The following is a 111,864-nucleotide window of genomic DNA, read 5'->3' on the forward strand; positions in this document are numbered from 1 at the left end:
AGCCGGCCTCGAACGCCTTGACGGCATAGTCAGCATGGCTGTCGGAATAGGTGGCGATGCAGGCGACATCGGGCTTTTCGTCGCGTAGCGCCTCGTCGAAGGAACGCCGGATGGCGTAGGTCGAAAGCCCTTCCGGCAGCGGCACATCGGAGCGGTTGACCAGCGCGGCGATCTGGAATCCCGGATTGGTGTGATACGCCAACGCATGGCTGCGCCCCATATTGCCGAGCCCGGCGACGACAACGCGAAGGGGTTTTTGCGAATTCACTTGACCGCTCCCGAAGTGATGCCGCGGATCAGCTGCCGCGAGAAGATGACGTAGAGGATCAGCACCGGCATGATCGCCAGCGACAGTGCCGCCAGGATGGCATTCCAGTTGGTGACGAACTGGCCGAGGAACAGTTGCGCGCCGAGCGTCACCGTCTTGGTTTCCTCCGACGGCGCCAGGATCAGCGGGAACCACAGATCGTTCCAGATCGGGATCATGGTGAAGACGGCGACCGTCGCCATAGATGGCCTGACCAGCGGCAACACCAGGCGGAAGAAGATGGTGTATTCCGATAGTCCGTCGATGCGGCCGGCGTTCTTCAGGTCGTCGGAGACCTGCTTCATGAATTCCGACAGGATGAAGACGGCAAGCGGCAGGCCCTGCGCCGTATAGACCAGGATCAGCGCCGTCAGCGTGTTGACCAGCCCGCTCGCCACCATCAATTGCAGGATGGCGACGGTGGCAAGGCGGATCGGGATCATGATGCCGAGCGCCAGATAGAGCCCCATCAGCGAATTGCCGCGGAAGCGGTATTCCGACAGCGAGAAAGCCGCCATGGCGCCGAACAAAAGCACGAAGAACAGCGAGGCGACGGTGACGACAAGGCTGTTCTGGAAATAGTGGATGAAATCGCCCTGGCCGATCACCGTCGTGTAGCCGATCAGGTCGAAGGTCCCTGGCGTCGGCGGCGTCAGCGGCGCGCCGAAAATCCCTGCGCGCGATTTGAACGAATTCATGATCACGAGGATCACCGGAAACAGCGCGATCGCCGTGTAGGTCAGAAGGATCGCATGCGCGCCAATGGTGCGGGGCAGCGAGCGGGTTGCGGTGCTCATGGTCGCGCTCCCCTAAAACTGGTAGCGACGCAAGCGCGTCTGTACGAGGAACAGATAGACGCAGACGCCGCCGAGGATGATCAGGAACATCATCGTGGCGATCGCCGCGCCCATGTTGGGATCGCCGACCTGCAGCTGGAAACCGAAGAAGGCGCGGTAGAGGAAGGTGCCGAGAATATCCGTTGAATAATTCGGCCCGGCCAGCGCGCCTTGCGCGGTGTAGATCAGGTCGAAAGCGTTGAAGTTGCCGACGAAGGTCAGGATCGAGATGATGCCGATCGACGGCAGGATGAGCGGCAGCTTGATCTTCCAGAACTGCGCCATCCCAGTGATGCCGTCGCATTCGGCCGCTTCGATCACCTCTTCGGGAATGGACAGCAGTGCCGCATAGATCAGCATCATCGGGATGCCGACGAACTGCCACACCGAGATCAGGCTGAGCGCGGTCAGCGCATATTGCGCCTTGCCGAGCCAGGGCGTGAACAGGCTTTTCAGGCCGACAAGGTCCATCATATGCGGCGCCACGCCCCATAGCGGCGACAGGATCAGCTTCCAGGCGAAGCCGACGATGACGAAAGACAGGATCGTCGGCACGAAGATCGCCGTGCGGTAGAAGGCGGAAAACCGTAGCCTGGGGCTGGACAGAAGGGCGGCCAAAAGGACGCCGATCGGGTTCTGCACCAGCATATGGATGATGAAGAACCAGACATTGTTCCTGAGCGCGTTCCAGAAATTGACCGACCAGTTGGGATCACCGAACAGCATGCGGAAATTTTCCAGTCCGACGAAGACCTGCGACTGGTTGATGTTGCGGAACAGCGACAGCTGCAGCGTGCCGGCCAGCGGCAGGATCATGATCGCCGTATAGACCAGCAGCGCCGGCGCCAGGAAAACGCCGATATGCCAACGGAACGGTCTTTTCGGTGCTGCGGCCATGCGTTCGGTCCCCGCCGATCAGGTCTTGCTATTGCCGCCAAAGGGCGCGGCGCCTCCCTCCCCCTCGAGGGGAGGGTGCCTCGCAAAGCGAGGCGGGTGGGGTCGGCAGAGGCAGCGCGCCATCGTCGTTCGACCGTGCTTTCGAGCAGCGATCAAGCCGCAGCCTGCCTCGACCGACCCCCTCTGTCGCCTTCGGCGACATCTCCCCCTCGAGGGGGGAGACAACGCTTCGCCGCGCTTTACTTCGCCGGCTTGTACCAGCTGTCGAGGCCGTCCTGCAGCTTCTTGGCGGCAGCTTCCGGCGTGTCGGTGCCGTTGATGACGTTGGCCGATTCAACCCACGTCTCGTTTTCGAGGTTCGGCGTGCCGCGCGACAGGATCTGGTAGGTCGAGCGGATCGTCGACTTGCACTTGCCGCGCCAGGAGACGAATTCCTGGGCCAGCGGGTCTTCCATCTTCACCGGGGTGTTGTTCAGGCTGAAGAAGCCCGGCAGCGCGTTGGCGTAGATGGTGGCGAAATCCGGCGAGGCCACCCAGGACAGGAAGGTCTTGGCCGCATCCGCGTTCTTCGAGGCCGCATTGAGGCCCATGCCGATGTCGGTGTGGTCGGAGATGTAGCAGGTGTCGCCGGCCTTCTGCACCGGCGGCGGGAAGGCGCCCATCTTGAACTGCGCCTGCGTGTTGAACAGGCCGATCTCCCACGAGCCGGCCGGGTAGATGGCGGCGCGACCGAGCGTGAACAGGTTCTGGCTGTCCGGATAGGTCTGCGCCTCGAAGCCGTCGCCGAGGTAGTCCTTCCACTTGGCCAGTTCCTTGAAGGGCTCGACCCACTGCGGATCGGTCAGCTTCTGCTCGCCCTTGATCAGCGCCAGGCGGCCTTCCTCGCCCTTCCAGTAGTTGGGGCCGATGTTCTGGTAGCCCATGGTCGCCGCTTCCCAGAGGTCCTTGGTGCCCATCGCCATCGGGATGTAAGTGCCGTCGGCCTTGATCTTGTCGAGCGCGGCGAAGAATTCGTCGCGCGTCTCCGGCACCTTGATGCCGAGCTTGTCGAAGGCGTCCTTGTTGTAGATGAAGCCATGGATGACGGAGGCCATCGGCACGCAGAAACTCGACTTGCCGTCGTCGGTCTGCCAGGCGGCCTTGGCGACGTCGGAGAAGTTCTCCATGCCGGGCAGGGTCGAGATGTCGGCAAGGTTGCCCTTCTTGAAGAGTTCCAGCGACTTGTCGAACGGGCGGCAGGTGATCAGGTCGCCGGCCGAGCCGGCGGCGAGCTTGGCGCCGAGGGCGGCGTCATATTCGGTCGGCGCCGACGGCGCGAACACCACCTTGATGCCCGGGTTCTTGGCTTCGAAGGCCGGGATCAGCTTGTCCTTCCAGATGGCAAGGTCGTCGCCGCGCCAGCTTTCGATGTTGAGCGTTACGTCGTCGGCATAAGCCACCCCGGCGGAGCCGAGAATGCTGGTGCCGAGAAGAAGTGCCGTCAGTAGCTTCGTTGTCATGCTCAGTCTCCCTGTTGACCTTTTTCAGGTTCGGTTTTGATGAGAACAGAGGCATTGCGCCCCTTGCTCCCCTCGATCGCGGAAAGGGCCGGCCGCAGCTTGTGGCCAGTCCCTTCCAATATCTTCTCGGCTGCATCGGCGCTGGCGGCGCCGGCGGCGAGCAGAATAGCGGTCTTGACGACGCCGCCGCTCCTTTCGAGCAGGCGCGCCGCCTCGTCCTTGTCGCGCCCGCTGACGGCGGCGACGATGCGTGCGGCGCGGTCGCGCAGCTTGATGTTGTCGGCCATGAGGTTGACCATGTAGCCGTCATGGACATGGCCGAGATGGATGGCGGCGAGCGTCGACAGCATGTTGAGCGCGATCTTCTGGGCGGTGCCTGCGCCCATGCGCGTTGAGCCGGCAATCAGCTCCGGCGGCGTTTCGAGCATGATGGCGATGTCGGCCAGCCGCAACAGCGGCGCATCCCTGTTGTTGGCGATGGCAATGGTCGCCGCACCGCGGCGCCTGGCGTCCTCGATCGCCCTGACTGCATAAGGTGTCGAGCCGCTGGCCGAGACGGCGATCAGGCAGTCGCCCTTGCCGATGCGGGCGGCGGCAACTGCTGCCGAAGCTTCCTCGGTGTCGTCCTCCGGCCCGCCGGCCAGTGTCTTGAAGGCCTCGTCGCCGCCGGCGATCAGGATGGCGATGCGGTCGCGTTGGATGCCGAAAGTGCCCGGCAGCTCAAGCGCGTCGGCCAGTGCCATCAGGCCCGAACTGCCGGCAGCCGCATAGGCGAGCTTGCCGCCGCTTTTCAGTCTGCTTGCGATGATTTCGGCTGCCGCGGCAATGGCAGGAATGGCGCCGTGCACGGCCTTGGCGGCCTCGATCTGTGCGTTGGCCAAAGAGGAAAGGACGGCTTCCGGGGCCTGGATATCCAGTCCCTCGGCATTCTGGTGAAGCGCTTCGGTGCGCGTTTCGGCCATCCGCTTTCCTCCAATCGAGAAAACCATACCAAAAAAATACCACTTGTCCACACGCATTAATGAAATCCTTGCGGCAGTGCAGGCTTGCGAACGAAATTGGCTGATTTTCCAACAAACTACGCCTTAACTTTTTTGAAACGGAAATTAATCCTTGGCTATTGGTATTTTATTGGTATTATCCGCCCGGAGGAGAAATCGCGTGAAATTCGTGCTCGGCATCGATGGCGGCGGCACCAGCTGCAGGGCGGCTCTTGCAACGGCCGACGGCATCGTCCTCGGCCGCGCCAAAAGCGGTGCCGCCAACATCCGAACCGATCTCACCGGCGCCAGGACGAACATCGTCGACGCAGCGCAGCAGGCCTTTGTCGCCGCGGGCAGGGATCCCGCACTGATCCCGCAAACTCCGGCCGTTCTCGGTCTTGCCGGCGCCAATGTCGGCACCTACCGGCAGCAGCTCGAAGCGATCCTGCCGTTTCGCATCAGCCGTGTCGAGACCGACGCCGAGATCGCGCTGGAAGGCGCGGTTGGCTCCGGCGACGGCGCCATGGCCATCCTCGGCACGGGCACCGCCTATATGGCACGCAAACAAGGCAAGTCGCGCGCCATCGGCGGCTGGGGGTTCCAGGTCGGCGACCAGGGCAGCGGCGCCCGTATCGGCCGCGACCTGCTCGAGCAGACGCTGCTCGCCTATGACGGCATCCGCCAGGGATCACCGCTGACGGAGACCATGCTCGCCATCTTCCGCAACAATCCCGAGGATCTGGTCGAATTCACCACCAACGCCAAGCCCGGCGATTTCGGCGGCTTCGCGCCCAAGGTGTTCGAACATGCCGAAAAAGGCGACGTCGTCGCTATCTGGATCCTCGACAAGGCGGTCGCCGATGTCGAAGCAGCGCTTGGCGTGCTCGACCTGGGCGGCGGCGATCCGCTCTGCCTGCTCGGCGGGTTGGCGCCGCTTTACGCGCCGCGCCTGTCGGCCCGCTACCGGGCGCTGCTGAAACCGCCGCTGGACGACGCGCTGGGCGGCGCGGTTCAGATGGCGGCTCGGATTTTCGCAAACACGGCGGAGGCAGCTCGATGAGTGAGGCCGCCGACCAGATATTCGCGGCGCTGAAACAATCGTCGCAGAGTGGCGCGCCGCTTTATCTGCAGCTCAGGAAGAGTATCGAGGATGCCGTCAAACGCGGGCTGATCGGACCTGGCGATGCGCTGCCTTCCGAGCGCGACATCGCTAGCAAGGCCGACATTTCGCGCGTCACCGTGCGCAAGGCGGTGCAGGACCTGGTCAAGGGCGGCATCCTCGTCCAGCGCCATGGTTCCGGTACCTTCGTTGCGCCACGTATGGAGCGCGTCGAGCAGTCGCTGTCGATGCTGACCTCGTTTACCGAGGACATGGCACGGCGCGGCATGGCGGTGCGTTCGGCTTGGCTCGACCGCGGCCTCTATCCGCCGTCGCCCGACGAGATGATGGTGCTCGGCCTGGCGTCGAACGAATTGGTGGCGCGCGTGGCGCGCCTTCGTATCGCCAACGACACGCCGCTGGCGATCGAGCGCGCCTCGCTATCGACAAGCGTGCTGCCCGATCCGGCGGCGATTGGTTCGTCGCTCTACGCCGCGTTGGAAAAGACCGGCAACAGGCCGGTGCGGGCGGTGCAGCGCATTTCCGCCACCAATCTCGGCGATAGCGACGCACAGCTGCTGGAAGTACCGCCGGGCATTGCCGGCCTGCACATCGAGCGTATCTCCTATCTGGCGAGCGGCAAGGTGATCGAGTTTACCCGCTCCATCTACAGGGGCGACGCCTATGATTTTGTCGCCGAACTCCGGCTGAGCGGGCCGGGCGAAGAGGGCCGGCCATGACCGCGACAACGACCCATATGCGGCGCGAGATCGAGGAGATCCCGGAGGCCACCGCCCGTCTGCTCGATGGCTCGGCCGCGGTGCTGACGGAAGCTGGACGCGGCATTCGCGAGCGCGACCCGAATTTCGTCGTCACCGTGGCGCGCGGCTCGTCCGACCATGCCGCGACCTTCATGAAATATGCCGTGGAGTTGACCGCCGGGCTGGCGGTTGCATCGGTCGGCCCGTCGATCGCCTCGATCTATGGCGCCAAGCTGAAGCTGGGCGGCTCGGCCTGCCTGGCGATCTCGCAGTCCGGCAAGAGCCCGGACATCGTTGCAATGGCGCAAGCGGCGAGGACCGGCGGTTCGCTGACCGTCGCCATCACCAACACCGCCGATTCGCCGCTGGCGCGGGCTTCGGACTACGCGATCGACATCCTGGCCGGACCGGAGCGCAGCGTCGCGGCGACGAAGACCTTCGTCAATTCAGCCGTCGCAGGACTCGCCTTGATGGCGCATTGCACCGGCGACGAGAAACTCCTGGTGGCGCTCGCGCGCTTGCCGGAGCATTTTCGCAAGGCGATCGCCTGCGACTGGATGGCGCTGGCCGGGGCGCTGGAGACGCAAAAGTCGCTGTTCATTCTCGGCCGCGGCCCGTCGGCGGCGATCGCCAACGAGGCGGCGCTGAAATTCAAGGAAACCTGCGCCATGCATGCGGAAGCCTATAGTGCCGCCGAGGTCATGCACGGCCCGCTGGCGCTGGTCGGTCCCGGTTTCCCGGTGCTGGCGCTGGCTGCTCGCGATGCGTCCGAGCCATCGGTGGCCGATGCCGCCGACAGCCTGGCCGGCAAGGGCGCTGCCGTCTTTGTGACGTCGAACAAGGCAAAGAGCGCTCAGCGCCTGCCGCATGTCGCAACCGGTCATCCGCTGACCGACCCGCTGACGCTGATCGTGTCGTTCTATGGTTTCGTCGAGGCTTTTGCCCGCCATCGCGGCCTCGACCCCGACACGCCGCCCAATCTGCGCAAGGTAACGGAAACCCTATGAGCGACCGTTTTGCCCTGACTGGCGCCCGGATTTTCGATGGCGAGGACTGGCACGACAATGCGGCGCTTGTCGTGCGCGACGGCCTCGTCGAGGCCATTGTTGCCGCCGGTGCCATTCCATCCGATGTTGCGCGTATCGAGACCGGCGGCGGCATGCTGGCGCCTGGCTTCGTCGATCTGCAGGTCAATGGCGGCGGCGGCGTCATGCTCAACGACCATCCGGACGTCGCCTCGATCGAGACCATCTGCCGGGCGCACGCACCCTTCGGCACGGCGGCGCTGTTGCCGACGCTGATCACCGACACGTCCGAGATCATCGCCGCGGCGGCTGCGGCCGGAGCCGAGGCGGCACGGAGGAAGGTGCCGGGGTTCCTGGGCCTGCACCTCGAAGGGCCGCATCTGTCGATCGCCCGCAAGGGCGCACATGACCCGGCTTTGATCCGGCCGATGCTAGACTCCGACCAGACGATGCTGATCGCCGCACGGAAAGACCTGCCCGTGCTGCTGACGACGGTGGCGCCCGAATCCGTCGAGGCCAGCCAGGTGTCGGCGCTTAGCAAGGCCGGCATTGTCGTCAGCATCGGCCATTCCGATACCGGCTATGCCACGGCTCGCGCCTTTGCCGAGGCCGGCGCAACGGTGGTCACCCATCTGTTCAATGCGATGAGCCAGATCGGCAATCGCGAGCCGGGGCTGGCGGGCGCCGCAATCGATACAGGCACATTCTATGCCGGCATCATCGCCGACGGTATCCATGTCGATCCGGCCACCATGGCCATCGCCTTGCGCGCCAAGCAGGGGCCGGGCAAGATCCTGCTCGTTACCGATGCCATGGCGACGATCGGCACCGACATGACCTCGTTCACGCTGAACGGCCGCACCATCCACCGCAAGGATGGCAGGCTGACACTTGCCGACGGCACGTTGGCGGGCGCGGACCTCGACATGATTTCCGCAGTGCGCTTCATGCACCGCGTCGTCGGCCTCGACCTCGACGAAACCTTGCGCATGGCCTCGCTCTATCCGGCGCAGGCGATCGGCCAGTCGCACCGGCTCGGGCGCTTCGCCAACGGTACCGCGGCCAACATCGTTTCGCTGTCGGACGATCTGGACATTAAAAGCGTCTGGATCGATGGTGCCAGGGTTTTTGCAGGCAGCCCTGCTCGTTAGGGTTAGCCGGCTTTGGACGTATAGAGGTCCTTGTAGGCTTCGCGCAGCAGGTTCTTCTGCACCTTGCCCATCGTGTTGCGCGGCAGTTCGTCGACGAAGATCACCCGTTTCGGATGCTTGTACCTGGCGAGGTGCCCGGCGATGGCCTCGACGATCCCTGCGGCGCTGATGGTCGAGCCCGGCGCCCTCACCACGACAGCGGTGACGCCTTCGCCGAAATCCGGATGGGCAACGCCGATGACAGCGCTTTCGGCGACGCCAGGCAGCGCGTCGATCTCGCTCTCGACTTCCTTTGGATAGATATTGTAGCCCCCGGAAATGATCAGGTCCTTGCCGCGGCCGACGATGTGGACATAGCCGTCAGCATCGATCAGTCCGAGATCGCCGGTGATGAAGAAACCGTCGTCACGGAACTCCGCTTTGGTCTTTTCCGGCATGCGCCAGTAGCCGCAAAAGACATTGGGACCCCTCACCTCGATCATGCCGACATCGCCCTGGCAAGTGTTTCGCCGCTCTCGGGGTCGGTGATGCGCAGGGAGACGCCGGGCAGGGGAAACCCGACCGTGCCGGCACGCCGCTCGCCATCATAAGGATTCGACGTGTTCATGTTGGTCTCGGTCATGCCGTAGCGCTCGAGGATGGCGTGGCCGGTGCGCTCTCGCCAGGCTCTGTGCGTCTCGGCCAAAAGCGGCGCCGAGCCGGAAATGAACAGGCGGATGTTTTTCGCCGCTTGCCGGTTCAAACCGTCCTGCTGCAGCAGGCGGACGTAGAATGTCGGCACGCCCATCAGCACGGTGGCGCGCGGCAGCAGCGAGACGATGCGGGCCGGGTCGAATTTGGTTTCGAACAGCATCGAGGCGCCGGCCATCAGGACGACATTGGTGGCGACGAAAAGGCCATGCGTATGGAAAACCGGCAGCGCGTGAATCAGCACGTCTGCGGCAGTGAAGCGCCAGAGGTCGACCAGCACCCGCGCATTGGAGGCGAGGTTTTCGTGGCTGAGCATGGCGCCTTTCGAACGGCCGGTGGTGCCGGATGTGTAGAGGATCGCAGCAAGGTCGTCCGGTCCGCGCGCCACGTCGTGGAAGTCCATGGCCGCCTCAGAGGCCCGATCGGTCAACGAACCCTCGCCCTTGCTGCCGAGTGTCGCGACCGCAGCGCCCGAGGTCTGCGCCAAAGCGCCGATCTCGGTCACTCGCGCCGGGTCGCAGACGATCAGTCGCGGCTCGGCATCCCTGAAGAAATAGTCGAGCTCGGTCAGCGTATAGGCGGTGTTGAGCGGCAGGAAGATCGCGCCGGCACGCAGACAGGCGAGATAGAGGAAAATGGCCTCCGGGCTCTTCTCGACCTGAACGGCGACGCGGTCGCCGGCTTCGACGCCCAGCTGCGACAGCACATGTGCCAGTTGAGCGGAGCGCGCCAGCATTTCGCCATAGCTGATCGAGCGCCCGTCCTCTGCCTCCATCAACAGGCGTCCGGGCGTGGGCATCCGGGCACGGAAAGCATCGAACAGATGGTTGCTCAAAAGTCCCCCCGAGCGGCTGTCTCCGGCCGAACGGCGGCGGTCAGCCGGCCGCCTTGTCCGCCGCTGCCCTGATTGCCTCGATGTTTGCCCGATAGGCTGCGACGCTGCCGCCCTTGAAAATGGCCGCACCGGCGACCAGCACGCTGGCGCCGGCGGCGGTGACCAGGGGCGCAGTTTCCGGCGAAATGCCGCCGTCGATCTCGATCCGGATCGGCCTGTCACCGATCAGCGCCTTCACCCGCTTCACCTTGTCTACGATCGCCGGAATGAAGGCCTGGCCGCCGAAGCCCGGATTGACCGTCATGATCAGGATAAGATCGAGCCGGTCGAGCACGTATTCGATCATCGTCTCCGGTGTCGCGGGGTTGAGTGACACGCCGGCCTTCTTGCCAAGGTTTTTGACCGTTTGCAGCGACCGGTCGAGATGTGGCCCGGCTTCGGCGTGCACCGTGATGCCGTCGCACCCGGCCTCAGCGAAGGCGGCCAGATAGGGGTCGGCGGGGGCGATCATCAGATGGCAGTCGAAGAAAGCCTTGGTGCGGTTGCGGATCGCCTTGATCACCGGCGGCCCGAAGGTGATGTTGGGGACGAAATGCCCGTCCATGACGTCGAGATGGATCCAGTCGGCGCCGGCGGCCGCCACCGCCTCGACCTCGTCGCCGAGCTTCGAGAAATCGGAAGCCAGCACCGATGGCGCGATCAGGGTTTTTTTGCTCATGACGCGGTCTCCCCGAACGCCTCGGTTTACGGCCCCTCTGTATCGCCTGCCTAGACCATGAGTCGAGTCCGGAAAGTGGAAGCCGGTTTGTCCTTCCGCTGATGCCACGGCTTCAGGTTTTCGCTGCTCTTTCATCTGCCAGCCAAAGAAAAACCCGCCGGATCGCTCCGGCGGGGTTTTCTTGATCGAATGATCACCGTTTTGAAGTTCGCGTGCGATCCTATTGTTCGAGCTGCGGCTTGCGCCTTGGCAGCTGCTGAAGAACATCTGGATTCAGCAGCAGGCTCGGTTTGCGGATCGGCTGGCACTGGCCATTAATCGGCCGCGCGCCCGGTGCGCACTCCAGCCGCGGTTTGCGGCAGGCGCCGTCGCGCAGCTCTGTCCCACGCGGGCAGACGCAGACGCCACGCTTGTTGTGGATCTGACCAGGTATCGAGCACTCCACCACAACAGGCTTCTTGCGCCTGCAGGCATTGCCTTGCACTTCCGTGCCTTTCGGGCAGACGCAATCGCCTCCGGCGTCGTGGATCTGCCCGCGGATGGTGCACTGCTCCGGCTTCGGCTGGATTGGCCGGCAGGCATTGCCCCTGACTTCCATACCCCGCGGGCAGACGCAATCGCCAGCGGCGTTATGGATCTGGCCCCGAATGGTGCACTGCTCGGGTTTCGGCTGGATTGGCCGGCAGGCATTGCCTTTGACTTCGGTGCCCCGCGGGCAGACGCAATCGCCGGCAGCGTCGTGGATCTGGCCACGGATGGTGCACTGCTCGGGCTGCGGCTTGCTGCCCACGCAAGCGCCGTTCTCCAGCTCGGTTCCGCGCGGACAGACGCAGCGTCCGTCTTCGGTACGGATCTGGCCTTTGAGCAGAACGCAAGGTTTTGGCTTCGGCACGATGACTGTGCCGCCCCCGGACGAGCATTGGCCATTGCGGAAGGTCGTGCCGGGCGGGCAGACGCAGTTGCCGGCGTCGTTCATGACGAAGCCTTGCGAGCATTCCTTCTTCACCTCATTCCTGATGGTGAAGGGATGGCAGGCATAGGCCTTGCCGCGATCGCCCTGCACGTCGGCCGCACCGCGGGACAGCACGTCGCCACCGCCTTGCACCGGCGTGTTCGGAGACAGCACGCCGACGCAGTTCTGGCCGTTGACAATGCCCTGCAGATTGGCCAGACGGCCGTCGTCGGGAATAGTCACGGTCACTGTGTGCACGTGGCTTTCCCCGGCGCCGAGCGTGAGTTGGGCGATGCAGGACAGAGGCAAGATTGCCGGCTCCGGCAAGCAGCCGAAGGGCGGATCGATCGAGGTGATCGCAACGCCTTCCAGCCGGCCGAGGCCTTCGACGCCGATCGCATCGCCGAGGCGAACCGGACCGGAGAAGGCGCTCGCGCCATCGTTCGTGATGGCGATCTCGAACGAGCAGGGCTGGCCGGGCTTGCACTCGGCATCACCGGTCTTCTCGACGCGGATGGTCGAGGCGCCGCTGCCCTTGGCGCAGGCCTGGCCGATCGGATAGACGATGTCGTCTCCCGGAGCCGGGCCGTAGGAGCCGCGTGCGCAGTTCTCGAATTCGCCGTTCGCGGCAACCGTCACGTCGAAATGGCGGCTGGTTCCAGGCGTCATGACGGCGCCGGGAATCTGGCACGACAGCGCATTGGCCGGAACCGGTCCGCAAGCCCATTCCGCGCCGTCTGGGGTGACGGTCTGGATCTGGACCGGCGCTCCGCCGGCTATCAGCGTCGCGGCATCGTTGACCCGTACCGGACCGGTCGGGGCAGTGGTGCCGAGACTGATGACGGTAATGCGGCAGGAAACGACCGCAGCACCGGCCAGCGAACCATTGCAAACCTTGGTGATGCGCAGGGCCGGCTGGCCGGCATTCGGATGACGGATGCGTTCCTTGGCGCAGGCCCTGTTGTTGGTGATGTCGTTCTCACCGGGAATAGCTTTCACCTCGGCGCAGTTCTCGACACTGTCGGGCCGGTAGTTGGCCGGCATCACCGCCCTGACGAAGATCGGCGTCGAGGCGCCAGGCAACAGCACGATGCCGGCATTGTCGCAGCGGAACTGGCCGGGGCCGTTCGGTCCGCATGTCCATGGCGGCGTCGGGCCGAAGGTCGAGGATGCCGGCACGCCGCCCGGATAGGTATCGACGACCGTCAGCGGCCCATTATAGGGGACGCTGCCATTGTTGATTATGTCGACCACGAAGGTGCAGACGCCATCGGCCGAACAGAATTCGGTGCGGGCGCGCTTCTTCAGGATCAGGTCGACCTTCTTCTCCACCGGCGGCCGGCAGTTGCGGTCACGATCGCCACGCCGGCAGACCGGGATCGAAGCACAGCCGCGATCGTTTTGCTGGCTGCCGAAAAGCGGCTTGCCGCTGGCGCCGTAATTGTAAGTGGCGCAGTTGCGCAAGGCGCTGCCTCGCCAGCCTGCGGCCGGCTTGAAGCCGAGCTTGAGGTCGACAGAGGCACCCGGATTGAGCGTGGTCACCGGATGAGTGCAAATCATCGGGGTGGTTCCAGGCGCGCAGACCCAAGGCGGGTTCGCCCCTGAATCGAGGGTGGAGCCAGCCGGCAGGGTGACTTCGTTGAGCACGATCTTGCCGTGGTAGGGTGCATCGCCGACATTGGTGACCCTGATGGTGAAGTCGCAGCCGCCACCCACCGTGCAACGTTGCACGTCGGCGCGCTTTTCGACTTTCAGATCCGGTTCCTTGTCCTTCGGTGGGCAGCGCTGATCACGCGGGATGACGATATCGACAGTCTGCGTACAGCACAGGCCCCACCCCTCCCTCGGGCCGGCATAGGTTTCGACACCGGTGACGATGATGTGGATGACGTCGCCGGGTGAAGCGCCGACGATCTTCCAATTGAGCACACCGCCGCCCGCCGGCACCAATTGCGTGTCGGGAATGATGGTGATGCCGGGTGTCGTCGTCGAAAGCTGCACCCATTTGCCAGCCATCTCCGGGCCGACCGGCATGTGGTAGATGAAGGCGCCGCCGCCGGGCACGCAATCGACCGTGCCGCGCTCCACCTTGAAGCATTCCTTGCCGGGAGGTGGAGGCGGCGGGTTGCACCTGGTGACGTCGATCTTGATCGACGCCTTTGCACCCGTGAGATAATTGCCGTCGTCCGGCTTGCCCGGATCCTGCGACAGGATTTCGATGCCGGCGCCGCGTTCGCGGCTGACCTTGACCACGCCCTGGTTGTGAACGGTCGTCGGCGACGGAAACGCCGCATGGTCAATCTTGGCGGTGATCTGGAACGTGACGACGCGCTCGTTCGCAGCGCCGATGCCGTCGAGATCGCTGGCGGAAATCCGGAAATCGGGTACCGTCGCGGTATCGTCCGGTGTAGCCGAACTGCTGATCGCAGCAGCGGGCAGCGGTCCGCCGGACGCATCGGTGCCGTCGCCGGTCACATGCACGCCGACGATGCGCAGGCCGTGCGGGAGCTGGTCCCTGAAATCGAGCCTGACCTTTTTCAGCATGGCGGCGAGGTCCGGGCTGGCAAAATCCTGCGGATTGCCGCGCAAGCCAAAGCTCAGCGAGTATACGACATAGTCGCAGCCTCTCTGGGTGCCTTTCTTGGTGAAGAAGGGCACGATCCGGCCCGGCTCCGGATTGACGATGCGAGGATTGTCGAAATCGAGCCTGGGATCTGGAACGGCAGTGTAGATGCCCGCATCGGCAGGCTTGGTCTTGGCCGGAGCAAGGTCTTCAGCGAAGCCTTGCAGCGGACTCAGCATGGCGACCGCGATACCGGCCGCCATCAGCCAGCGCACACCGCGCCTGGCGAGTGACAGGGGTTTCACGATGGTCTCCATGACGAATGATTGTTTGCCGGTTGACTGGCTGCTTGTCGCAGGCGGGAAAAATGCGAGATTGCTCATCTTCCCCTCCTCACGGTTCGCAGCTGACGGCTGGGGTTCTGAGCGGCAAGGTCATCTTGCAGCAAGGATAGTAGCCACCCTTGTCGCTATCGGACTGCCTGTAGAAGCAGAGCCCGACATCGACCGTATCGCCAGGGTAATGGCCGGTGATGCCGATCGTGTATGGCGCGCCGGGCGCATGCGACAGAGGTGAAGTCACCCCAACGCCAGGCGTCCTGGACAGAGCCTTGATCGAATCGCCGCCAAAGCCGGCATGGTCATGGAGATAGAGATCGGCCTCGAGGCCGGAGGGTGTGCAGAAATACCTGACATCCTCGACATCGAGGCAAGGAGGCAGATTGCCGGGGGGCGGAAAGTCCGGCGGATAGAACGGCGGCAGATAGCCGCCCGGCACCTGCTCGTAATAGCCGGCACGGCCCTCGCAGGGGCGCCAGACCTCGACGTCGCCGACATGGCCTTCGACTTCCGGGTCTTCGAAATAATTGTCGAAGTCGACGAACCACGAGCCGAAAGGCGGCATGTTGGCCGGCTTGGCCAGTGCCGTCGGCGTGATTTGCACGCCGTGCACGGCGAGCGGCCCGCCGGCTGCGAGTTGTTCGGCAAGCTCCGGGTTGTCGCGCAACTTGTCGCCGGTATCGACCAGCGTGTCAGTGCAGACGCCGATATCGAGATTGCCTTCGGCATCGTAGCCATATTGCAGGTCGAGGCCGCCGGCCGACTGTCGGTTGTCTTGCGGGAAGCCGACCGCATATTCCTGCGGCACTTCCACCCAGGCCGATTCCGTCGCCGGATCGTCCGTATTTTCGCGCCAGTAGCGGATGACCTCACCCTTGCCGGAATCGGCGAACTGGCTGTAGTCGTAGCGGTTCTCCACCGGGCCGCGCTGGGCCAGGTACATGAAGCCTTCGTTGTCGAAGGCGATGTCGGTGACCGCGTAATCCTTGTCGGCCTTGACCGTCAGTTCCCAGCGCGGGTCGCCGGCGAAACTGCCGTCGCCGGCAACGCCCACCGACCAGATCTCCGCCTTATCACCGACCGAATAATAGAGCCGGCCGCCACGATAGGCGACCGACCAGACGCGGCGCTCGTCCTGCGTGTAGCCCCAGCTGTCGGGGTCCTCGCTGTCGAAGGCAGCACCCTGGATGTCAATCACCGAGCCGTCGTCGGCAAGGGCGGCAAGCCCGTGCGCCGGGCGGCCGGCTATGCCGTGGTCGAACGTGTCGAGCAGCGCGCCATTGGCGTCGATGCGGTGGATGAGGCCGGTATCGAGATCGCTGGCGAAGAACTGGCGGTGGATATTGTCGAAAGTGACGTCGCCGATGCCGGGACCGCTATTGGCGTCGATATCGGCGAATTTCGAGACGGCGCCGGTGATGCCGTCGATCTTCCAGATCGTTCCGGGGCCGCCGCCGTTTTCGGTGCCGAACTGGCCGTCCATGAAGACAGCGTCAGCCGTCCCGCGGCGCTGCCGCTCCGGCCGGCCGTCGGCGTCGCCGTCTGGCGTGACTATGCGGATGCCGTGCAGCGACGTGGCGCCGGCATAGAGGTTTGGAATGGCCGATGGAACGCCGTCGCGCACGCCGTCGTCGTAGGTGATGCCGAACACCTGGCCGATTTGCCCGGCCGTGACCTCGAACGGTGGCGGGGTGAAGACCAATTGGCCAGACGCCGGCCCGCCCAGCCTTGAGACGTCGAAGATGCGCAAGGTCGCGCGCGCCGTGTCGATGAAGGTTTCGTCGACGGGATCGGCGCCCGGCGGCAGGCCTTCCTCGAAATTGGGAATGATGGTGCCGGAGAATCCGGTCACTGCCATCGAGCCGGGATAGATGATCTGGGTTTCCTGAGCCTGGGCCGAGCCACCGAGCCAGAGCCCAGCGGCGAGCGCCAGGATCGACAATCCGCTGGCAGCCTGGATGGCGCGGCGCAAACGGCCCGCACGAGAGCGCACGAACGCGCCGTGGTCGCAAGACATGGATCTCCCCCCACAGGTCATGGGAGAAACATCGGGTCCCGGCGCGCAAATCAGGGCAAGGCGCGGCGTTCCGGCACGTTCATCCCTGATCGAATTGTCTGCTTTCCTCAACGTCACGATACGCCTGCGTCCGCGCAGGGTCAACGGAACCGGCGAAAAGCCGAGCGCATCGACCCGGTCCCGAAGGCGATGATCTCGCTGAGCTCCTGCTGTTCCCGGAGACCATGGAGCCTCTGGATCTGTGGTCATCGGGCTTTCCTTTCCGGGGCCGCACTACGCGGCACCTGAGCATCAGTCGCGGGGCGAGGCGGAAAGGTTCATGGGCCGGGGGCCGGGCCGGCTGGATCACCGCCGAAAATACGGGCCTGCCGGTCCCGAATCCGATCAACCGCGATGAATGGTGAACGCCTTGCGCAGAATGCTTGCGCGCCACGCAGCCTGTTCTTATATACGCGCCAAGCCGTCCAGCGCCGAATGCCGGTTGCCGGAGCGGAATTTCTTGTGAACAGGGGCTTTCGTCGGAACGCCTGTACGGGTCCTGAGAGCCTGCTTAGCGGAGAGATTAGAGAAATGGCAAAAGTAATCGGTATCGATCTGGGAACAACCAACTCCTGTGTCGCCATCATGGACGGCAAGGAATCCAAGGTGATCGAGAATGCGGAAGGCGCCCGCACGACCCCTTCCATCGTCGCCATCAACAGCGACGGCGAGCGCCTCGTCGGCCAGCCGGCCAAGCGCCAGGCGGTTACCAATCCTGAGAACACCATTTTCGCGGTCAAGCGCCTGATCGGCCGCCGCTACGACGATCCGGTGACGGAGAAGGACAAGAAGCTTGTCCCCTACAAGATCGTCAAGGGCGACAATGGCGACGCCTGGGTCGAGGCCGGCGGCAAGAAGCAGTCGCCTAGCCAGATCTCGGCGATGATCCTACAGAAGATGAAGGAAACGGCGGAGGCCTATCTCGGCGAGAAGGTCGAGAAGGCAGTCATCACCGTTCCGGCCTATTTCAACGACGCCCAGCGCCAGGCGACCAAGGATGCCGGCAAGATCGCCGGCCTCGAAGTGCTGCGCATCATCAACGAGCCGACCGCGGCAGCACTTGCCTATGGACTGGACAAGAAGGAAGGCAAGACGATTGCCGTCTATGACCTTGGCGGCGGCACGTTCGATATTTCGGTGCTCGAAATCGGCGACGGCGTGTTCGAGGTGAAGTCGACCAATGGCGACACCTTCCTCGGGGGCGAGGATTTCGACATGCGTCTGGTCGAATATCTGGCGGCCGAGTTCAAGAAGGAACAGGGCATCGACCTGCGGAACGACAAGCTCGCCCTTCAGCGCCTCAAGGAAGCGGCTGAAAAGGCCAAGATCGAGCTGTCGTCCACCACGCAGACCGAGATCAACCTGCCCTTCATCACCGCCGATGCCACCGGCCCCAAGCACCTGACGCTGAAGCTGACGCGGGCGAAGTTCGAGAGCCTGGTCGAGGATCTCGTCCAGCGCACGATCGATCCTTGCAAGGCGGCGCTCAAGGATGCCGGCCTGAAGGCCGGCGAAATCGACGAAGTCGTCCTGGTCGGCGGCATGACCCGTATGCCCAAGATCCAGGAGATCGTGAAGCAGTTCTTCGGCAAGGAGCCGCACAAGGGCGTCAACCCGGATGAGGTCGTCGCGTTGGGCGCCGCTATCCAGGCCGGCGTGCTGCAGGGCGACGTCAAGGACGTGCTGCTGCTCGACGTGACGCCGTTGTCGCTCGGCATCGAGACGCTGGGCGGCGTATTCACGCGGCTGATCGAACGCAACACGACGATTCCGACAAAGAAGAGCCAGGTGTTCTCCACGGCCGAGGATTCGCAGTCGGCGGTGACCATCCGCGTCTTCCAGGGCGAGCGTGAAATGGCCGCCGACAACAAGGCGCTCGGCCAGTTCGATCTGGTCGGCATCCCGCCTGCGCCGCGCGGCGTGCCGCAGATCGAGGTCACCTTCGACATCGACGCCAACGGCATCGTCAACGTCTCGGCCAAGGACAAGGGCACCGGCAAGGAGCACCAGATCCGCATCCAGGCGTCCGGCGGCCTTTCGGACGCCGACATCGAGAAGATGGTCAAGGACGCCGAGGCCAATGCCGAAGCCGACAAGAAGCGGCGCGCGCTGGTCGAGGCCCGCAACCAGGCCGAGGCGCTGGTGCATTCCTCGGAGAAGTCTCTGAAGGAATACGGCGAGAAGGTTTCCGAGGCCGACCGCACGGCGATTGCCGATGCGATCGCGGCGCTGAAGACCGCTGCCGAAGGCGACGATGTGACCGAGATCGAGGCCAAGACGCAGACGCTCGCCGAAGTCTCGATGAAGCTCGGCCAGGCCATGTACGAGGCTTCACAGAAGGAAGCCGCCGAGGCCGACGCCAAGGCTGATGCCGCCAAGGACAGTGACGTCGTCGATGCCGACTTCGAGGAAATCGACGAAGACGACGAGAAGAAGAAGTCGGCCTGAACCGCCTGACGGTACAGGTAAGGGAAAAAGCCCGGCGCACAGCCGGGCTTTTTTGCAACCCTTTGCCGGAAAAACGCTGCGCTGCCCGAAAAAATGCGGACAAAGCCTCGTAGACACTGGCATCGCGGCTCCATCACACCTAAATCGGAACAGCGTGCCGGCAAACGACGCAACGATGCTTCAAGACGTTGACTATCCGGACTGCGGGAAAACATGAAAGCTGATTTTTACGAAACGCTAGGCGTGCAAAAGGGCGCCGACGAGAAGGAGCTCAAGAGCGCTTTTCGCAAGCTCGCCATGCAGTTCCATCCCGACCGCAACCCAGGCGACCATGCCTGCGAGCACAAGTTCAAGGAAATCAACGAAGCCTACGAGACACTGAAGGACCCGCAGAAGCGCGCCGCCTATGATCGCTTCGGCCACGCCGCCTTCGAGCACGGCGGTATGAATGGCGGGGCGCAAGGCTTTGGCGCCGGCGGCTTCGCCGACATTTTCGAAGACATTTTCGGCGACATGATGGGCGGGCGCCAGCGCCGCTCGTCCGGCGGCCGCGAGCGCGGCGCCGACCTGCGCTACAATATGGAAATTACGCTGGAAGAGGCATTTTCCGGCAAGACCGCGCAGATTCGGGTGCCAGCCTCGATTTCCTGCTCGGAATGCTCGGGCAGCGGCGCCAAGCCTGGCACCCAGCCCGTCACCTGCTCGATGTGCAACGGCCACGGCAAGGTGCGCGCCACGCAAGGCTTCTTCTCGATCGAGCGCACCTGCCCGCAATGCCAGGGGCGCGGCCAGACCATCAAGGATCCGTGCCCGAAATGCGCCGGCCAGGGCCGTGTCACCGAGGAGCGCTCGCTGTCGGTAAACATCCCTGCCGGCATCGAGGATGGTACCCGCATCCGGCTGGCCAATGAGGGCGAGGCCGGCCTGCGCGGCGGCCCGTCGGGCGATCTCTACATCTTCCTCGCGGTCAAGCCGCACGAATTCTTCCAGCGCGACGGGGCCGATCTTTATTGCAAGGTGCCGATCTCGATGACGACGGCAGCGCTTGGCGGCTCGTTCGAGGTGACGACACTGGACGGTACCCAGACGAAGGTGAAGGTGCCGGAAGGCACCCAGAACGGTCGCCAGTTCCGCCTCAAGGGCAAGGGCATGCCTGTGCTGCGCCAGCCCAATATCGGCGACCTCTACATCCAGACCGTGGTTGAGACGCCGCAGAACCTTTCGCGCCGTCAGCGCGAATTGCTGGAGGAATTCGAGCAGCTTTCCTCAAAGGACAATTCGCCTCAGTCGAGCGGATTTTTCGCCCGCATGAAAGACTTTTTCGAAACGTTCGGCGAGCACTGAAGCTGATCCCTGGAAAACGCTTCCCGAGCGTCATCAACACCTTATCCGGGGATTCGCCTTGTCTTGCACCTCGTAACTGCTAAGTAGCATGCGAGGGAGCGTTGAGGAGGACTTTCAATGACGCGTAGTCCCGGACTGCGAAAGACGCTGGCGGAAAAGTTCGACGACGAGCTGAAGTTCTTCAAGGGCTGGATCGACAAGCCGAAGGCGGTCGGTTCGATCGTCCCGACCAGTTCCATCACCGCTGGCAAGATGGCCTCGATCGTCGATCCGACATCCGGCCTGCCGGTGCTCGAGGTCGGACCCGGTACAGGCGTCATCACACGCGCCATCCTCGCCCAGGGCATTAAGCCTGAGAATCTCTACGCGGTCGAATATTCCACTGATTTCGTGCGCCATCTGCGCCAGCTTTATCCAGGCGTCAACGTCATCGAGGGCGACGCCTTCAATCTCGACGCGACGCTCGGCGACAAGCGCGACCTGATCTTCGATTCTGTGATATCGGGCGTGCCGCTGCTCAATTTCCCTGTCGCCCAGCGCATCGCCTATGTCGAGAGCCTGCTCGACCGTATCCCGGCGGGCCGGCCGATCGTGCAGCTGACTTACGGGCCGCTGTCGCCGATCCCGCCGGGCCGCGGCGACTATACGGTCGAGCATTTCCATTTCGTCATCCGCAACATTCCGCCGACGCAGCTTTGGATCTACCGACGCGGGGCCGCATGAATTGAAACGTTGGGTTTGAATAGCACTTGTCTTATACCCATCGGGTGACAAGGCAGACCCATGGCTGTGATCCCGAAAATTCTCGTCGTCGCCGGTTCGGTGCGCAGCGGCGCCTATAGCGGCAGGACCGCCGACGTGGCACAGAAGGAACTTGCCATGCAGGGCGCCGAGGTGACCCGCATCTCGCTCGCCGACTATCCGCTGCCGATCCTCGACCAGGATTTGGAAAAGGAAGAAGGCATTCCCGACAATGCTTTCAAGCTCGGCCGGATGATCGCCGCCCATGACGGGCTGCTGGTCGCGACGCCCGAATATAACGGCTCCATTCCACCGTTGCTCAAGAACAGCATCGACTGGGTGAGCCAGCTGCGCAAGGATGGCGGCCGGACGTTCAGGCCACTTGCCGGCAAGGTCGCCGGCCTCTGCTCGTCTTCCAACGGACCCTTCGGCGGGATACGCTGCATCAACCATCTGCGCGCCGTTCTGGTACGCTGCCGGATGGAGGTGGTGACACCGGAATGCTCGGTGCCGGAGGGCGGCTACGCCTTCGACGACGAGGGCAAGTTCAGGGACGAGAGACTACGCCAATCGATGGAGCACCTATGCCGAACGCTGATCGAAACCTCGCGCATGCTGTCGACGCGGATCGAGGCATGATCCCGGACGCCGCGCATGCCGACACGATGCAGGAAAGGCTGATCGTCGGCCTCGACCTGCCGACGCTGAAGCAAGCCGAGAAAGCGGTGCGCGAGCTCGACGGGATCGTCTCCTTCTACAAGATCGGTTACCAGCTCGCGTTTGCCGGCGGGCTCGACTTCGCCCGCGAGCTGGCCAGCGGCGGCACCAGGATCTTTCTCGACATGAAGCTGCTCGACATCGACAACACCGTGGCCAAGGGGGTCGAAAACATCGCCAGGATGGGCATGAGCATGCTGACGATCCATGCCTATCCGAAGACGATGAAGGCGGCGGTCGAGGCTGCCAGGGGCAGCGACCTTTGCCTACTCGGGGTCACCGTGCTGACCTCGATGGACGAGCAGGACGTGATCGACGCCGGCTATGAGTATGATCCGCATACACTGGTGCTGAGGCGCTCCGAGCAGGCGCTGCATGCCGGCATGGGCGGCATCGTCTGCTCGGCCGAGGAAGCTGAGGCGGTGCGCCGCATCGTCGGCCCCGACCTGGCGGTCGTGACGCCGGGAATCCGGCCGAAGGGCAGCGACCATGGCGACCAGAAACGCGTGGTGACGCCGGCGCAGGCGATCCGCAACGGCTCCAGCCACCTCGTCGTCGGCCGGCCGATCGTCGGTGCGGCCGACAGGCGGGCGGCGGCGGAAGCGATCCTCGATGAAATGCGCTCGGCCTGAGGGCAGGAATTAACCCGGAGAAAAGCCATGCCCAAGGGATACTGGATCGCTCGCGTCGATGTACGCGATGCGGAAGGCTACAAGGACTATGTCGCAGCTGCCAAACCGGCCTTCGACCGCTTCGGCGCCAAGTTCCTGGCGCGCGGCGGCGCGCATGAGAAGGCCGAGGGGCCGGGCCGCGACCGCAACGTGATCATCGAGTTTCCGTCGCTTGCGGCGGCGCATGACTGCTACCACTCGCCCGAATACCAGCGCGCCGTCGCGATCCGCCAGAAGGTGGCCGAGGGCGAAATCGTGTTGGTCGAGGGGATTTAGGCGAGAAGCCGGTTCGCCGCTGCCTCCGCCATCGCATCGGCGAGGCTCAAGCCCCATTGCTGGCGACAGTAATCGCGGAAATCGAAGCAGGGCAGGCCGGGGCAGACCTCGAACTCGATGAGGTGGACGCTGTCGTCGGCTTCGACCCGGAAATCGATGGAAAACACATCCCGCAGGCCAAGCCCGACCATCAGGCGTTCGGCGATGCGACGGATTCTTGCATCGGCTTCAGGCTGGCTGCCGGCGACCGGCAGCAGCACCGGCTCGGTATATTTTCCCGCAGCTTTCGCCGCTGCGCCGGCATCGCCGTAAAGCGCCAGGCTGTCCTGCATGGTCTGGAAGTCGCCGCCCGAATCGACAAAGGCGATGCCCAGCGCCTCGACGCCGGTATCCGGCCTCAATCCGAGAAAACTGGCGCGCGCGTTGCGGCCGGCGACATAGGGCTGGACGACGACATCGTCGCGATAGGCGGCGAAGACGCGCCGGCTAAGCTCCAGCGCGTGGCCGAGATCGTGGCAGTGCGAATCCGGCCAGATGCCGATCTTGGCGCCGAGCCGGTTCGGCTTGACGAACCAGCCGCCGGGCGAGGCCGGTGGCGCGACCAGCCAGGCGCCGTCACGGGCAAGGCCCGCCCGCGGCACCGGCAGGCCAAGCGCGCCGAGCACGGCGCCGGACCGGAACTTGTCCTGACAGAGCGCGAACGACGCATCGTCGGCGCCGATCGCCTTCAGCCCATTCAGCCGTGCCAGAGCTGGTGCGGCGCCGCCGCGGAAATAGGCAATGCCGTCGGTCAGCGTCCAGACAAGCGTGGTCTTCGGGTCCTCGCCGGCGAGAACGCTTGCAGCATCGTCGAGCGCCAGCGGTACGAACGACAGGCCGCGCGTCTGGCAAGCGGCGGCAAGTGCGTCGAATTCAGCAGCGATGTCGGTCGATTGCGCCAGATAGGAGGCGATTTCGGCGGCACGCTCCGGCACGTGGTTATCGGCGACCAGCCGATCGAAGCAAGCCTTTTCCGGCTCGTAGACAAGGATCAGCTTCAGCTCGCGGCTTGACATGATCGAAACGATTTCCCGGCAGCACGATTGCCTAAAGCAATTCCAGGAAAAGTGTGAAACGGTTTTCCGTCCGGAATTGCGTCAAAACAAAGAGATAGAGCGGTTCAGCATTCCCGCGAAACGATGAACCGTTCTAGCATCGCGCGGCGAATGCATTCGGCTTTCGCGGAACCGACGTCAGCTGGACGCCTGCACGACAATGCTAGACATGGGTCTAGCCAATCAGCACGCGTGGCTCGAAGCGACCATTGACTGGAATGTCGAGCATGAATGTCATGCCGGCTTGCGGGTCGAGCAGGCGCTGCTTCTCGCTTTTGCCCGACCAGGCGGAGGTGACCGCCAGCCGGTCGGCATTCCTGCCGACGAAAGCCGGACAGGACGGCTGCGTCGCCGGCATCGCCACCGAACGGACGAGCTTGCCGTCGGGTCCATAGGCTTCGACGACGCTGCCGCCCCAGCAGGCGTTCCACAATATGCCGTCACGGTCGAGCACCGAACCATCGATATAGCCCTTGGTCGAACGGTGGTCGACGAAGACCTTCGGTTCGCCAACCGGCAGGCCGGTCGCCGGATCGCAGCCGACGCGCATCAACAGCCCGGTGCTGGTGTCGGTGTAATAGGCAATGGTCCCATCCTCGGAAAAGCAGATCGAGTTGGGCACAGTAATGTCGGCATAAAGCCGGCGCAGCTCGCCCTTGAAGAACCAGTAGATCGAACCGGCACCCTTCTCCTCGCCCTTGCCCATGGTGCCGACCCACAGCGCGCCGCAAGGGTGAACGCGTGAATCGTTCGAGCGGGTGACCGCATTGTCGGCCTCGATCGGCGTGTGCAGCGTCAGCTTGCCGGTCGCGACGTCGCGGACATGCAGGCCGGTCTCGGTGGCGATCAACTGGCGCCGGTCGTCGACGATGGCGACGGCGCTGGCCATCTGACCGAGCTCGTGGATCTTGACCGCACCGCCCGACAGGCGCTGTTCGAGGAGCTGGCCATTGACGATGTCGAACCAGTAGAGCGTGTCGGTGGCAGGGTCATAGCTTGGTCCCTCGCCGAGTTGGCAGACATGGTCGGAAAAAACCGAAACAATGGTCTCGCTCATCATGCCACTCCAAACGCCGCGTCCCAGGCCTGAACTGCGGCTTTCGCCCGTGCTGCCACTTCGTCGACGCTCATGCCCGGCTTGAACAGGCTGGAGCCAAGACCGAAGACGCTGACGCCCGCTGCCTTGTAGCCGGCAAAATCCTTGTCCGAAACGCCGCCGACCGCGCCGACCAGCACACTGGCCGGCAGCACCGCGCGCATCGCCGAAATGCCTGCCGCGCCAAGCACGCTCGCCGGGAAGAATTTCAATGCCGAGGCACCGAGCCGGATTGCTTGAAATGCCTCGGTCGGCGTGAACACGCCGGGCATCGTCACCATGCCGTAGTGCATGGCCCGGCCCATGACCTCGGCATCGATATTGGGGCTGACCAGCAGCCGCCCGCCGGCCTTGTGCAGGCCGTCGACATCGGCGGCGCTGAGCACCGTGCCGGCACCGACCAAGGCTGTTGGAGGAAGCGCTCCGACAATGCTGGCGATGGAGGCGTAAGGATCGGGCGAGTTGAGCGGCACCTCGATCGCTTCGATACCGGCGCCGAAGATCGCCTGGCCGATCGCCACCGCCTCGCTTGGCTTGAGGCCACGCAGGATGGCGACCAGACCCCGCTCGAGCTTTGGAAAAGGTGCGGTTTCGGTCATGCGGCAACTCCATTTCCAGCGATCATGCCATTTTCGCGCGCGGCTTCAGCAAGACCGGCACGCACCGCCTCGTCGGCGTCGACCACCCTGACCGCGAGCCCGGCAAGGCCGAGGGCGTCGGCATAGAGCTTGCCGAGTGCGCCCGACGCGATCAGCACGACGGGCACGGCACTCGCCCCATAACGGCGACTTGCCGAAGCGATCTCGCCGCCGATCAGCAGGCCGGACAGGCAGGCGGCGGCATCCTCGGGCTTCAGATCCTGCAGCAGGCTGGCGGCGCGGATCGAGAACAGTCTTGAACCGATGTCACCGCCTTCGGCCAACGCCTTCAGGCACCACTCCCGGAAAAATGGATTTTCGGCGGCAACCGGCTTCGGCGGCTCGCCCAGCGAATGGCGCAGGATCGAGTGCGCGGCCAGCACCGAAAACAGCTCGCCGGTCGGCCAGGTGCCGAAACCGGCAACAGAGCCGTCCTCGACCAGCACCCATTTCGAATGGGTGCCAGGCATGCAGACGAGATGGCGTCCCTTTGCCGGCAAACCGGCGCCGGCAAGCTGCGTCTCCTCGCCGCGCATGACATCCGGGGCGTCGGCCAGACGCTGGGCAAGGCCGGGCACGATGCGGATGTCGCGGCGCTGGCCGGGAATGCGGGCAGCGCCGGCGAGAATAGCGCCGATCGGCGCCGGCACGCTGACATAGGGTGCCTCCAGCCAGCCCTGGCGCGAACCGGCCATGCCGCAAATGATGACCGGCAGCGCCTCGGCTGCGCCCAAGGCAGCCAGATGCCCTTCGAGAATGGACGAAAATCCTTTAGCCTGGGCGGTGATCAGCCCGTCATCGCCGCGCCACTCGGCGAGAACCTTGCCGGCGCCGTCGAGCAGCCAGACCCTCATGCGGGTGGTGCCCCAGTCGACGGCCGCGACGGAAGCTGCCTTGCTCGATGAGATCACAGGAATCCCCCATCGACGATCAGCATCTGCGCGGTCAGCATGCGTGAGGCATCCGACGCCAGGAACAGCACAGTGCCGACAATGTCTTCCGGCTGCATCACCTCTTTGATGCACTGTTTGGCGACATGAGCGGCGAGCGCTTCTTCGGTGACCCAGAGCTTTCTCTGCCGCTCGGTGATCACCCAGCCGGGCGCGATCGCGTTGACACGGATGCCGTCGACGCCGAGCTTGCCGGCAAGACCCTTGGTGAGACCGACGATGCCGGCCTTGGCGGCGGTGTAGGCCGGCATATCGGGATGGTTGATGAGAAACGACGTCGAGGTGAAGTTGATGATCGAGCCGCCGCCGGCCCGCTTCATGCCCGGCGCCACCGCCTGTGCGCTGAAGAAATGCGGGCGCAGGTTGATGGCATGATTGTTGTCCCAGAACTCCACCGTGACGTCTTCCACGGCATGACGGTCATCCTGCGCGGCATTGTTGACCAGCACCGTCACGTCGCCATGCGCCTCTGCAGCTTTGCCCGCCGATAGCCGCAACGCCTCGATGTCGCGTATGTCGGTCTTGAGATAGAGCGGCCGCCGGCCCAGCTCCTTCTCTAACCGATCGGCCAGCGCCAGGCTCGCACGGTCGGCAATATCGATGAAGGCGACGTTTGCCCCCTGGCGGACAAAGCCTTCTGTCAAGGCAGCACCAATGCCGGAGCCGCCGCCGGTGATCAGCACCGAAGCGCCTTCGAGGTCGGCAAAGCGTGCCGATGGCATCATGAAATTCTCTCCCGGTCCAATGATCTCGGTCGGCCGGCGCGCATCCTATCCAGCCGTGTCGGGCGGGCAAGGGCGAAAGAGTGGATTGTCAGGACTTATGTCCGACAAAAGGCCGCACGGGCCGCCGATCGATCAGCTGCCCAGCCGGACGCGGTACAATTCGACTGCGGCTCCGCTGGTCCCGGCAACCGGCTCAAGCCATTCCGGCACGCTGCCGCGCATCAGCCCGGCAAGAAAGCCTGCCGGCGCCTTGGCTGCGAGGAGCTTGCTTTCGGCGCTGCCGGGGCACAGCGCGACGAGGCCGACGTGATGATCCGCCACGACCGTCCTGGCATCGGCATCGGACCCAAGGAAGGCATCGAGCGCCAGCAGGTTGCCGGCGACATTGCGATGATAAGGCCCGGCGAAGACGCGATGTCCGGAATAGGCCAGGATAGGCGATCCGAGATTGGAAATTGCCAGCACGGTGGTGCCGGGCAGGCGGCCGAGTGCCGCAAAGGAGGCCATGCGCTGGCAAGCGACATCGGCGCCGTCGCCATTATCGGCGGCGGTATTGCTGTCCTCGAAGGCGACCGAGGTTGCCGCGGCAGCCCCAGTCCAGACGGCATTCACTGAAACCAGCCAGACGGCGGCCATGCGCAGCGCCACGCCGCGCGACGCGCTGGCCTCGGCCCGTTGACGCCATTTGGCAATCCAGGCGGCAAGCGGGATGACGGCGAAGGCGATCGAGAATGTCGAACCGCGTACCTGCCAGGCGCTGACGATGAAGGCCACGACAAGCAGCGCGCCGACAAGGCTGTCCTGCCGCCGCCAGCCACCGCGGCCAAGGCGAAGCGCCATCAGCATGAGCGCAATGAGCGGCGTGGCATAGCGCGCCACCACCCCGGCCGGATCTTCAGTGAGCAGCTTGAACAGCGACTGCGCCTCGTCGATGTGATCAAGCCATAGCTCCTTGAGGCGCGGATCGAGGTTGGCGTAGGGCGCTGCCAGGCATTGTGGGAACAACAAGACGACGACAGCGCCCAATAACAGGGCAAGCAGGCCAAGTGAGGCGATGCGCCATTGGCGCGTGCGGCCGGCGGGCTCGACCGACGCTATCGCCGCAAGGCCGGTTCCGGCAATCGCCGCGACGACGAACTGCACGGCCGAGAAGGCGTCGCATTGCGCCTGACCCCAGGCAGACGGCGCAATGGTGGCGACAAAGACGAGAGCGGACACGCCGGCAAAGCCGAGGCCGAAATCCCGGGCGATCAGCCTCTCGCCATTGGCGCCGAGGGCGAACAGTATGGCAACAGAGGCGCCGATGGTGGCCACATAAGGCGCGGTCTCCATGCCGACGGCCAGCATCAATCCGGCGCACAGGCCGGAGAGCAATGCCGCCGGCCTGCGCGTTGGCGCTTCAAGCAACAGGCTCAGACTGGCCATGCTCAGCATCAGCTGGATATTGTGGTGATCGAGCGCGCCAGGCGAAAAAATGCCGAGGAAATACAGTGCGGCAGCGCCGATCACGACAGCGGGCAGCACGGCGCTGTCACCGGCAAAGCTGCGCGCGGCGCGAGCCGTGAAAAATACGGTCAGGCAGAAGAGCAGCGCCGGCCACAGCACTTGCGCAACATTCTCGGCAAAGGCCGCGCTGCCGGTCAGGGCCGATACGGCGATGATGATGGCGGCGATCGGCGCATCGACCAGCCGCGACCAATGCATGACGAAACCGCCTTCCAGGCCCATCCTGTACTGGTGGAGATCGAACCACCTTTGGCCGGCCAGCATGTCGCGAACTTCGACGAGGCGCAGCAGATTGTCGTTGTCGCCGCCGGCATTGGTCAGTGCCGGGAAGCCGGCAAAGGCATTGACGGTAAGCGCCAGCGCCGTGGCAAGCAGCGCCAGCGCGATATCGGACCTCCAAATGGAGGCGCCATCGTCGGCTGTGCTCATATCGGGACCTTTGGAAGGAATACGGTGCGGTTTAAACCTAGCCTTAACAGCTTCAATAAATAGTAAAGCCGCCCGAGCGAGGCCGGCGTTTGAGCGGTCAGGGGCCTTACAGGGCATCCGGAGACGAAAATGCCACAAGAAGTGCGCCATGAGCCGAGCATCGCCGTGCTCCTGCCTTGCTACAATGAGGAGCTGACGATCGGCGAAGTGGTGCGGCGCTTTCGCGAAACGCTGCCTGCCGCAGCGATCTATGTCTACGACAACAATTCGCGCGACCTGACGGCGCTCCGAGCCCGCGCCGCCGGCGCCATCGTGGTGCGCGAGCCGCGCCAGGGCAAAGGCAATGTCGTGCGCCGCATGTTCGCCGACATCGAGGCCGACATCTACCTGATGGCCGACGGCGACGGCACCTATGCGCCGGAGGACGCGCCGCAACTGATCAACACGCTGCTGACCGAGCGCTCCGACATGGTGGTGGGCACCAGGCGCGGTGTCGCCAACGACGCCGGCAGGACAGGCCACGCCTTCGGCAACCGCATCTTCAACAGCCTCTACAAACGTTTGTTTGGCTCGGACTTTACCGATATCTTCTCGGGTTACCGCGCCTTCACCAGGCGCTTCGTCAAGAGTTTTCCCGCCGTTTCCGGCGGTTTCGAGATCGAGACCGAAATGTCGGTGCACGCCTCGCAGCTCAAATTGCCGGTCAGCGAGATCGGCCTCGACTATGGCCGCCGGCCGGAAGGCTCCTCGTCGAAGCTGTCGACCTTTCGCGACGGCGCGAAGATCCTGTGGATGTTCGCCATGCTGATGAAGGAGACGCAGCCGCTGCGTTTCTTCGGCGCTTTTTCGGTGTTCTTCCTGGCATCAAGCCTGTTTCTGATGGCCCCGGTGCTGATCGAGTTCGCCGAAACCGGGCTTGTGCCGCGCATGCCGACGTGGGTGCTGTCGGTAGGGCTGCTGCTGCTGTCGATGCTGGCGGCGGTGACCGGGGTAATCCTCGATTCGGTGTCGCGCGGCCGGGCCGAGCAGAAGCGCATCTTCTATCTGTCGATGCCTTCCGGCCGCGTCGAACGCGAACGCGCAAGTGCGCTCGCGACTTTGAAGACCGGACCGCGCAAGACCCCGCGGGCGGCTTAGAGCCGTAAATGGGACGCCTCGCCCGCTTCATTGTCGCCGGCGGCATCGGCTTCGTCGCCGACGCGGCGGCGCTTTGGCTGGTGCTGGCGACAACGCCGCTTGGCCCCTTCGCAGCCCGAATCATCTCGATCGGTTTTGCCCTGTCCGTCACCTGGCTGATCAATCGCCATCTGACCTTCTCGCCTTCCAGCCGCGGCGTCGCGCAAGAGGGCGCACGCTATGGCGGCGTCGGCATCGCCACCAGCCTCGTCAATTATCTCGTCTATTGCGCCATGCTGTTCGCGCTGCCGATGGTGCCGCCGCTCGTCGCCCTTGCGGTCGCCTCGCTGGTTGCCATGGCGCTGTCCTTCCTCGGCTATTCCAAGCTGGTCTTCGACCGCTGAACGCACATCGCATTGGGGTCTGCGCCAGAAGCGCAGCCTCATCATGACCTTGGCCGATTGGCAGAGGCCGCCGATTTCCTTATATCGCTCTCGTCGATGCATCGGCCCGAAAAATCGGAAACGATTTTCGGAAAGCACGATGCATGGATTCAAAGTGTTGGAGCGTATGTGCGTCCGGGTGGACGCACGTTTGTTGCAACTGCGCCGGAGAGCACCCATGCCCCTGAAAGTCGCCGTCCAGATGGACCACATCTCTACCGTGTCGATTGCCGGCGACACGTCGTTTGCGCTGTCGCTGGAAGCGCAGCGGCGCGGGCACCAGCTGTTCCACTACACGCCCGACCGGCTGTCGCTGCGCGAAGGCAAGGTGTTTGCCCGTATCGAGGCGATGCAGGTCCGCGACGAGAAGGGCAACCATTATTCGCTGGGCGAGAAGGTGCGCACCGATCTTGCGGAGATGGACGTCATCCTTTTGCGGCAGGATCCGCCCTTCGACATGAACTACATCACCACCACGCATATCCTCGAGCGCATCCATCCGAAGACGCTGGTGGTCAACGACCCGGCCTGGGTGCGCAACAGCCCGGAAAAGATCTTCGTCACCGAATTTCCCGACCTGATGCCGGACACGCTGATCACCAAGGACCCGCTCGAGGTCGCCGCCTTTCGCAAGGAGTTCGGCGATATCATCGTCAAGCCGCTCTACGGCAATGGCGGCGCCGGCATCTTTCACCTGCACGAGGCCGACCGCAACCTCGCCTCGCTGCTCGAAATGTTCGGCCAGTTGTTCCGCGAACCCTACATCGTGCAGCGCTACCTCAAGGAGGTGCGGGGTGGCGACAAGCGCATCATCCTGATTGACGGCGAGCCTGTCGGCGCCATCAACCGCGTGCCGGCCGAGCATGATTCGCGCTCCAACATGCATGTCGGCGGCCGCGCCGAAAAGACCGAATTGACGGAACGCGAACGCGAGATCTGTGCCCGCATCGGCCCCGCGCTGAAGGAGCGCGGCTTCATCCTCGTCGGCATCGACGTCATCGGCGACTACATGACCGAGATCAACGTGACCTCACCGACCGGCATACGCGAAGTGCAGCGCTTCGGCGGCGCCGACATCGCCAGCCTGTTCTGGGATGCCGTGGAGGAGAAGCGCAACTAGCCTCGCTTCGCGAGCGGCCGCGTTGCAAACCATTGCAGCCGTGGCGCTCAGCTGTTCCCCAAATGTTCTTGCCTTCGCCGGAAATCTGTGGTTGTCTCGGGTGACGCCGTTCGCGGCATGATCGCAAAGGCTTGGGGCAAAAGCCTGCATCTGGGGTGAAGACATGGTGGCGCGGGTTCGCACGGTTGCTTTCCAGGGCATCGAGGCCGTGCCGGTCGATGTGCAGGTGATGATCGCGCCGGGCAAAGTCAACATGCACATCGTCGGGCTGGCCGACAAGGCTGTGGCCGAAAGCCGCGAGCGGGTGCAGGCAGCGCTGCATGCATCCGGCCTGTCGATGCCGTCGAAGAAGGTCACCGTCAATCTGGCGCCGGCCGACCTGCCCAAGGAAGGCAGCCACTACGATCTGCCGATCGCCCTCGGGCTGATGGCGGCGCTCGGCGCCATTCCGGGCGACATGCTGGCCGGCTATGTCGTGCTTGGCGAATTGTCACTCGACGGAACCATCGCCGCGGTGGCTGGCGCGCTGCCGGCGGCAATCGGTGCCAACGCCGAAGGCAAGGGCTTGATCTGCCCGTTCGCCTGCGGGCCGGAAGCGGCCTGGGCCGGCAAGGACTTCGACATATTGGCGCCGCGCAGCCTGATCGCCATCGCCAATCATTTTCGCGGCACGCAGGTTCTGTCACGGCCGGAAGCCGGCATCCATGCTTCGGCGCGCGACCTGCCCGACCTTGCCGACATCAAGGGTCAGGAGACCGCCAAGCGGGCGCTGGAGGTGGCGGCAGCCGGCGGCCACAATCTTCTGATGGTCGGGCCGCCGGGATCGGGAAAGTCGATGCTGGCGCAGCGGCTGCCGTCGATCCTGCCGCCGCTTGCGCCGAAGGAATTGCTCGAAGTCTCGATGATCGCGTCGGTGGCCGGCGAACTCGGCGAAGGAAAACTCACCGACCGGCGGCCGTTCCGCGCGCCACATCATTCGGCCTCGATGGCGGCGATGGTCGGCGGCGGGTTGCGCGTGCGGCCGGGCGAGGCCTCGCTCGCCCATCACGGCGTGCTGTTCCTCGACGAGTTTCCCGAATTCTCGCCGCAGGCGCTCGATGCGCTGCGCCAGCCGCTCGAGACCGGCGACTGCATGATCGCGCGGGCCAACCACCGCGTTACTTATCCGGCACGTATCCAGCTGGTCGCGGCGATGAACCCGTGCCGCTGCGGCATGGCCGGCGAGCCGGGCTATCGCTGCCTGCGCGGCGACCGCTGCCGCACCGACTACCAGGCGCGCATTTCCGGCCCGCTGCTCGATCGCATCGATCTCAGGATCGAGGTGCCGGCGGTCTCGGCCAGCGATTTGATCCGGCCGGACCGGGCGGAGAAGAGCGCCGCCGCGGCACTGCGCGTGGCGCGGGCGCGGACGATCCAGCGTGAGCGTTTCGAACGGCTCGGCGCCACCTCCGCCACCACGAACGCGCATTGCTCGCCGTCGGTCATCGAGGAAATCGCCATGCCCGATGCCGCCGGCCTGTCGCTGCTCAGGGACGCCAGCGAAAAGCTTGGCTTTTCCGCGCGGGCCTATCACCGCGTCTTGAAGGTGGCGCGGACACTCGCCGATCTCGAGGCCAGCGAGACGGTCGGCCGCATCCATCTGGCCGAAGCGATTTCCTACCGCATGAGTTCGGAGCGGATGGCGCAGGCGGCGTGACGTTCCCCTCCCCTCAAGGGGGAGGGGGACGCCGGCGCTTACCCTTGGCCGGCGTGCATCGTGCTTTCGGTTCAGCCGTTATCCCGCGCCTTCAGCTCCAGCCGCCGTGCGTGCAGCACCGGCTCGGTGTAGCCGTTGGGTTGCACGCGCCCCTTGAAGACCAGGTCGCAGGCGGCGAGGAAGGCGATGGACTTGTCGAAATCCGGCGCCATCGGCCGGTAGAGCGGATCGCCTTCGTTCTGGCGGTCGACGATCGCCGCCATGCGTTTCATCGTCTCCATGACCTGCTCGGGCGTGCAGACGCCGTGATGCAGCCAGTTGGCGATGTGCTGCGAGGAGATGCGCAGCGTGGCGCGGTCCTCCATCAGACCGACGTCGTTTATGTCAGGCACTTTCGAACAGCCGACGCCCTGGTCGATCCAGCGCACGACATAGCCCAGAATGCCTTGCGCATTGTTGTCGAGCTCCTTCTGGATGTCTTCTAGCGACCAGTTCGGCCGCACAGCGACCGGCACCGACAAGATGTCGTCGAGTTTTGCCTTGGGCCGGCTCTTCAGCGCCGCTTGCACGGCATGGACGTCGACCTTGTGATAATGGGTGGCGTGCAGCGTCGCTGCCGTCGGCGACGGCACCCAGGCGGTGTTGGCGCCGGCCTTGGGATGCGCGATTTTCTCGGCCAGCATCGCCGCCATAAAGTCGGGCATCGCCCACATGCCTTTGCCTATCTGGGCGTGGCCGGCCAACCCACATTCCAGCCCGATGTCGACGTTCCAGGCTTCGTAGGCGGCGATCCAGGCGGCCTGCTTCATGTCGCCCTTGCGGATCATCGGGCCGGCTTCCATCGAGGTGTGGATCTCGCCGCCGGTGCGATCGAGGAAGCCGGTGTTGATGAAGACGACGCGTTCTTTCGCGGCGCGGATCGCCTCCTTGAGATTGACGGTGGTGCGCCGCTCCTCGTCCATGATGCCCATCTTGATGGTGTTTTTGGGCACGCCGAGCAGCGCCTCGACGCGGTCGAAAATCTCGACGGCGAAGGCAACTTCGTCGGGCCCGTGCATCTTGGGCTTTACGATGTACATCGAGCCGGCGCGAGAATTGGCGCGGCGCCCGTTCACGCCGATGTCATGCAGCGCGATCAGCGCCGTCAGCGCCGCATCCATGATGCCTTCCGGCACCTCGTTGCCGTCGCGGTCTGATATCGCCGGATTGGTCATAAGGTGGCCGACATTCCTGACCAGCATCAGCGAGCGGCCGGGCAAGGTCAGCGTGCCGCCATCGGGCGCGGTATAGGTGCGGTCGGGGTTGAGCCTGCGGACAAAGCTCTTGCCGGCCTTGGTGATCTCCTCCGCCAAGTCGCCCTTCATCAGGCCGAGCCAGTTGCGGTAGACCAGCACCTTGTCCTGCGCATCCACTGCGGCGATCGAATCCTCGCAGTCCTGGATGGTGGTCAGCGCCGATTCCAGCACGACATCGGCAATGCCGGCCGGATCGGTGCGGCCGATCTGGTTGTTGCGGTCGATGACGATTTCAATGTGCAGGCCGTTCTTGGTGAGCAGGACGGCTTCGGGGTCGGCGGCATCGCCGCGATAGCCGGCAAACTGTCTGAGGTCGGCAAGCGTGGTGGCGCCGGCACCCTCGCCGAGCCGCAACATGCCATTGGCGACCGAAAGCCCGTTGACGCCGGCCCATTTGCCTGTGGTGAGCGGCACCGCCTCGTCGAAGAAGCTTTTCACCCAGGCGACGACCTTGGCACCGCGCGCCGGATTGAATTTGTTGCCTCGCTCGGCGCCGGCCGTCTCCGGGATAGCGTCGGTGCCGTAGAGCGCATCGTACAGCGAGCCCCAGCGCGCATTGGCGGCGTTCAGCGCATAACGCGCGTTCATCACCGGCACCACCAGCTGCGGCCCGGCAACCGAAGCGATTTCCGGGTCGACATTTTCGGTGGTCACGCTGAACGCCGGCCCCTCGGGCAGGAGATAGCCGATCTCGCGGAGGAACGTCTTGTAGGCCTCCATGTCGACGGGCGCGCCATTGTCGCGATACCAGCGGTCGAGCTTGTCCTGCATGGCATCGCGCTTTTCGAGCAGTGCCCGGCTTTTTGGCGAGAGATCATGGACGATCGCCGAAAAACCGCTCCAGAATGCCTCCGCTTCAATGCCGGTGCCCGGCAGCGCCTCGTTCACGACGAAATCATGAAGCTCGCGGGCAATCCGCAATCCGGCGATCTCGACGCGATCGGTCATCAGGGCTTCTCCAGACGAAAGGCTAGGCCGGGCCTTTGGCATGTCACGGTGGCAGGGTCAATTCAGCTCAGGGTGAAGGTAGGGCGTTTTCGCTGCCGATCTCCCCCTTGAGGGCCCCTTGTGGGGGAGATGGCCGGCAGGCCAGAGGGGGTCGCCTCGCGTGGAAGTGCAACCTCTTCTTTGCACCAAATCGCGTCGCGCTTCATGCGAGGCGACCCCCTCGGTCGCCTTCGGCGACATCTCCCCCTCAAGGGGGGAGATTACGCGCTCACACCGCAATCCTTGGCCGTCCCGACGCCACCGCCACGACATGCGCCTCGATGAACATGCGCTGCCCCTCTACTGTGGAGACGCGGAACTCGCTGGCGATTTCGATCTCGGCGCTGTCGGTGCCGGCGTCCTTCGCCCGTCCAGCGGCAATCGCCCGCACATCTTTCTCCGCTGCGGCGATCGCCGCTGCTTCGTCGTTGAAATCGCGCACGCTTTCACCTGAGGCAACGCGGAAAAGCCCTTCCTTGGGCTGGCTGACCCGCGCCTCCGCCGACACCCGGACCTGGCCGACGACGGCGCCGAGCGCGTTGGCGACGTCGGTATCCTGCGGCACCACGCATCGATTGCCGACCAGCTCGGCCAGGCCGGCATAATGCAGCGGTGCCGAGGCGCCGAGGCCGATCACCGGACGGTCGAGCGCGACGCTCAAGCGGGCGATGCCGGGATGCGCGTCGACGGCGCGCTGGACCAGGGCATGGGCGACGGTCGCAGCGCCATCCAGCCCGTCCTCGGCAAAGGCGGTTTCGAGGATGACTTCGGCCGACAGGCGGGTCAGCGCGGTCAGCACCCGTTCCGAGATCGCCTCCGGCGAGGCGGCGATGAACTGGCCGCGGCCGTCGCGCCTGCGCGCGAACAGCTCGGCTCCCAGACGCGCCGCGGTCGCATCCCAATTGGCCTGCCTGCCCAGCACATGCGCGGCGTCCGACGGCGTGAAGCCGGCGACATGCACCAGCCCGCGCGATACCAGCCGGTTCAAGGTGGCGTTCTGGGCGTTCGAGGTCAGCAATCTGTCGAGAGCCTGCGGCACAGCACCGATCAGCTCGTAAAGCTTGGCTTCGGCGCCGGTCAGTCCGGCCGCCAGCCGCTCCGGCACGCCGGTGCGCACCGCCAGCCGGCCATCCATGCGGCCGGGGTTGGGCGCGCGCAGCTGGCGTTCGAGCTCTGATGTGACGGCCTCGCCATGCATCAAGCCGGCCAGTGCCAGCGGCACCAGGCGGCGCGGGCCGAGCAGGATCTTCGGGCTGAGCGCGCCGTCCTCCAGCGCCACTTCGGAATCGCCGCCGAGGCCAAAAGTGCGCATGGCGACGGCCTCGACCATGGTGCGGAACCCGCCGACGGTGGCGCCTTCCGGATCGAGCCGCGGCCGGCCCTTGTCCAACACGGCGACATCTGTGGTGGTGCCGCCGATATCCGAGACCACGGCATCGTCGAGGCCGGTCATGTGGCGGGCACCGACGAGGCTGGCGGCCGGGCCGGACAGGATGGTCTCGATCGGCCGCTGGCGGGCAAAGGCAGCCGAGACCAGAGCGCCGTCGCCGCGCACCACCATCAGCGGGGCGGCAATGTTGCGCGCGGCCAAAAAGCCTTCCGTTGCCGCGACCAGCCGGTCGATCATCGAGATCAGCCTGGCGTTGAGCAATGTCGTCAGCGCCCGGCGCGGGCCGCCGAGCTTGGCCGACAGTTCGTGGCTGGCGGTGACCGGCAGGCCGGTCCTGTCGCGGATCAGGTTCCGCGCGCTTAGCTCATGCGCCGGGTTGCGGGTGGCGAAATAGGCGCAGACGGCAAAGCCGGACACCGACTTTTCCAGTTCCGGCAAAGCTGACTCCAGCCCGGAAAGATCGAGCTTTGCCGCATTGCCATGGACATCGTGGCCGCCGGGGCAGAACACCACGGGATCGGTGCCGAGCGCGGCCTTCAGCCCGTCGCGGGCAAGGTCGCCCTCGGCAAAGCCGATCATCACCAGCGCCACGCGGCCGCCCTGGCCCTCGACCAGCGCATTGGTGGCTAGCGTCGTCGACATCGACACCAGTTTGATCGCTGCCGGGTCGGTGCCGGCCATTTCGAGCACCGCATCGACCGCGCCGGAGATGCCGACCGCCAGATCGTGCCGTGTCGTCAGCGCCTTGGCCTTTGCCAGCACTTTGCCGTTAGGGCCGCCGGCCTCCGACCACAGCACGGCGTCGGTATAGGTGCCGCCGGTGTCGATGCCGAGGAACAGGGGTGAGGGTTTGGGCTTGGCGGTCATATTTGGGTCCGGAGAATTCGTCTCCGCCCCTTAGCCGATATGCGCCGGGCGATAAAGGCACGAGCGCTGGGCCAACAGGCGATGATCGTGGTGACGGCCAATCTCCCCCCTCGTGGGGGAGATGGCCGGCAGGCCAGAGGGGGGCGCTGTCCCGCCGGCCTTTGCCATGGTTACAGCCGCTCCGGCCGTTCATTCAGACGCACGCCCCAGGCCAGCCGCAATCACAATATGCTGGCAGACATTGTCGATGTCGCGGATGATGTCGTCGTTCCAGAAGCGCAGAACGGTCCAGCCATCCTGTTCCAGGCGCACTGTCCTTGCTTCGTCTCTGGCAACAGCATCGGCTTCGGTATGCTGGGAGCCGTCGACCTCGACGATCAGTTTCTTGTCCGGGCAAGCGAAGTCGACGATGTAACCTGCGATTGGGAATTGACGCCGGAAGCCGAGTCCCATCAGCCGGTGCGCACGAAGCTCGTTCCAGAGCTTCAATTCAGCTGATGTCATGACCTTGCGCATCGATCGCGCATTTGCGCGGTGTTTTGGAGGCAATGGCGTATGAGGCATTGTACTGCTGATATTGGCGCTCTACGGCGCCCCCCTCTGTCCTGCCGGACATCTCCCCCACGAGGGGGGAGATTGGCAACTTTGCCGCCTACCCGACAAACCCCACCTTCTTGTGCGAGCCATCGCAGAACGGCTTGTTGGCGGAGTGGCCGCAGCGGCAGAGGAAGGTGCGTTGCGTGCGGTCGACCGTGTGGCCGGTGCCGGTGACGATTTCGACATTGCCTTCGAGCTTGAGCGGGCCGTTGGTCGTCGGTGTGACGGTCAGCGGGCCATTCCGCACCTCCAGCGCCGGCGCGTCCTTCAGCGCCGGCTCGCCGGTGGCGGTGAAGCCCGATTTGGTGTGGCTGCCGTCGCAGAACGGCTTGTTTTCCGAGGCGCCGCAGCGGCAGAGCGTGGCGCGGTAAAACGTTTCGCCGCCCAACACGATCTCGGCATGGACGGCAAGCGGACCGTTTTCCCTTATGCGCACAATGTTGACCACCGGCGGCTGTTCCTGCGGCCCGCCATCCTTGCGGACATAGGTGATGGCGCCGGACGGGCAGGCTTCGGCGAGCGCCACGATCTTCTCGACGCTGGCCGCATCCGGATGGATCCACTGACCGGGCGCGTTGGGCACGAAAACATGCGGATCGCCAAGCACGCAGTTGCGCGAATGGATGCAGCGTTTTCCCGAAAAGCCGATGTCGATCTTCTCGCCTTCGACCACTGCCATGGGTGGGTCTCCTGTCGGACTACGCTATGGCGACAGTCAGGACGACGTCAAGGCAGCATTCTCCCCCTCGTGAGGGCCGACCTCGGGCGCGGCGGTAAGGGAATTCCCATTTTTTGTTCGCAGCACCACATTTTGTTCTTGCTTTGTGCCGGCGGCTATGCTACTAATTTGCGTATGGTGCCAATTGGCTCCAACGACCCGCCCGCCGAGGCGGGTTTTTTGTTTCAGCTTTGAAATTCCGTTGCCGGCCTGCACTCGCGGGACGGCCCTCTCCCCCCTCGAGGGCAGGGCAATCGCATTTGGATTCTTACGAAGATGGACCCCCACCCTAACCCTCCCCACAAGGGGGAGGGAATGCTGCCGCGCGCCCTTACTTCCCCTTTTGGCGCCGAAAGGCAGGCAATTTGCCGAGGTCAGCGCCAACGGAAGTCTCCCTCCCCCTTGTGGGGAGGGGTTAGGGGTGGGGGTACGTCGTAGAGCGAAAGCCTCGGCTTGCTATCTGCGATGGCCCTGCCCTCGAGGGGGAGATGGCCGCGCAGCGGCCAGAGGGGGTCGGCACGACCGGACTCGGCCTACTGCTGCAGAACAGGTTGGCGCTCTATGCGCGGCGACCCCCTCTGTCGCCTTTGGCGACATCTCCCCCTCAAGGGGGGAGATCTGCCACGTCACGGAACCAGATCGATTTCCTCGGTCTCGCCGCCACTGCAGGTGTAGCAGCAATCGTCGCACTTTTCCGTATTGCCGGGGCCGACGCCCCAATAGGTGTTCTCGTCGCCGTCGACCCAGGCGCCGTAGCAGATCGATTCGCCGTCACTGCAGGACAGCGGGATCGACTTGGTCTCGCCATCGTTGAGATAGTAATCCTGATTGTTGCCCGGCCAGACATGATCGCGGTCCTGGCTGTAGAGCTCGACGCGCATGGCGTTCGGATGGCTGTTCTTGATCTCGAAGGTGACATCGCCGGCATGCGCGACGGGCCCAAACAGCGTGACAATGAACAGCGACGCGGCGACGCGGCGCCCGAAAGCGTAGGACGACATGATGATTTCCCCCCGGAATGAAGCGGCCTGCCCGGCCGCGAGCGAGAACATGGCATGGCGGCGGGATGGGTGGAAGGGGTGATTGCGGTGTTTGTATCTCGGCGCGGCTGGCGCATGAGTGACAAAACCGGACGACTATGTGTCCAACTAAATAACCGGGAAAGGGAACTGATCACCCAAGCTTATATGGCTTGCAAACAAACATTCCGACTTGCAATCATGCAATTGATTTTGGTCCACAGTCTCGGTGGCAAAGTGGAAAATCCGCCCCCCGGGATTTGAGATGCCAGATGGCTTTGCCAAGAGGCTAAGCATTTGCAGGATCATCAGACCTGATGCGTTCATGGCGAAAGGAAACACGTTCTCGTTTCGATGGATGAAATGGTCCCTCGGCAAATCTTTAATGTAGGTCGGATCGTCCAAAAATCCTTCCCGTTCCAGCGCCACATCGGCCGGCTTGTACTGTCCCAAACACTCAAGGCATGGCCTGCCCGGCATCGCGATGTGAGCACGCCAGTCTGCGCCACGCATCCTCCCGTTTGGGGTGACACTTAGAAGAACACCACCGTCAACTACTGGGACGAGATGTGCGTTTGCCATCATATTCAAAACTTGCCGCGGCCACGGCCGATCAACGCAACTGAACAATATGTCGCAATCAAGCGCAGCTTTCAGACCTTCGCCCGTCGCAATCGATAGCGGGAACGGACGGATTTCGACCGAAGCAGACGTTGCGTGCCTCTTAAGGACGTCAGATGCGACATCAACTTTGAGACGCCCGACATCTTCCACGGTTGCATGCAACAGTCGATCCAGATTGTGTCCCTTGACGCTGTCAAAATCGATAAGAGTCACGATCTCAGCGCCCATGCGAACTAAAGCCTCGGCTATGAAAGCACCAACACTTCCAGCGCCTATCAGCCCGTAATGCAATCGAGCCAACGTGTTCTGGGTTTCAACACCCCATGCCGAGTAGGTGCGCCTTAAGACGTCTCGGTATTCTGGCTTCGGAACCAGTTCGTCCATAAATGTGACGGTGAATTCTTCGCCAATCGACCGAACAGTACCGCACCACTCGCGTCGGAATTCTCCTCGGCCAACACGCGGCCAAAAACGTGCGCTCAGCGCTCCGTCTGCTCCCATTGTCAGACCGACTAATGGCAGTCCGGTTGCACCGAAAACACGCGGCGCCAATCGCTCCTCGGCCACAACATCAGGACCGCTCATCGGTTGCCAGCCCGGAGTGAAATGATTGTGAAGAAAGGCAATGCCGGCTGCCTCCTTCAACGCTTCCCTTACTACGCGGTCAAAATACTTTGGGAGAAAACTCACGCCACCATGGAGTTCGCGTTCATCATTTTGTGGCAAGATAATTTTCGTCAATAACGCAGTTTGGCGACTGCGCCCTGTGCTGGGGCGCCAAAGTGCGAAGCAGAGTTCCTCCTGTCTGCGTCCTTGGGCTACATACTGAAGAAGATGCTCGCGAAGTTGTCGCCCTAACGCGCAGGTAAGCGCGACGCTGTATCCGACTCGGCTCATTGTGTTGACCACAGACCGTTGATGAATGCCATGTAACGTCCCGCAGTCCGACTGCCATTCTGCCAAGTCTGAAACGGGCGACTCCAATACTGCCAGCCGGTACCGAAATGTTTGCTATGCTCGGAGCTATTGTGGATACCGCCTGTCGGATGCTCACCGCCTGCCTGGTTCGGATGCAAGATATAGTTGATATGCGGTCCGGTGGCCGGCGTAAGCGGAAAATCCGGAGGAACGACAAGCCCCATCGTGATTGTCAATCCGGCGTGGCTGCCGGCCCTCACCGCGTAGGGAAAGGTGATGTGTTCGTCTCCAAGTTCGGTCACCTCGAACCCAGCGGTCCGCAATTGCGCCGCAAAGAGCTTAGCGCCTGTAAGCATCGCATCAGCGGACTGGCCATCAGATACCGGTGTGGCGCCGGTGTAGGAACTGACGAACTTTGAACCTGGGTGAAGGTGGACTTCTTCGCCGCCTTTGCCTTCATACGATTCCGTATGATGCCCCTTTATTTCAGTGAGGTAGTACTCATCGGGAGCGAGGCCGGCTAACGCCAAAATCTGATTGGCGGTCAGTTCCTTTTCCGGCACCTCATAGGCGTCGCCGTCGATCTGAATTTCAAATGACTTTTGCAATTCCCTCTCCGTTTTGTGAGGAATGTTGACGGGCTCGTCGAGAGGACGAATACCAAGACCATATTTGCTATCCAGCTTGTCGTCAAGATTGTTGACGTCATATTTTGTTGTTAAAACCGTCGGCCTGTGGCGTTGACGAATTGGTCGAGGGCGACTATACTAAGCGCCTCAGCGCGCGAGGTTTTGTTATGTTTGAAACGATCTATGAAGAAATCGGCGCAACGATACGAGAACTGCGTGAGTCTAAGCTTAAAATAAGCCAAGAGGAAATGGCGAAAAGGGCCGGCATCTCTCGTCCTTCAGTTGCAAATATTGAAAGAGGAGGCCAGCAACTAACAGTAGGGCAGCTTCTGCTATTTTCGAACGTCTTGGGAGTCCCTGCGGTAACTCTCCTTCCGAATGAGTACGGATCAAACGACGTGGGCTCTCTGGTGGATGCACTTCCTGGGGACGTTGATCCGAAACTTCGAGCTTGGGTCGGCACTTTGCAGGGTTAGCAGGTGATGAGTAACCCAAAGGTTTGGCTAGATTCCAAGCGACTCTTCGAGGTTCGGGCACTCGCGCTACGACAGCTCCGGGCTGTCGATTACGCTGGTGGCGCTGTAGATATTGAGCGCGTAGCTAGTAATCTTGGCGCGGTGATAAGATACGCCCCTTACGAAGGCGAGTTGGCCGGCATGCTGATCAGAAGTAAGGGTCAAGCAATAATAGCGATCAACTCTGCTCATCATAAAAACCGCCAAAGATTTACAATTGCCCACGAATGTGGCCATATAGTATTTCACTCGAAGGATTTATTCGTTGACAAGACTTTCTCTGTACTCAGACGAGATGAAGTATCGTCAACTGCGGAAGACGTAATGGAGGTTGAGGCCAACCAGTTTGCAGCAGAAATCCTGATGCCTCTTCCATACCTGAAGAGAGATCTTATAAAATACAATATAGACTTGGAAGATGACTCGGCGATAGCAAAAATGGCGAAAAATTACTCGGTAAGCGTTCAAGCAATGACCTACCGAGTGGCCAATCTGTTTTTAGTGAGAACGGCTACCTAAGTTTTGACTAGCCGTTCGCAAATGCCGACTAGACAAAAGCCAACAAACACTCTGGCTAGATCGATCTCGCTGCTTCCAGCTATGCCGCCCCTTCGCTATGGGATCCAGGCATTTGTCGTTCAAAAAGCCAACCGTCGGCTTTTCGTGGCCCTCGCTCCTCACCCGTTCGGAACCAAGTTTGGTTCCAGCCCCCCTCAATCGCCCATCTTCAGCGCCTGGATAAACGCTTCCTGCGGGATGTCCACCTTGCCGAACTGGCGCATCCGCTTCTTGCCCTCTTTCTGCTTGTCGAGCAGCTTGCGTTTGCGTGAGACGTCGCCGCCGTAGCATTTGGCGGTGACGTCCTTGCGCAGCGCCGAGATGGTCTCGCGGGCGATGACCTTGCCGCCGATCGCCGCCTGGATCGGGATCTTGAACAGATGATGCGGGATCAGCTCCTTCAGCTTCTCGCACATCTGGCGGCCGCGCTTTTCCGCCGCCGTCCGGTGGACCAGCATCGACAGCGCATCGACCGGCTCTTCGTTGACCAGGATCGACATCTTGACCAGGTCGCCTTCCTTGTAGTCGGTCAAATGATAGTCGAAGGAGGCGTAGCCCTTGGAGATCGACTTCAGCCGGTCATAGAAGTCGAAGACCACCTCGTTGAGCGGCAGATCGTAGATCAGCATGGCGCGTTTGCCGACATAGGAGAGATCGGCCTGGATGCCGCGCCGGTCCTGGCAGAGCTTCAGGATACCGCCGAGATAGTCGTCGGGGGTGAGGATGGTGGCGCGGATCCATGGCTCCTCGATGGCCGCAATCTTGACCACGTCGGGCATGTCGGCCGGGTTGTGCAGTTCCTTGACAGAGCCGTCGTTCAACAGCAGGCGGTAGACGACGCTAGGTGCGGTGGCGATGAGGTCGAGATTGAACTCGCGCTCCAGCCGCTCCTGGATGATTTCGAGATGCAGCAGGCCGAGGAAGCCGCAGCGGTAGCCGAAGCCGAGCGCGGCGCTGGTTTCCATTTCAAACGAAAAGGACGCGTCATTGAGGCGCAGCTTGCCGACCGCGGCGCGCAGATCCTCGAAATCGGCGGCGTCGACCGGGAACAGGCCGCAGAACACCACCGGCTGTGCCGGCTTGAAGCCGGGCAGGGCACTTGCAGTCGGCCGCTTGTCCTCGGTGATGGTGTCGCCGACGCGGGTGTCGGCAACCTCCTTGATCGAGCCGGTGAAGAAGCCGAACTCGCCGGGGCCGAGCTCGTCGACATTGATGCGGGCCGGCGTAAAGACGCCGGTGCGCTCGACCAGGTATCTGGCGCCGGTGCCCATCATGCGGATGGTCTGGCCCTTCTTCAGCACGCCGTCGATGATGCGGACCAGCACGATGACGCCGAGATAGGCATCGTACCAGGAGTCGACCAGCATCGCCTTCAGCGGGGCCGCGATGTCGCCCTCGCGCGGCGGCGGCAGATCGTTGACGATCGCTTCCAGCACGTCGGGAATGCCGAGCCCGGTCTTGGCCGAGATCAGTACGGCGTTGGAGGCGTCGATGCCGATCACCTCCTCGACCTGTTCGCGGATGCGCTCGGGCTCGGCGGCGGGCAGGTCGACCTTGTTCAGCACCACGACGATTTCGTGGTTGTTGTCGATCGCCTGGTAGACATTGGCCAGCGTCTGCGCCTCGACGCCTTGCGAGGCGTCGACGACCAGCAGCGAACCTTCGCAGGCGGCGAGCGAGCGCGACACTTCATAGGCGAAGTCGACATGGCCGGGCGTGTCGATCAGGTTGAGGACATAGTCCTGTCCATTGTTGGCGCGGTATTTCAGCCGCACCGTCTGCGCCTTGATGGTGATGCCGCGCTCGCGCTCGATGTCCATCGAGTCCAGCACCTGCTCCTTCATGTCGCGCAGCTCCAGCCCGCCGGTCGACTGGATCAGCCGGTCGGCAAGCGTGGATTTGCCATGGTCGATATGGGCAACGATGGAGAAGTTGCGGATGTTCTTGATCGGCGTGGTCATGCGGCGCGCTTTAGCAGGGGCACGGTACATCGGCAAGCGGCGGGACGCGGGTGCGGCGGCGGGGCGGCAAAGTCGTTAAACTTTGATCCATGAGATTAGAGCATAGTTTGCGCCCGGCGTGGTAGCCCACCGGTCTATCGCCGTTTCGGGGGGATCGGAATGCCGCCGTCAGCACGCAAATTTCTCAGATCGGTGAGCGGCTCGTTCGCGCCATTGCTCGCCATCTTGCTTATCCCGATGGTTGCCGCATTGGGTTTTTCCATCGACTATACCTCCGCGGTTTCAACCAGGGCATCGATGCAGAACGCCCTCGATGCAGCGTCGCTGTCGATCACGACGCTTGCGACGACCACGACGTTGGCGGACCGCCAGGTAAGCCTGCAGGACTCATATCTGGCCAATGGCGGGCAAGGCACGGCCAAGCTCGACAGCTTCGTCGTCGCCACCGACGGCGCCGCCAGCATCAAGGCTTCGGCCGGCTTTGCCATGCCGACGAATTTCATGCAGATCGCGAGGATCAACACGGTGCAGGTCGGCGTTGCGTCGGCAGTGACAAAGCGGCCGGCATTGGTGGAGGCCACGTTCAAGGTCGACAAGATCTCTGGCTGGTGGGACAAGACGGTGACGCTCTACGGCACCAAATTCGGGGACACGGTGGCCAACAAGCTGATGAGGATCTCCTACGCGTACAACAGGTTTGGCGATCCCAAAGGCTACGGGACGTCCTCTGTTTACACGATCAACGGAACGACGGAGACGCTGGTCCAGAAACAAGTATGCACGACCGTCACGGTGACCAGCTTCTATGGCTTGCCCACCGGCACAATCACTCAGATCAGCGGCACCAGGAAATACGCAACCACCTGCGTCAACACGATGTATCCCGCGACCGGCGCCGGTGCGGTGATCGATGTGAAGGACATGGATAACCTGTCTCTGGAGATGAAGATTCCGAATCCCAATCCTGGTCTTGGCGGCGGCTATCTGGCGTCGGGCACGAAAGACACCCTGCGATCGGACGATCCGGCCACGTCCGACCGATTGTTCATCGACAAGGTCAAGACGCTGGCCAATACGACTGTCGACATCTTTGAGGCCGTGCCGTGCGGCATCACCAGCAGTCAAGCGTGGGAAGATGGCGGATCACTTACCAACAACACCATAGATGATGCCGATTTTTCCTATTTTGTGACCGGCAAGTGCGCGTTCAACAAGCGGCCTTCGGAAACCGTGCTCACACAATAGGGGCGACTTGAGTGCCTACCTCCCCCTTGTGGGTCCTCAAGGGGGGAGATCGGACATCGCCTCGGCCCTCGCTAATGCTCTAGGAACTCGGACTTCTCCTCAATCACGAAGCGGTGATGCTGTAACGAAGCGTGCGTCGGCGGCGAAGTGTGGACATGAAACGATGTCTGCGCAGGAGAAATGCGATGCCCGGATCGACAGCGAAACGACGCACAGCCCTGATGGGGCTCGCCGCGGCACTGTTTTCCGCGACTGTGCTGTCGGCAACCAGCGCGGCCGCCGGACAGACGCTGACGGTCGTAGAGCTGTTCACCAGCCAGGGCTGCTCGTCCTGCCCGCCGGCCAACGCCAATCTGATCAAGGTCAAGGACCGGCCCGGCGTGCTGGCGCTGTCCTTCAACGTCACCTACTGGGACTATCTCGGCTGGAAGGACACATTCGGCAAAGAAGAATTCACGCAGCGCCAGGTCCGCTATGAACCGTCGCTCGGCCGTTCCGGCCCGTTCACGCCGCAAGTGGTGGTCAACGGCAGGGCCGATGCCGTCGGCGCCAGGCCGGGCGAGATCGAGCAGCTGATTTCGAGTGGCGGCCACGCTGACGGACCTTCGCTGTCGCTCGCCGGCGGGAAGGTCAGCATCGGCGCCGGTCCGGTGCCCGGCGGCAAGGCCGACGTCTGGCTGGTGCGTTACGGCAAGGGCATCGTCGAGGTGCCGGTGGCGCGCGGCGAAAACACCGGCCGCACGCTGCCGCACGCCAATGTCGTGCATTCGCTGACCAGGCTGGGCAGTTGGACCGGCGACGCCACCGCACTGCCGCTGCCGGCGACGACGGGCGGCCTCAGCACAGCGGTGCTGGTGCAGGTGCCGGGCGGCGGGCCGATCCTTGCTGCCGCTACGAACTAGAAACCCTGCCGAAATTTTCACAACGCGCAGCGGCGCCGCCGCATGCGATCAACCCTGCCAGAACCCTAGGAGATCATCATGACCAATCGTTTGACCAATCGCCCGACCCTGGCGGCACTCGCCTTCGCACTTTGCTCGACGGCGCTGTTCGCAGGAGGCGCGGCGCGGGCCGAAGATGCGATGAAGCCGGCGATGGCGACAAACGCCATGAAGCCGGCAACGGGCGCCATGAAGCCGGCAACGGATGCCATGAAGCCGGCCGGCGCCATGGCGGCTGACGCGATGGCCACGACTGCGATGAAGGCGGGCGATCCGATGAAGGCCGACTGCATGAACAGGGCCGCCGCCGAGACGGACGCCATGAAGAAGACAGAGGCGACCAAGGCCTGCGATGCCATGGCCTCGGCCAAATAGGCGATGCGCACAGCAATGTGAGAGCCCGGCGGACCTATCCGTCGTATAATCCAAACCAGCATCATGGGAGATCAGACATGACCGGAGTCGTGAAACGATCGTCGATTTTCGCAAAAGCAGCACTTGCCGCGCTCATCCTCACGGCCGCCGCGGCCGTATTCTGGCAGACGCCGGCAGTCTCGGCCGAAGACGCGGTGGTGATCCCGCCGCCGGCAATGGACGAGAAGGCCACCGCCGGCACCGAAAAGGCGGTCTTCGCCGGCGGCTGCTTCTGGGGTGTGCAAGGCGTGTTCCAGCACATCAAGGGCGTCACCAGCGCCGTTTCCGGCTATGCCGGCGGCGACCAGGACACGGCCGTCTATGAAATGGTCGGCACCAGCCGGACGGGCCATGCCGAATCCGTCGAGATCACCTACGAGCCGTCCAAGGTGACCTACGGCCAGCTGCTGCAGGTGTATTTCTCGGTGGCGCACAACCCGACGCAACTGAACTACCAGGGCCCGGACACGGGCACCCAGTACCGTTCGACGATCTTTGCCGAAAACGACGCACAGAAAAAGATCGCCGAAAGCTACATCGCCCAGCTCGACAAGGCCAAGGTGTTTCCCAAGCCGATCGTGACGACGCTGGAGACCGGCAAGACCTTCTATCCGGCCGAGGACTATCACCAGGACTTTCTGACGCTCAACCCGACCTATCCCTATATCGTCTACAACGATTTGCCCAAGGTCGAGAACCTGAAGCGGCTGTTCCCCAACCTCTACCGCGAAAAGCCGGTGCTGGTGCTGGCCGCTAACAAGAGCTGAGCTTTTGCAGGGCCTGCTGATCTCCCCCCTTGAGGGGGAGATGGCCGGCAGGCCAGAGGGGGTCGGTTCGGTTGGCGCGACGCGGTCCGGCATATCGAGGAAGACGAAGTTGGCACTCCACGCGCGGCGACCCCCTCTGTCGCTTTCAGCGACATCTCCCCCTCAAGGGGGGAGATCAGCAGTTTCCGCGCTTCGCACTACTCCCCCTTTTTCCAGGGCAGGCTCCAGCGCACCTTCTCCAGCGTCGCCTTTGCCTCGGCCGAGTCCGGATCGGGCTCTGTCTCGCGATAATGCGCCGAGCCCTCAGGCGGGTAGGCAAGTGTGTTGTTGAGGGCGAATTTGTCGATCTGGCTGAAGTCGGGGAAAGGCAGGTTTTCCGTCTCGCGCCAATCGCTGACCCTTTTCTCCGCGGCGATGCGTTTTTCGTCGTCGACCGGAAGGTCGGTGGCTCTGTATTCCAGTGACGAAGGGAAGGCGAACTGCGCGCCGGCATCATCCATGATGTTGATCATGGACAGCAGGATGTCCTCGCGGATGGCTTGGAACTCGGCCACGTCGGCGGTTTTGACGTAGGTGAACACGTCGATGTCGAGCGAATAGGCGCCGAAGCCGGCAAAGCGCACGCGGCACGGCTCATCGATGACGCGCGGATGGGCAATCAGCAGCTTGCGCAGCTCGGCCAGGACGTAACGTAGCTGATCGGGCGTCGTTTCGTAGCGCAGCTGCAGCGTCGTCGCGAACCGGGTGCGATCGCGATGCGCGTAGTTCTCGATCTGCATGCCGGCGAAATCCGAGTTTGGCACCGAGATGATCGTGCGGTCGAGCGACCGGATGCGGGTGGAGCGCATGCCGATATGCTCGATCGTGCCGGACTGGTCGCCGAACTTGCAGAAGTCGCCGACGCTGACCGGCCGATCGGCATAGAGCGTCAGGCCGGAGAGGAAGTTCTGCAGCGTCGGCTGCGCCGCCAGCGCCACCGCCAGACCGCCGATGCCGAGACCGGCAATGACGCCTTCGTAGGGGATGGCGAGCACTTCGGCCAGCAGCAGGAAGGCGACGACCAGCACGGCGACGCGCGCCACGCCGGTGGACAGCGAAATCAGCGTGTCGTGATAGCCGGGCACCTGCCACAGTCCACGGTAATGGTCGGCGACCTTGCCGATCAGGTGCCAGACCACCGGCACGGCGCCAATCACGACCAGGCTCCAGGCGATTGCCTTGACCGGGGCGGCGACCACTTGCGGCAGGCCGAGCGGGCGCAGCGTCAACAGCAGGAAGAAGCCAAGCACGATCGAGCGCACCGCCCATTCGACAATGCGGAAGAAGGCCGGGCTGTCCGTCCTTCGCACAAACAAGGAAATCAGCGCATTGGCGATGAAGCCGAAGACGATGCCGGCCAGTGCGGCAAGGCCGAGCATCGACCATTGCCAGCGCTCCATCGGGCCGGCGCGGGTAAGCAGGCCGGGGCTGATCTCGCGGGCGAGGCCACGGGCGATGAAGAACGGGTCGGTGCTGGCGAAGGCGGCGAATTCCGGCGCCACCGGCACGTCTTCGACATCGGCGTAGAGCGCGCGGATGTGGGCGAGCGTCTCGGGCGTGAACTGCCAGATCTTGCCCTTCTCAGTCTCGACCGGGCCGATGACGATGTTGCCGGCGGGATGCTCGAAATAGACGAAGGGGGTGTTGCTCTTCGGATCGTCGGGGATCTCCTGCCAATAGACGTAGCCGATGCGGTCGATGACCTTTTTGAGATAGCGCTCGAGCAGGAACGCCTCGTCGCCACGCACCGCCTGACTGTAGTTGCGCAGGTCGAGTGCCGCCTGGGCCGGGTCGCCGGCTTCGGTGAGGCCGCTCAACAGAACCTTGAACGTGTCGCGCGGCGAGGCGAGCCTGCTCGGATCGTCGACCATGTCGACGGCTTCGCCACGCGCTTCCTGGAATTCGGCGAGCTTTGCCTGGAGCTGGCCAAGTGGCGGCCCGACGATGAACCAGTCGCCATTCTTGCGGAGAAAAGTGACGGCGAAGGAGACCCTGGCGCCGTATTGCGGCAGCGTCGCCGTCACCTCGTCGCCGGAAATCGCATCATGCGGCAGGCTCCACAGACGGAACGTCGCGTTGTCGATGACGGTGAACAGAAGCTTGGTGTAATCGGGCATGTTGAGGCCGCCGCGGTCGGCCTCGGTGACGTCGACGAGACCCGCTGCCAGACCGGCAAGACCCATGCCGCCGCCGGTGGCGCGCGGCACATTGTCGGCGCCGCTCTCGTTCATCGTCTGCAGGAACGAGCGCATGGTGCTCATCGGGCTCGACTGGTCGACACGGACGTCCTCGACGGCGCTGACGCGCACACCTGTCCACCATTCGGCGGTGGCGGCATCGAAGCGGCCCATGAAGCTGCCGCCGTCAGGCGATTGGACGAAGGTGAAGGCGCCCTGGCGGTCGCCTTCGAACCAGTGGCCGACAAGCTTGTCGCCTTCGGCCTTGGCCTCGATACGGCCGTTATAAAGCGGGTACACGCCCTTTACGTCAGTGCCGGTCTGCTCGAACTTGATCTGGGCGCCGCCGCCGCGCCACTTCGTGTCCCACACGCCCGTCCAGTTGGCCGCGTCCTGGGCATGCGCCTGCGGCATGGCCGGCAGCAGGCCGGCAAGCGCGAGTGCGCCGATCAGCGCGACCGTCCGGATCAGCAAAAGCAGCAGCCGATCCTGTCCTGCCGCAAAAAAGGGGTTCATTCTGTTGCCCTTCTTCTTGCCGGCGATTCTGCTGGTCCGGCCAGAGAAGGTTATTCCGCTTGAAGATGAATATTCTGTTTCAGGCTGCGACTGCTATGCCGGTCAGTCATAGGTCAGATCCGTCGCCTTGCCGGCGAACACCCGGTAGGCAAAGAACGAATAGAAGATGATGATCGGCAGCACGACGACCGTCCCGACCAGGATGACGGCCAGGCTTTCGGGTGCCGAAGCAGCCTGCCAGATGGTCAGCCGGTCGGGCACCACGAAGGGGTAGAACGACCAGGCGAGGCCGGCAAAGCCGAGCGTGAAGATCGCGGCCAATGTCAGGAACGGGAGCAGCGCGTGGCGGTCGCCGGGTTTCGGCAGATGGAAGGTCTGGCGCCACAACCACAGGAACAGCACTGCCGACAGGGTCGGCAACGGCGACAAATAGAGCATGGCCGGCCAGACGAACCATTTGTCGAAGATGCGCGCGCTGGCAAAAGGCGTGGCCAGCGATACCGCGACCATGCCGAGCGCGGTCAGCACCAGCGCCGTGCGCAGCCACAGCACCGCCTTCTTCTGCAGATCGCCTTCGGTCTTATAGATGACCCAGGCCGCGCCCATCGCCGCGTAGGCCGCGGCAAGGCAGAGCGCCACCAGCGCGCCGAAAGCGACGCCGCCAGGGCCGACGTCGAGGCCGAGCACATAGACGCCGAGCATATAACCTTGCGCCAGCGACGCGATGACCGAGCCGAGGAAAAAGATGCGGTTCCAGCGGTGCTTCCTGCCGGCCGGCACCTTGGCGCGGAAATCAAATGCGACGCCGCGCAGGATCAAACCCACCAGCAGCACGAAGACCGGAATGTAGAGCGCCGTCAGAATGGTGCCGTGCGCCAATGGGAAGGCGACCAGCAGCAGGCCGACCGCCAGCACCAGCCAGGTCTCGTTGGCGTCCCAGAACGGGCCGATGGCGGCGATCATCGTATCCTGCTCGGTGTCTTCGGCTGCGGCGAACAGGATGCCGATGCCGAGATCGAAGCCGTCGAGGATGACGTAGATCAGGATAGCGAGGCCCATCAGCCCGGCGAAGATCAGAGGCAGCAGGGTCGGCCAGTCGACGCTCATGATGTTTCTCCTGGTTGCGCAACCGGCTGCGACAGCGGCCTGTTCATGACGCCCGGTAGCGGCGAGGTGTCACCATCCTTCGCCGCCTTCAATGCCAGATGTACCAACACGCCGAGATAGGCGATCAAGAGCAGCACGTAGAGGATGAGATAGACCGCGAGCGACAGCGCGACATGGCTGCCGGCGACCGGCCCGACAGCATCGGCGGTACGCAGCACGCCGGTGACCAGCCAGGGCTGGCGGCCGATCTCGGTGGTGTACCAGCCGGCCAGCGTCGCCAGCCAGCCGGACAGCGCCATCGGCACCATGACAAGCGCCAGCGGCTTGGGCAGGCCGTGGCGGCGCCTGAGGAAGAAGGCCGCCGACCAGGAGACGGCGAGCATCAGGAGGCCGGTGCCGACCATGATGCGAAAGCCCCAGAACACCGGAAATACCGGCGGATGGTTGCCGGCATAATCGTTCAGCCCCGGTACGATGCCGCCGGCGCTGTGCCTGAGGATGAGGCTGGCGCCATCGGGAATGGTGAGCTCGAACCTGTTCTCGCTCGCCGCTTCATCGGGAAACGCAAACAGCACCAGCGGCACGTTGGGACCGGTGTTCCAGTTGGCTTCCATGGCGGCGATCTTCTGCGGCTGGTGTTCCAGCGTGTTGAGGCCGTGCTGGTCGCCGGCAAAGATCTGGATGGGAATCAGGATAGCGGCGGTGAAGACGCCGGTGCGCAAGGCCTTCCACATCGATTCCGAGCGATCGCCGTAGAGATAGCGCAGCGCCGACAGGCCGGCGACCAGGAACGAGACGGTCAGCCCCGAAGCAAGCAGCATATGGACGAGCCGGTAGGGCATGGACGGATTGAAGACAACGGCCCACCAGTCGGTGGCGTGCGCTACACCATCGCGCATCTCGAAGCCGGCCGGCGTCTGCATCCACGAATTGAGTGCGATGATCCAGAAGGCGGACAAGGTGGTGCCGCCGGCCACCAGCACCGTCGCCAGTGTATGGACGCGGTTCGAGACACGGCGGAAGCCGAACAGCATGATGCCGAGGAACGCCGCCTCGAGGAAGAAGGCGGTCAGGATTTCGTAGGCCAGCAGCGGGCCGGCAATGTTGCCGACCGTCTCCATATAGCCCGGCCAGTTGGTGCCGAACTGAAAACTCATGGTGACGCCGGAAACCACGCCCATGGCGAAGGACAGCGCGAATACCTTAACCCAGGTGAAATAAGCGCGCATCCAGGCGGAATCGTTTGTCGCGTTGTAGCGGAGCTTGAAGAACAGCAGCACCCAGCCGAGCGCGATGGTGATCGCCGGGAACAGGATGTGGAACGAGATGTTCGCGCCGAACTGTATGCGCGACAGAATGAGCGGGTCCATGGCGGCTCCGGCTGCTGCTTGTTTGTTGAAGGATAGGCTTGATGCACCGGACGGTCAAAGCGGCGTCCCGCCGCGAGGCGGAACGCCGCAGTGCGGTTAATCTGCTTTGCGTGGAATTTGGCTGGACGACCGGGCAGGTGTTGCCTATTCCGGCGAACCTCGATGTCCAGAACTGTCAGGAGCGCCATTGACATCCGGATTTGCGAACCGACATTCAGCGGATTAAACCAACAACTCTGTTTCAAGCAGTCGTTTTCAGCCATGCAGCCGATCATCTCGATTTCCGGGGTCACCAAGACCTACGCCACCGGCTTCAAGGCGCTGAAGGAGATCAATCTCGACATCGTGCGCGGCGAGATCTTTGCGCTGCTCGGGCCGAATGGCGCCGGCAAGACAACGCTGATCTCGATCGTCTGCGGCATCGTCAACCGCTCGTCGGGTTCCGTCACCGTCGACGGCCATGACATCAACCGCGACTACCGCGCCGCGCGCAGTCTGATCGGGCTGGTGCCGCAGGAACTGACCATCGACGCCTTCGAGAGCGTGTGGGCGACGGTTAACTACAGCCGCGGCCTGTTCGGCAAGCCGGCGGACAAGGCGTTCGTCGAAAAGGTGCTGCGCGACCTGTCGCTCTGGGACAAGAAGGACGCCAAGGCGATCACGCTGTCCGGCGGCATGAAGCGCCGGCTGATGATTGCCAAGGCGCTGTCGCACGAGCCGCGCATCCTGTTCCTCGACGAACCGACGGCAGGCGTCGATGTCGAGTTGCGCCAGGACATGTGGGCGATGGTGCGCCGGCTGCGCGAAGACGGCGTCACCATCATCCTGACCACGCATTACATCGAAGAAGCCGAGGCGATGGCCGACCGCGTCGGCGTCATCAACCGCGGCGAGATCGTGCTGGTGGAGGACAAGGCCGAGCTGATGCGCAAGCTTGGCCGCAAACGGCTTGTGCTGGAACTGCGCAGTCCCCTGGCCACCGTTCCCGATGCTTTTTCGCACTACGCGCTGGAGCTTTCGCCGGATGGCGGACAGCTGACCTATACTTATGACAACCAGAGCGAACGGCCGGGCGTCGCCTCGCTGATCCGCGAGCTCGAGGCGGCCGGCATCCAGTTCCGCGACATCGATACCGAAAACAGCTCGCTCGAGGAGATCTTCGTCAATCTGGTGAGGAAACCGGCATGAACCTGCGCGCGGCCATGAATCTTCATGCGGTATGGGCGATCTATCGGGTGGAGATGGCGCGCGCCCTTCGCACTGTGCTGCAGAGCATCGTTTCGCCGGTGATTTCGACGTCGCTCTATTTCGTCGTCTTCGGTTCGGCCATCGGCTCGCGCATCACCGAGATCGACGGCATCAGCTACGGCGCCTTCATCGTACCGGGGCTGATCATGCTGTCGCTGCTGACGCAATCGATCTCCAACGCCTCTTTCGCCATCTATTTTCCGAAATTCGTCGGCTCGATCTACGAATTGCTGTCCGCGCCGGTGTCCTATCTGGAGATCGTCATCGCCTATGTCGGGGGCGCGGCGACAAAGTCGATCGTGCTTGGCCTGATCATCCTGGCGACGGCCTCGCTGTTCGTGCCGCTGACGATCGAGCATCCGTTCTGGATGCTCGCCTTCCTGGTGCTGACGGCGGTGACCTTCAGCCTGTTCGGCTTTATCATCGGCATCTGGGCGAAGAGCTTCGAGCAGCTGCAGCTGGTGCCGCTGCTGATCATCACGCCGCTGACCTTCCTCGGCGGCAGCTTCTATTCGATCAACATGCTGCCCGGCATCTGGCGCACGGTGACGCTGTTCAACCCGGTGGTCTACCTGGTCAGTGGGTTCCGCTGGAGCTTCTACGGCAAGTCCGACGTTTCGGTCGGCGTCAGCCTCGGCATGACGGTGGTCTTCCTGCTCATCTGCATAGCGATCGTCGCCTGGATCTTCAGGACCGGCTACCGGCTGCGCAACTGATCGAACGGGCCTCGTCCAGGCGAAGCAGCCTGATCGATCGACCTTTCCTTGCCGAAGGCGATAGGCCTGCGCCCGATGCCTGGAGCCCGCGCTTGAATGCCTCGATCTTGCTTTTCATGCATTGTTATATATCATGTTATCGATGTTCATGGGGATGAATTGGCCTATGGAAGACGTCATACGATCGCTTGGCTTTCTGTGCCTGGGCAGCAGGCTGAAGCGTATAGGCGAGCAACTGCAAGCGGAGGCGCAGCGCCTGCTCGACAGGCTGGATGTCCCGGTTCAGGCGAGCCAATACCCGCTGCTGGCCGCGCTCGACAGGCTGGGTCCGCTGTCGGTCGGGGAACTGGCGCAATCCCTTGGCATCGCGCAGCCAGGCGTAACGCGAAGCGTCTCGCTTCTGGCCGAATTGGGACTGCTCGAAGTCAGTCCGTCGACCGATGACCAGCGGCGCAGGATCGTCTCGCTTACTCGGGACGGGCGGCGGCTGGTCGATGTCGCAAAGCGCGACGTCTGGCCTTGCATCGAGAACGTGGTCGCGGATTTGTGCGCGGGTTTTTCGGGGCCGCTTCTTGAGCAGCTGGCTGCCATTGAGGACGGCCTCGCCGCTACCCCTCTCGACCGTCGTGTAAATAAGCCTGAGGGTGCCGCGCAATGAGACATCTGCTCGACCGCCCTATCTGGAGCGCGCTTCAGACGCGACATCGGGCCTTCGCGGAGGGTGACAACCTCGCCATGCGATATCGGCCGTCGATCGTCCCTTTCGCCGCCACTGGCGCAGACGACCCGGAAAGCCTGCTGGCGCTCGAAAAGCTTGTCTCCCCGGGCGAGAGTGTGATCCTGCTTCAAGCGGACGCGATTGCTCTGCCCACGGGGCTTTCCGCGACTTCGACCGCAGCCGGGGTTCAGATGATCGCCGAGCAGTCATTGCAGATCGTCTCCGACGCGCGCGTGCATCGTCTGACCCGAGACGATGCTGCTGAGATGCTCGCCCTGGCATTGCTCACCAAGCCTGGCCCATTCACGCTCGAAGCCTTGAGCCTGGGCGATTTTTGGGGTGTGAAGATCGAGGGCAGGCTTGCGGCAATGGCCGGCGAGCGCATGAAGCAACCTGGCTATACTGAACTCAGCGGGGTGTGCTCACATCCGGAATTTCGCGGCGGTGGTCTAGGAAAGCTGCTGTCCCTATTCGTGGCAAACCGGATAGTGGCGCGCGGCGAAGTTCCCTATCTCCACGCCTATGCCAGCAACGCCGCGGCCATAGCGTTATACGAGTCCATCGGCTTCAGGTTGCGAAGCACAATGAATGTGGCCGTGGTTCAGCGCAGCGAATGATTAGTCGGCGCATGATGCGCAGCATGGATGCATCCCGTATCGGAAGGAAGGATTTCGTACCGCCGAAATCCTTCCTTGAGACTGCAAGACCTGCTGCGTGTCAGACCGCGATCTTGCCGCCGCCTTGCCTGGTGATGGCAACGACCGCCGGGCGCACCGGCATGTCCGGCTTGAAGTCGGGCCAGCGCGTCGACAAATCCTCATAGTAGGACGGACGGCCGAAAGCCTCCCAGTCCTCGCCGCCGTCGCCCGGATGCTGGACCGCAACGAAGGCGGTCTGGTCGTCCGGCGCAAACAGGGGACCGCACATTTCGGCGCCGATCGGCACGCGGAAGAACAGCTTTGATGTCGCCCGTGCCGTCCCCTCCGTATCGACAGCCCACAGACCGTCGGTGCGGCCGGTGGCTTTCGGGCCTTGGCCGTCGGTGGCGACCCAGAGGCGGCCAGCCGAATCTACCGTGCAATTGTCCGGCATGCCGAACCAGCCATTGGCGGTGGTTGCGGTCGAGAAGGTGGCGCCGACGTCGGCCACAGCGGGATCGCCGCATTTCAGCAGGATTTCCCACCTGCCCTTTGTCGCGGTGAAATCACCGCCGTCCTCGACGATCTCGATGATGTGGCCAAAGGCATTTTCGGCACGCGGGTTGGCAGCGTCGACCTGGTCGGCCTTGCGCTTCGAATTGTTGGTCAGCATGACATAGACCTTGCCGTTGACGGCATTGGGCTGGATGTCTTCCGGGCGGTCCATCTTGGTGGCGCCGAGCAGGTCGGCGGCGCGGCGCGTCTCGATCAGCACGTCGGCCTGGCTGGCAAAGCCGTTCTCCGCCGTCAGCGGCCCTTGGCCGAAGACGATCGGCAGCCATTCGACCGAACCGTCGTCGGCAAACTTGGCGACATGCAAGGTGCCGTCGTCGAGCAAATCCATGTTGGCGGCGCGGTTGTCCGGATCGAACTTGCCTGTGGTGACGAACTTATAGACATAGTCGAAGCGCTCGTCGTCGCCGAGATAGAAGACGACATGGCCATCCTGGGCGACGATCGATTCGGCGCCCTCATGCTTGAAGCGGCCCATGGCGGTGCGCTTCCTCGGCACCGAAGTCGGATCCTGGACGTCGACCTCGACGATCCAGCCGAAGCGGTTCGGCTCGTTAGGCTCCTTGCCGATGTCGAAACGGTCGTAATGCGCTGCCCACTCATAGGCATCTTCGGGAATGCCGAGGCGCTTGTAATTGGCCGCCTCCTTATGCCCCTGCGGCAGCTCGCCCGAGAAATAGCCGTGGATGTTCTCCTCGGCCATGACATAGGTGCCCCACGGCGTGACGCCGCCGGCGCAATTGTTGATGGTGCCGATGACCTTCGTGCCGGTCGGATCGGCGCTGGTCTTGACGCGGTCGTGGCCGGCGACCGGGCCGGAGAGCGCGATCTCGGTGTTGGAGGTGATGCGGCGGTTGAGCTTGCCGTCGCGAACGACCTGCCATTTGCCTGATACCTTGCGTATCTCGACGATAGTGCCGCCATGCGCGGCCATCTCGACATCGACTTGCTCCTTGCTGAGGGGCGCCTGCTTGGCTTTGCCATCGACGATGGTGACGAGGCCCGGAAACATCAGGTGCGGATTGGTGTATTCGTGATTGACGACCAGCAGGCCGTGCTCGGCCGAGCCGTCGATCGGGATATAACCGACATAGTCGTTGTTGTAGCCGAATTGTCTGGCCTGGGCTTCCGCCGACTGTTTTGTCGGATCGAATCCCGGCGAATCGGCGAACAGCGGATCGCCCCAGCGCAGCAGCACGTCGGCGTCATAGCCAGGTGCGACGTGATGCTTGTCGTCGATGCCGGCCTCGAGCTCGTCGAAAGCGAAGGCGGAGCCTTCGGCGGCGCGGGCATTGTCGGTGGTGATCAGCGCCAGCGGGCTGACGGTAGCGGCTATGGCCGAGACGGCAAGCGAACCCTTGAGGAAGCCGCGGCGTGAGAACCGCGCGGCGATGATCTCACCCATGGTGCGGTTGTCGGTGGGATTGGCTCCTGGCCCATCGTTTTCCTCGAGCAGGCTGGTGCGGAAATGGGCGTCAGGGGTGCGATGTTCGGTCATAGGGCCTGCCTCTGGCTGGATGGATTGCTGGAGCGTGTTGCCTGGCCAATCCGGTATTACCGGCAGGTCACAGTTTGATGACATGCCGGCTAATTGCCACCTGCGATTTCGTATCCAACATCGGCCCCGCTTGACCGCGACCGGCGCTTCGGAAACAAGAGCTGCGGCAGGCGGTAGGGACCGCATCGGGAGGAACAAAAGTGAGTTTCTGGGGACTTGGGCAGCTCTGCGTTTCGACGGTGATCTTCCTGCTGGCGGCGATGGCCGCAAAACAGTGGGGGCTGGCGCCGAGCCTCGGCAAGATTGTGCTGACGTTGGCGCTCTATTCGCTGGGCAATCTGATCATGCTGAGGCTGATCCGTGAATTCGGCATGTCGGTGTCGTTCAGCCTGTCGGCGGTGATCCAGCTGGTGTCGGTGAATGTGGTGGCGCTGGTCTTCTTCGGCGAGCGCGTCAATGCCTTGCAGGCAACCGGCATCGTGCTTGCCATCGCAGCTGTGGCGCTGATCACGCTCGGGCCCTATCTGCAAAGGCTGTAACTGCGATCGGGCCGATGAAGAAGATTGCAAGCAGACTGCCCAACTGGCTGGAGTTCCCGGTTCTGCTGGCCGGGCTGGTCATTGCCGGCGGGCTGTGGGGGTTCGAGGAGCTGATGGAGCTGGCGCGGGCGACCACGCCGCATGCCTTCGACACCGAAATCCTGCTTGCCTTCCGCAAGGCCGGCCAGCCCGACAATCCGATCGGACCGGCGTGGCTGGAAGGGGCGATGCGCGACATCACCAGCCTCGGCAGCGCCAGCGTACTGCTGCTGATCACGGCAGCAATGATCGTCTATCTGCTTCTTATCCGCAGGCCAGGCGCGGCGCTTCTCATGTTCGTCGCGGTAGCGGGCGGCCAGCTCCTGTCAAGCGTGCTGAAATTCGATATCGACCGGCCGCGCCCCGATCTGGTCTCGCATCTCGCCGATGTGGCATCGCTTTCGTTTCCGAGCGGCCACGCCATGCTGTCGGCGGTGACGTATTTGACGCTGGGCAGCATGGCGGCGCGGGTTTTGCCCGGGCGCACAACGAAGATCTATGTACTCGGGCTGGCGGTGCTGACGACAGTGGTGGTCGGCATCAGCCGCATCTATCTCGGCGTCCACTGGCCGTCCGACGTATTGGCCGGCTGGTGCGCCGGCTTTGCCTGGGCGATGCTGTGCTGGCTTGCGGCACGGTTCCTGCAGCGATGGCTTGGGCGGGCCGACGGCACCTGACTCAAATCAGCCTGTTGATCAGGCCATGACCGCAGCCTGCCAGCAGGAAAACCATCGACAGCAAGGCTGTCGAGGTTGCCAACGCTTTGAATATCTTCACCCGCTCATCCTTTTGAAGTCGTGCCTGTGAAATCGGGATCGCAGTGGATGTCCCGCCAAACGATGCCGAGGTTTGTAGCATCACAGTGCATCGGCTGGCAAAGAGTGCTGCATGTTTGGAGGCAGACCATCAATCCTTGGTGCAGGAAGACGTCGCCGACCGCGCCAGCGCAGGAACTTCATCCTCGACTGTTCGGCGATGCCGTTCTTCGATTCAACGGCGGCCAATGTCATCGAGGGTGCGGCCCACAAGGCGAGCCGCGCCGGCGTTCGCTTCATTATATCAGGCGCTTCGCCGCAGATACGCCGCATGCTGATCAACCACGGCGTCAAGCGGCCGCTGGTGACTTATACCGCCTCGATCACGGATCGCGGGCGCAGCTGAAGAAAGCCGCGCCCGCCGCCTGAGCCGATGGCTGGCTTAGTCGAGGCCCAATGCCGCGATCTCGCCGTCGTTCATCAGCGGCACGAAGATTGTCGACTTGCCGTCGGTGCCGATGTCGGCGCTGCCCGGCTTGAACGTCGCAACCGCTTGCGGCGTGCCGCCGGCTTTGTAGCGGTAGAGCGTGCCGGTCATATACGCGGTGGCGTAGATGCTGCCGCCGATGGCAACGACGCCATCGAGGTTGGCAAATTTTTCCGCGCCGGGCAGTGGCGAAACGGCCTTGGTAGCAAGATCGACCGAGAGCAGGCCGCCCGGCTCCGCGGTGCTGAAGTCGGGCTTGATGCCCTTGCCCCAGGAAGCGACGATCAGCCGGCCGCCATCGGCGAAGATGCCATTCGGCGAAGCAAGCGCCGCATCCCTGACGAACAGTTCGGGCCGGTCGCCGTCGATGCGATAGATCGTATCGGCAAGCATATCCGTGACATAGATCTTGCCGGACGCGTCGGCGGTCACGTCGTTGAGGAAGACCGCGTTCGGCACGTCGATCGTCGATGTTAGCTTGCCGCTTGCGAGATCGACGACGCGCACATGGGTGAGGTCGGCGACGTAGAGTTTGCCGCCGACAATCGCCATGCCCTTGGGCGCGTCCATGCCGTCGGTCCAGTGTTGCGTGACTAGCTTGCCGTCCATCGACAGGATCGACAGATAGCCGTTGCCGTCGGCTTCGCCGGGATTGCCGACGATGTTCGAGACGACAACGCGCTGGCCGGCGGCGTCGAACAGCGCCGATTCAGGCTGCTCGAGGCCGCCGGTGCGCCAGAGTTCAGCGGCCTGAACTGCCGGCGCGGCCGCGATGCCGACCAGGGCGAGAAGTATCGAGATGAAGAGGCTCTTCATGGCTAGTCTCCTGTAATGGACTGGCGGAGAGCTAGGCCTTTCGATACTTTTCGGGAAGAGCTATCAGGACTAGTACCGAAGGCTGATACCAAATCGTGCAAAAGAGGTGCATCCCATGAACGGCCTGATCTTCGAAGCGCTGAAGCGGACGCTTAAGGCAAAGGGCATCACCTATCGCGTCCTTGCCGAGCGGATGGGTGTTTCCGAGCCGACGGTGAAGCGCATCTTCCACGAGCGCAACTGCAAGCTCGACCGGCTGATGGAGATCTGCACTGCCGCCGGCGTAGAGTTGGAGAACGTGCTCGGCTCTATGAACAGAGGACCAGGACCCGCCAACCAGATCGCGCCGGAGATCGAGCGCAAGCTCGCCGGGCGGCCGGCACTGCTGTTCGTCTTTGTCATGCTTTCCGAGAAATTCACGCCCGAAGGCATCATGCGCTCACAAGGGCTGAGCGAGGCTTCGATGTTCCTCTATCTGCGCGAGCTCGAGGAACTCGGCCTGGTCGCGCTCGGTCGCGGCCTGTCGGCAAGGCTGCTGATCGAGGCGCCGATCCAGTGGAATTTCGAGGGGCCATTGCGGCCGCTGTTCGAGACGACCAACAAGAATTTCATCGGCTGGGCCATCACCCATCTTGAGCGCGAGTCGACGTTCGTCAGCTTCTCCAGGCGGATGCGGCCGGAAACGGCGGAAATGGTCAGGCGCGAGGCGGAGGAATTGGCGGAGCGCGCCAAATTGCTTGCTCATCACGACCAGCACACGACGCCTGAAGACCGACTGGTCGGCTACAAATGGACGTTTGCGTTCGGCGCAACGCCGTTCCCGGTGATCATGCCGATCGGGCCGCATCCGCGCGACGCAGGCGCACGGACCGACGATCGAGTTGCGGCTGCCGCAAACGGACGACGTCTGCCGGCCTAGGTCAAAATGCAGAACGACCGAGTCCGGGCTGTTGGCGGCAGCCAGTCTGACTGAGCTTCTTACCCCTGAGTATCGGCCGCAAACACAAGATCGAGCCGCTATTCGGCGGTCTTGTTCGCCACCTTGTCATCCCAGACCATCTGCCGGTAGTCGAAGCCGTATTCCAGCGTCGGCTTGACAATACGGAAATAGGGCGACAGGTCGAAATCGCGCGGCGTGTAGAGCGAGTGATGGCGGATGTGCAGGATTTCCCTGCGCGAATAGCTCGACTGGGCCGAGGCACGGCCAGGCGCCCGGGTAATCTCCGGCAGGATCGGGTAGCGGATCAGGCCATACGCCTCGGCGATCAGCGACGAGCAGATGGCGCGCGTCGGGTCGCCGGAACCGAAAGCCAGCATGCGGCGGCGCCAGCGCACCGGCACCGGCGGCGTCGGCAAGAAGTAGCGCAGCATGTCGAATATGTTCTTGAGATCGTATCTGAGACCGAGCCTGCCGATCATGAACGCGACGACCGCTTCGCGGTCATCTGGAGCCAGGCCACTCGCACGGCAGATGCGGGTGTTGTAGCTGCGATAGCGCGACAGCGGCACGGCGATGCAGCCATCGCCGAGCGTGACCTCGATCAGGCGCCGCCGCTCCGATCCGTCCTCCGGCTCCGGTAATGCATCGCCGACATAGAAGGCGGCATGCGACCAGGTCGACTGGGTGAGGTATTTGATCGCCGCCGAGATCTTCTGGTTGCCTTCGATGAGCAGGATGTCGCCGGGCTCGAGCGTGCGGCGCAACGTTTCGGCGTCCGACGGCGTGTAAGGCTCGTAGCCGGACGATTCCTCCTGCAGCCGGCCGGCAAGCCAGCGGCCAAGTCGGTCCAGAAGCGTGTCGCCGGGCTCGGTCATGCCAGACGGCGATTACCACAGGGCGGCAAGTTAGACCATGATCAGCCCACGCCAGGCGTGCCGGCGTCTTCGTGCGCAACTGTGAGATCTTCGCGCGCCTTACGGGCGAACTTCCTCGTCGAGCGCTTCGGGCTGTCGCCGAAAAGCTCGGCCGCCTCGGCGAGACAGGTCTTTTTCAGGCTCTTTTCCGAACGCTTCAGCAGCTTGGCAAGCAACCGCGTCTCTTCAGCAGGACCGAGTGGCTGGTCCTCGGCATCGAGAAGCGCGCGCATGACGAACACATCGTGCAGCTCGCCGAGCCGCTCGCCCAATTCGTCGACGGCCCTGCGCCGCGTTTTGATCGGCGTCGGCCACAGCCGGCCGAGCAGCGACAGGTGCATGCCATGCGTCTTGGCCGCCTTGCGCAGGTCGTGAAAGTCATCGGCTTCGCCGCGCGAAGCCGCCTTGTCCAGCGCTTTCCTGGCACGGCGCAAAGTGGTGCGCGCGCCTTCGGCGAGCACGTCGGCAGCCTGCTCCGGCTTGTCGGGCAGAGCGAGCTTGTCGATCCGGGCGACACCTTCCTCGCAAGCGGAAATCGCCGCGCCTATCGCAGCATCGAGGCCTCCTCCGCCATGCAGTTCATGCTGGCGCGCGACGAGCCTGTCACGGACGGCACCGAGGCCATCGCCGGCACTTTGCTCGGGAAAGCTTGCCGCCAGCCGGTCGATTGTTTCGACCAGCGCGGTCGCCTCGCGCGGGCCGGCAAGCAGGGCCGCCACCTGGCGGTAGCACTGATTCTCCGTCACGCAGAATGTTTCGTCTCCGGAACGGACGAGGCGCAGCAAGGCGCGGACGTTCTTCAGCCGTTTGCGGCATTTGTGCAGCCCCGGTTCGGGCCTGTCACGCGCCGCGTTCAGATGGTCGATCACCTTGCCGATCTCCTCGGCGAGGATGCGCCTGACCTCTCCGGTCAGCGACATGCGCGGATCGATACGAAAGCTCATGCGACGATCTCCGGAATCCCCCCAAGGGCGAGCGACGCGTTGTAAAATCTCGGCTCGCCGGTGACTTCACGGCCGAGCCAATGTGGCAGCATTTCGTCCTGTATATCATCCGGCGTCTCGAGCTCGGCGATCACCAACCCCGCAAGCGTCCCGCCGAAGACATCGACTTCGTAGCGATAGCCGCGATGTTTAACATGGTGGCGTGTCTTCTCGATGACATGTCCGATGGCAAAGGCCTGCATCTCCTGCGCCTCCGCCAAAGGTACCGGATATTCGAATTCATCGCGCTCGCGTGCCTGGCTGCCGAACTTGAGCGTCAGCTTGGCGGCCGCATCGTTGCTGATGCGAACACGAACCGTACGGCTGGGTTCGGCGACAAGATAGAATTGACGGATATGAATGTCCGCCTCGACCATTGCCCGCCATTCCTCACCTGAGACCAGGAATTTACGCTCGATTTCCTTGCCCATGGCCAGGCACTAAAGCGCGCACGGCCAGAGTTGGCAAGCCGCTTGACCGCACTTGACTTTAATCATTCGATTGATTAAATTGTTGGCCATGATCAAATCGCCCAGCGCCAGCGGCCTTCCTCATGAGGCGCCCAAGACCGCCGCCGATATGACGCGGGCGGCACTTGTCCGCGCGGCGTTGAAACTGTTCGGACGGCAAGGTTTCGACGGCACCTCGACGCGCCAGATCGCGGCGGAGGCCAAGGCCAATATCGGCTCGATCGCCTATCATTTCGGCGGCAAGGAAGGGCTCCGCAACGCGGCGGCCGACTACATCGTCGACACCATCCAGACCGTTGCCGGCCAGGCGATCGGCAATCTGCAGGCGCCGGTCGCGGCATTGGCCGACACCGAGGCCGCGCGGGCACATTTAGCCGTCGCACTGGAGCGGATGGTCGCCTTCATCGCGGCAAGGCCGGAAGCCGGCGAGATTGTACAGTTCGTCCTGCGCGAGCTGTCGCATCCTACCGCGGCGCTCGACCGTATCTATGACGGCGTGTTCGAACCGGCGCATAACCGGCTCTGCCTGATCTGGGAACAGGCGACGGGCGAGCCGGCCGAGAGCGAGCGCACAAAACTCACCGTGTTCACGCTGATTGGCCAGGTCGTCTATTTCCGCATCGGCCGCGAGGCGGTTATGCGCCGCATGGGCTGGCGCGAGATCGGCAATGACGAGGCCGGAAAGATCGCGGCGGTGGTGACAGATAATCTCAGCGCGATTTTGGCTCGGCGCGATTTGGCTGTCCGGAAGGATCGTGGATCATGAGCCTGCTCTGTTCTTTGCCGCTTGCCGCCCAGCTTTTCAGCGCCTGCGCGCCGGGAGCACCGCTCGCCGTCGGCTACGTCGAGGGCGACTACGTCCTGCTCGCGCCGATCGAGGTGGCGCAGGTCGAGACGATTGCGGTCAAGCGCGGCGACCGCGTCGCGCCCGGCACGCCGGTGGTGACGCTGGAAAACGCCGACGCCAAGATCGCCATCGCACAAGCCGAGGCGGCCCTTGCGCAGGCCCAGGCGCAACTTGCCGACCTGCAGGTCGGCAAGCGGCCTGAAGAGATTGCGGTGCTCAAGGCGCAGCTCGACATGGCCAAGGCGCAAGCCGCCGACGCCAAACGCCGTTACATCCGCGCCAGCGATCTGTTCAAACGCGGCACCGGCACACAGGCCGACTACGACACGGCTTCCGCGACGCTGGAGACGGCCAACGCGCAGGTCGGCCAGGCGGAGGCCAATCTCGCCGTCGGCGGCCTGCCGGCACGGCCGGAGACGATCAAGGCCGCCGACAATCAGGTCAGGCAGGCGCAGTCGGCGCTGGAGCAAGCGCAATGGCGGCTGTCGAAGCGCGTGCTGACGGCGCCCTCGCCCGGCCGGGTCAACGATGTCATCCGCTATCCTGGCGACACGGCCGGGCCGACCGCGCCGGTCATCTCCATGCTGCCGGATGGCGCGGTGAAGCTCAGCGTCTATGTGCCGGAAAGCGCGTTCTCCTCGGTCGACGTCGGCACGCTGCTCAACGTCCATTGTGACGGCTGCGGATCGGGCGTGAAGGCTCGCGTCAGCTACGTGTCGCCGGATCCGGAATTCACGCCGCCGGTGATCTACTCGCTCGAGACCCGGCAAAAGCTGGTCTATCTGGTCGAAGCGCGGCCGGAGGGCGACGCCAGCGCATTGCAGCCCGGGCAGATCGTCGACGTCGATCTGGCGGACATCGGAAAATGAACGTCATCGACGTGCACGGCCTGGTCAAACGCTTCGGCGACAAGACCGTCGTCGATCATGTGACTATGGCTGTGGCCGAGGGCGAGATCGTCGGCTTCCTCGGGCCGAACGGCTCGGGTAAGACGACGACCATCCGCATCATGTGCGGCTTGCTGACGCCGGATGAGGGCGAAGGCACCGTTCTGGGCTTCGACATCCGCACCGACAGCCTGCGGATCAAACGCGAAGTCGGCTACATGACGCAGAGATTCTCGTTCTACGAAGATCTCACGATCGGCGAGAATCTCGAATTCGTGGCACGGCTCTACCGGCTGAAGCCGCTCGACGAGCACGTTGCTAAGACGCTTGAGGAGCTCGGCCTGACATCGCGCAGGAACCAGTTGGCCGGCACCCTGTCCGGCGGCTGGAAGCAGCGGCTGGCGCTGGCCGCCTGCATCATGCACAAGCCGAAACTGCTGCTGCTCGATGAACCGACGGCGGGCGTCGACCCGAAAGCGCGACGCGAATTCTGGGACGAGATCCACCGGCTGGCGAGCGGCGGCCTGACCGTGCTGGTCTCCACCCACTACATGGACGAAGCCGAGCGCTGCCACCGCATCAGCTACATCTCCTACGGCAAGATGCTGGCCACCGGCACGGTCGAGGACGTGGTGAGGAATGCCGGGCTGACCACCTTCGTCCTGCAAGGGCCGCGGCTCGATCAGGTCGCTGCCGCACTTCATGGCCGCCCCGGCGTCGACCAGGTGGCGCCGTTCGGCGCGACGCTGCATGTCGTCGGCTCCGACAGGACGGCACTTCAGGCAGCGCTCGCCGATGTCGAGAAAGAGCACGAGGGCGTTACGGTGACGCCCGGCGAGACCAGCCTGGAAGATGTGTTCATCCAGTTCATGTCCGGTTCGAAGGACAACATGGGATGAAAAATGGGATAGACAGCATCTTTTCGTTCGCCAGGCTAGGCGCGCTGCTGATCAAGGAGTTCATCCAGATGCGGCGCGACCGCATCACCTTCGCCATGATGCTCGGCGTACCGCTGATGCAGCTGGTGCTGTTCGGCTATGCCATCAACAACGATCCGAAGAGCCTGCCGGCAGCGCTGGTGACGATGAGCAGCGATCCTTACACGCGGGCCATGGTTTCGGCGCTGCAGACCACCGGCTATTACCGCTTCGACCATGTTGCGCAAAGTGCCGCCGAAGCCGAATTCCTGATGGCGCGCGGCGACGTCGCCTTCGTCGTCACCATTCCCGCCGATTTTGCCCGACGGGTCGAGCGCGGCGACAGCCCGCAGATTCTGATCGAGGCGGATGCGACCGACCCGGCCGTCGCCAGCGGCGCCATCTCGACGCTCGGCACCGTCGCCAATCAGGCGCTGCTCAGGGCACGCGGTATGCAGGAGACGGCGGCCGAAGCTGCCCGGGGCCAGCTCCAGGTGGTGGTGCACCGGCGCTACAATCCGGAAGCCGTCTCACAATACAACATCGTGCCCGGCCTGCTCGGCGTCATCCTGCAGATGACGATGGTGATGATGACCTCGATCGCGCTGACGCGCGAGACCGAGCGCGGCACGATGGAGAACCTTCTGGCGATGCCGTCCAGCCCGCTCGAGATAATGCTGGGCAAGGTGCTGCCCTATCTGGCGGTCGGCGCCGTGCAGGTACTGGTGGTGTTGGCAGCCTCGAAGCTTCTGTTTGCCATCCCCTTCACCGGGTCGATGTCGCTGCTGTTGACGGCGGTCCTTATCTTCGTCTTGGCGCTGGTGCTGCTCGGCTACACGATCTCGACGATCGCCCGCACGCAAATGCAGGCCCTGCAGCTCACTTTCTTCTTCTTCTTGCCGTCGATCATGCTGTCCGGCTTCATGTTTCCCTATCGCGGCATGCCGGACTGGGCGCAGATTTTCGGCGAGGTGCTGCCGCTGACGCATTTCCTGCGCATCATCCGCGCGGTGATGCTGAAGGGCGCCGAGCTGCCGGCGGTGGCAACGGAAATCGGCTGGCTGGTGGTGTTCGTGGCGCTGTTCGCCGGTATTGCGCTGGTGCGGTTCCGCCGGACGCTGGATTAGGGTCGAACTCGATCCGCTTGTGCAAATGATCGAGATTTACACGGACTTGGCCTGGCCCGGGACCGGTGTCAATTCAGGCGCATTGAGCCCTTCGAAGGGATCGCGCCAGGCGTCGATTTCTTCGAGTTTAAGATACCAGCGACTGACAGAGGGATAGTCATCGAGCGGCAATCGGGCGACATCGTTGAAGGGCAGAAACGTCGCCATTCGAAAGTCGGCATAGGAAACCGAAGCGCCGACCAGCCATTCTCGCTCAGAAAGCTCGGCATCAAGTATGGCAGCGGCCGTGCGGAAGTCGCTCAGGCCCTCCTCAACCCGCGCCTGATCGATCGGGCCGAGCCCATAGCGCTGTTTGGTCCCGCGTTCGAAATGCACGACATCGCAGGCTCTTGCGAAGTTCTCTTTCCCCCAACTCAGCCATCGGATCATCTCGGGCTCGTCGTCGCCAGCGCGCCAGAAATCCGAATGCATATCGCGCGAAAGCCGACAGGCTATGGCGTCGGCCTCCCAGAGGCTTTTTCCCGAACCTATAAGGATGGGCAATGAAAGATTTGGATTGAGCGGCCGAAATCGCTCGGCCTGGCCCGGAGCGAAGGGAGAGGCGAATTCAAACTCGACCTTGGCGTTGAGATACCGTGCCACCGCGACCGCGAGGCGAGGATTGGGATTGCGGCTGAAGAACAGTTTCATTGATCTCAGTCTTTGAAGGGTACCGGTTCGACCGGGTGCAACGGAGGCTCGAGCGCCTCGAACCGGCACATGAGCTGGAGCTGGTTGCTATCCTAGCCGGCAGCAATGATCTCGGCATAGGTGCTGAGATCGACATTGCCGCCGGAGAGCACCACGGCAATGGATTTCCCGGCAAGGTCGATCTCGCCTGACGACAGCGCGGCCAAGCCGACGCAACCGCCGGGTTCGACGACCAGCTTCAAGCAAGCCATCGCATCGCGCATCGCCTGTGCCACCGCCTTGTCGGAAACGGCGATGGCGCCCGCGAGATTCTTGCGGTTGATTTCGAAAGTGATGGCGCCCGGCTCGGCGACGAGTAGGGCATCGCAGATCGAGGTGTGGCCGGGCGCGTTCGACACCCTGGCGCCTTTGATCAGCGAGCGGCGTGTGTCGTCGAAATGCTCAGGTTCCACGGCCCAGACGGCGGTGCCCGGCGAGGCGTCCTTGACCGCGATCGAAATGCCGCTGCTCAACCCGCCGCCGCCGCAGGGAACCACTACCGCATCGAGGCTGACGCCAAGCGCTCTTGCTTGGCGCATCAATTCGAGGCCGATCGTGCCCTGGCCGGCGATGATGGCCGGATCGTCGTAGGGCGGCACCAGGACCATGCCCTTTTCCACGTAAGAACGGACGACGGCAGTGCGATCGTCGCGGACCCGGTCGAAGGTGATCACTTCCGCGCCCATCTTCCTGACATTGCCGACTTTCATCGCCGGCGCATCGGCGGGCATGGCGATGACGGCCTTGACGCCGAACATCGCCGCTGCGGCGGCAACGCCTTGCGCGTGATTACCCGACGAGAAGGCGACGACGCCGCGGGCGCGTTCTTCCGCCGAGAGCGAGGAGAGCTTGTTGTATGCACCGCGGAACTTGAACGAGCCGGTGCGCTGCAACGTCTCCGGCTTGAACAGGATCCTGGCGCCGGAGCGATTGTTCAACTCCGGCGATTCGATCAGCGGCGTTTCGACGATCAGTCCGGACAATCGCGCTGCTGCACTGTGAATATCGGCGATGCCGGGAGGGGTGATCATGGCTGGGTCCTGCAAGAGATGAGACTGCCTATGTGCACGGAAAGGGAAGCCGCGCACCAATGAAAAAATGTGACCGTTACAATTCGACTTGGAAGCAGGAGTGGGCGTGACTGTCACCCACCTCTCCTCCGCCCTCCGCCATGCTTCGTCATTTCGACAAATCGCTGCCGATTTACCGGCATTGCCGGCCGCCCCTCACCCCAACAGCGTCTTTTGCCGTTTGGGGCCGCCGATCTTGCGCCAGGTGTTGAAGCGATGGGTGGCAGCGGCGAAGGAGATCTTCATCTGCTGAGCAACCGAATAGCGCGACTTTCCCTCGTCGAACAGGCGATAGCAGCACTCGACGCCCTCCTCGGTCAACTTGCCGTCGGGAGCCTTGTTATGCGGATTGGCGGGATCAAATTTTTCGACCTGCTGCTCGACCAACCCTTTCAGGCGCTGCAAGTCCGCCTCGATGTTAGCGATCAGGTCGAGAACCGGCTTGGGGTCAAACGGCTGCTGTTTTTCCAGCATCTGCGGTTCCTTTCTCTTGGTTCAGATTCGATTATATAGGTGAACGTTTGCCGATAGCAACGATGCCTCGTTCGGTTTCGAAGTCGATACTTTTGAGCAGACGAGTGGAGCGCACACGATTGACCGGCGACGCGCGAAGCCATAGTTTAGAACTATTCTAAACTAGGGTGAATTTCTCATGCTTTCCCGCGTTTTCGGCTTCGGCCGCCGTCCCTTCGAATCGCTCTCGGAACAGGAAATCCTAGCGCTCGCCATCTCCTCCGAGGAGGATGACGGGCGCATCTATCGCGCCTATGCCGACGGGCTGGCGGAGAGCTTTCCGCAATCGGCCAAGGTGTTCGAGGAGATGGCGGAGGAGGAGGACGGCCATCGCGATTCGCTGATCGAGCTTTACCGCAAGCGCTTCGGCGAGCGCATACCGCTGATCCGGCGCGAACATGTGAAGGGCTATTACGAGCGCAAGCCGGACTGGCTGGTGAGGCCGCTCGGCATCGATCATGTGCGCAGCCAGGCCGAGGCCATGGAGCGCCAAGCCTACCTGTTCTATATCGAGGCGGCCAAACGCACAGGCGATGCGTCGACGCGAAAGCTGCTCGACGACCTGGCGATCGCAGAACAGGGCCACGAGACACTGGCGCAGCGGCTGGAGCAAAAGCATGTGCCGGGCGCGGTCAAGGACGAAGAGGCGGCGGCCGAGCAGCGCCAGTTCATCCTGACCTATGTGCAACCGGGGCTGGCCGGGCTGATGGATGGCTCGGTGTCGACGCTGGCGCCGATCTTTGCCGCCGCCTTTGCCACGCATGATACGTTCCAGACCTTTCTGGTCGGGCTTGCCGCCTCGATCGGCGCTGGCATCTCGATGGGTTTCACCGAGGTGGCTTCCGACGACGGCAAATTATCTGGCCGCGGCTCGCCGGCAAAACGCGGGCTGACCGTCGGCGTCATGACGACGCTGGGCGGGCTCGGCCATGCGCTGCCCTATCTCATCCCGCTTTTTTGGACGGCGACCATTGTCGCCGCCGTGGTGGTTTTCTTCGAGCTGTGGGCGATCGCCTTCGTGCAGAACCGCTACATGCAGACCCCATTCTGGCGCGCCGCCTTCCAGGTGGTGCTGGGTGGCGCGCTGGTGTTTGCGGCAGGGGTGCTGATCGGGAATGCTTAACCATTCACCGCCTGGCTGTCCTGAGGCGCCTCGGCGCGTTCGGTCAGGCCGTAATCGCGCACGACATGAGCGATACGCAAACGATAGTCCGCAAAGATACCGCCGCGCCCGGCCTTCTGCGCCTGCCGATGTTCCTGCGTGTTGCGCCAGGCCTTCACCGCATCCTCGTCGCGCCAGAAGGACAGCGACAGGATGCGGTTCGGATCGGCAAGGCTCTGGAAGCGCTCGATCGACAGGAAACCGTCGATGCCGTCGAGCAGTGGGCGCAGATCGGCGGCGATGCCGAGATAGGCATCGCGCATGCCCGCCGCCGGCTCGACCTCGAAGATGACGGTGATCATGGTTTTACCAAAGGAGCATGTGGCCCGGAGGCGAGCTTGAGGAAGGTGCGGTCCTCCTTCAGGATGAATTTTTCCCGCCGGGCGAACTCGTAATTCGCCTTACCGGCGGGATCGGCGGCGAGCCGGGCGCGGTAGGCTTCGTAGGCCGCAAGACTGTCGATGTTGTAGGCGGCATAAGCCGTGGTGGCCGAGCCTTCGTGCGGCGCGAAATAGCCGATCAGATCGGCGCCGCAGCGCGGGATCGCCTGCCCCCAATTGCGTGCATATTCCTCGAACGCCGCCTTGCCGAACGGATCGATCTCGTAGCGGATGAAGCAGGTGATGGTCATTTTCGCCTCCTTGGCGGTGGATGTTTTCTTGCGGTCACAGTTCGAGCCGGATCGAAACGTTCCGAAGATCGATATGCTAGGCAAATCCTTCGCTGATCATGCCTGCCAGAACGATTTCGCGCATTCGCGGCGGACGTCTTCAGGTGTCAGGCCAAGGTCCCGCAGCAGATGATCGTCGATCTCGGCGAGGTCGAGACGCTGCAGATGACGGTCGTACCACCGCTTCAGGAGCCGCCGCCGCAAGCGCCGCAAGACAATGAACGGGAACGGCCGGCGAGCAGGCGCGGCGCCGAGAATGGTCCTTGCAGGCATCGTTGTCTCCTTGATTTGCATCGAGACTAATGCTTTTCTGACGAGGATGCTTCGATGAGGAACGAACCATGCGCGAAGGACCTGACATAGCCCGCATTGCCAGCCTGGTGGGCGATCCAGCGCGGGCAAACATGCTGTCCGCACTGATGGGCGGCACGGCACTGACGGCGAGTGAACTGGCACTCGAGGCCGGGGTGTCGCTTCCGACAGCGAGCTCCCATCTGTCGAAGCTGATGGAAGGCGGGCTGCTGACGCTGGCAAGCCAGGGACGGCATCGCTACTACGGCCTCGCCGGCCCGCAGGTAGCAGGCATGATCGAGGCGATCACAGGTGTTGCCGCTGCGGCCGGGCCGCAACGAGTGCGGCCTGGCCCACGCGACGCGGCCATGCGCGTGGCGCGGGTCTGCTACGACCACCTCGCCGGCGAGCAGGCGGTGGCGATGCTGGACCGTCTCGTCGCTCGACAAGTGCTCCTGCGAGATGATGAGGAGATTCAGCTTGGGCCGTCGGCCGCCTCGCATTTCGCCGCGATCGGCATCGATGTCGAGGGCAAGGCGCGGCGACCGGTGTGCCGGGCCTGCCTCGACTGGAGCGTGCGGCGTTCGCACCTCGCCGGCACGCTGGGCGCCGCCATTCTCGACAAGATGCTCGCCGAGAAATGGGCGCGGCGCGAGAAGGACAGCCGTGCGGTGATTTTCTCGCCGACAGGCAAGCAGGCGTTCGAGAAGACGTTTCTCGCCTGACGGCTCGCTTCGACGCACTAGAACGGCTCGTCGTTTCACGGAAACACCGAACCGCTCTATCTTTTTTGTTTTGACGCAATCCCAGACGGAAAACCGTTCCACACTTTTCCTGGAATTGCTCTAGCCGCGCTTGAGCGGCTTGGCCTGCTTGAAAAAATCCTCCCAGGGATCGGCTTGCCCAAGCCGCTTCAGCGTCGTCTTGTCGCCGATCGGAAAGGCGTTCGGCGGCAATCCGGCCTCGATTTCCGCCCAGGTCACCGGCATTGATACCGTGGCGCCTTTTTTGGCGCGCGACGAATAGGGCGCGACCGTGGTCGCGCCACGGCCATTGCGCAGATAATCGACGAATATCCTGCCGGTGCGCGCCTTCTTAGACAGCGTCGCCGTGTAGCGGTCGGGTGCGGCTTGCTCGAGCGCTCGGGCGAACTCATGGGCGAAGCCTTTGACCTCGTCCCAGTCCGCCGACGGCTTCAGCGGGACGAGGACATGATAGCCCTTGCCGCCCGAGGTCTTGACGAAATTAGGCAGGGACAGTTCGTCGAGCCGGCTGCGGATATCGAGCGCCGCGGCACGCACCGCCTTCACGTCGACACCCTCGTCGGGATCGAGATCGAAGATGATCTGGTCTGGTTTTTCCAGCTCGTCCATGGTCGAGCCCCAGATGTGGATCTCGACGACGCCGAGTTGAACGAGGGCCACGACACCGTCGAAATCGCGGATGAACAATATCTCCTCGCCGTCGGTGGGGTCCTTCATCACGGCGATCTTGTCGTGCATGCCGGCCGAGGCATGCTTCTGGAAGAACCGTTGGCCGCCAACACCGTCCGGCGCCCGCACGAGGCTGAGCGGCCGGTTGATGACGAATTGCTTCATGCGCGGCCAGACCAGCGCGTAGTGATCGACCAGATCCTGCTTCGATACGTTCTCCTGCGGCCACAGAAGCTTGTCGGGGCGGGACAGCGTAACCGAGGTTTTCGCCGTGGCCGCGGGTTTGGCGGGCTTTGGCGTCGACTCTGCCGGAGCTGAGCGTGCTTTCGGTTTCTCCTGCACGACTTCCTCCGCCGGCTTGTCCTCGCGCAATCCCTGGAACGACGCGTGGCGTATTATACGGTCCGACGTCCAACTGCGAAACTCCACTTCGCCAACAAGTTCGGGCTTGACCCAGACCAGCCCCTTGCCCCTTGGCACCGCCCTGTCGAAGGGCGAGGTTGTCGTCTTCAGCGCATCAAGCCTCCTCTTCAGCTCGTTGGTGCTTTTGGCCGTGAAGCCGGTGCCGACGCGGCCGGCATAGCGCAGCTTGCCGCCCTCGTGATAGCCGACCAGCAGCGAGCGCAGGCCCCGCCCGGTCTTGTCCGACGGCATGTAGCCGCCGATGACGAATTCCTGGCGCGCCGTACATTTCGACTTCACCCAGGACGGGACACGGCCGCTGCGATAGGGCGCATCGGCGCGCTTGGAGACGACGCCTTCGAGCCCCAGCCGGCAAGCATGCTCCAGCATGATCTTGCCGGGCTCGGCAAAGTGGTCGCTGAAGCGCACGGCCTGATCCTCGGCCTGTCCGGCGAGCAAAGTGCGCAGCCTTTCCTTGCGCTCGACCAGCGGCTCTGAACGGATATCCTCACCGTTGAGACGCAACAGGTCGAAAACGTAGTAGATGAAACGATCCGTACGGCCCGCCGACAGATCTTGCTGCAGCAGCGAGAATGACGACACGCCATTATGCGCCAGCACGACGATTTCGCCGTCGATGATAGCATCGGTGCATTTCAGGCCGCCAAGTGCCGCGACAATTGCGCCACCGAATTTGTCGGTCCAGTCGAGGCCGGCGCGTGTCAAAAGCCGCACCTCGGTGCCGGCAAGCTGCGCCTGCATGCGATAGCCGTCGAACTTCACCTCATGTAGCCAGTCCTTGCCGGGCGGGGCGTCCCGCTCCAGCGTTGCGAGCGCCGGTTCGATGAATTCCAGCCGCCTTGCCGCGACGGCCTTCGCTTTGCTGGCGGCCGGCCTGTCGGACTGCCAGACGCTTGGCTTCTTGCCGTCGGCGGTCTTGCCTTCGCCGACCTCTTCGATGGTCAGGCCGGATTTCACCGATTGCGGCGCCTCCTGCAAAATGTCCTCGCCCGGACGCGCGGCGGCATCGTCGGATTTGATCAGCAACCAGTTGTCACGCTTTTCGCCCGGACGCGGCTTCAGCCGCACCAGATGCCAGGCGCCATGCAATTTGTGGCCATACAGTTCGAAACTGATATGGCCTTTCTTCATCGCCCTTGCCGGTTCGCCATCGGGGACCCAAGTTCCCTCGTCCCAGACAATGACCGAGCCGCCGCCATATTGGTCCTTCGGGATGGTGCCTTCAAACGGCGCATAGTCGATCGGGTGGTCCTCGACGTGCACGGCGAGCCGCTTTTCGTGCGGGTCGAGGCTCGGGCCTCGCGTCACGGCCCAGCTCCACAGCACGCCACCATGCTCGAGACGAAGGTCGTAGTGGAGCCTGGTGGCGGCATGCTTGTGGATGACGAAGATGCCACCCGCCACGGCTTTCTTGCCGCGCGAAACCTTGCCGGCTGGTTCGGCCGTCTTCTTGAAATTGCGCTTGGCGTGATACTGCTCGAGGCTGGCCATGGGCGGATCCTAAGCAGATTTGCGCCGGGCGGCTTTGGACTTGGCGCCTTTTCCCGGGCGTCCGGTCCTTGCCGGCGCACCGGCTTCCGACGAAAGGCTCTTCTTCAGCGCATCGAAGAGGTTGACGACGTTGGAGGGCCGTGGTTCCGCCTTGGCCTTCGGTGCCTTCTTGCCGGCCTTCTTGGCGCGGACCAGCTCGATCAGGGCATTTTCGTATTTGTCCTCGAATTCGGAAGGATCGAACGCCGCCTGTTTCTCATCGACGATGTGTTCGGCCAGCCTGATCATCTCGGCGTCGGTCTTCACCGTCTTGATGTCGCCGAACACTATCTCGGGCCTGCGAACCGTATCGCCATAGCGCAAGGTCGTCAGCAGCAGACCCTTGCCCAACGGCTCGATGACCACCGGACGTTCGCGGCGATAGAGCACAATGCGGGCTAGCCCCGCCGTCTTCTTGGCGGCCATGGCGTCGCGGATGACGGCGAAGGCCTCTTCCGAGACCTCGTCCGCAGGCGTCACATAATAGGGCGCGTCGAGATAGATCTGTTGGATCGAGGATTTTTCGATGAAACCATCGAGGCTCATCGTGTGCGAGGATTCGATCTGCACGGCTTCGATCTCCTCCTCCTCGATTTGGACGAAGTCGCCGTCGCCGATTTCGTAGCCCTTGATCTCGTCGCCTTCATCGAGCGGCTTGCCGCTTGCCGAATCGACATAGACGCGCTTGACGGTATTGCCGGTCTTGCGGTTGAGCACGCGGAATGAGACTTTCTCCGCCTGGGTGACGACATTGGTCAGTTCGACGGCGCAAGTGACCAGCGAAAGCTTGAGATACCCTCTCCAGGCCGGGCGCGGCGCCATGACAAACTCCCTGCACGACAATGTTCAACCGAGAACGGGCAAAGTCCGTTCCGGTTCCGGCGGCGCAAAAGGCAAGTCCGGGCTTTCAACCCAGCCTTGCCTTGTTCTCGCTCACTGCGCTACTCGGCGGCTTGCAGGTTGACCTTGCTTTCCGCTATCTCGGTAAGCTTGCGGTCGGTTGCCTGCTCCTCCTTGAGGTTGTTGGCCAACACATTGGCGCAGTCGCTGCGGCCCAGTTGCTTGGCCCAAGCAATCAGGGTGCCGTAACGGGTCATCTCATAATGCTCGACCGCCTGGGCGGAGGCGATCAGCGCAGCGTCGAGGACCTCCTTGTCGGCGATGTCGCCGCTGACGTCGTCGGCTTCTTCGAGAATGCCGTCGATGGCTGGGCAGTCGACCTGCTTGGCCTTCACGCCGTGCAGTTCGAACACCTGCTCGACACGCTGGATATGACCCTTGGTCTGAGCGAGATGTTTCTCAAAGCCGGCTTTCAGCTGCGGATCACTCGCCTTGTCGATCATCTTCGGCAGCGATTTCTCGATCTGTTTTTCAGCGTAATAGATGTCGCGCAGCGTGTGCACGAAGAGGTCGTCGAGGGTTTTGATATCCTTCGAAAAGAAACCCATGGCCTTTGCCTTTCCATTGCTCTTGCGGTTTCGGATTTTTTGGCTGCGGCCCACCCGAGCACCACAGCCTGCGGAGCCGGTTCGTCCCGGCACTGGGAAATCAACGTGCGGCTGACGGGCCGGTTCCTGGTTTTCCGGCCGCGTGCACGGAAATTTCGCGGTCCGGCAAAACCTGAAACAAAACCGCGCCTCTGCGACATTCAGGCGAAACATATGTGATGCAAAAGTCACACTGGACGAAATGCCGACGGACTGCATGGAAACACCGCGAATCAGCCGCATTCCAGCCATGAACAAAGGCATTTTCGACCAGAGATTAACATCGCGTTCACCGACTATTCACGCCTGGACGCTATGATCCCCGCAATTCGGAAGGGACATCCGAAGCGGGACAGGGACCGAGTAAAATGAGCTTCTGGAATCAAATCGCCGGCTATGCCGCCGCCATCCGCGAATTTGTCGCTCCGACCTATCGGCCTGAGCGCTATTATATGCGCGGCCCAGGCCCCGCCTGCGCGCGCCGTGGCAACACGCTTGGGATCAGCGTGCACTGATGATGACCACGGAAAGCCGTCACGACAGCCGGATCTGCCGGCCCGACGCCGACAACCGGTCAACGACCTATCGCGCCGAGCGCCCTGCGCTGACCGACAGACGGCGTGCGACAACGCCAAGGCCCTGACATTCCGGGCTTTGATCCAGCCGCCGGCAGGCCTAGTTTCATCTGACACCAGCTGTCAGGCGCCACGTGACCGTCAAGCCGAACCATTCTCCTGAACCGCCGGAATTCGATGCAAGTCGCCCGTTGATCGTGTTCGACGGCGTCTGCGTGTTGTGCTCGGGCTTTGTGCGCATGGTGGTGAAGCTCGACCGCAAGGGCCACTTCCATTTCGTAACGGCGCAGTCACCGTTCGGCGAGGTGCTGTTCAAGAAATACGGGCTGCGGACGGATCGCTACGAGACCAATCTCGTCATCGTCGATGGCGCGGCTTTCACCCGCCTGGACAGTTTCGTTGCCGTCATGGCCGAACTCGGCTGGCCGTGTCGGTCGGCGCGGATCCTGCTGCTGTTGCCGCGCCCGCTTCGCGACTGGCTCTACGGCCGCATCGCAAAGAACCGCTACGCCCTGTTCGGCAAGAAAGACAATTGCGAAATCCCTTCCGCCGAGGTGAGGGCAAGATTGATCGGCTAGATTCGTTGCCGTGGCCGGGAGCGGGCGGGGCATTTTGGGGGAACTGTTGGGGGAACTGCGGATGAAGGTTCTTGTCGTCGGCGGCTATGGCACCTTTGGCGGTCGCACTGTCGAGCTTTTGGAGGGCGAGCCGCATCTGATCCTCTTTGTCGCCGGGCGCTCGCTCGCCAAGGCTGACGCGTATTGCAAGAAGCGCGCCCCGACAGCAGCCCAGCTGGTGCCGGCACTGTTCGACCGTGACGGCGATCTCGCCGCGCAACTCGCTGCATTAGAGCCTGATATTGTAGTCGACGCGAGCGGTCCGTTCCAGGCCTATGGCGAGGGACGCTATCGCCTGATCGAGGGCTGCATCGCCCGGCGCATCAACTATCTCGATCTAGCCGACGGCTCGGATTTCGTCGCCGGTGTCTCTGCGTTCGACGAGGCGGCGCGAAACGCCGGCGTCTTCGTGCTGTCCGGCGTGTCGAGCTTTCCGGTGCTGACGGCGGCAGTGGTGCGTCGCCTGTCTTCGGACCTGACGCGGGTCGACGGCATTCGCGGCGGCATCGCGCCGTCGCCCTTTGCCGGAGTCGGCGAGAACGTCATTCGGGCTATCGCCGGTTACGCCGGTCAGCCGGTGCGGCTTGTTCGTAATGGCCGTCCCGAACAAGGCCATCCGTTCACAGAGCAATTGCGCTACTCCGTCGCGCCGCCGGGCCGGCTGCCGCTTCGAAACACGCTGTTCTCGCTGGTCGACGTTCCGGACCTGCGCGCTCTGGCCAAGCTTTGGCCGGAGGCGAAGACCATCTGGATGGGCGCCGGGCCGGTTCCCGAGACGCTGCACCGCGCCCTGATCGGCCTCGCCTGGCTTGTACGCGCCGGATTGATCGGTTCGCTTTCGCCACTGGCGCCGCTGATGCATCAGGCAACGAACCGGCTGCGCTGGGGCGAGCATCGCGGCGGCATGTTCGTCGAGGTGGAGGGATCGGACCGGGCGGGCGCCATCGTCAAGCGCTCGTGGCATCTCGTGGCCGAGGGCAATGATGGGCCGCTGATCCCGTCGATGGCGGTCGAAGCGCTGGTCCGCAAAGCGCTGGCCGGACATCAGCCCGCGCCGGGCGCACGGGCGGCGATGCGCGATTTGGAGCTCCGGGATTATGAAGCCCTGTTCGCCGGGCGGACAATCTACACCGGCTTCAGGAACGGGGCGGCGGACGAGGACAAGCCGCTTTATGCCGAGCTGCTCGGTGCCGCCTGGCAAGGCCTTCCCGAGGCAATTCGGTCAATGCATGACCGTACGATCACGGCCGCAGGCCGCGCGCGCGTCGAACGCGGGCGCAATGTTCTTGGCCGGCTAATGGCCTGGACGGTCGGCTTCCCCGGGGCAAGCGAGGACATCCCGGTTCATGTCCGCTTCGACACCGACAAGGACGGCGAGACCTGGACCCGGACATTCGGCAAGCACAGTTTTTCGAGCCTACAGTCCGCAGGCCGGGGTCGATCGCAGCGCTTGCTGTGCGAACGCTTCGGCCCGCTGACCTTCGCGATGGCGCTGGTTGCAGCAGACGGCCGGCTGGCGCTGGTCTTGCGCCGCTGGAGTTTTTTTGGCCTGCCGCTTCCGATGTGGCTCGGTCCACGCTCGACTTCCTACGAAACGGTGAAGGATGGCCGCTTCCGCTTCCATGTTGAGATCTCGCATCCGCTTGCCGGCATGATCGTCCGCTACCGCGGCTGGCTGGAGCCCTCCGGCCCGCACGGCTCCAGCGAGATCGTGCCGCCTGCCAGCTTGGCCAATTCGCGACAGTCCTGCGCCGTGCACAGCGTCCAGCCCTGACCCGTTGCGCCCGAGGCGGCGAGCGCGAGGCGCCGCTGTGGCCCGACCTTGGGCGCATAGACCCACCAGCCGTTTCTCAGCACCGAGCCTTGCGGCGGCTCCATCCCGGCGCCCGATCCCTTGATGCGGGCCTCGACCAATTGCAGGCCGGACGGCAGCACCTTCCAGTCTTCCTGCCACTGGGTCTTCTCCACCGAATGCACCCAGGAGAGCGTGAAGGCAGCGACCGCGAGCGTCACCGTCTTGCCGGCCGCGACGATGCAGAGGCTCATGCTGAATTAGCCAGCGAAGCCTGCCGCGCGCGCCAGCAGTGCCAGCCGATCCAGGCAAGGGATAGCGCCCAGCCCGCCTCGTCGGTGAGCGGCAGCGCCGCAACCAGCAGCACGCCGGCGGCGAAGGCGACGAGGCGTTCCCACCAGGCCATGCGCCGGGCGAGAAATCCGACGGCCGCGGCGCCCCACAGGACGATACCCATGCAGGCTTTGATGACGATATAGGCGACCTCGACGGGATAGCCGAACTGGGCGGCGATCGGGCCGGGGTCCTGCAGCATCAGCGCCGGGGTATAGACCGCCATGAACGGCACAACGAAGCCGGCAATGGCAAGCTTGGTGGCCTGGACGCCGATCTTGAGGCCGCTTTCCTTGGCCATGGGTGCGGCGGCGAAGGCGGCCAGCGCCACAGGCGGGGTGAGATCGGCCATGATGCCGAAATAGAAGACGAACATATGGCTGACCACCAACGGCACGCCGAGCGACAGCAGCGCTGGCCCGGCCAGCGACGAAGTGATGATGTAGTTGGGAATGGTCGGTATGCCCATGCCGAGCACCAGGCAGGTGAGCATGGTCAAAAGCAGCGACAGGAACAGATTGTTCTCGCCGATCGAGATGATCCAGCCGATGAAGGTCGAGGCGATGCCGGTAAGCGTCAACGTACCGATGACGATGCCGACAATGGCGCAGGCAATGCCGACCGGCAGCGCGTTCTTTGCTCCTTCGGCAAGGGAATCCACGCATATGCGCAGCGTCTCGCGCCCGCCCTTGAAGGTGAGGCAGGCGGCGACCAGCACTGCGATGACCAGGCTGAGGATGTTGACGCCGAATTTCATGAAGGAAGCCGCGGCAAGTCCGAGCGCCAGCCAGAAGACGATGCGGAAGGCGAGAGGCCCGATCGATGCTGCCAGCGGCGTGCCGAGGATAAGCACAATGGTCAACGCCAGACCCATGGTGCCGGCGAACACCGGTGTGTAGCCGGCAAACAGCAGGTAGATCAGTGCTGCGAGAGGCAGTACCAGCGGCCAATGTTGTCTCACCGCATCCCACGGATTGGGCAGGTCGGCATTGGCCATGCCGTGCAGGCCGGCCTTGCCGGCTTCCAGGTGCACCTGCCAGAAACAGGCGCCGAAATAGAGCAGCGCCGGAATGATCGCCGCCTTGACCACAGCGGCATAGGGGATGTTCAGGGTCTCGGCCATGATAAAGGCAACCGCTCCCATCACCGGCGGCATGATCTGACCGCCCATCGACGAGGTCGCCTCGACGGCGCCGGCGAAAGCCGAGCGGAAACCGAAGCGCTTCATCAGCGGGATGGTGAACTGGCCGCTGGCCACCACATTGGCGACGCCGGAGCCGGAAATGGTGCCCATCAGCGCCGAGGACAGCACGCAGACTTGCGCCGGGCCGCCGCGCCATGAGCCGACCAGGCCAAGCGCAAAATCGTTGAACAGCGCGATCATGCCGGCGCGCTCAAGAAAGGCGGCGAAAACGACGAAGATGAAGATGTAGGCGGCCGAGACATAGATCGGCGTGCCGTAGATGCCTTCGGTACCGTAGGCGAAAGTGTCGACGAGCTGGGCGAAATCATAACCGCGATGGATGAACGGCGGCGGCAGATGATTGCCGGCGAATGCGTAGGCGAGAAAGATAAAGGCAATGACGGCAAGCGGCAGCCCCATTAACCGCCGCGCCGCCTCGAAGACCAGCACGACCAGCACCGCGCCGACGATCAGGTCAGGCGTGGTGAGAAAGCCGGAGCGGCGGATGAGGTCGGCATAGAACACCCAATTGTACAGACCGGTGGCGAAACCAAGCAGGCCGAGCGTCCAGAACACTGCTTTCGCCGGGACGCTTTTGGCGCGCAGATTGGCGATTAGGGCAAAGCCGAGCAGCAGCAGGAAGCCGACATGCATGGCGCGTATGACCTGGCTCGGCAGGCTGCCGTAGGCGGCGATGTAGATTTGGAAGATGGAGAAGGCGATGGCGATAAAAAAAGCCGCCTTGCCAGCGATGCCTTCGCCGAAGCCAGGCGGCAATCCTTCGACAGGAGCTTCCGCTGTGGGGGAAAGAACGGTCGGGGTTGCGGTCATTAGCGGGGTTCCTGGCGGGGCGCTCCCCTCCCCGAGGGAGGGTGCGAGCGAAGCTAGGCGGGTGGGGTCGGTGCGGCAGTGTACGGCCTCAACCGACCCTACCCGTCCATTCGCCTTCGGCAGCAGTTCACCTTCTCCTCAAGGGGGAGGGATGGCTCCTTACTTCACCAATCCCTTTTCCTTGTAATACCTCTCGGCGCCTGGATGCAGCGGCACCGGCATGCCGTCGAGCGCCTTGGCCGGGTCGATCGCCTTGGCGGCGGCGTGGGCAGCGGTGAGCTGGTCGAGATGCTCGAACAGCAGTTTTGTCATCTGGTAGGCGGTCTCGTCGGAGACATCGGCGCTGGTGATCAGGAAATTGCCGACGGCGGCGGTCGCAACATCCTCGGTCTGGCCCTCGTAGGTGCCCTTGGGGATGACCACGGAAAGATAGGGCGAGCCGATCTTAGCGACGTCCTCCGCCGGCACGGCAACGATGTTTACCGGCAATGAGGTGGCGAGGTCACGGATCGACGCGACCCCAAGGCCAGCCGACTGAAGCGTGGCGTCGAGCTGGCGGTTCTTGATCAGCTCCACCGATTCGGCGAAGGGCAGATATTCGATCCGCCCGAGGTCTTCGTATTTCAGCCCGGCAGCGGCAAATATCGTGCGGGCGTTGAGCTCGGTGCCTGAGGCCGGCGCGCCGACCGAAAGGCTCTTGCCCTTGAGATCGGCGAGCGTCTTGATGCCGGATTCCTTGCTGGCGACGATCTGGATGTAGTTGGGATAGATGGCGGCAATGCCGCGCAGCTTGTCGAGCTTGCCTGGGAAGCCTGCTTCGGTATTGCCTTCGGCGGCCAGCTTGACGGAATCGCCGAGCGCAAAGGCGATCTCGCCCTTGCCCTGCTGAAGCAGGTTGAGGTTTTCGACCGACGCTTTCGTCGCCTGCACCTGAGTACGCGCGCCTTCGATGCCCTTGCCGTAGATTTCCGACAGCGCGACGCCGAGCGGATAGTAGACGCCGGACGTGCCGCCGGTCAGCACGTTGATGAATTCCTGTGCCTTGACCGATACCGCGCCAAGGCCAAGCGACAGCGCCAGCACGCCGGCTGCAACAAATTTCGTCCTGAAATTGAGCATGCGATTTCCTCCCTGAAAATTCGCCGCCGTGCCCTCCTCGGCGGCACGAAGCGAGTTTAGACAGCGGGCGGGAAATGCCAACCCGCAATAGCAGCGACTAGACGAACGACTAAGCAGTGCCGCAACACGTTGGCGCTTGCGCAAGGTCGCATCGCGGCAGAAAGATTTTTCCAGCGCTTGTCGAAATCCGGCAGGGCCGCGCGACATAAGTCCGGCTCGCAACGATGCGGCCTTCGAGAAACGGGAGAAGACCATGCGATACATGCTTTTGATCTATGGAAACGAAGCCGGGATGGCAGCCGCGCCAGCAGATGCGGTGACACAGATGTCGAGCGCGTACGTGGCCTACACCGAAGCGCTGAAGAAATCCGGCGCCTGGCTCGCCGGCGACCGGCTGAAGCCGACGCAATCCGCTACCTCGGTGCGGATGGCCAATGGCAAGACCAACGTGCTCGACGGCCCCTATGCCGACACCAAGGAGCAGCTTGCCGGCTTCTATATGATCGAAGCGGAGGACGTCGACGCCGCCATTGCCTGGGCGGCGCGCTGCCCGGGCGCCAGCACCGGCACGGTAGAGGTGCGGCCGATCTGGGAACTCACCATGTGATGCCGGAATTGCCCGATACTGCGCGGGCGGCGGCGGAAGCGGCCGCCCGGCAAAGCTACGGCAAGCTGGTCGCTTATCTCGCCGCACGCACGCGCGACGTGGCCGCTGCCGAGGACGCATTGGCCGATGCCTTTGCAGCGGCGCTCGAGCGTTGGCCACAGGCGGGCGTGCCCGACAAGCCGGAAGCCTGGCTGCTGGCGGTGGCACGCAAGCGCCGCGTCGACGCGGTCAGACGGCGGCTGACACGCGAGGCGGGCCGCGACCACCTCAGACTGATCGCCGAGGAGATGGAGGCGCGCATGGCCGAGGAAGACCTGCCGGACGAGCGGCTCAGGCTCATGTTTGCCTGCGCCCATCCCGCGATTGAGGCCGGCGTGCGAGCACCGCTGATCCTGCAGACGGTCCTGGGCTTCGACGCAGCGACCATCGCCTCGGCTTTTCTTGTCTCGCCAGCCACGATGAGCCAGCGCCTGGTGCGCGCCAAGACGCGAATTCGCGAGACAGGCATTCCGTTCCGCGTGCCGGAGCGGGCCGAGCTCGGCGAGCGGCTGGGCACCGTTCTGGAAGCGATCTACGCGGCGTTTGCCGAAGGTTGGTCCGACCCGGCCGGCACCGAAACGCGGCGCCGCAATCTCGCGACCGAAGGCATCTGGCTCGGCCGTTTGATCGCCTCGCTGATGCCGGATGAGCCGGAAGCACTCGGTCTGCTGGCGCTGATGCTGTTCGCCGAGGCGCGGCGTGCAGCCCGGCGCAATGCGGCGGGTGACTATGTGCCGCTGGCCGAGCAGGATCTTGCATTGTGGGACGATACCCTGATCGATGAAGCGGAGGCGCTGCTCGGGCGCGCGGCCGCCGAGGGTGTTGTCGGCCGCTACCAGCTCGAGGCCGCCGTGCAATCCGCCCATACGACACGGCGGCTGACCGGTTGTACCGACTGGGTCGCGATCAAGGAGCTCTACGACGCGCTGTCGGTGATTGCCGGCTCGCCGGTGGTGTCGATCAACCGTGCGGTGGCGATTGCCGAGGCCGAAGGTGCTTCAGAAGGATTGGGCGCGCTTGATCAACTCAGCGGCGACAAGCGGCTGTATGACTATCAACCTTACTGGGCCGCCCGCGCGGGCCTGCTGGCCAGACTCGGCAAAGTTCCACAAGCGAGCGAGGCCTATGACCGGGCTATCGGCCTCGAACGAGATCCGGCCGTGCGCCGGTTCCTGCAGGAACGACGGGCAGGGCTCGGCCGCGCGGAAAGACACTGAGACAAGGCGGAGTGCTTAGGCCGGCCACATGTCGTGGGAAGCATTCAGCCTCTTCATCACCCGATGTTCCCGCAAATTGGCCCACAGGCGTTCGATGTTCGGCCAAGCGGTTGGAACCTTCGCGACCTCCGGATGCCAGGCCACCAGCATGACGAGATAGATGTCGGCCAGCGAGAGTTGGTCGCCGGCCAGCCAGTCGCGGCCGTCGAGGGCGGCATCGAGAATGGCGAGGCTGCGATCCATTTCCGAGACCGCCGCCTGTTTGACAGCGTCCACGCCCCGGGGATCGGTCGTGTAGCGATGAGCGTAGAAGAACCGCAGGTCAGCCGAATAGATGACGGAGGACATGAAAAACATCCAGCGCAGGAAGTCGGCGCGGTCAGCCGAACTTGCTGCGGGCGCCAGTCCTGCTTCGGGGTGGCGCTCGGCCAGCAGGATGCAGATCGCCGCCGATTCGGTCATCGAGCGTCCGTCCGGCAAGATCAGGACCGGCACCTGGTTCAAGGGGCTGATATCTAAAAAGGCCTGGTCGGGTCGGCCCTTCGGAACGTCGATCTGGTCGAAAGGCACGCCCGCCAAAGCGAGCGCCGCCTCGACGACAAAGCCGCCGGTATTGGCACGCGTATAGAGCTTGTACATAAAGTCCTCCACCTGCCGGGCAGCGACGATTGATACGGAAGTGACCCGCCGCTCAAGCGAACGACGCCCGCCACAGGTGGTTTTTCAGCGGTCCACGCCGACGCGTGATACTGAGTATTTGATGTCGGAGGGCATCGCGAAGGATCGCTACTGACCGGTCAAAAACGCTCGTGTCTAAGCGCCCAATCCCTCGAACAGGATCGTCGAGAGATAGCGCTCGGCGAAGGAGGGGATGACGACGACGAGGTTCTTGCCCTTGTTCTCGGGCCGCGAGCCGACGACGATCGCCGCTTGCAGGGCGGCCCCCGACGAGATGCCGACCGGCACACCTTCGAGCCGAGCGACGAGCCGTGCATTGGCAACCGAATCCTCGTTCGAGACCTTGACGATCTCGTCATAGATCGTCGTGTCGAGGATTTTTGGCGCGAAGCCGGCGCCAATGCCCTGGATCTTGTGCGGGCCTGGCTGGCCGCCCGACAGCACCGGCGAGGCTTCCGGTTCGACGGCGACGACATGCACCGAGGGCTTGCGCTTCTTCAGCACCTGGCCGACGCCGGTGATGGTGCCGCCGGTCCCGATGCCGGCAACGAAGATATCGACTTCGCCATGGGTGTCGTTCCAGATTTCCTCGGCCGTGGTGCGGCGATGGATTTCCGGATTGGCCGGGTTTTCGAATTGCTGCGGAATGACAGCGTCGGGCAGCGTTGCCGCCAGCTCGTCCGCCTTGGCGATGGCGCCCTTCATGCCTTTCGGCCCTTCGGTCAGCACCAGTTCGGCACCGAGCAGAGCCAGCATCTTGCGGCGTTCGACGGACATGGTTTCCGGCATGGTCAGGATCAGCTTGTAGCCCTTGGCAGCGGCGGCAAAGGCGAGCGCGATGCCGGTATTGCCCGAGGTCGGCTCGATCAGGGTGGTCTTGCCGGGCGTAATCCTGCCGGAAGCCTCCAATGCCTCGATCATCGACACGCCGATGCGGTCCTTGACCGAGGCGATCGGGTTGAAGAATTCGAGCTTGGCCAGCAGATTGGCGACGACACCCTTCTCCCTGGCGAATTTATCAAGCCGCACCAGCGGCGTGTCACCGATCGTCTCGGTGATCGAATTGTAGATGCGGCCGCGGCCGGGCACGTGTGTGGGGGTGGCGGGCTTGTTCATTGATTTCCTCCCAGAGGTAAAGCGGCAAGACTCGCGCGGGCATAGGATAGAGCCATCCACCGCGCAAGATAGGCTGTCGATCGAAAAATATCCGAGTGAAGTTCGTGCTGAGTACCCCCGCCTTTGCAAGGCGTGGCAATCGTTGGGCGGATTGGCGAAAGAGATCTATTGGCGGGCGGCAATTGCCGCCGCCGCGCCGACCATAAAGCCGGCGGCGGTGCGGTTGAGTGCCCTCAGCGCCCGCGGCGACTTCAGGAACCAGCGCGCCTTGGCCGCCAGCGCCAGATAGGGCACCAGCACGACGAGCAGGACGACGATGGTGAGCGCGACGAGGATGCCGTAATCGGCCAGCGTGATCGTCTTCAGATCGACGATGGTCGGGGTGATGGCAAGATAGAAGATCATCGTCTTCGGATTGCCGAGCGTGACGGCAAGGCCGGCTACAAAGCTGGATGCCAAGCCGCCCTTGCCTTTCTTCGCCTCCACCGTTTCGGGCGTGATGCCGCTCGTCCAGAAACGCCAGCCAAGAAAGGCGAGGTAGGCGACGCCCAGCCATTTGATGGCCAGGAAGACCATGCCGAAAGTCTGTGCGACGAAAGCCAGGCCGAGCACCACGGCAGTGAGATAGGTCAGGTCGCCGAGCATCAGCCCGAACGACATGGCCAGCGACGAGTGGAAGCCGGAACCCAGAGCACGCGCAACAAGCGCGGTGACGCCTGGGCCGGGGATGGCCGCGGCGATGCCGAGGGCAGCACTATAGGCGAGGAACCCGGTGAGTGTCATGATTGGCGCTTGTCGCACAATGTTGAAGTTGGGTGAATTCCCTCGGGCCGGATTCGATTGCGCCAGCGCAGCAGGCGACACCGCCGTTCAGGAGCGGCCGTCTTCGTAGGTAACGCGCCAGATGGTGCCGTTACCGTCCTCTGTGACGATCAGGGAGCCGTCCTTGGCCATCGCGACACCGACCGGGCGGCCCCAGACGGCGTCGTTCGAGATGACGAAGCCGGTCATGAAGTCCTCATATTCGCCTGTCGGCTTGCCATCCCTGAATTTGAGCCTCACCACCTTGTAACCGGTCCTAGCGCCACGGTTCCACGAACCATGCATGGCGACGAAGGCGTCACCCTGATAATCCGCCGGGAAGTTCTTGCCGTCGTAGAAGGCTATATTCATCGGCGCCGAATGCGCCTGCATCAATACATCGGGGACAGTGGCCTTGCCGGCGAGGTCTGGCCGCTCGCCCTGATGGCGCGGATCCTCGTTATTGCCGATGTAGTACCAAGGCCAACCATAGAATCCGCCGTCCTTGACCGCCGTTGCAAATTCGAACGGCACATTGTCGCCGAGTTCGTCGCGCTCATTGACGACGCACCACACTGCGCCGGTGGCGGGCTGCACGGTCATGCCCGTACAGTTGCGCAGGCCGGTGGCGACAGTTCGCGGATTTTTCCCATCCGGGTCAAAGGCGAGCACATCGGCACGGCCGTCCTCGGAGCCCCAGGCCGCCCCGAGCGGCTTTGATTTGGCCCAGGCGTCGAGGCCGCTATCCGGCTCCTTGCCTATATCCTCGGCGACGTTCGAGGCGGAGCCAACCGACAAATAAAGCGTTTTGCCGTCCTGCGAGAAGGCGATGTCGCGGGTCGTGTGACCACCCGACGGGATTTGGGCGACAATGGTTTCTGGTTTGCCGGATGTCTTCAGGTCGCCATCGCGATAGGGGAAGCGGACGATGCTGTCGCTGTTCGCGACATAAACCCATTGCGGTTTGTCTCCTGGCGGATAGAAGGCGATGCCGTAGGGATAATTAAGCCCCTTGGCGAAGATCGCTTTCTCGATGGGCCTGGCGCTGCCCTCGGCGAGACGATAGACGCGTATTTGGTCGGCATGGCTGTTGGCAACAAACAGGTCGCCATTCGGAGCGACGCGCACGACACGTGGATTGACGATGCCGGATGCGATCATTTCAGCCGAAAAGCCGGACGGCAATTCTGGCTTGGCGCTTTCGGGCCGTTCCGCCACGCCGGCGCCGTTCGAAGCGGATTGGGCGGGGTCGGCTGCCGGCATGTCTCGCGGCCCAATCAGGCGTCGGACGCCAGGCCTGTCGGCGTGCCAATCGCCAAACGCGGCTTCGCCTTTGAGCACATTCTGGTCCGCCTGCTGGGCGGCTGCCGGTGTCGCAACAAGGAGGGCAGCGGCCAAGGCCGCAAAGCCGCCAGATCGGATCATCAACGTCCTCCGGGATTCGCCTCGAACAGGGGCAAACGGCATCAGGCATTGATCGTTCCAAGCGGCCGTCCAGCACACGAGGATTTGAAGCCGAACCCGTTCAGTTGCCAGAGGCGTAAAAGTCGTCGTCGAGGCGCTTTTCCAGCGCGACCAGATCGGCCGGCAGCGGTAAACCCATCGCCCGCATCTCTTGCAGCTTCTCGCGCAACTGCTCTTGTACCTCGTGCTGATCCTCTGGCTGGTTGATCATTTCTTCGAGCAGCAGACTGATCTGGGCCTTGAACGATTCCAGCGCCATTCTTTTCTCCTCCTTGCGGCAGGCCCGCGGCGGCTCCTAGCTCAGCATGCGCGAAATCAGCTGCGCCGTATAGTCGACCATCGGTACTATGCGCGCATAATTCAGCCGCGTCGGCCCGATGACGCCGAGCGCACCGACGACACGCGCGTCCTTGTCGCGATAGGGTGCCACCACCAGCGAGGAGCCAGACAGCGAAAACAGCTTGTTTTCCGAACCGATGAATATGCGCACGCCTGGGCCTGCCTCGGCGAGGTCGAGAAGCTGGATCAGCCCATCCTGCGTCTCCAGATCCTCAAACAGATGCCGCAGCAATTCTATGTCGGCCTGGGCAGTGACGTTTTCCAGGAGATTGGCGCGACCGCGCACGATAAGCCGCCCAGGCACGCCGCTTTCAGCGCCTGCCCAGACCGCCAGGCCCTTCTCGACCAGATCCTGCGACAGCGTGTCGAGGGCCGCCCTGGTCTCTTCCTTGATGCGGGCGATCTCGACCCGCGCCTCGGCCAGGGTGCGACCGCGGATATGGGCGTTGAGGAAGTTAGAGGCTTCGTGCAATTGCGAGATGGTGATGCCGGCGGGCAGATCGATGACGCGATTTTCGACGTCGCCGTTCTGCGAGACCAGCACGGCCAGCGCCTTGGTCGGCTCGAGCTGGATGAATTCGATGTGCTTAAGCGCCGCCTCATTCTTGGCGGCGAGCACGAGGCCGGCGCCGCGCGACATCCCGGACAGCATCTGGCTGGCCTCGGTCAGCATATGCTCCAGCGTCGCGCCCGAGCCGGAGGCGCGCACCTGGGCCTCGATGGTGCGGCGCTCCTCGTCGGAGAGGTCACCAAGTTCCATGAAAGCATCGACGAAGAAGCGCAGGCCTGCCTGGGTCGGCAGCCGGCCAGCCGAAATGTGCGGCGCATAGATCAGGCCGAGATGCTCAAGGTCGCTCATCACGTTGCGGATGGTGGCCGGCGACAGCGACGACGGCAGGATGCGCGACAAGCTGCGCGAACCGACCGGCTCGCCATCCCTCAAATAGGAATCGACAATACGCCGGAAGATGTCGCGCGAACGCATGTCGAGCGATTGAAGCGCGGGCGATTGCAGCGCGTGCGACGGGAGCACGTGCGACTGCAAACCGGGATCGACTGCCTTTGTCATTTCGAGCCAAAAACCTCCGCCCCGAAGATATAGACTTCCGCGGTGTCGGCGCAACCGGTCCATTTTCCTTTGCGCCTCACGCCCCGTGCGGCTACAAGCCGGCCAAGATTCCCCGGCCAAGATTCCGAAGAAAGAAAGAAGCCTGAATGCGCCCTTCCAAACGTCAATTCGACGAAATGCGCCCCATCTCCTTCGAGCGCGGCGTCTCCAAGCATGCGGAAGGCTCGTGCCTGGTGAAGTTCGGCGACACGCATGTGCTGTGTACGGCCAGCTTGGAGGAAAAGGTGCCGGGCTGGATGCGCAACTCCGGCAAGGGCTGGGTGACGGCGGAATACGGCATGCTGCCGCGTTCGACCGGCGAGCGCATGCGCCGCGAGGCTTCGTCCGGCAAACAAGGCGGCCGCACGCTGGAAATCCAGCGGCTGATCGGCCGCTCCCTGCGCGCCGTGGTCGATCTGCAGGCGCTCGGCGAGCAGCAGATCACCGTCGACTGCGACGTGATCCAGGCCGACGGCGGCACGCGCACCGCTTCGATCACCGGCGGCTGGGTGGCGCTCTACGACTGCCTGCGCTGGATGGAAGCCCGCCAGATGGCGAGCCTGAGCAAGGTGCTGAAGGATCACGTTGCGGCAATCTCCTGCGGAATCCATGATGGCCAGCCGGTCATCGACCTCGACTACATCGAGGATTCCTCGGCCGGCACCGACGCCAATTTCGTCATGACCGGCAAGGGCGGCATCGTCGAGATCCAAGGCACGGCCGAGGGCGAGCCGTTCTCGGAAGAGCAGTTCGCGGCGCTGATGGGGCTCGCCAAGAAAGGCATTCAGCGCCTGGTCAGCTTGCAGCAAATGGCGGTGGCTTAGCTGCGGTCAATATTGATGAGATTGGCGATCCTGTGACTCCTTCCGCAATCCTGGAATCAGCACTCTACGTGACCGACCTTGCTGCCGCGGAACGGTTCTATTCGGGCGTGCTCGGGCTCGATCTGCTCGGTAAGGTCGATGGCAGGCATCTCTTCTTCCGCTGCGGCGACGGCGTGCTGCTTATCTTCAATGCCGAGGCCACCAAAGTGCCGCCGCGGGCCGACGCCAAGCTGCCCGTGCCGCCGCATGGCGCGGTCGGCCAGGGCCATCTTTGCTTCGCCGCAAGCGCGGATGAAATCCCACGCTGGAAAGCGCATCTTGAGGCGAAGAAAATCGCCATCGAAAGCGAGTTCGAGTGGCCGCAAGGCGGCCGCTCGATCTATATTCGCGATCCCTCCGGCAATTCGATCGAATTCGCCGAGCCACGAATTTGGGGCATCTGATGCATTCGCCAACTATTCATTCGCTTGATGGGCATAAGATCATCGTCGCAAGCCACAACGCCGGCAAATTGCGAGAATTCGCCGATCTGATGGCGCCATTCGGCATTGAAGCGAAGTCCGCAAAGGAATACGGCCTGCCGGAACCGGACGAGACCGGCACCACTTTCGAGGAGAACGCCCTCATAAAAGCCTTGGCCGCCGCCAAGGCCACTGGATTGCCGGCGCTGTCGGACGATTCCGGCCTGTGTGTCGATGCGCTCGACGGCGCACCCGGCGTCTACACCGCCAACTGGGCTGAGACGCCGGACGGCTCCCGCGACTTCGGCATGGCCATGCAGCGCACGGAAGTGGCCTTGCAAGAAGTTGGCGCGATCACGCCTGCCCAGCGCAAGGGCCGCTTTGTCGCGGTCATCTGCCTGGCCTTCCCCGATGGCCAGGCGGAATATTTTCGCGGTGAGGTCGAGGGCACGCTGGTATGGCCGCCGCGCGGCGAGCTCGGCTTCGGCTACGATCCGGTGTTCTTGCCCGATGGGTTCGAGAAGACCTTCGGCGAGATGAGCGCGAAGGACAAGCATGGCTGGAAGCCCGGCCAGCCAACCGCATTGTCGCACCGTGCCCGCGCCTTCCAGAAATTCGCGCAAGCCCGATTGGCCGCCGTATGACCATGCTGCTCGACCGCAGGCCTGGTTTCGGCGTCTACGTCCACTGGCCGTTCTGCGCGGCCAAATGCCCGTATTGCGACTTCAACAGCCATGTCCGCCACCAGCCGGTCGACCAGGAGCGTTTTGCCCGCGCCTTCGAGGCCGAGCTGGCGACGATGCGCGGCCGCACCGGGCCGCGCGAGGTGACCAGTATCTTTCTTGGCGGCGGCACGCCATCGCTGATGAAACCGCAGACCGTGGCGGCGGTGCTGGATGCAGTGGCGAAGAACTGGACGGTGCCTGATGGCATCGAGGTGACACTGGAGGCCAATCCCTCCTCCGTCGAGGCCGAGCGCTTTCGCGGCTATCGCGCGGCCGGCGTCAACCGGGTATCGCTTGGCGTGCAGGCGCTGCACGACAAGGATCTGCGCTTCCTCGGCCGTTTGCACAATGTCGATGAGGCCCTGCATGCGATCGGCCTGGCGCGCGAGATATTCCCACGGCTGTCGTTCGACCTGATCTACGCGCGGCCCGGTCAGACGCCGGAAGCGTGGCAGGCGGAGCTCGAGCAGGCGATCGGCCACGCCGCAGACCATCTGTCGCTCTATCAGCTGACCATCGAGGAAGGCACGCCGTTCCATGCGCTGCATGCGGCAAGGAAGTTCATCATTCCAGACAATGAGCTTGCCGCCGATCTCTATGCGTTGACACAGGAGATCACCGCCGCGCGCGGACTGCCGGCCTACGAGATTTCCAACCATGCCAGGCCCGGCGCCGAAAGCCGGCACAATCTCACCTACTGGCGTTATGGCGAATATGTCGGCGTCGGTCCCGGCGCGCATGGCCGGTTCGTCGAAAATGGCCGGCGCGTGGTGACGATCGCCGAGAAAATGCCGGAGACTTGGGCCAATCTGGTCGAGGCCAAGGGCCATGGCGTTACCGGCGGCGAGATCCTGACGCGGTCGGAAGAGGCCGACGAGTTCCTGCTGATGGGGCTGAGGCTGGCGGAAGGCATCGACCTTTCCCGCTACGAGGCATTTTCAGGGCGCGGCCTGTCGACGGCACGGCTGTCGGTACTGCAGGACGAAGGCCTGGTGGCGCCGATCGGCAATGCGCGCCTGCGCGCCACGCCGGCCGGCATGATCGTGCTCGATGCGGTCGTGGCGGATTTGGCCAGATAGCACGTTGAAGAACGTTCTCTTCATCTGCAGCCAGAATCGCTTGCGCAGCCCGACGGCGGAGCAGGTGTTTTCCAAGCGGCGGGACATCGAGGTCGCTTCGGCCGGCACTAATCACGATGCCGACATTCCGTTGACGCATGAACTCGTCGCCTGGGCCGACATCATCTTCGTGATGGAAAAAACGCACCGCGCCAAACTGCAGCAGAAATTCAAGACAAGCCTGAAAAAGGCTCGGGTAATCTGCCTCGATATTCCCGACGACTATGCATTCATGGACCCGGCTCTGGTGGGCCTGCTGGAGGCGCGTGTCTCGAAGTATCTGGGTTGAACGATACATCGCGGAGCATGCGCAACCGCGCTTCGAGAACTGTCTCGACCGATCGCTAAGGTTTGCGGGGTCAAGCCTCGTGCTTGTGGCGGTGTTTGGCGCGATCTTTTTCGCTGGTCTCTCCGGAACGGACCGGCTTGATCTCGCTTTTGTCGCGTGAGGCATGGTGCTGGTCGTCTGTGGAATGTGACGCTGCGCCATCGCGGGCGCTTTTTGTTTCGAGGCGGGTGATGAAAATGTCGAAGCGATTGGGCATCGTCCGGTCAGTGCTCCATCGTGCGGTCGGTTTCGTTTGCGGGCTTGCTCTCTGCCGATCGCTGGCGTGCAAGCGGCTTCTTGGCTCTGCCATCTGCGGCTTCGGCAGGCAGGTTCTTGTCGCATGGCGCGGCGAAGCGTTTGCGGCCGGCATAGTAGGGTTCGAAAACGTCCTGTATCGTCAGGCTGTTCATCCTGCTCCTCCCGAGATCAGGTGTAAAATTCGCCGGCAACGGTTTCGTTCCCTACTGTGGCGAAGGCATGGCGGCTGGTTCACGTCGGCATCCCTTTTGGAACCAGGGCCTTTGCAACCCAGGCTTTTGCAACCAAGCGTGAGCCGTGCCAAACAGGGTCGAACGGAGTTGTGCAGGTGACCGGCGAATCGGCCAAACGCAGTTACGTGGTCGGGCAGACCGAAATCGCCGCCCGGCCGCTCGAGCCGGCGCTCTACCTGGTGGCGACGCCTATCGGCAATCTCGCCGACATCACGCTGCGCGCGCTGGAAACGCTCGCCGCCGCCGATATCGTCGCTTGCGAGGACACACGTGTCAGCCGCGTGCTGCTCGACCGCTACGGCATCCGCCGCCGCACCACCGCCTACCACGAGCACAATGCCGGCGAGGCCGGACCGAAGCTGATCGCGGCGCTCGAGGCCGGCCAAAGCGGAGCGCTGATCGCGGATGCCGGCACGCCGCTCATCTCCGACCCCGGCTACCGGCTGGTCGGTGAGGCGCTGGAACGTGGCATTCGTGTCGTGCCGATCCCCGGCCCATCAGCAGCACTTGCCGCCTTGACGGCATCCGGCCTGCCCTCGGACGCGTTTCTGTTTGCCGGCTTCCTGCCGGTGAAGTCCGGGCAGCGGCTGACGCGGCTGGAAGCGCTGAAGGCGGCGCCAGCAACGTTGATCTTATTCGAATCGCCGCGCCGGCTGGCCGAGACGCTCAGTGCCATGGTCGAGGTGCTGGGCGGTGCCCGCAAGGCGGCGATCGGCCGCGAGCTGACCAAGACTTTCGAGGAGATGCGGACCGGCACCCTGCAATCGCTCGCCAGCCATTATGCGGGAGCCGATACGCCCAAGGGTGAAATCGTCATCTGCGTCGGCCCGGCCGATGCGGTCGCTGATGAGCCAGAAGACATCGACCGGCTGCTGCTTTCGCTCGCCGCCGAGATGCCGGCCTCCAAGGCAGCGGCGGAAGCCGCCAAGATGACGGGTGGCCAGAAGCAGGCGCTCTATCGTCGGCTGCTCGACCTCAAGAATGCCGGAAGAGACGGGACCGGCGGAGGCGGCGATGGCTGAACGGCCGAGCGCCAGCCGGCAAAAGGCCTACCGGCGCGGCCATCACGGCGAATGGCTGGCGGCGGCGGCGCTGATGCTGAAAGGCTACCGAATTCTTGCACGCCGCCACCGCACCAGGTTCGGCGAGATCGACCTGATCGCACGGCGTGGCGATCTGGTGCTGATTGTCGAGGTCAAGGCGCGCCGCACGCTGATGGAGGCAATGGAAGCCGTCGGTCGCGAATCGGAGCACCGCATCGAAGGCGCCGCCGATTTCTGGCTGTCGCGCCAATCCGACTACGGAAAATTATCGGTGCGCTTCGACATGGTGGCGGTGCTGCCGTGGCGCTGGCCGGTGCATGTCAAGAATGTGTTTTACGGGCGAAACTAGGCCATTCTCGAAGTGGGGCCGTTTTGCTGCGCCTGCGGTTCAGATCATGGTTTGCCGATCTGTCAAGCATCCGCCCAGCGCTGACTGGAACAAAAGCGTTCCTGCGTTGTTCCCCAATCGTCCTGATGTTCGACGGGCTGGTTCAAATGCCGGCCTGGGCAGTCCTCGTGGCAGCTATGCGAGGACAAAGGGATGGCGAGGCAAATGGATCCTGACGATCTCAACCCGGTACGGATCGTCACCGTGTTCGGCGGAACTGGCTTTCTCGGGCGCAGGATCGTGAAGCGGCTCCTGGAAAGAGGTTTCACGGTGCGCGCTGCATCTCGCCATCCGGCTCGCGTGGCCCTGGTCTTTTCCTCGATTACAAGGATGCCCGAGGCAGTCGAGGCGGATATATTGGATGCGTCCTCGATCAGGTCGGCCATTACCGGATCACAGGCGGTCGTGAATGCTGTCAGTCTTTACGTCGAGCACGGCGTCCAGACCTTTGAACGCGTGCATGTGAAAGCCGCGGCCGATCTCGCTGCCGCGTCGCGCGACCGCGCGATCGACCAGTTCGTCCTGATTTCAGGGATCGGCTCCGACCCTCAATCGGATTCGAATTACATAAGGGCGCGTGGGCGCGGAGAGGGTGCCGTGGAAAGCGCATTTCCCGGCGCTTTCATTGTGCGTCCCGCCGTCATGACAGGACCTGACGACGCTTTCCTCACGACCATTGTGAGGATGATACGCCTCCTGCCGGTCTATCCGCTGTTCGGCGATGGTGGCACACGGCTTCAGCCGGTCTATGTGGCGGACGTCGCCGAAGCAGTGAGCGGGCTGATCGACGGGCGAACCCACACGGGTTCATCCATATTCGAATTCGGTGGCCCGCGCATCTATACCTATAAGGAACTGCTTCGGGAGATCGCCCGACAGCTCGATACGCACGTCAAGCTGATGCCGGTGCCGTTTGCGGTATGGAACGCCTTGGCTGGCGTCGCGGAACTCCTCCCGGCTGCCCCCATAACGCGCAACCAGATCGATCTTATGCGTCAGGACAATGTGGCAGCAATCGACGCGCCTGGCCTGAAGGAACTCGACATCGAGCCGCGGGATATCGACGAGGTGATCCGTGCGATCGAACAGCGCCGTGGCGTAGGCTCGCGCTCGTCTCCGCCTTAGGACGGCCCCCTGATCCTGGCGGGAACCTATCGCCGCGCGACAGGTTGGTCGAGCTTGAAGCCGTGAAAGAAGGAAACGAACTATGGCCAGATGCGATCAATGCGGGAATGACTACGACAAGGCTTTCAAAGTGACGATGGCCGAGGAGACCTACACGTTCGACAGCTTCGAATGCGCGGTCCAGAAACTTGCTCCGATATGTCCGCATTGCGGATGCCGGATCATCGGACATGGCGTCGAACAGGATGACATCATCTACTGCTGCGCACATTGCGCCGCGGAGGAAGGTGCGAACGCGCTGACCGATCGCGCGCCTTGATGCACCTTCTTTGGCGTCTCCAGGGCGACCATTCCGAACGACTGCGCCGGGTCATCCCATATAGCCAGTGCTGTCAGCACGACGACGACCAGCCGAGGTCAAGACGCCGAGATCAAGGCCGCCGCACGTTGACGGAGGCAATGGATGCAGTCGGCCGCGAATTGGAGCACCGTATCGAAGGTGCCGGCGATTTCTGGCTGTCGCACCAATGGACTACGGAAAATTGTCGGTGCGCTTCGACAGAAGGCAGCGTGCGTCGTCTTGATCGCGCCAGAGCTGTCATGTTCTTGTACGTTCAAGAACCCGCGTTCGACGCGCTCGTTTAGACGCCGTTCCGTGGCAAGTCGGCTCCCACTTGGACGAGTCGCTCCACGACGGCGGCCGCCTCCTCTGGAATGGCGGGTATGGTGCCCGACTTCCGCGTCGATCCGAAATCGAGGCCGGCGAAAAAGAGACCTGGAACAACGCCGACGCCATCCTCGTGGACGGGCTGGCCGGCTGAATCGAGCGCGCCGGGAAGCCGAACCCATGAGAAATCGCCGGTGAAGCCCGTGCACCAGATCACTGATCTGATGCCGCTCGCCGTCCAGTCGAGGGAGCGGATCGGAGGATCGGGCAAGCTCGGTTCAATCGTCTCGGCTGGATCATCCTCGGCCAGTGGCGCATCGAGGCCGGCGCGCTCGATGTACTCGTCAACCAGGCGCTTGGCATTCGCGGAGACCTCGTCGGCAAATCGCATATGGTCGTCGAGCTCGTCGCCGAAGACGAGGTTGCCGTTCTCCACACCCCTGAAGCGGCCGAGCAGCACCACGCCCTGTGCACTCAGCGATTGCAGGCTGATCGTATGGGTCGCGCCGACCAGCGCGCGGGCCTGCAGCTTGCCGGAGGGGAGGACGAGTTCCTTGCGCGGAACGTCGAGAAAACCGGACAGCGTCAGCCATTTAAGTATGTTGCCCCCGCGGTAGCGCCGCACCCAACGGCCGTTGCGGCTGGTCGCCAAAAAGACCGCACGTCCGGCCAGCGCCAGATCCTCGGCGATCTGGCCGCCCGACTGACCGCTGCCGACCACCAGCACCGCGCCACTCTCGAACTCGGCCGGGTTGCGATAAGCCGAGGAATCGACTTGGCGAATTGCGGTTGGCAAATCCGCCGACCCTGCTGGCCGGACCTGCCGATTCTGGTCGCCGGTGGCGATCACCACATTGCGCGCCAGAAATGCCCCGTCCGTCGTGGTGATGCGAAAGATCCCGTCGTCTCTCGTCAGCTCTTGCGCCGGAGTTTGAGTGCTTACCGGCAGACGGTGCCGCTCGGCATAGCCTTCGAGATACGCGACAAATTCGTGGTGGGTTATCGCGCCCCACGGCTCGGGCCCCTCGTAGGAATCACCGGGTAAGATGGAGCGAATGGTCGGCGAATTCAGTCGAAACGAGTTCCACCGCTGCGTTCGCCACGTTTCGCCAATCCGGCCTCGATCGAGCACACGGTGGTCGCGGCCCTGCCGTTTCAAGAAGTAGCTGACGCCGAGTCCCGCCGGACCGGCGCCAATAACGAGGGCGTCAAGAACTTCGCTCACGCATTCCCCCTGCCAACCATACGTCCACAAGATCGTATGGCTCGACTTCGGGCAAGAATAGAGTTCCGGCTGGGATTGCGCTATCCGCGCCGGCTCATCCCCAGATGGCCAGCCCCGCCAGGCCGACGATGCCGACGACCAGCCGCCACCAGCCGAACAGCGCGTAGCCATGGCGCGAGACGTAGTCGAGCAGGAAGCGCACGACGATTAGCGCGGTGACGAAGGCGGCGACGAAACCGACGGCGATGATGGGCAGGTCGGCGCTGCTCAGCACATTGCGGTTCTTGAACAGGTCGAAGGCGAAGGCGCCGACCATCGTCGGGATGGCAAGGAAGAAGGAGAATTCCGCCGCCGCCCGTTTGTCGACCCCGAGCAGCAGCGCGCCGACGATGGTCGAACCCGAGCGCGACGTGCCGGGGATCAGCGACAGGCACTGAAACAGCCCGATCTGCAGATAAAGCCTGGTCGGAAACCGCTCGACATCGTGGTAATAGGGCTTCGGCTTCATGCGATCGACCAGCAGCAGGATGACACCGCCGATGATCAGCATGATGCAGATCAGCCGCGGCGATTCGAACAGCACCGTCTTGATGAAATCGTGCGCCAGCGCGCCGATAATGGCCGCCGGCAGGAATGCGATGAGGATGCCAAGGACGAAATGCCGCGTCAGCCGATCGTAGGGCAGCTCGAGCAGCATCTTCCAGAGACGGCGGAAATAGACGCTGAGAATCGCCAATATGGCGCCGAGCTGGATCAGGATCTCGAAGGCCTTGCCGGTCGAATGAAAGCCGAGGAAATGGCCGGCAAGCAGGATATGACCGGTTGAAGACACCGGAATAAACTCGGTCAGGCCCTCGAGCATGCCGAGCAGCAGCGCTTCGACGACGGTCTGGCTTTCCATGGCAACCTCGGCGTTGGAGTGAGGGCGTGAGAAAAGGGCTTGCTTGTCACGGCGCGGAACTCCCCCTATAGGTCGCAGCACCCTGACAGCCCCTGAATCGGGCGGCCAAGACTTACCGGCGCAGCCGGCGATTTGCCAGTGCGCTCTATTATCGCGGGACCATGCTGACGCTTTTCCACCATCCGATGTTCGCCAGCTGCCGCTTCGTCCGCCTCGCCTTTGGCGAGTATGGCGAGGAACTGGCGCTGATCGAAGAGAAGCCGTGGACGCGGCGCAAGGAGTTCCTGGCGCTGAACCCGGCCGGCACGCTGCCGATCCTGCTCGCCGAAGGCGACGTGCCGATCGTTGGCGCAGTGGTCATTGCCGAATATCTCGACGAGACGCGCGGGGTACTCAAGCGCGACAAGCGGCTGTTCGCCGAGGATCCGATGGAGCGCGCCGAAATCCGACGGCTGACCGATTGGTACCTCAACAAGGCGGAAAGCGAGGTTACCCGGCACCTAGTGCGCGAGCGCGTCCTGAAGCCGGTCATGCCGGAAACGGCAGGCGGCGGCTCGCCCGATTCGGCGGCGATCCGCGCCGCCCGCGCCAATATCCGCCAGCACATGAAATACACCAACTGGCTGGCCGGCACCCGTCATTGGCTGGCCGGCAACAAGGTCACCTATGCCGATCTCGCGGCGGCGGCGGCACTGTCGGTGCTCGACTATCTCGGCGAGATCGACTGGCGCGAACACAGCGCCGCGCGCGAATGGTATACAAGGGTGAAATCACGGCCTTCGTTCCGGCCGCTTCTGTCCGACCGGGTGCGCGGCCTGTCGCCGGTGTCACATTATGCGGACCTCGATTTCTGATACGGCAAAGCTGCGCGCGCTGATCGACCGCGAGGCGCGGAATGCCGGCTTCGACGCCATTGCCGTCACCACGCCCGATGCGATTCCGCAGGCGCCGGAACGGCTGGCCGAATTCGTTGCCGACGGCTTTCACGGCTCGATGGGCTGGATTGCCGAAACGCTCGAGCGGCGAGGCAAACCGACGACGCTTTGGCCAGAGGTCCGCTCGATCATCGTGCTGGCGATGAATTACGGCCCCGACCACGACCCACGCGACATCCTGGCAAAGCGCGACCGCGGCGCGATCTCGGCCTATGCGCAGAACCGCGACTATCATGACGTGATGAAAGGCCGGCTGAAGGAGATCGCCGGCAAGATCGTGGCGCGCGCCGGCGGGGACGTGAAAGTGTTTGTCGACACCGCGCCGGTGATGGAAAAGCCGCTGGCCGAGGCGGCCGGCCTCGGCTGGCAAGGCAAGCACACCAACCTGGTCAGCCGCGCGCATGGCTCCTGGCTGTTCCTCGGCACCATCTTCACGACGGCCGAGCTGGTGCCGGACGCGCCTGAGAACGATCATTGCGGCTCCTGCCGGGCCTGCCTCGACGCCTGCCCGACGGACGCCTTTCCGGCGCCTTACCGGCTCGATGCGCGGCGCTGCATTTCATACCTCACCATCGAGAACAAAGGACCGATCCCGCATGAGTTCCGGGAAAAGATCGGCAATCGCATCTATGGCTGCGACGACTGCCTGGCCGCCTGCCCGTGGAACAAGTTCGCCCAAGCCGCTTCGGAGGCAAAGCTTGCCGCCCGCGCGGACTTGCGCGAACCGCCGCTCGCCGAGCTGCTGCGTCTCGACGACACTGCCTTCCGCACGCTTTTTTCGGGCTCGCCGATCAAGCGCATCGGCCGCGACCGTTTTATCCGAAACGTGCTGATAGCGGCCGGCAATTCCCAGGACTTGTCGCTGGCCGGCGCCGTTCGCGCGCTGCTCGACGACGCCTCGCCCCTGGTTCGCGGAGCTGCGGTATGGGCGCTGTCGCGGCTGGTGCCGGGTCGGGAGTTCGCCGAACGTGCCGCAGCCGCTTTGCAAGCAGAACATGACGAGGCGGTGAGAGGCGAATGGCTTCTGGCCCTGCCAAAGCCGATCGAGGCGCATACATGACAAAAAAGCAGATTTTCATCTTCGGCGCCGGTTATTCGGGCAGGGCCTTCGCCCGCGCCAACAGGGATGCCGACACAACGATCTTCGGTACAACACGGTCGCTGGAAAAATTCGCGGCGCTGCGGCAAGCCGGTATCGTGCCGCTGCGTTTCGATGGCACGCTGACCTCCGAAATCGGCGATGCCCTTGGGAAGACAACCCATCTCGTCGTCTCGGTCGCGCCGGACAAGGCCGGCGACCCGATGCTGGGCGCGGCACGCGAGGAGATCGCGGCCAACATGCCGGAGCTCGAATGGATCGCCTATCTCTCCACCGTCGGCGTCTATGGCGACCGTGGCGGCAATTGGGTGGACGAGGCCGCCGAATGCCGGCCGTTGTCGAAGCGGTCGGTGATGCGTGTTGCAGCCGAGCAGGATTGGCTACAATTGGGCCATGACATCCACCGGCCGGTGGCGATCCTGCGGCTTTCCGGCATTTACGGGCCGGGCCGCAACGCCCTGGTCAACCTGGAAAACGGCACTGCGCGGCGGCTGGTCAAGCCGGGCCAGGTGTTCAACCGCATCCATTGCGACGATATTGCCGGTGCGCTCTGGCATCTCGCCGAGGGCAATCGCGGCGGCATCTTCAACGTCACCGACGACCTGCCGGCGCCGCCGCAGGACGTCGTCGCCTATGCCGCCCAATTGATGGGCATCGAGCCGCCGCCCGAAATTCCGTTCGAGACCGCCCAACTTTCGCCCATGGCGCGGTCTTTCTACAGCGAGAACAAGCGTGTCGCCAACGCGGCAATCAAGGCGGCCGGTTATGGCTTTCGCTTTCCCGACTATCGCTCGGCGCTCGATGCCATGTGGGCGAGCGGCGACTGGCGCGACGGCGAGGCGCGCAGCCCGATGAAACGGTCATGATCGATACGTTGCGCGGGCTATGGTATGATGCGGTTCAAATCGCGGAGGGGTCCAGCTTGGGGAAGACGTTAGCGCGAGCCTTGCCGGGCAAAACGCTGCTGCTGACGGCAGTACTGGCCATCGCCGGCTTGGCGGCGCTTGCAACGCAGCCAGGGAGCGCCGAGCAACGGGCAAAGGACCTGTTCGGCGCCAAAAAGCTGCCGGCACTCGCAGCAGCGCAATCGATCGGCTTTTATTCCAAAGGCTGTTTTTCCGGCGGCGTCGCCCTACCCATGGACGGCCGGCACTGGGAGGTGATGCGACCGTCGCGCAATCGTCGCTGGGGCCATCCGGCAATGATCGCGCTGATCGAGAAACTGTCGCGCGATGCCGCTGCCGACGGCTGGCCGGGCTTGCTGATCGGCGACATCTCGCAACCGCGCGGCGGTCCGATGCTGACCGGCCATGCCTCGCACCAGATCGGCCTCGACGCCGACATCTGGCTGACGCCGATGCCCGACCGTAAGCTCTCGGCCGAAGAGCGCGAAAACATCAGCGCTACCTTGATGGTCGATGAAAAGACCCATTTGGTGAAGGACGGGCTGTGGACGCCGATGCACACGCGGTTGTTGAAGCGCGCCGCGAGCTATCCCGAAGTCGAGCGCATCCTGGTCAATCCCGGGATCAAGAAGAAGCTCTGCGACACGGTCAAAGGCGACCGTAGCTGGTTGCGCAAGGTCAGGCCGTTCTGGGGCCACGACTACCACTTCCACATTCGCATCGGCTGCCAGGCTGGATCGCCCGACTGCAAGGCACAGGAAGCGACGGCGCCAGGCGATGGCTGCGACCAGGCGCTGGCCTGGTGGTTCACCGAGGAGCCGTGGCGCCCCAACAAGAACCCGGACAAGCCGAAGGCACGCGACCTGATGACGATGGCGAACCTGCCCAGGCAATGCCAATTCGTGCTCGACGCGCCAGCTCCGCCGTCGGCGGAAGCAGTCACCTACTATGGCGACGGCGTGCCGATCGCGGCCGTACCTGCTCCCGCGGCAGAGTCTTCGCCGCCGCCGACGGTCGCAGCCGGCGCGGCAGCGCTTCCGGCCTCGGCGAACGCCTTTGTGGCGACGCCCGAGATCGGCATTCCGCTGCCGCGGCCACGACCGGGGCACTGATGCGGGCAGCGTGTTCGCTGTCTGCATCCGTGCATCTCCACTTCGAAAACCGATTTCCCTTTTTGCGGTCATGCGCTAGTCAACGAGAGAACGGCGATACGCGTCGGGAACGGACGAGAGCATGCCAGGCGTAAGCGACGACGACACTCTGTTGCGATTTCCGATCCTGATCGGCGACATAGGCGGCACCAATGCGCGCTTCTCGATCGTACTAGACGCGAATTCCGAGGCCGGCGAGCCGACCATCGTCCAGACCGCCAACTTCAATACGATTGACGAGGCGATCCAGTCGGCCGTGCTCGACCGCTCGTCGGTCCGGCCGAATTCAGCTGTGCTGGCGGTAGCCGGTCCTGTCGAAAGCGACGAGATCCCGCTTACCAATTGCCCATGGATCGTCAAGCCGAGACAGATGTTCGCCAGTCTCGGTTTCAGCGACGTCGTGGTGCTCAACGACTTCGAGGCACAGGCGCTGGCTGTCGTCGCGCTCGGCGAAGAGCATATGGAAAAGATCGGCGGCGACGAGCCGGAACCGAATTCCGGGCGGGTGGTGCTCGGCCCGGGAACCGGGCTCGGTGTCGCCGGGCTGGTTTATGCGCTGCATCACTGGATACCGGTGCCCGGCGAGGGCGGCCATATGGATATCGGCCCGCGCTCACCGCGCGATTTCCAGGTGTTTCCGCATATCGAGAAGCTCGAGGGCCGCATCTCCGGCGAACAGATCCTGTCCGGACGCGGCCTGGTCAATGCCTACCGGGCGGTGGCCAAGGCGGACGGCAAGCCGTCGCCCTTTACAACGCCTGCCGAGGTCACCGCCGCGGCGCTGGCAAAGAACGATCCGGTGGCCGAAGAGGCGCTGTCGATCTTCGTCACTTGCCTAGGGCGCACAGCCGGCGATCTCGCTCTGGTGTTCATGAGCCGCGGCGGCGTGTTTCTCACCGGCGGCATCGCGCAAAAAATCCTGCCGGCGCTGCGCACCGGCAATTTCCGCGCCGCCTTCGAGGACAAGGCGCCGCACAGCGCCCTGATGCGCGGCATGCCGGTCTACGTCATCACCCATCCGCTTGCGGCGCTTTTAGGGCTGGCCGCCTATGCCAGAAATCCGTCGCTGTTCGGCGTGCAGACGGCGGGGCGGCGCTGGCGGGTTTAGGACACAAGCTGCGCCGCGACGAAGTTTCGCCGTCCCCGGCCATAGGCAAGCCGCCATCGGGGCGTTAAGAGGTTGCCGAATTGCAGTCCGGCCGAACCGAAACCACAAAGCGCTCCAACGTGACAATTCCAGCACCAACCAAAGGGAAAGTCCGTCCCAGCGAGATCGTGGCGGTGATCCGCCGCATCATCGCCGAGAACAGCCGCGATTATCGCTGGTACTATGCTCTTGCCGTGCTGTGCCTGGTGACGATCGCGGCGACGACCGCCTTCACAGCCTGGATCATGAAGGATGTCATCGATCAGATCTTCTACCAACGGCGCGGCGATCTTATCGCGCTGATCAGCGTGTCGATCCTGGCCGCCTTTATGCTGCGCGGCCTGGCCAGCTACGGCCAGGCAGTGACGCTGGCCAAAATCGGCAACAATCTGGTGGCGCGCTATCAACGCCGCATCTTTGACCATCTGATGAAGCTCGGCGTCGGCTTCTTCAATGACACCCGCTCGGGCCGGCTCGCCGCGCAGATCAACGAGAACGTCAACGGCATCCGCGATCTCCTGTCGATGACGCTGACATCGCTGGCGCGCGATGCGGTATCGCTTGTCGCGCTAGTCGGCGTCATGATCTGGCAGGACCCGATGCTCTCGGCGATGTCGCTGCTGATCGGCCCGCCCTTGATCTACAGTGTCACCTATCTGATGCGCCGGGTGCGTCGCATCACCCGTGAATCGGTGCAGATCAACTCGCGGCTGATCGGCGCCATGCAGGAAGCGACGCAAGGCATCGCCATCGTCAAGGCCTTCACCCTGGAAGACGAGCTGTCGCGCCGCATCGGCGGCCTGGTCGCCGGCGCCGAGCAGCGGGCAAACAAGATCGCCCGCGTCTCGGAACGGCTGACGCCGATCTCCGACATGCTGGCCGGCTTCGCCGTCGCCGGCGTCATCGCCTATTCCGGCTACCGGGCGACCGTCGGCGGCCAGCCGCCGGGCGCGGTGTTTGCCTTCATCACCGCCCTGCTGCTTGCCTATGATCCGGCCAGGCGGCTGGCGCGTATGCAGGTTGGCATGGAAAAGTCGCTGGTCAATGCGCGCATGATCTACGAGCTTCTCGACCTCGAGCCGCAGCAAGGTGACGTGCCGGCAGCCGCCGAGGCGAAATTCACCTCTGGCGAAGTGCGCTTCAACAACGTGTCCTTCCGCTATGTCGAAGAGGCGCCGGTCCTGCAGGATCTGACCTTTGTCGCCGCCGCCGGCAAGGTGACCGCCATCGTCGGAGCCTCGGGCGCTGGCAAGACGACGCTGGTTGCGCTGCTGCAGCGCTTCTACGATGTCGAGTCGGGCAGGATCGAAATCGACGGCCAGGACATTTCAAAGGTCACCAAGCATTCGCTGCGCGGCTCGATCGCCTATGTATCGCAGCAGCCCTATCTGTTAGAAGGCACCATCCGCGACAACATCCGCTACGGCAGGCTGAGCGCCACCGACGCAGAGATTGAACGCGCCGCCCAACAGGCCGCGGCACACGATTTCATTCGCCAGCAGCCGCAAGGCTACGACACGCCGGTCGGCGAGAATGGCGTGACGCTGTCGGGCGGCCAGCGCCAGCGCGTATCGATTGCACGCGCCATCGTTCGGCAGGCGCCGATCCTGCTGCTCGACGAAGCGACCTCGGCGCTCGACAACGAGGCCGAGGCCCGCGTCCAGGAAGCGCTGACCCATGTCATGGAAGGGCGCACCACCATTGTCATCGCGCACCGGCTGTCGACGGTGGTCAATGCCGACCATATCATCGTGCTGGAGCAGGGCCGGCTGGTCGAACAGGGCACGCATGCCTCGCTGATGGCCGACCCGCACAGCGTCTATGCCCGGTTCCATCGGGTGCAAGGCAGGAAAGGGCTGGGGCTTGTCGATGACGCCAAGCCAATCCAGACTGCGGCGCAAAATGATCACGCGAAAAAGGCGGTCGGGAGACATTCATGAGCGACACGCCGACCGTGAGTGAAATGGGCCTGGTGGTGGTGGGCGCGGCTGGCCGCATGGGCCAGGCGCTGATCCGCGCCATCCACACGATACCGGGCGCGCGTGTCGCCGGCGCCATCGCGCCGGCCGGTTCGCCACATCTCGGCAAGGATGCCGGCGAGCTGGCCGGCGTCGGCAGGCTCGGCGTGGCGATCGGCGACGATCCGCTGCCGGCCTTCGCCAAGGCCGACGGCGTGCTCGATTTCACCACGCCGGCAGCGACCGTCGAATTCGCCGGCTATGCGGCGCAGGCGCGCATCGCCCATATCATCGGCACCACCGGCTGCTCGGCTGAAGACAATGCCAGGATCGCGGCGGCGGCGCGGCACGCGACGGTGGTCAAGTCAGGCAATATGAGCCTCGGCGTCAATCTGCTGGCGGTGCTGGTTGAGCAGGCGGCGCGCGCGCTCGATGCCGACGATTTCGACATCGAGATCCTGGAAATGCACCACCGGCACAAGGTCGATGCGCCGTCGGGCACGGCGCTGCTGCTCGGCGAGGCCGCCGCTGCCGGGCGCGGCGTAGCACTTGCCGGCAACGATGTTCGCGTGCGCGACGGCCATACCGGCGTGCGCAAGGCAGGCTCGATCGGTTTCGCCAGCTTGCGCGGCGGCTCGGTGGTCGGCGAGCACAGTGTGGTGCTGGCCGGTACCGGCGAGCGCATCACGCTTGCCCATCATGCCGAGGACCGGGCGATCTTTGCCCGCGGCGCGGTCAAGGCAGCCCTGTGGGCGCGCGGCCGCAAGCCGGGCCTCTATTCGATGCGGGACGTGCTCGGCCTGACAAGCTGATCCACAGATTTGGCTGATCCACAAGATTTGGCTGATCCACAAGATTTGAAGGAGCAAATATGTCGAGAACTCTCGTGCTCGTGCGCCACGGCCAGAGCGAATGGAACCTGAAGAACCTATTTACCGGCTGGCGCGACGTCGACCTGACCGAACTGGGCCATGCCGAGGCCAAGTCGGCCGGCGCCAAGCTCAGGGCGCGCGGCATGAAGTTCGACATCGCCTTCACGTCGTCGCTGATCCGGGCGCAGAAGACCTGCCAGCATATTCTCGACGCCGTTGGCCAGAGCGACCTCGAGACCATTCGCGACCAGGCGCTGAACGAGCGCGACTATGGCGATCTCTCCGGCCTCAACAAGGATGATGCGCGCAAGAAATGGGGCGAGGAGCAGGTGCATGTCTGGCGCCGCTCCTATGACGTGCCGCCGCCCGGCGGTGAAAGCCTGAAGGACACCGGCGCGCGCGTCTGGCCCTATTACCTGCACGATCTGCAACCGCATGTGCTGCGCGGCGGCACCGTGCTGGTGGCGGCGCACGGCAATTCGCTGCGCGCGCTGATCATGGCGCTGGACGGCAAATCGGGCGAGGAGATCGTCAAGCTCGAGCTCGGCACCGGTGTGCCGATCATCTACACGCTCAACGCCGATTCCACGGTGGCGTCGAAGGAAGTGCTGGAGCATTGAGCCGGAGAAGGAACGCGGCTTTCAAAAAAGCGCGTTGACACTCATCCCTCGCCCGCTTAATGAGCGCGCACCAGCCCAGATGGCGGAATTGGTAGACGCGCACGGTTCAGGTCCGTGTTCCGCAAGGAGTGGAGGTTCGAGTCCTCTTCTGGGCACCAAATTCCCGTTTCGAACCGATTGATGCGGTTTCAGAGACCCAAGAAAAAGCCCGGTTTGCCGGGCTTTTTCTTGATCCAATGCTCTAAGCTGCCTACCGTCAGCCATGGTATCCACAAGATATCCAACAATTATCCGTCCGGGTTAGGCAGCGATCTGTCGTTGCGACAGCGCAGCAGCGGAAGGATTTGGCCCGAGATCACTCTGGTGATCTTCTGTTGCTTGGCGTTGGTTACGACGTTCATGCACGCACATCCGTAGCCGTGACCCGAACCAGGCACATTGGTCTCGACGAATTGCCGCTCGTCAAAGGCCGGCACATTGTCGATGCCCTTGGGATCCGGGCGTCCCTGCATCTGGATCCACCAATCCCCGTCACTGTCGGTCAGGACGAGGTTGCCGGGGGTCGGGCTGGAGTACCAGCCACAACGGCGCTCGGCATGGGCGGCTGCAGACAAGGACATGATAGCCAGGCAGACACAGATAGCGAACAGTGGGCGCATGAATATCTCCTCCCTGAAGTAGGTCAGGTCGTGCCGCCGATCCGTTGGCGCCGGGGACGCGCATGACTTTTGCGAGCCTTATGGCTTCAACTTCGTGTCCACATGTTCTTCGATCAATCCGCAATGAAGCGTCACGGGCGCCCTTTGGACGTTGCTGAGTGGACCGTCGATGAAATCGCAGCCGAGCAGATTGACCGAGCTGCTCTTGCGCGCCGACGCAACGTTGACGTTGACATCGGGAGGGCCGGCAAGCCAGTCGAGACGCTTTGCGTCGACCTTGGCGCCGCTGATGCGGGCGTGGCCGCCTGTGCCCGGTATCTCCACCTCTTCGTCGTGCGGTGTGAGATCGATCAGGCCGACTTCGTTGGCGTGCTTCGCGGCGCTCGGCTTGGGGTCGCCGTAATAGGAGGCGAAGACGACGATTCCCTCCTTTTCAGCCGCGAGCTTGGCGGCTGCTTTCTTGGACAGCGTGACGTTGACGTCGAAGCCCATGTCATCCTGGGCTGTTGCCGGCACGGCAGATGCCAGCAGCACAGATGCCGCAATCGCCATTGCGAGCGATGATCCGCAGCGTTTCACAATCCACCTCCTTCAAGTCCCCACGCAGTG

General features: G+C 63.4%; 110 protein-coding genes, 1 tRNA gene and 2 pseudogenes (1 of these 113 running past the window's edge). 58 read left to right on the top strand and 55 right to left on the bottom strand.

From position 1 onward, the window contains the following. From NKH93_RS20055 to NKH93_RS20075, 5 genes are all read right to left on the bottom strand, one after another. A protein-coding gene (locus tag NKH93_RS20055) for a Gfo/Idh/MocA family protein (RefSeq protein ID WP_352971567.1) crosses the window boundary here: on the bottom strand, positions 1–268 show its 5' portion. 794 nt of this gene lie to the left of the window's left edge; the window shows 268 of its 1,062 coding nt (coding positions 1–268); its start codon is at positions 266–268; its stop codon lies beyond the left edge, outside the window. Further along, positions 265–1,104 carry a carbohydrate ABC transporter permease gene (locus NKH93_RS20060; RefSeq protein ID WP_352449604.1) on the bottom strand — a complete coding sequence of 280 codons (840 nt, stop codon included), beginning with the start codon at positions 1,102–1,104 and terminating at the stop codon, positions 265–267. Before NKH93_RS20060 ends, NKH93_RS20055 begins: the two co-directional genes overlap by 4 nt. Before the next feature lie 12 nt (positions 1,105–1,116). After that, positions 1,117–2,040, bottom strand: a complete 924-nt coding sequence (locus NKH93_RS20065) for a carbohydrate ABC transporter permease (RefSeq protein ID WP_023718922.1) — start codon at positions 2,038–2,040, stop codon at positions 1,117–1,119. Positions 2,041–2,279: 239 nt separating this feature from the next. Further along, a complete protein-coding gene (locus NKH93_RS20070) occupies positions 2,280–3,539 on the bottom strand; it encodes an ABC transporter substrate-binding protein (RefSeq protein WP_352449606.1) in 1,260 nt (419 codons plus the stop codon). Between the two features lie 2 nt (positions 3,540–3,541). Then, positions 3,542–4,501, bottom strand: a complete 960-nt coding sequence (locus tag NKH93_RS20075; RefSeq protein ID WP_352771461.1) for an N-acetylmuramic acid 6-phosphate etherase — start codon at positions 4,499–4,501, stop codon at positions 3,542–3,544. A 199-nt stretch (positions 4,502–4,700) separates the two neighbouring features. On the opposite strand from NKH93_RS20075, the gene NKH93_RS20080 reads away from it, so the two are divergent. From NKH93_RS20080 to nagA, 4 genes are read left to right on the top strand one after another with little or no spacing between them, the layout of a single operon-like run. Continuing rightward, positions 4,701–5,582, top strand: a complete 882-nt coding sequence (locus NKH93_RS20080) for a glucosamine kinase nucleotide-binding domain-containing protein (RefSeq protein ID WP_352771460.1) — start codon at positions 4,701–4,703, stop codon at positions 5,580–5,582. Then, positions 5,579–6,361, top strand: coding sequence for a GntR family transcriptional regulator (locus NKH93_RS20085; RefSeq protein WP_352472800.1), 783 nt, complete (start codon positions 5,579–5,581; stop codon positions 6,359–6,361). Before NKH93_RS20080 ends, NKH93_RS20085 begins: the two co-directional genes overlap by 4 nt. Continuing rightward, positions 6,358–7,389 carry an SIS domain-containing protein gene (locus tag NKH93_RS20090; RefSeq protein ID WP_352614239.1) on the top strand — a complete coding sequence of 344 codons (1,032 nt, stop codon included), beginning with the start codon at positions 6,358–6,360 and terminating at the stop codon, positions 7,387–7,389. Before NKH93_RS20085 ends, NKH93_RS20090 begins: the two co-directional genes overlap by 4 nt. Then, complete coding sequence (gene nagA / locus NKH93_RS20095; RefSeq protein WP_352971572.1) at positions 7,386–8,558, top strand: N-acetylglucosamine-6-phosphate deacetylase; 1,173 nt, start codon at positions 7,386–7,388, stop codon at positions 8,556–8,558. Before NKH93_RS20090 ends, nagA begins: the two co-directional genes overlap by 4 nt. Positions 8,559–8,560: 2 nt before the next feature. Here the strand turns inward: nagA and NKH93_RS20100 are convergent. The 4 genes and pseudogenes from NKH93_RS20100 to NKH93_RS20115 all read right to left on the bottom strand — a co-directional run bounded on the left by NKH93_RS20100 (position 8,561) and on the right by NKH93_RS20115 (position 16,671). Continuing rightward, positions 8,561–10,083 (bottom strand): annotated as a pseudogene (locus tag NKH93_RS20100) (malonate--CoA ligase). 40 nt (positions 10,084–10,123) lie between these two features. Further along, positions 10,124–10,801 carry a ribulose-phosphate 3-epimerase gene (rpe, locus tag NKH93_RS20105; RefSeq protein ID WP_352472804.1) on the bottom strand — a complete coding sequence of 226 codons (678 nt, stop codon included), beginning with the start codon at positions 10,799–10,801 and terminating at the stop codon, positions 10,124–10,126. Positions 10,802–11,021: 220 nt separating this feature from the next. Continuing rightward, positions 11,022–14,699 (bottom strand): DUF7929 domain-containing protein, encoded by a 3,678-nt coding sequence (locus NKH93_RS20110; RefSeq protein ID WP_352971574.1) that lies wholly within the window; start codon positions 14,697–14,699, stop codon positions 11,022–11,024. 10 nt (positions 14,700–14,709) lie between these two features. Then, positions 14,710–16,671, bottom strand: a complete 1,962-nt coding sequence (locus NKH93_RS20115; protein WP_352971577.1) for a hypothetical protein — start codon at positions 16,669–16,671, stop codon at positions 14,710–14,712. 570 nt (positions 16,672–17,241) lie between these two features. Here NKH93_RS20115 and dnaK point away from each other — a divergent pair. The 6 genes from dnaK (at position 17,242) to NKH93_RS20145 (ending at position 22,907) form a co-directional block, all read left to right on the top strand. Continuing rightward, positions 17,242–19,158 (top strand): molecular chaperone DnaK, encoded by a 1,917-nt coding sequence (gene dnaK, locus NKH93_RS20120; RefSeq protein ID WP_023679851.1) that lies wholly within the window; start codon positions 17,242–17,244, stop codon positions 19,156–19,158. A gap of 213 nt (positions 19,159–19,371) precedes the next feature. After that, the gene (dnaJ, locus tag NKH93_RS20125) at positions 19,372–20,502 is read left to right on the top strand and encodes a molecular chaperone DnaJ (protein WP_023679852.1); all 1,131 of its coding nucleotides are present in this window, start codon (positions 19,372–19,374) and stop codon (positions 20,500–20,502) included. 117 nt (positions 20,503–20,619) lie between these two features. Next, a complete protein-coding gene (gene pmtA / locus NKH93_RS20130) occupies positions 20,620–21,225 on the top strand; it encodes a phospholipid N-methyltransferase PmtA (RefSeq protein ID WP_023679853.1) in 606 nt (201 codons plus the stop codon). A gap of 60 nt (positions 21,226–21,285) precedes the next feature. Continuing rightward, complete coding sequence (locus NKH93_RS20135) at positions 21,286–21,882, top strand: NADPH-dependent FMN reductase (RefSeq protein WP_352472807.1); 597 nt, start codon at positions 21,286–21,288, stop codon at positions 21,880–21,882. Then, positions 21,879–22,592: an orotidine-5'-phosphate decarboxylase gene (gene pyrF, locus NKH93_RS20140; RefSeq protein WP_352684079.1), complete on the top strand. Its 714-nt coding sequence runs from the start codon at positions 21,879–21,881 to the stop codon at positions 22,590–22,592. Before NKH93_RS20135 ends, pyrF begins: the two co-directional genes overlap by 4 nt. 27 nt (positions 22,593–22,619) lie before the next feature. Continuing rightward, complete coding sequence (locus NKH93_RS20145) at positions 22,620–22,907, top strand: DUF1330 domain-containing protein (RefSeq protein ID WP_023679856.1); 288 nt, start codon at positions 22,620–22,622, stop codon at positions 22,905–22,907. On the opposite strand, the gene NKH93_RS20150 is transcribed toward NKH93_RS20145, so the two are convergent. From NKH93_RS20150 to NKH93_RS20175, 6 genes are all read right to left on the bottom strand, one after another. Next, positions 22,904–23,962, bottom strand: a complete 1,059-nt coding sequence (locus NKH93_RS20150) for a D-alanine--D-alanine ligase family protein (protein WP_352971581.1) — start codon at positions 23,960–23,962, stop codon at positions 22,904–22,906. The genes NKH93_RS20145 and NKH93_RS20150 overlap by 4 nt on opposite strands. Before the next feature lie 214 nt (positions 23,963–24,176). Then, positions 24,177–25,058 carry an SMP-30/gluconolactonase/LRE family protein gene (locus tag NKH93_RS20155; protein ID WP_352684075.1) on the bottom strand — a complete coding sequence of 294 codons (882 nt, stop codon included), beginning with the start codon at positions 25,056–25,058 and terminating at the stop codon, positions 24,177–24,179. Next, positions 25,058–25,696 (bottom strand): 2-dehydro-3-deoxy-6-phosphogalactonate aldolase, encoded by a 639-nt coding sequence (locus NKH93_RS20160; RefSeq protein WP_023679860.1) that lies wholly within the window; start codon positions 25,694–25,696, stop codon positions 25,058–25,060. Before NKH93_RS20160 ends, NKH93_RS20155 begins: the two co-directional genes overlap by 1 nt. Further along, positions 25,693–26,643 carry a 2-dehydro-3-deoxygalactonokinase gene (locus tag NKH93_RS20165; protein WP_502896470.1) on the bottom strand — a complete coding sequence of 317 codons (951 nt, stop codon included), beginning with the start codon at positions 26,641–26,643 and terminating at the stop codon, positions 25,693–25,695. Before NKH93_RS20165 ends, NKH93_RS20160 begins: the two co-directional genes overlap by 4 nt. Continuing rightward, the gene (locus NKH93_RS20170) at positions 26,643–27,410 is read right to left on the bottom strand and encodes an SDR family NAD(P)-dependent oxidoreductase (RefSeq protein WP_352971585.1); all 768 of its coding nucleotides are present in this window, start codon (positions 27,408–27,410) and stop codon (positions 26,643–26,645) included. Before NKH93_RS20170 ends, NKH93_RS20165 begins: the two co-directional genes overlap by 1 nt. Before the next feature lie 132 nt (positions 27,411–27,542). Then, complete coding sequence (locus NKH93_RS20175; protein ID WP_352971588.1) at positions 27,543–29,345, bottom strand: GtrA family protein; 1,803 nt, start codon at positions 29,343–29,345, stop codon at positions 27,543–27,545. A 129-nt stretch (positions 29,346–29,474) separates the two neighbouring features. Between NKH93_RS20175 and NKH93_RS20180 the strand changes: the two genes are divergently transcribed. The 4 genes from NKH93_RS20180 to NKH93_RS20195 all read left to right on the top strand — a co-directional run bounded on the left by NKH93_RS20180 (position 29,475) and on the right by NKH93_RS20195 (position 33,720). Next, the gene (locus NKH93_RS20180; protein ID WP_352472814.1) at positions 29,475–30,482 is read left to right on the top strand and encodes a glycosyltransferase; all 1,008 of its coding nucleotides are present in this window, start codon (positions 29,475–29,477) and stop codon (positions 30,480–30,482) included. 8 nt (positions 30,483–30,490) lie between these two features. Next, positions 30,491–30,865 (top strand): GtrA family protein, encoded by a 375-nt coding sequence (locus NKH93_RS20185; protein WP_352684065.1) that lies wholly within the window; start codon positions 30,491–30,493, stop codon positions 30,863–30,865. A gap of 217 nt (positions 30,866–31,082) precedes the next feature. After that, the gene (gene gshB, locus NKH93_RS20190; RefSeq protein WP_352491152.1) at positions 31,083–32,024 is read left to right on the top strand and encodes a glutathione synthase; all 942 of its coding nucleotides are present in this window, start codon (positions 31,083–31,085) and stop codon (positions 32,022–32,024) included. A gap of 163 nt (positions 32,025–32,187) precedes the next feature. Next, positions 32,188–33,720, top strand: coding sequence for a YifB family Mg chelatase-like AAA ATPase (locus NKH93_RS20195; protein ID WP_352971592.1), 1,533 nt, complete (start codon positions 32,188–32,190; stop codon positions 33,718–33,720). A 71-nt stretch (positions 33,721–33,791) separates the two neighbouring features. Here NKH93_RS20195 and NKH93_RS20200 read toward each other — a convergent pair whose 3' ends face one another. The 7 genes from NKH93_RS20200 to NKH93_RS20230 form a co-directional block, all read right to left on the bottom strand. Continuing rightward, positions 33,792–35,963 (bottom strand): malate synthase G, encoded by a 2,172-nt coding sequence (locus NKH93_RS20200; protein ID WP_352971595.1) that lies wholly within the window; start codon positions 35,961–35,963, stop codon positions 33,792–33,794. A 268-nt stretch (positions 35,964–36,231) separates the two neighbouring features. Then, the gene (locus NKH93_RS20205; protein WP_352971598.1) at positions 36,232–38,259 is read right to left on the bottom strand and encodes a hydantoinase/oxoprolinase N-terminal domain-containing protein; all 2,028 of its coding nucleotides are present in this window, start codon (positions 38,257–38,259) and stop codon (positions 36,232–36,234) included. A gap of 189 nt (positions 38,260–38,448) precedes the next feature. Further along, positions 38,449–38,823, bottom strand: a complete 375-nt coding sequence (locus NKH93_RS20210; RefSeq protein WP_352971601.1) for an endonuclease domain-containing protein — start codon at positions 38,821–38,823, stop codon at positions 38,449–38,451. Positions 38,824–38,911: 88 nt separating this feature from the next. Further along, positions 38,912–39,535 carry a CDGSH iron-sulfur domain-containing protein gene (locus tag NKH93_RS20215; RefSeq protein WP_352971603.1) on the bottom strand — a complete coding sequence of 208 codons (624 nt, stop codon included), beginning with the start codon at positions 39,533–39,535 and terminating at the stop codon, positions 38,912–38,914. A gap of 665 nt (positions 39,536–40,200) precedes the next feature. Continuing rightward, on the bottom strand, positions 40,201–40,575 hold the full coding sequence (locus tag NKH93_RS20220) for a hypothetical protein (protein WP_352971606.1): 375 nt from the start codon (positions 40,573–40,575) through the stop codon (positions 40,201–40,203). A gap of 147 nt (positions 40,576–40,722) precedes the next feature. Further along, positions 40,723–41,943: a ThiF family adenylyltransferase gene (locus tag NKH93_RS20225; RefSeq protein ID WP_352971609.1), complete on the bottom strand. Its 1,221-nt coding sequence runs from the start codon at positions 41,941–41,943 to the stop codon at positions 40,723–40,725. 167 nt (positions 41,944–42,110) lie between these two features. After that, positions 42,111–42,743, bottom strand: a complete 633-nt coding sequence (locus NKH93_RS20230) for a multiubiquitin domain-containing protein (protein ID WP_352971612.1) — start codon at positions 42,741–42,743, stop codon at positions 42,111–42,113. A gap of 188 nt (positions 42,744–42,931) precedes the next feature. Here NKH93_RS20230 and NKH93_RS20235 point away from each other — a divergent pair, with 188 nt between their 5' ends. Next, positions 42,932–43,240, top strand: coding sequence for a helix-turn-helix domain-containing protein (locus NKH93_RS20235; protein ID WP_352971615.1), 309 nt, complete (start codon positions 42,932–42,934; stop codon positions 43,238–43,240). 6 nt (positions 43,241–43,246) lie between these two features. Next, a complete protein-coding gene (locus NKH93_RS20240; RefSeq protein WP_352971618.1) occupies positions 43,247–43,798 on the top strand; it encodes an ImmA/IrrE family metallo-endopeptidase in 552 nt (183 codons plus the stop codon). Between the two features lie 194 nt (positions 43,799–43,992). On the opposite strand, the gene lepA is transcribed toward NKH93_RS20240, so the two are convergent. Beyond that, positions 43,993–45,798 carry a translation elongation factor 4 gene (lepA, locus tag NKH93_RS20245; protein WP_352971621.1) on the bottom strand — a complete coding sequence of 602 codons (1,806 nt, stop codon included), beginning with the start codon at positions 45,796–45,798 and terminating at the stop codon, positions 43,993–43,995. Positions 45,799–45,932: 134 nt separating this feature from the next. Beyond that, positions 45,933–46,061, bottom strand: coding sequence for a hypothetical protein (locus NKH93_RS20250; protein WP_352817959.1), 129 nt, complete (start codon positions 46,059–46,061; stop codon positions 45,933–45,935). Here NKH93_RS20250 and NKH93_RS20255 point away from each other — a divergent pair. From NKH93_RS20255 to msrA, 4 genes are all read left to right on the top strand, one after another. Then, entirely contained in the window at positions 46,012–47,043 is a 1,032-nt protein-coding gene (locus tag NKH93_RS20255) for a pilus assembly protein TadG-related protein (RefSeq protein WP_352971716.1), read from the top strand. The genes NKH93_RS20250 and NKH93_RS20255 overlap by 50 nt on opposite strands. A 185-nt stretch (positions 47,044–47,228) precedes the next feature. Then, entirely contained in the window at positions 47,229–47,945 is a 717-nt protein-coding gene (locus tag NKH93_RS20260; protein ID WP_502896469.1) for a DUF1223 domain-containing protein, read from the top strand. 78 nt (positions 47,946–48,023) lie between these two features. Next, positions 48,024–48,359, top strand: a complete 336-nt coding sequence (locus NKH93_RS20265) for a hypothetical protein (protein WP_352451838.1) — start codon at positions 48,024–48,026, stop codon at positions 48,357–48,359. Between the two features lie 77 nt (positions 48,360–48,436). Next, positions 48,437–49,165 (top strand): peptide-methionine (S)-S-oxide reductase MsrA, encoded by a 729-nt coding sequence (gene msrA / locus NKH93_RS20270; protein ID WP_352971625.1) that lies wholly within the window; start codon positions 48,437–48,439, stop codon positions 49,163–49,165. A 197-nt stretch (positions 49,166–49,362) separates the two neighbouring features. Here msrA and NKH93_RS20275 read toward each other — a convergent pair whose 3' ends face one another. From NKH93_RS20275 to NKH93_RS20285, 3 genes are all read right to left on the bottom strand, one after another. Then, complete coding sequence (locus NKH93_RS20275) at positions 49,363–51,897, bottom strand: mechanosensitive ion channel family protein (RefSeq protein WP_352971628.1); 2,535 nt, start codon at positions 51,895–51,897, stop codon at positions 49,363–49,365. A 102-nt stretch (positions 51,898–51,999) separates the two neighbouring features. After that, positions 52,000–53,004 (bottom strand): cytochrome d ubiquinol oxidase subunit II, encoded by a 1,005-nt coding sequence (locus NKH93_RS20280; protein WP_352971631.1) that lies wholly within the window; start codon positions 53,002–53,004, stop codon positions 52,000–52,002. Further along, positions 53,001–54,374 (bottom strand): cytochrome ubiquinol oxidase subunit I, encoded by a 1,374-nt coding sequence (locus tag NKH93_RS20285; RefSeq protein ID WP_352971634.1) that lies wholly within the window; start codon positions 54,372–54,374, stop codon positions 53,001–53,003. Before NKH93_RS20285 ends, NKH93_RS20280 begins: the two co-directional genes overlap by 4 nt. Positions 54,375–54,415: 41 nt before the next feature. Here NKH93_RS20285 and NKH93_RS20290 point away from each other — a divergent pair, with 41 nt between their 5' ends. The 5 genes from NKH93_RS20290 (at position 54,416) to NKH93_RS20310 (ending at position 57,673) form a co-directional block, all read left to right on the top strand. Continuing rightward, positions 54,416–54,565 carry a hypothetical protein gene (locus NKH93_RS20290; protein WP_352971637.1) on the top strand — a complete coding sequence of 50 codons (150 nt, stop codon included), beginning with the start codon at positions 54,416–54,418 and terminating at the stop codon, positions 54,563–54,565. Positions 54,566–54,635: 70 nt separating this feature from the next. Further along, positions 54,636–55,562, top strand: coding sequence for an ABC transporter ATP-binding protein (locus NKH93_RS20295; protein ID WP_352472842.1), 927 nt, complete (start codon positions 54,636–54,638; stop codon positions 55,560–55,562). Between the two features lie 14 nt (positions 55,563–55,576). Next, on the top strand, positions 55,577–56,338 hold the full coding sequence (locus tag NKH93_RS20300; RefSeq protein ID WP_352451914.1) for an ABC transporter permease: 762 nt from the start codon (positions 55,577–55,579) through the stop codon (positions 56,336–56,338). A 166-nt stretch (positions 56,339–56,504) separates the two neighbouring features. Next, the gene (locus NKH93_RS20305; protein WP_352903333.1) at positions 56,505–56,996 is read left to right on the top strand and encodes a MarR family winged helix-turn-helix transcriptional regulator; all 492 of its coding nucleotides are present in this window, start codon (positions 56,505–56,507) and stop codon (positions 56,994–56,996) included. After that, the gene (locus NKH93_RS20310) at positions 56,993–57,673 is read left to right on the top strand and encodes a GNAT family N-acetyltransferase (protein ID WP_352971640.1); all 681 of its coding nucleotides are present in this window, start codon (positions 56,993–56,995) and stop codon (positions 57,671–57,673) included. Before NKH93_RS20305 ends, NKH93_RS20310 begins: the two co-directional genes overlap by 4 nt. Before the next feature lie 100 nt (positions 57,674–57,773). Here the strand turns inward: NKH93_RS20310 and NKH93_RS20315 are convergent, their stop codons facing one another. Continuing rightward, positions 57,774–59,765: a PhoX family protein gene (locus NKH93_RS20315; protein ID WP_352971643.1), complete on the bottom strand. Its 1,992-nt coding sequence runs from the start codon at positions 59,763–59,765 to the stop codon at positions 57,774–57,776. A gap of 200 nt (positions 59,766–59,965) precedes the next feature. Here NKH93_RS20315 and NKH93_RS20320 point away from each other — a divergent pair, with 200 nt between their 5' ends. The 3 genes and pseudogenes from NKH93_RS20320 to NKH93_RS20330 form a co-directional block, all read left to right on the top strand. Next, a complete protein-coding gene (locus NKH93_RS20320) occupies positions 59,966–60,304 on the top strand; it encodes a hypothetical protein (protein ID WP_023679017.1) in 339 nt (112 codons plus the stop codon). A gap of 14 nt (positions 60,305–60,318) precedes the next feature. Next, a complete protein-coding gene (locus NKH93_RS20325) occupies positions 60,319–61,020 on the top strand; it encodes a phosphatase PAP2 family protein (RefSeq protein ID WP_352451848.1) in 702 nt (233 codons plus the stop codon). 259 nt (positions 61,021–61,279) lie between these two features. Next, positions 61,280–61,504, top strand: a pseudogene (locus tag NKH93_RS20330) (sodium-independent anion transporter); the annotation flags it as partial. A 36-nt stretch (positions 61,505–61,540) separates the two neighbouring features. On the opposite strand, the gene NKH93_RS20335 reads toward NKH93_RS20330, so the two are convergent. Then, the gene (locus NKH93_RS20335; protein ID WP_352971646.1) at positions 61,541–62,401 is read right to left on the bottom strand and encodes an SMP-30/gluconolactonase/LRE family protein; all 861 of its coding nucleotides are present in this window, start codon (positions 62,399–62,401) and stop codon (positions 61,541–61,543) included. 115 nt (positions 62,402–62,516) lie between these two features. Here NKH93_RS20335 and NKH93_RS20340 point away from each other — a divergent pair, with 115 nt between their 5' ends. Beyond that, entirely contained in the window at positions 62,517–63,320 is an 804-nt protein-coding gene (locus tag NKH93_RS20340) for a helix-turn-helix domain-containing protein (protein WP_352451850.1), read from the top strand. Between the two features lie 98 nt (positions 63,321–63,418). Here NKH93_RS20340 and NKH93_RS20345 read toward each other — a convergent pair whose 3' ends face one another. The 3 genes from NKH93_RS20345 to NKH93_RS20355 are packed head-to-tail and all read right to left on the bottom strand — an operon-like array spanning position 63,419 to position 65,669. Beyond that, the gene (locus tag NKH93_RS20345; protein ID WP_352771408.1) at positions 63,419–64,216 is read right to left on the bottom strand and encodes a C40 family peptidase; all 798 of its coding nucleotides are present in this window, start codon (positions 64,214–64,216) and stop codon (positions 63,419–63,421) included. 41 nt (positions 64,217–64,257) lie between these two features. Further along, positions 64,258–65,199 (bottom strand): CHAD domain-containing protein, encoded by a 942-nt coding sequence (locus NKH93_RS20350; RefSeq protein WP_352502682.1) that lies wholly within the window; start codon positions 65,197–65,199, stop codon positions 64,258–64,260. Next, a complete protein-coding gene (locus tag NKH93_RS20355) occupies positions 65,196–65,669 on the bottom strand; it encodes a CYTH domain-containing protein (RefSeq protein ID WP_352473606.1) in 474 nt (157 codons plus the stop codon). Before NKH93_RS20355 ends, NKH93_RS20350 begins: the two co-directional genes overlap by 4 nt. Positions 65,670–65,757: 88 nt before the next feature. Between NKH93_RS20355 and NKH93_RS20360 the strand changes: the two genes are divergently transcribed. The 4 genes from NKH93_RS20360 to NKH93_RS20375 are packed head-to-tail and all read left to right on the top strand — an operon-like array spanning position 65,758 to position 69,486. After that, the gene (locus NKH93_RS20360; protein WP_352817952.1) at positions 65,758–66,474 is read left to right on the top strand and encodes a CerR family C-terminal domain-containing protein; all 717 of its coding nucleotides are present in this window, start codon (positions 65,758–65,760) and stop codon (positions 66,472–66,474) included. Continuing rightward, positions 66,471–67,424, top strand: coding sequence for an HlyD family secretion protein (locus NKH93_RS20365; RefSeq protein ID WP_352817890.1), 954 nt, complete (start codon positions 66,471–66,473; stop codon positions 67,422–67,424). The genes NKH93_RS20360 and NKH93_RS20365 overlap by 4 nt, the downstream gene beginning before the upstream one ends. Further along, positions 67,421–68,341, top strand: a complete 921-nt coding sequence (locus NKH93_RS20370) for an ABC transporter ATP-binding protein (RefSeq protein WP_023679007.1) — start codon at positions 67,421–67,423, stop codon at positions 68,339–68,341. Before NKH93_RS20365 ends, NKH93_RS20370 begins: the two co-directional genes overlap by 4 nt. An 8-nt stretch (positions 68,342–68,349) precedes the next feature. Next, entirely contained in the window at positions 68,350–69,486 is a 1,137-nt protein-coding gene (locus NKH93_RS20375; protein ID WP_352473617.1) for an ABC transporter permease, read from the top strand. A 36-nt stretch (positions 69,487–69,522) separates the two neighbouring features. On the opposite strand, the gene NKH93_RS20380 is transcribed toward NKH93_RS20375, so the two are convergent. The 3 genes from NKH93_RS20380 to NKH93_RS20390 all read right to left on the bottom strand — a co-directional run bounded on the left by NKH93_RS20380 (position 69,523) and on the right by NKH93_RS20390 (position 71,759). Then, positions 69,523–70,176, bottom strand: a complete 654-nt coding sequence (locus NKH93_RS20380; protein WP_352817888.1) for a glutathione S-transferase family protein — start codon at positions 70,174–70,176, stop codon at positions 69,523–69,525. A 92-nt stretch (positions 70,177–70,268) separates the two neighbouring features. After that, entirely contained in the window at positions 70,269–71,246 is a 978-nt protein-coding gene (locus NKH93_RS20385) for a threonine/serine dehydratase family protein (protein WP_352971651.1), read from the bottom strand. Between the two features lie 195 nt (positions 71,247–71,441). After that, positions 71,442–71,759, bottom strand: a complete 318-nt coding sequence (locus NKH93_RS20390; RefSeq protein WP_352451855.1) for a hypothetical protein — start codon at positions 71,757–71,759, stop codon at positions 71,442–71,444. Positions 71,760–71,937: 178 nt separating this feature from the next. Between NKH93_RS20390 and mbfA the strand changes: the two genes are divergently transcribed. Beyond that, the gene (gene mbfA, locus NKH93_RS20395) at positions 71,938–72,921 is read left to right on the top strand and encodes an iron exporter MbfA (protein WP_352473594.1); all 984 of its coding nucleotides are present in this window, start codon (positions 71,938–71,940) and stop codon (positions 72,919–72,921) included. Here mbfA and NKH93_RS20400 read toward each other — a convergent pair. The 3 genes from NKH93_RS20400 to NKH93_RS20410 form a co-directional block, all read right to left on the bottom strand. After that, on the bottom strand, positions 72,918–73,262 hold the full coding sequence (locus NKH93_RS20400; RefSeq protein WP_352539800.1) for an antibiotic biosynthesis monooxygenase family protein: 345 nt from the start codon (positions 73,260–73,262) through the stop codon (positions 72,918–72,920). The genes mbfA and NKH93_RS20400 overlap by 4 nt on opposite strands. Further along, positions 73,259–73,591 carry an NIPSNAP family protein gene (locus NKH93_RS20405; RefSeq protein WP_352684016.1) on the bottom strand — a complete coding sequence of 111 codons (333 nt, stop codon included), beginning with the start codon at positions 73,589–73,591 and terminating at the stop codon, positions 73,259–73,261. The genes NKH93_RS20400 and NKH93_RS20405 overlap by 4 nt, the downstream gene beginning before the upstream one ends. A gap of 96 nt (positions 73,592–73,687) precedes the next feature. Continuing rightward, positions 73,688–73,903, bottom strand: coding sequence for a DUF1127 domain-containing protein (locus tag NKH93_RS20410; RefSeq protein ID WP_352539798.1), 216 nt, complete (start codon positions 73,901–73,903; stop codon positions 73,688–73,690). A gap of 68 nt (positions 73,904–73,971) precedes the next feature. Between NKH93_RS20410 and NKH93_RS20415 the strand changes: the two genes are divergently transcribed. After that, positions 73,972–74,646, top strand: coding sequence for an ArsR/SmtB family transcription factor (locus NKH93_RS20415; RefSeq protein WP_352971654.1), 675 nt, complete (start codon positions 73,972–73,974; stop codon positions 74,644–74,646). Positions 74,647–74,766: 120 nt separating this feature from the next. On the opposite strand, the gene ligD is transcribed toward NKH93_RS20415, so the two are convergent. From ligD to NKH93_RS20430, 3 genes are all read right to left on the bottom strand, one after another. Beyond that, the gene (ligD, locus tag NKH93_RS20420; RefSeq protein WP_352971657.1) at positions 74,767–77,268 is read right to left on the bottom strand and encodes a DNA ligase D; all 2,502 of its coding nucleotides are present in this window, start codon (positions 77,266–77,268) and stop codon (positions 74,767–74,769) included. Between the two features lie 9 nt (positions 77,269–77,277). Beyond that, positions 77,278–78,129: a non-homologous end joining protein Ku gene (ku, locus tag NKH93_RS20425; RefSeq protein WP_352971660.1), complete on the bottom strand. Its 852-nt coding sequence runs from the start codon at positions 78,127–78,129 to the stop codon at positions 77,278–77,280. Between the two features lie 119 nt (positions 78,130–78,248). Next, complete coding sequence (locus NKH93_RS20430) at positions 78,249–78,755, bottom strand: YciE/YciF ferroxidase family protein (protein WP_352473615.1); 507 nt, start codon at positions 78,753–78,755, stop codon at positions 78,249–78,251. A 407-nt stretch (positions 78,756–79,162) separates the two neighbouring features. Between NKH93_RS20430 and NKH93_RS20435 the strand changes: the two genes are divergently transcribed. The 3 genes from NKH93_RS20435 to NKH93_RS20445 all read left to right on the top strand — a co-directional run bounded on the left by NKH93_RS20435 (position 79,163) and on the right by NKH93_RS20445 (position 81,760). Continuing rightward, on the top strand, positions 79,163–79,309 hold the full coding sequence (locus tag NKH93_RS20435) for a hypothetical protein (protein ID WP_023718851.1): 147 nt from the start codon (positions 79,163–79,165) through the stop codon (positions 79,307–79,309). A 194-nt stretch (positions 79,310–79,503) separates the two neighbouring features. Next, complete coding sequence (locus NKH93_RS20440; RefSeq protein ID WP_352473583.1) at positions 79,504–79,947, top strand: thiol-disulfide oxidoreductase DCC family protein; 444 nt, start codon at positions 79,504–79,506, stop codon at positions 79,945–79,947. Between the two features lie 61 nt (positions 79,948–80,008). After that, positions 80,009–81,760 carry a saccharopine dehydrogenase family protein gene (locus NKH93_RS20445; protein WP_352684010.1) on the top strand — a complete coding sequence of 584 codons (1,752 nt, stop codon included), beginning with the start codon at positions 80,009–80,011 and terminating at the stop codon, positions 81,758–81,760. Here NKH93_RS20445 and NKH93_RS20450 read toward each other — a convergent pair. The 3 genes from NKH93_RS20450 to NKH93_RS20460 all read right to left on the bottom strand — a co-directional run bounded on the left by NKH93_RS20450 (position 81,649) and on the right by NKH93_RS20460 (position 85,244). Continuing rightward, positions 81,649–82,032, bottom strand: a complete 384-nt coding sequence (locus NKH93_RS20450) for a DUF1850 domain-containing protein (RefSeq protein ID WP_352451865.1) — start codon at positions 82,030–82,032, stop codon at positions 81,649–81,651. The genes NKH93_RS20445 and NKH93_RS20450 overlap by 112 nt on opposite strands. Then, a complete protein-coding gene (locus tag NKH93_RS20455; protein ID WP_352820781.1) occupies positions 82,029–84,125 on the bottom strand; it encodes a TRAP transporter permease in 2,097 nt (698 codons plus the stop codon). The genes NKH93_RS20450 and NKH93_RS20455 overlap by 4 nt, the downstream gene beginning before the upstream one ends. A gap of 159 nt (positions 84,126–84,284) precedes the next feature. After that, complete coding sequence (locus tag NKH93_RS20460) at positions 84,285–85,244, bottom strand: TAXI family TRAP transporter solute-binding subunit (protein WP_352539793.1); 960 nt, start codon at positions 85,242–85,244, stop codon at positions 84,285–84,287. Between the two features lie 253 nt (positions 85,245–85,497). Between NKH93_RS20460 and NKH93_RS20465 the strand changes: the two genes are divergently transcribed. Both NKH93_RS20465 and NKH93_RS20470 read left to right on the top strand, forming a co-directional pair. Then, the gene (locus tag NKH93_RS20465) at positions 85,498–85,851 is read left to right on the top strand and encodes a YciI family protein (protein WP_023718846.1); all 354 of its coding nucleotides are present in this window, start codon (positions 85,498–85,500) and stop codon (positions 85,849–85,851) included. Further along, the gene (locus tag NKH93_RS20470) at positions 85,851–87,107 is read left to right on the top strand and encodes an RNA polymerase sigma factor (protein ID WP_352473579.1); all 1,257 of its coding nucleotides are present in this window, start codon (positions 85,851–85,853) and stop codon (positions 87,105–87,107) included. Before NKH93_RS20465 ends, NKH93_RS20470 begins: the two co-directional genes overlap by 1 nt. A 15-nt stretch (positions 87,108–87,122) precedes the next feature. Here NKH93_RS20470 and NKH93_RS20475 read toward each other — a convergent pair whose 3' ends face one another. The 6 genes from NKH93_RS20475 to hrcA all read right to left on the bottom strand — a co-directional run bounded on the left by NKH93_RS20475 (position 87,123) and on the right by hrcA (position 92,574). Then, a complete protein-coding gene (locus NKH93_RS20475; RefSeq protein WP_352539792.1) occupies positions 87,123–87,746 on the bottom strand; it encodes a glutathione S-transferase family protein in 624 nt (207 codons plus the stop codon). Positions 87,747–87,920: 174 nt separating this feature from the next. After that, positions 87,921–88,901 carry a cysteine synthase A gene (gene cysK / locus NKH93_RS20480; protein WP_023718844.1) on the bottom strand — a complete coding sequence of 327 codons (981 nt, stop codon included), beginning with the start codon at positions 88,899–88,901 and terminating at the stop codon, positions 87,921–87,923. 165 nt (positions 88,902–89,066) lie between these two features. After that, positions 89,067–89,684: a LysE family translocator gene (locus NKH93_RS20485; protein ID WP_352614746.1), complete on the bottom strand. Its 618-nt coding sequence runs from the start codon at positions 89,682–89,684 to the stop codon at positions 89,067–89,069. A gap of 87 nt (positions 89,685–89,771) precedes the next feature. After that, the gene (locus tag NKH93_RS20490) at positions 89,772–91,127 is read right to left on the bottom strand and encodes a PQQ-dependent sugar dehydrogenase (protein WP_352971663.1); all 1,356 of its coding nucleotides are present in this window, start codon (positions 91,125–91,127) and stop codon (positions 89,772–89,774) included. A 100-nt stretch (positions 91,128–91,227) separates the two neighbouring features. Next, complete coding sequence (locus NKH93_RS20495; protein WP_023678983.1) at positions 91,228–91,425, bottom strand: hypothetical protein; 198 nt, start codon at positions 91,423–91,425, stop codon at positions 91,228–91,230. A 36-nt stretch (positions 91,426–91,461) separates the two neighbouring features. Beyond that, positions 91,462–92,574 (bottom strand): heat-inducible transcriptional repressor HrcA, encoded by a 1,113-nt coding sequence (gene hrcA, locus NKH93_RS20500; RefSeq protein ID WP_502893799.1) that lies wholly within the window; start codon positions 92,572–92,574, stop codon positions 91,462–91,464. 146 nt (positions 92,575–92,720) lie between these two features. Between hrcA and rph the strand changes: the two genes are divergently transcribed. Genes rph through NKH93_RS20525 form a run of 5 tightly spaced genes read left to right on the top strand, consistent with a single transcriptional unit; the run spans position 92,721 to position 96,030 of the window. Further along, entirely contained in the window at positions 92,721–93,437 is a 717-nt protein-coding gene (gene rph, locus NKH93_RS20505) for a ribonuclease PH (protein ID WP_352684003.1), read from the top strand. 32 nt (positions 93,438–93,469) lie between these two features. Beyond that, positions 93,470–93,880 carry a VOC family protein gene (locus tag NKH93_RS20510; protein ID WP_352473571.1) on the top strand — a complete coding sequence of 137 codons (411 nt, stop codon included), beginning with the start codon at positions 93,470–93,472 and terminating at the stop codon, positions 93,878–93,880. Between the two features lie 14 nt (positions 93,881–93,894). After that, positions 93,895–94,542, top strand: coding sequence for an RdgB/HAM1 family non-canonical purine NTP pyrophosphatase (rdgB, locus tag NKH93_RS20515; RefSeq protein ID WP_352614790.1), 648 nt, complete (start codon positions 93,895–93,897; stop codon positions 94,540–94,542). After that, the gene (hemW, locus tag NKH93_RS20520) at positions 94,539–95,702 is read left to right on the top strand and encodes a radical SAM family heme chaperone HemW (protein ID WP_352817876.1); all 1,164 of its coding nucleotides are present in this window, start codon (positions 94,539–94,541) and stop codon (positions 95,700–95,702) included. Before rdgB ends, hemW begins: the two co-directional genes overlap by 4 nt. A gap of 4 nt (positions 95,703–95,706) precedes the next feature. Beyond that, positions 95,707–96,030: a low molecular weight protein tyrosine phosphatase family protein gene (locus tag NKH93_RS20525; protein WP_023678977.1), complete on the top strand. Its 324-nt coding sequence runs from the start codon at positions 95,707–95,709 to the stop codon at positions 96,028–96,030. A gap of 263 nt (positions 96,031–96,293) precedes the next feature. Here NKH93_RS20525 and NKH93_RS20530 read toward each other — a convergent pair whose 3' ends face one another. After that, on the bottom strand, positions 96,294–96,479 hold the full coding sequence (locus NKH93_RS20530; RefSeq protein ID WP_352971667.1) for a hypothetical protein: 186 nt from the start codon (positions 96,477–96,479) through the stop codon (positions 96,294–96,296). A 176-nt stretch (positions 96,480–96,655) separates the two neighbouring features. Here NKH93_RS20530 and rsmI point away from each other — a divergent pair, with 176 nt between their 5' ends. From rsmI to NKH93_RS20550, 4 genes are all read left to right on the top strand, one after another. After that, a complete protein-coding gene (gene rsmI / locus NKH93_RS20535) occupies positions 96,656–97,582 on the top strand; it encodes a 16S rRNA (cytidine(1402)-2'-O)-methyltransferase (protein ID WP_352971670.1) in 927 nt (308 codons plus the stop codon). Continuing rightward, positions 97,575–97,952, top strand: a complete 378-nt coding sequence (locus tag NKH93_RS20540; RefSeq protein ID WP_352971673.1) for a YraN family protein — start codon at positions 97,575–97,577, stop codon at positions 97,950–97,952. The genes rsmI and NKH93_RS20540 overlap by 8 nt, the downstream gene beginning before the upstream one ends. 192 nt (positions 97,953–98,144) lie before the next feature. After that, positions 98,145–99,116 (top strand): complex I NDUFA9 subunit family protein, encoded by a 972-nt coding sequence (locus tag NKH93_RS20545; RefSeq protein ID WP_352971676.1) that lies wholly within the window; start codon positions 98,145–98,147, stop codon positions 99,114–99,116. 82 nt (positions 99,117–99,198) lie between these two features. Further along, entirely contained in the window at positions 99,199–99,435 is a 237-nt protein-coding gene (locus NKH93_RS20550) for a metallothionein (RefSeq protein ID WP_352926009.1), read from the top strand. A 322-nt stretch (positions 99,436–99,757) separates the two neighbouring features. Here NKH93_RS20550 and NKH93_RS20555 read toward each other — a convergent pair whose 3' ends face one another. Together NKH93_RS20555 and NKH93_RS20560 are read right to left on the bottom strand one after the other, a co-directional pair. Beyond that, entirely contained in the window at positions 99,758–101,008 is a 1,251-nt protein-coding gene (locus NKH93_RS20555) for a flavin-containing monooxygenase (RefSeq protein ID WP_352971679.1), read from the bottom strand. Between the two features lie 94 nt (positions 101,009–101,102). Further along, positions 101,103–101,909: an undecaprenyl-diphosphate phosphatase gene (locus tag NKH93_RS20560; RefSeq protein ID WP_352473563.1), complete on the bottom strand. Its 807-nt coding sequence runs from the start codon at positions 101,907–101,909 to the stop codon at positions 101,103–101,105. A gap of 161 nt (positions 101,910–102,070) precedes the next feature. On the opposite strand from NKH93_RS20560, the gene NKH93_RS20565 reads away from it, so the two are divergent. The 9 genes from NKH93_RS20565 to NKH93_RS20605 all read left to right on the top strand — a co-directional run bounded on the left by NKH93_RS20565 (position 102,071) and on the right by NKH93_RS20605 (position 110,754). Next, positions 102,071–102,763, top strand: coding sequence for a glutathione S-transferase family protein (locus NKH93_RS20565; protein WP_023678968.1), 693 nt, complete (start codon positions 102,071–102,073; stop codon positions 102,761–102,763). Then, positions 102,744–103,904, top strand: a complete 1,161-nt coding sequence (queG, locus tag NKH93_RS20570) for a tRNA epoxyqueuosine(34) reductase QueG (RefSeq protein WP_352745544.1) — start codon at positions 102,744–102,746, stop codon at positions 103,902–103,904. Before NKH93_RS20565 ends, queG begins: the two co-directional genes overlap by 20 nt. Beyond that, positions 103,901–104,809, top strand: a complete 909-nt coding sequence (locus tag NKH93_RS20575; protein ID WP_352822460.1) for an SDR family oxidoreductase — start codon at positions 103,901–103,903, stop codon at positions 104,807–104,809. The genes queG and NKH93_RS20575 overlap by 4 nt, the downstream gene beginning before the upstream one ends. Positions 104,810–104,865: 56 nt before the next feature. Continuing rightward, entirely contained in the window at positions 104,866–105,960 is a 1,095-nt protein-coding gene (gene mepA, locus NKH93_RS20580; protein WP_502895684.1) for a penicillin-insensitive murein endopeptidase, read from the top strand. A 121-nt stretch (positions 105,961–106,081) separates the two neighbouring features. Continuing rightward, a complete protein-coding gene (locus tag NKH93_RS20585; protein ID WP_352614728.1) occupies positions 106,082–107,107 on the top strand; it encodes a glucokinase in 1,026 nt (341 codons plus the stop codon). A gap of 119 nt (positions 107,108–107,226) precedes the next feature. Further along, complete coding sequence (locus NKH93_RS20590) at positions 107,227–109,086, top strand: ABC transporter ATP-binding protein (RefSeq protein ID WP_352473557.1); 1,860 nt, start codon at positions 107,227–107,229, stop codon at positions 109,084–109,086. Further along, positions 109,083–109,916 (top strand): 4-hydroxy-tetrahydrodipicolinate reductase, encoded by an 834-nt coding sequence (dapB, locus tag NKH93_RS20595; protein ID WP_352822454.1) that lies wholly within the window; start codon positions 109,083–109,085, stop codon positions 109,914–109,916. The genes NKH93_RS20590 and dapB overlap by 4 nt, the downstream gene beginning before the upstream one ends. A gap of 59 nt (positions 109,917–109,975) precedes the next feature. Then, complete coding sequence (locus NKH93_RS20600; RefSeq protein WP_352473555.1) at positions 109,976–110,596, top strand: 2,3-bisphosphoglycerate-dependent phosphoglycerate mutase; 621 nt, start codon at positions 109,976–109,978, stop codon at positions 110,594–110,596. Positions 110,597–110,669: 73 nt separating this feature from the next. After that, a tRNA-Leu gene (locus tag NKH93_RS20605) sits at positions 110,670–110,754 on the top strand. 129 nt (positions 110,755–110,883) lie between these two features. On the opposite strand, the gene NKH93_RS20610 is transcribed toward NKH93_RS20605, so the two are convergent. Next, the gene (locus NKH93_RS20610; RefSeq protein WP_352473554.1) at positions 110,884–111,255 is read right to left on the bottom strand and encodes a DUF4087 domain-containing protein; all 372 of its coding nucleotides are present in this window, start codon (positions 111,253–111,255) and stop codon (positions 110,884–110,886) included. Between the two features lie 78 nt (positions 111,256–111,333). Continuing rightward, positions 111,334–111,834: a hypothetical protein gene (locus tag NKH93_RS20615; protein WP_352614725.1), complete on the bottom strand. Its 501-nt coding sequence runs from the start codon at positions 111,832–111,834 to the stop codon at positions 111,334–111,336. Positions 111,835–111,864: the final 30 nt, after the last annotated feature.

Source organism: Mesorhizobium sp. M0954, assembly GCF_040319155.1.
Taxonomy (GTDB): domain Bacteria; phylum Pseudomonadota; class Alphaproteobacteria; order Rhizobiales; family Rhizobiaceae; genus Mesorhizobium.

Bases quoted from the DNA above. Each gene is read 5' to 3' on its own strand.
- NKH93_RS20155 (WP_352684075.1), bottom strand. From the start codon at position 25,058: ATGAGCGAGACCATTGTTTCGGTTTTTTCCGACCATGTCTGCCAACTC.
- queG (WP_352745544.1), top strand. From the start codon at position 102,744: ATGCGGACCTCGATTTCTGATACGGCAAAGCTGCGCGCGCTGATCGAC.
- NKH93_RS20160 (WP_023679860.1), bottom strand. From the start codon at position 25,696: ATGACCGAAACCGCACCTTTTCCAAAGCTCGAGCGGGGTCTGGTCGCC.
- NKH93_RS20475 (WP_352539792.1), bottom strand. From the start codon at position 87,746: ATGTACAAGCTCTATACGCGTGCCAATACCGGCGGCTTTGTCGTCGAG.
- hrcA (WP_502893799.1), bottom strand. From the start codon at position 92,574: ATGACAAAGGCAGTCGATCCCGGTTTGCAGTCGCACGTGCTCCCGTCG.
- NKH93_RS20360 (WP_352817952.1), top strand. From the start codon at position 65,758: ATGATCAAATCGCCCAGCGCCAGCGGCCTTCCTCATGAGGCGCCCAAG.
- NKH93_RS20280 (WP_352971631.1), bottom strand. From the start codon at position 53,004: ATGAGCGTCGACTGGCCGACCCTGCTGCCTCTGATCTTCGCCGGGCTG.
- pmtA (WP_023679853.1), top strand. From the start codon at position 20,620: ATGACGCGTAGTCCCGGACTGCGAAAGACGCTGGCGGAAAAGTTCGAC.
- NKH93_RS20060 (WP_352449604.1), bottom strand. From the start codon at position 1,104: ATGAGCACCGCAACCCGCTCGCTGCCCCGCACCATTGGCGCGCATGCG.
- NKH93_RS20390 (WP_352451855.1), bottom strand. From the start codon at position 71,759: ATGCTGGAAAAACAGCAGCCGTTTGACCCCAAGCCGGTTCTCGACCTG.
- NKH93_RS20290 (WP_352971637.1), top strand. From the start codon at position 54,416: ATGCACCGGACGGTCAAAGCGGCGTCCCGCCGCGAGGCGGAACGCCGC.
- NKH93_RS20610 (WP_352473554.1), bottom strand. From the start codon at position 111,255: ATGCGCCCACTGTTCGCTATCTGTGTCTGCCTGGCTATCATGTCCTTG.
- NKH93_RS20560 (WP_352473563.1), bottom strand. From the start codon at position 101,909: ATGGAAAGCCAGACCGTCGTCGAAGCGCTGCTGCTCGGCATGCTCGAG.
- NKH93_RS20175 (WP_352971588.1), bottom strand. From the start codon at position 29,345: ATGAGCACAGCCGACGATGGCGCCTCCATTTGGAGGTCCGATATCGCG.
- NKH93_RS20550 (WP_352926009.1), top strand. From the start codon at position 99,199: ATGGCCAGATGCGATCAATGCGGGAATGACTACGACAAGGCTTTCAAA.
- NKH93_RS20195 (WP_352971592.1), top strand. From the start codon at position 32,188: ATGGTGGCGCGGGTTCGCACGGTTGCTTTCCAGGGCATCGAGGCCGTG.
- NKH93_RS20315 (WP_352971643.1), bottom strand. From the start codon at position 59,765: ATGACCGAACATCGCACCCCTGACGCCCATTTCCGCACCAGCCTGCTC.
- NKH93_RS20110 (WP_352971574.1), bottom strand. From the start codon at position 14,699: ATGAGCAATCTCGCATTTTTCCCGCCTGCGACAAGCAGCCAGTCAACC.
- NKH93_RS20275 (WP_352971628.1), bottom strand. From the start codon at position 51,897: ATGAACCCCTTTTTTGCGGCAGGACAGGATCGGCTGCTGCTTTTGCTG.
- NKH93_RS20135 (WP_352472807.1), top strand. From the start codon at position 21,286: ATGGCTGTGATCCCGAAAATTCTCGTCGTCGCCGGTTCGGTGCGCAGC.
- NKH93_RS20445 (WP_352684010.1), top strand. From the start codon at position 80,009: ATGAAGGTTCTTGTCGTCGGCGGCTATGGCACCTTTGGCGGTCGCACT.
- dnaK (WP_023679851.1), top strand. From the start codon at position 17,242: ATGGCAAAAGTAATCGGTATCGATCTGGGAACAACCAACTCCTGTGTC.
- NKH93_RS20235 (WP_352971615.1), top strand. From the start codon at position 42,932: ATGTTTGAAACGATCTATGAAGAAATCGGCGCAACGATACGAGAACTG.
- hemW (WP_352817876.1), top strand. From the start codon at position 94,539: ATGACCATGCTGCTCGACCGCAGGCCTGGTTTCGGCGTCTACGTCCAC.
- NKH93_RS20405 (WP_352684016.1), bottom strand. From the start codon at position 73,591: ATGACCATCACCTGCTTCATCCGCTACGAGATCGATCCGTTCGGCAAG.
- NKH93_RS20305 (WP_352903333.1), top strand. From the start codon at position 56,505: ATGGAAGACGTCATACGATCGCTTGGCTTTCTGTGCCTGGGCAGCAGG.
- NKH93_RS20575 (WP_352822460.1), top strand. From the start codon at position 103,901: ATGACAAAAAAGCAGATTTTCATCTTCGGCGCCGGTTATTCGGGCAGG.
- NKH93_RS20115 (WP_352971577.1), bottom strand. From the start codon at position 16,671: ATGTCTTGCGACCACGGCGCGTTCGTGCGCTCTCGTGCGGGCCGTTTG.
- pyrF (WP_352684079.1), top strand. From the start codon at position 21,879: ATGATCCCGGACGCCGCGCATGCCGACACGATGCAGGAAAGGCTGATC.
- dnaJ (WP_023679852.1), top strand. From the start codon at position 19,372: ATGAAAGCTGATTTTTACGAAACGCTAGGCGTGCAAAAGGGCGCCGAC.
- cysK (WP_023718844.1), bottom strand. From the start codon at position 88,901: ATGAACAAGCCCGCCACCCCCACACACGTGCCCGGCCGCGGCCGCATC.
- NKH93_RS20220 (WP_352971606.1), bottom strand. From the start codon at position 40,575: ATGTCGTCCTACGCTTTCGGGCGCCGCGTCGCCGCGTCGCTGTTCATT.
- NKH93_RS20350 (WP_352502682.1), bottom strand. From the start codon at position 65,199: ATGAGCTTTCGTATCGATCCGCGCATGTCGCTGACCGGAGAGGTCAGG.
- dapB (WP_352822454.1), top strand. From the start codon at position 109,083: ATGAGCGACACGCCGACCGTGAGTGAAATGGGCCTGGTGGTGGTGGGC.
- NKH93_RS20355 (WP_352473606.1), bottom strand. From the start codon at position 65,669: ATGGGCAAGGAAATCGAGCGTAAATTCCTGGTCTCAGGTGAGGAATGG.
- lepA (WP_352971621.1), bottom strand. From the start codon at position 45,798: ATGACCACGCCGATCAAGAACATCCGCAACTTCTCCATCGTTGCCCAT.
- msrA (WP_352971625.1), top strand. From the start codon at position 48,437: ATGACCGGAGTCGTGAAACGATCGTCGATTTTCGCAAAAGCAGCACTT.
- NKH93_RS20150 (WP_352971581.1), bottom strand. From the start codon at position 23,962: ATGTCAAGCCGCGAGCTGAAGCTGATCCTTGTCTACGAGCCGGAAAAG.
- NKH93_RS20490 (WP_352971663.1), bottom strand. From the start codon at position 91,127: ATGATCCGATCTGGCGGCTTTGCGGCCTTGGCCGCTGCCCTCCTTGTT.
- ku (WP_352971660.1), bottom strand. From the start codon at position 78,129: ATGGCGCCGCGCCCGGCCTGGAGAGGGTATCTCAAGCTTTCGCTGGTC.
- NKH93_RS20410 (WP_352539798.1), bottom strand. From the start codon at position 73,903: ATGCCTGCAAGGACCATTCTCGGCGCCGCGCCTGCTCGCCGGCCGTTC.
- NKH93_RS20325 (WP_352451848.1), top strand. From the start codon at position 60,319: ATGAAGAAGATTGCAAGCAGACTGCCCAACTGGCTGGAGTTCCCGGTT.
- NKH93_RS20265 (WP_352451838.1), top strand. From the start codon at position 48,024: ATGACCAATCGTTTGACCAATCGCCCGACCCTGGCGGCACTCGCCTTC.
- NKH93_RS20415 (WP_352971654.1), top strand. From the start codon at position 73,972: ATGCGCGAAGGACCTGACATAGCCCGCATTGCCAGCCTGGTGGGCGAT.
- NKH93_RS20430 (WP_352473615.1), bottom strand. From the start codon at position 78,755: ATGGGTTTCTTTTCGAAGGATATCAAAACCCTCGACGACCTCTTCGTG.
- NKH93_RS20465 (WP_023718846.1), top strand. From the start codon at position 85,498: ATGCGATACATGCTTTTGATCTATGGAAACGAAGCCGGGATGGCAGCC.
- NKH93_RS20365 (WP_352817890.1), top strand. From the start codon at position 66,471: ATGAGCCTGCTCTGTTCTTTGCCGCTTGCCGCCCAGCTTTTCAGCGCC.
- NKH93_RS20345 (WP_352771408.1), bottom strand. From the start codon at position 64,216: ATGACCGAGCCCGGCGACACGCTTCTGGACCGACTTGGCCGCTGGCTT.
- NKH93_RS20065 (WP_023718922.1), bottom strand. From the start codon at position 2,040: ATGGCCGCAGCACCGAAAAGACCGTTCCGTTGGCATATCGGCGTTTTC.
- NKH93_RS20495 (WP_023678983.1), bottom strand. From the start codon at position 91,425: ATGGCGCTGGAATCGTTCAAGGCCCAGATCAGTCTGCTGCTCGAAGAA.
- NKH93_RS20470 (WP_352473579.1), top strand. From the start codon at position 85,851: ATGCCGGAATTGCCCGATACTGCGCGGGCGGCGGCGGAAGCGGCCGCC.
- nagA (WP_352971572.1), top strand. From the start codon at position 7,386: ATGAGCGACCGTTTTGCCCTGACTGGCGCCCGGATTTTCGATGGCGAG.
- rpe (WP_352472804.1), bottom strand. From the start codon at position 10,801: ATGAGCAAAAAAACCCTGATCGCGCCATCGGTGCTGGCTTCCGATTTC.
- NKH93_RS20585 (WP_352614728.1), top strand. From the start codon at position 106,082: ATGCCAGGCGTAAGCGACGACGACACTCTGTTGCGATTTCCGATCCTG.
- NKH93_RS20545 (WP_352971676.1), top strand. From the start codon at position 98,145: ATGGCGAGGCAAATGGATCCTGACGATCTCAACCCGGTACGGATCGTC.
- NKH93_RS20385 (WP_352971651.1), bottom strand. From the start codon at position 71,246: ATGATCACCCCTCCCGGCATCGCCGATATTCACAGTGCAGCAGCGCGA.
- NKH93_RS20090 (WP_352614239.1), top strand. From the start codon at position 6,358: ATGACCGCGACAACGACCCATATGCGGCGCGAGATCGAGGAGATCCCG.
- NKH93_RS20340 (WP_352451850.1), top strand. From the start codon at position 62,517: ATGAACGGCCTGATCTTCGAAGCGCTGAAGCGGACGCTTAAGGCAAAG.
- ligD (WP_352971657.1), bottom strand. From the start codon at position 77,268: ATGGCCAGCCTCGAGCAGTATCACGCCAAGCGCAATTTCAAGAAGACG.
- NKH93_RS20250 (WP_352817959.1), bottom strand. From the start codon at position 46,061: ATGGAAAAACCCAATGCGGCAACCATCGGGATAAGCAAGATGGCGAGC.
- NKH93_RS20295 (WP_352472842.1), top strand. From the start codon at position 54,636: ATGCAGCCGATCATCTCGATTTCCGGGGTCACCAAGACCTACGCCACC.
- NKH93_RS20335 (WP_352971646.1), bottom strand. From the start codon at position 62,401: ATGAAGAGCCTCTTCATCTCGATACTTCTCGCCCTGGTCGGCATCGCG.
- NKH93_RS20300 (WP_352451914.1), top strand. From the start codon at position 55,577: ATGAATCTTCATGCGGTATGGGCGATCTATCGGGTGGAGATGGCGCGC.
- NKH93_RS20210 (WP_352971601.1), bottom strand. From the start codon at position 38,823: ATGCCTCATACGCCATTGCCTCCAAAACACCGCGCAAATGCGCGATCG.
- NKH93_RS20205 (WP_352971598.1), bottom strand. From the start codon at position 38,259: ATGACCGCCAAGCCCAAACCCTCACCCCTGTTCCTCGGCATCGACACC.
- NKH93_RS20435 (WP_023718851.1), top strand. From the start codon at position 79,163: ATGAGCTTCTGGAATCAAATCGCCGGCTATGCCGCCGCCATCCGCGAA.
- NKH93_RS20600 (WP_352473555.1), top strand. From the start codon at position 109,976: ATGTCGAGAACTCTCGTGCTCGTGCGCCACGGCCAGAGCGAATGGAAC.
- NKH93_RS20485 (WP_352614746.1), bottom strand. From the start codon at position 89,684: ATGACACTCACCGGGTTCCTCGCCTATAGTGCTGCCCTCGGCATCGCC.
- NKH93_RS20240 (WP_352971618.1), top strand. From the start codon at position 43,247: ATGAGTAACCCAAAGGTTTGGCTAGATTCCAAGCGACTCTTCGAGGTT.
- NKH93_RS20075 (WP_352771461.1), bottom strand. From the start codon at position 4,501: ATGGCCGAAACGCGCACCGAAGCGCTTCACCAGAATGCCGAGGGACTG.
- NKH93_RS20260 (WP_502896469.1), top strand. From the start codon at position 47,229: ATGCCCGGATCGACAGCGAAACGACGCACAGCCCTGATGGGGCTCGCC.
- NKH93_RS20380 (WP_352817888.1), bottom strand. From the start codon at position 70,176: ATGAAACTGTTCTTCAGCCGCAATCCCAATCCTCGCCTCGCGGTCGCG.
- mbfA (WP_352473594.1), top strand. From the start codon at position 71,938: ATGCTTTCCCGCGTTTTCGGCTTCGGCCGCCGTCCCTTCGAATCGCTC.
- NKH93_RS20310 (WP_352971640.1), top strand. From the start codon at position 56,993: ATGAGACATCTGCTCGACCGCCCTATCTGGAGCGCGCTTCAGACGCGA.
- NKH93_RS20455 (WP_352820781.1), bottom strand. From the start codon at position 84,125: ATGACCGCAACCCCGACCGTTCTTTCCCCCACAGCGGAAGCTCCTGTC.
- NKH93_RS20200 (WP_352971595.1), bottom strand. From the start codon at position 35,963: ATGACCGATCGCGTCGAGATCGCCGGATTGCGGATTGCCCGCGAGCTT.
- NKH93_RS20530 (WP_352971667.1), bottom strand. From the start codon at position 96,479: ATGAACAGCCTGACGATACAGGACGTTTTCGAACCCTACTATGCCGGC.
- NKH93_RS20170 (WP_352971585.1), bottom strand. From the start codon at position 27,410: ATGATGCCATCGGCACGCTTTGCCGACCTCGAAGGCGCTTCGGTGCTG.
- NKH93_RS20450 (WP_352451865.1), bottom strand. From the start codon at position 82,032: ATGAGCCTCTGCATCGTCGCGGCCGGCAAGACGGTGACGCTCGCGGTC.
- NKH93_RS20460 (WP_352539793.1), bottom strand. From the start codon at position 85,244: ATGCTCAATTTCAGGACGAAATTTGTTGCAGCCGGCGTGCTGGCGCTG.
- NKH93_RS20400 (WP_352539800.1), bottom strand. From the start codon at position 73,262: ATGATCACCGTCATCTTCGAGGTCGAGCCGGCGGCGGGCATGCGCGAT.
- NKH93_RS20565 (WP_023678968.1), top strand. From the start codon at position 102,071: ATGCTGACGCTTTTCCACCATCCGATGTTCGCCAGCTGCCGCTTCGTC.
- rph (WP_352684003.1), top strand. From the start codon at position 92,721: ATGCGCCCTTCCAAACGTCAATTCGACGAAATGCGCCCCATCTCCTTC.
- gshB (WP_352491152.1), top strand. From the start codon at position 31,083: ATGCCCCTGAAAGTCGCCGTCCAGATGGACCACATCTCTACCGTGTCG.
- NKH93_RS20285 (WP_352971634.1), bottom strand. From the start codon at position 54,374: ATGGACCCGCTCATTCTGTCGCGCATACAGTTCGGCGCGAACATCTCG.
- NKH93_RS20540 (WP_352971673.1), top strand. From the start codon at position 97,575: ATGGCTGAACGGCCGAGCGCCAGCCGGCAAAAGGCCTACCGGCGCGGC.
- NKH93_RS20180 (WP_352472814.1), top strand. From the start codon at position 29,475: ATGCCACAAGAAGTGCGCCATGAGCCGAGCATCGCCGTGCTCCTGCCT.
- NKH93_RS20085 (WP_352472800.1), top strand. From the start codon at position 5,579: ATGAGTGAGGCCGCCGACCAGATATTCGCGGCGCTGAAACAATCGTCG.
- NKH93_RS20185 (WP_352684065.1), top strand. From the start codon at position 30,491: ATGGGACGCCTCGCCCGCTTCATTGTCGCCGGCGGCATCGGCTTCGTC.
- NKH93_RS20145 (WP_023679856.1), top strand. From the start codon at position 22,620: ATGCCCAAGGGATACTGGATCGCTCGCGTCGATGTACGCGATGCGGAA.
- NKH93_RS20215 (WP_352971603.1), bottom strand. From the start codon at position 39,535: ATGGCAGTGGTCGAAGGCGAGAAGATCGACATCGGCTTTTCGGGAAAA.
- NKH93_RS20370 (WP_023679007.1), top strand. From the start codon at position 67,421: ATGAACGTCATCGACGTGCACGGCCTGGTCAAACGCTTCGGCGACAAG.
- NKH93_RS20070 (WP_352449606.1), bottom strand. From the start codon at position 3,539: ATGACAACGAAGCTACTGACGGCACTTCTTCTCGGCACCAGCATTCTC.